Annotated in this window: 102 protein-coding genes and 1 other RNA gene; 54 read left to right on the forward strand and 49 right to left on the reverse strand. The window is 56.4% G+C overall.

The genetic code is table 11. From position 1 onward, the window contains the following. Positions 1 to 20: 20 nt before the first annotated feature. Entirely contained in the window at positions 21 to 2,456 is a 2,436-nt protein-coding gene (locus AC6I6N_RS17755; RefSeq protein ID WP_497943697.1) for a penicillin acylase family protein, read from the reverse strand. A 471-nt stretch (positions 2,457 to 2,927) separates the two neighbouring features. On the opposite strand from AC6I6N_RS17755, the gene AC6I6N_RS17760 reads away from it, so the two are divergent. From AC6I6N_RS17760 to AC6I6N_RS17780, 5 genes are all read left to right on the forward strand, one after another. Beyond that, positions 2,928 to 4,145 carry an ABC transporter substrate-binding protein gene (locus AC6I6N_RS17760; protein ID WP_094197619.1) on the forward strand — a complete coding sequence of 406 codons (1,218 nt, stop codon included), beginning with the start codon at positions 2,928 to 2,930 and terminating at the stop codon, positions 4,143 to 4,145. A 67-nt stretch (positions 4,146 to 4,212) separates the two neighbouring features. Beyond that, on the forward strand, positions 4,213 to 6,108 hold the full coding sequence (locus AC6I6N_RS17765) for an ABC transporter permease (protein ID WP_094197618.1): 1,896 nt from the start codon (positions 4,213 to 4,215) through the stop codon (positions 6,106 to 6,108). Then, positions 6,105 to 6,872 carry an ABC transporter ATP-binding protein gene (locus tag AC6I6N_RS17770; protein ID WP_108728617.1) on the forward strand — a complete coding sequence of 256 codons (768 nt, stop codon included), beginning with the start codon at positions 6,105 to 6,107 and terminating at the stop codon, positions 6,870 to 6,872. Before AC6I6N_RS17765 ends, AC6I6N_RS17770 begins: the two co-directional genes overlap by 4 nt. Further along, complete coding sequence (locus AC6I6N_RS17775; RefSeq protein WP_094197616.1) at positions 6,869 to 7,639, forward strand: ABC transporter ATP-binding protein; 771 nt, start codon at positions 6,869 to 6,871, stop codon at positions 7,637 to 7,639. The genes AC6I6N_RS17770 and AC6I6N_RS17775 overlap by 4 nt, the downstream gene beginning before the upstream one ends. 47 nt (positions 7,640 to 7,686) lie before the next feature. Beyond that, positions 7,687 to 8,235, forward strand: a complete 549-nt coding sequence (locus AC6I6N_RS17780; protein WP_094197615.1) for a DUF924 family protein — start codon at positions 7,687 to 7,689, stop codon at positions 8,233 to 8,235. Between the two features lie 289 nt (positions 8,236 to 8,524). Here AC6I6N_RS17780 and AC6I6N_RS17785 read toward each other — a convergent pair whose 3' ends face one another. Both AC6I6N_RS17785 and AC6I6N_RS17790 read right to left on the reverse strand, forming a co-directional pair. Then, positions 8,525 to 11,365 carry a c-type cytochrome gene (locus AC6I6N_RS17785; RefSeq protein ID WP_230019230.1) on the reverse strand — a complete coding sequence of 947 codons (2,841 nt, stop codon included), beginning with the start codon at positions 11,363 to 11,365 and terminating at the stop codon, positions 8,525 to 8,527. Then, on the reverse strand, positions 11,362 to 11,838 hold the full coding sequence (locus AC6I6N_RS17790; protein ID WP_094197613.1) for a (2Fe-2S)-binding protein: 477 nt from the start codon (positions 11,836 to 11,838) through the stop codon (positions 11,362 to 11,364). The genes AC6I6N_RS17785 and AC6I6N_RS17790 overlap by 4 nt, the downstream gene beginning before the upstream one ends. A gap of 399 nt (positions 11,839 to 12,237) precedes the next feature. On the opposite strand from AC6I6N_RS17790, the gene AC6I6N_RS17795 reads away from it, so the two are divergent. From AC6I6N_RS17795 to AC6I6N_RS17810, 4 genes are all read left to right on the forward strand, one after another. After that, on the forward strand, positions 12,238 to 14,496 hold the full coding sequence (locus tag AC6I6N_RS17795; RefSeq protein WP_321265447.1) for a xanthine dehydrogenase family protein molybdopterin-binding subunit: 2,259 nt from the start codon (positions 12,238 to 12,240) through the stop codon (positions 14,494 to 14,496). Between the two features lie 86 nt (positions 14,497 to 14,582). After that, on the forward strand, positions 14,583 to 15,407 hold the full coding sequence (locus tag AC6I6N_RS17800; RefSeq protein WP_230019228.1) for an alpha/beta fold hydrolase: 825 nt from the start codon (positions 14,583 to 14,585) through the stop codon (positions 15,405 to 15,407). An 80-nt stretch (positions 15,408 to 15,487) separates the two neighbouring features. Then, positions 15,488 to 16,540 carry a 2,5-dihydroxypyridine 5,6-dioxygenase NicX family protein gene (locus tag AC6I6N_RS17805; RefSeq protein WP_121739521.1) on the forward strand — a complete coding sequence of 351 codons (1,053 nt, stop codon included), beginning with the start codon at positions 15,488 to 15,490 and terminating at the stop codon, positions 16,538 to 16,540. Beyond that, a complete protein-coding gene (locus AC6I6N_RS17810; protein WP_108728623.1) occupies positions 16,527 to 17,150 on the forward strand; it encodes an N-carbamoylsarcosine amidohydrolase in 624 nt (207 codons plus the stop codon). The genes AC6I6N_RS17805 and AC6I6N_RS17810 overlap by 14 nt, the downstream gene beginning before the upstream one ends. A gap of 539 nt (positions 17,151 to 17,689) precedes the next feature. Here the strand turns inward: AC6I6N_RS17810 and AC6I6N_RS17815 are convergent. Continuing rightward, a complete protein-coding gene (locus AC6I6N_RS17815) occupies positions 17,690 to 20,989 on the reverse strand; it encodes an autotransporter outer membrane beta-barrel domain-containing protein (protein ID WP_497943698.1) in 3,300 nt (1,099 codons plus the stop codon). A 1,437-nt stretch (positions 20,990 to 22,426) separates the two neighbouring features. Between AC6I6N_RS17815 and AC6I6N_RS17820 the strand changes: the two genes are divergently transcribed. Beyond that, complete coding sequence (locus AC6I6N_RS17820; RefSeq protein WP_249460107.1) at positions 22,427 to 23,041, forward strand: nucleotidyltransferase family protein; 615 nt, start codon at positions 22,427 to 22,429, stop codon at positions 23,039 to 23,041. On the opposite strand, the gene AC6I6N_RS17825 is transcribed toward AC6I6N_RS17820, so the two are convergent. After that, positions 23,038 to 23,778 (reverse strand): flagellar brake protein, encoded by a 741-nt coding sequence (locus AC6I6N_RS17825; protein ID WP_094197606.1) that lies wholly within the window; start codon positions 23,776 to 23,778, stop codon positions 23,038 to 23,040. The two genes, AC6I6N_RS17820 and AC6I6N_RS17825, sit on opposite strands and share 4 nt — an antisense overlap. A 110-nt stretch (positions 23,779 to 23,888) precedes the next feature. Further along, positions 23,889 to 24,809 carry a delta(1)-pyrroline-2-carboxylate reductase family protein gene (locus AC6I6N_RS17830; protein ID WP_249460104.1) on the reverse strand — a complete coding sequence of 307 codons (921 nt, stop codon included), beginning with the start codon at positions 24,807 to 24,809 and terminating at the stop codon, positions 23,889 to 23,891. Positions 24,810 to 25,021: 212 nt separating this feature from the next. On the opposite strand from AC6I6N_RS17830, the gene AC6I6N_RS17835 reads away from it, so the two are divergent. Next, positions 25,022 to 25,438, forward strand: a complete 417-nt coding sequence (locus AC6I6N_RS17835) for a YidB family protein (protein WP_094197604.1) — start codon at positions 25,022 to 25,024, stop codon at positions 25,436 to 25,438. A gap of 149 nt (positions 25,439 to 25,587) precedes the next feature. On the opposite strand, the gene AC6I6N_RS17840 is transcribed toward AC6I6N_RS17835, so the two are convergent. Next, complete coding sequence (locus AC6I6N_RS17840) at positions 25,588 to 26,868, reverse strand: bifunctional O-acetylhomoserine aminocarboxypropyltransferase/cysteine synthase (protein WP_094197603.1); 1,281 nt, start codon at positions 26,866 to 26,868, stop codon at positions 25,588 to 25,590. A 273-nt stretch (positions 26,869 to 27,141) separates the two neighbouring features. Between AC6I6N_RS17840 and AC6I6N_RS17845 the strand changes: the two genes are divergently transcribed. Both AC6I6N_RS17845 and AC6I6N_RS17850 read left to right on the forward strand, forming a co-directional pair. Continuing rightward, entirely contained in the window at positions 27,142 to 29,856 is a 2,715-nt protein-coding gene (locus AC6I6N_RS17845) for an AsmA family protein (RefSeq protein ID WP_497943699.1), read from the forward strand. Next, positions 29,853 to 30,245, forward strand: coding sequence for an MOSC N-terminal beta barrel domain-containing protein (locus AC6I6N_RS17850; protein ID WP_497943700.1), 393 nt, complete (start codon positions 29,853 to 29,855; stop codon positions 30,243 to 30,245). Before AC6I6N_RS17845 ends, AC6I6N_RS17850 begins: the two co-directional genes overlap by 4 nt. 65 nt (positions 30,246 to 30,310) lie before the next feature. On the opposite strand, the gene AC6I6N_RS17855 is transcribed toward AC6I6N_RS17850, so the two are convergent. From AC6I6N_RS17855 to rsmD, 3 genes are all read right to left on the reverse strand, one after another. After that, the gene (locus AC6I6N_RS17855; protein ID WP_009454772.1) at positions 30,311 to 30,568 is read right to left on the reverse strand and encodes a YfhL family 4Fe-4S dicluster ferredoxin; all 258 of its coding nucleotides are present in this window, start codon (positions 30,566 to 30,568) and stop codon (positions 30,311 to 30,313) included. Positions 30,569 to 30,653: 85 nt separating this feature from the next. Then, positions 30,654 to 31,160, reverse strand: a complete 507-nt coding sequence (gene coaD, locus AC6I6N_RS17860) for a pantetheine-phosphate adenylyltransferase (RefSeq protein WP_094197600.1) — start codon at positions 31,158 to 31,160, stop codon at positions 30,654 to 30,656. Positions 31,161 to 31,180: 20 nt separating this feature from the next. Further along, positions 31,181 to 31,810 carry a 16S rRNA (guanine(966)-N(2))-methyltransferase RsmD gene (rsmD, locus tag AC6I6N_RS17865; RefSeq protein WP_094197599.1) on the reverse strand — a complete coding sequence of 210 codons (630 nt, stop codon included), beginning with the start codon at positions 31,808 to 31,810 and terminating at the stop codon, positions 31,181 to 31,183. Between the two features lie 202 nt (positions 31,811 to 32,012). On the opposite strand from rsmD, the gene ftsY reads away from it, so the two are divergent. Continuing rightward, positions 32,013 to 33,341, forward strand: a complete 1,329-nt coding sequence (ftsY, locus tag AC6I6N_RS17870; protein WP_497943709.1) for a signal recognition particle-docking protein FtsY — start codon at positions 32,013 to 32,015, stop codon at positions 33,339 to 33,341. Between the two features lie 136 nt (positions 33,342 to 33,477). On the opposite strand, the gene AC6I6N_RS17875 is transcribed toward ftsY, so the two are convergent. Both AC6I6N_RS17875 and AC6I6N_RS17880 read right to left on the reverse strand, forming a co-directional pair. Continuing rightward, a complete protein-coding gene (locus tag AC6I6N_RS17875) occupies positions 33,478 to 35,007 on the reverse strand; it encodes a CYTH and CHAD domain-containing protein (protein ID WP_497943701.1) in 1,530 nt (509 codons plus the stop codon). A gap of 107 nt (positions 35,008 to 35,114) precedes the next feature. After that, positions 35,115 to 35,954: an IclR family transcriptional regulator gene (locus tag AC6I6N_RS17880; RefSeq protein ID WP_094197596.1), complete on the reverse strand. Its 840-nt coding sequence runs from the start codon at positions 35,952 to 35,954 to the stop codon at positions 35,115 to 35,117. A 115-nt stretch (positions 35,955 to 36,069) separates the two neighbouring features. On the opposite strand from AC6I6N_RS17880, the gene ribBA reads away from it, so the two are divergent. From ribBA to AC6I6N_RS17910, 6 genes are read left to right on the forward strand one after another with little or no spacing between them, the layout of a single operon-like run. Continuing rightward, a complete protein-coding gene (ribBA, locus tag AC6I6N_RS17885; RefSeq protein ID WP_108728631.1) occupies positions 36,070 to 37,236 on the forward strand; it encodes a bifunctional 3,4-dihydroxy-2-butanone-4-phosphate synthase/GTP cyclohydrolase II in 1,167 nt (388 codons plus the stop codon). Positions 37,237 to 37,250: 14 nt separating this feature from the next. After that, complete coding sequence (gene ribH, locus AC6I6N_RS17890; RefSeq protein ID WP_094197594.1) at positions 37,251 to 37,769, forward strand: 6,7-dimethyl-8-ribityllumazine synthase; 519 nt, start codon at positions 37,251 to 37,253, stop codon at positions 37,767 to 37,769. Further along, positions 37,723 to 38,238, forward strand: coding sequence for a transcription antitermination factor NusB (gene nusB / locus AC6I6N_RS17895; RefSeq protein ID WP_042488795.1), 516 nt, complete (start codon positions 37,723 to 37,725; stop codon positions 38,236 to 38,238). Before ribH ends, nusB begins: the two co-directional genes overlap by 47 nt. Before the next feature lie 13 nt (positions 38,239 to 38,251). Continuing rightward, complete coding sequence (thiL, locus tag AC6I6N_RS17900) at positions 38,252 to 39,214, forward strand: thiamine-phosphate kinase (RefSeq protein WP_108728632.1); 963 nt, start codon at positions 38,252 to 38,254, stop codon at positions 39,212 to 39,214. 9 nt (positions 39,215 to 39,223) lie between these two features. After that, positions 39,224 to 39,745: a phosphatidylglycerophosphatase A family protein gene (locus AC6I6N_RS17905; protein ID WP_094197592.1), complete on the forward strand. Its 522-nt coding sequence runs from the start codon at positions 39,224 to 39,226 to the stop codon at positions 39,743 to 39,745. Beyond that, entirely contained in the window at positions 39,742 to 40,248 is a 507-nt protein-coding gene (locus AC6I6N_RS17910; RefSeq protein ID WP_094197591.1) for a CinA family protein, read from the forward strand. Before AC6I6N_RS17905 ends, AC6I6N_RS17910 begins: the two co-directional genes overlap by 4 nt. Before the next feature lie 2 nt (positions 40,249 to 40,250). On the opposite strand, the gene AC6I6N_RS17915 is transcribed toward AC6I6N_RS17910, so the two are convergent. After that, positions 40,251 to 41,051 (reverse strand): IclR family transcriptional regulator domain-containing protein, encoded by an 801-nt coding sequence (locus AC6I6N_RS17915; RefSeq protein WP_346548989.1) that lies wholly within the window; start codon positions 41,049 to 41,051, stop codon positions 40,251 to 40,253. A gap of 149 nt (positions 41,052 to 41,200) precedes the next feature. Here AC6I6N_RS17915 and AC6I6N_RS17920 point away from each other — a divergent pair, with 149 nt between their 5' ends. Together AC6I6N_RS17920 and AC6I6N_RS17925 are read left to right on the forward strand one after the other, a co-directional pair. Continuing rightward, positions 41,201 to 42,187 (forward strand): Bug family tripartite tricarboxylate transporter substrate binding protein, encoded by a 987-nt coding sequence (locus AC6I6N_RS17920; protein ID WP_094197589.1) that lies wholly within the window; start codon positions 41,201 to 41,203, stop codon positions 42,185 to 42,187. A 25-nt stretch (positions 42,188 to 42,212) separates the two neighbouring features. Further along, a complete protein-coding gene (locus tag AC6I6N_RS17925) occupies positions 42,213 to 43,460 on the forward strand; it encodes a CaiB/BaiF CoA transferase family protein (RefSeq protein ID WP_238988620.1) in 1,248 nt (415 codons plus the stop codon). A gap of 398 nt (positions 43,461 to 43,858) precedes the next feature. Here AC6I6N_RS17925 and pyrF read toward each other — a convergent pair whose 3' ends face one another. The 8 genes from pyrF to AC6I6N_RS17965 all read right to left on the reverse strand — a co-directional run bounded on the left by pyrF (position 43,859) and on the right by AC6I6N_RS17965 (position 52,585). Then, entirely contained in the window at positions 43,859 to 44,686 is an 828-nt protein-coding gene (gene pyrF / locus AC6I6N_RS17930) for an orotidine-5'-phosphate decarboxylase (protein WP_094197587.1), read from the reverse strand. A gap of 5 nt (positions 44,687 to 44,691) precedes the next feature. Beyond that, positions 44,692 to 45,075 carry a diacylglycerol kinase gene (locus AC6I6N_RS17935; protein ID WP_094197586.1) on the reverse strand — a complete coding sequence of 128 codons (384 nt, stop codon included), beginning with the start codon at positions 45,073 to 45,075 and terminating at the stop codon, positions 44,692 to 44,694. Positions 45,076 to 45,229: 154 nt separating this feature from the next. Further along, positions 45,230 to 46,876 (reverse strand): chaperonin GroEL, encoded by a 1,647-nt coding sequence (groL, locus tag AC6I6N_RS17940; RefSeq protein WP_094197585.1) that lies wholly within the window; start codon positions 46,874 to 46,876, stop codon positions 45,230 to 45,232. 34 nt (positions 46,877 to 46,910) lie between these two features. Beyond that, positions 46,911 to 47,198, reverse strand: coding sequence for a co-chaperone GroES (locus AC6I6N_RS17945; protein WP_009454802.1), 288 nt, complete (start codon positions 47,196 to 47,198; stop codon positions 46,911 to 46,913). A gap of 160 nt (positions 47,199 to 47,358) precedes the next feature. Next, positions 47,359 to 47,919 (reverse strand): DUF1697 domain-containing protein, encoded by a 561-nt coding sequence (locus AC6I6N_RS17950; protein ID WP_264672005.1) that lies wholly within the window; start codon positions 47,917 to 47,919, stop codon positions 47,359 to 47,361. A 426-nt stretch (positions 47,920 to 48,345) separates the two neighbouring features. Continuing rightward, complete coding sequence (gene iaaH, locus AC6I6N_RS17955; RefSeq protein WP_497943702.1) at positions 48,346 to 49,773, reverse strand: indoleacetamide hydrolase; 1,428 nt, start codon at positions 49,771 to 49,773, stop codon at positions 48,346 to 48,348. 123 nt (positions 49,774 to 49,896) lie between these two features. Continuing rightward, on the reverse strand, positions 49,897 to 51,045 hold the full coding sequence (locus AC6I6N_RS17960; RefSeq protein WP_230019214.1) for a GGDEF domain-containing protein: 1,149 nt from the start codon (positions 51,043 to 51,045) through the stop codon (positions 49,897 to 49,899). A gap of 838 nt (positions 51,046 to 51,883) precedes the next feature. Further along, positions 51,884 to 52,585, reverse strand: coding sequence for a pirin family protein (locus AC6I6N_RS17965; protein WP_094197581.1), 702 nt, complete (start codon positions 52,583 to 52,585; stop codon positions 51,884 to 51,886). 97 nt (positions 52,586 to 52,682) lie between these two features. On the opposite strand from AC6I6N_RS17965, the gene AC6I6N_RS17970 reads away from it, so the two are divergent. The 4 genes from AC6I6N_RS17970 to AC6I6N_RS17985 all read left to right on the forward strand — a co-directional run bounded on the left by AC6I6N_RS17970 (position 52,683) and on the right by AC6I6N_RS17985 (position 56,557). Beyond that, on the forward strand, positions 52,683 to 53,600 hold the full coding sequence (locus tag AC6I6N_RS17970; RefSeq protein WP_249460083.1) for a LysR family transcriptional regulator: 918 nt from the start codon (positions 52,683 to 52,685) through the stop codon (positions 53,598 to 53,600). A gap of 61 nt (positions 53,601 to 53,661) precedes the next feature. After that, complete coding sequence (locus AC6I6N_RS17975) at positions 53,662 to 54,129, forward strand: nuclear transport factor 2 family protein (protein WP_121739498.1); 468 nt, start codon at positions 53,662 to 53,664, stop codon at positions 54,127 to 54,129. Positions 54,130 to 54,377: 248 nt separating this feature from the next. Beyond that, a complete protein-coding gene (locus AC6I6N_RS17980) occupies positions 54,378 to 55,370 on the forward strand; it encodes a phosphate acetyltransferase (RefSeq protein ID WP_108728637.1) in 993 nt (330 codons plus the stop codon). Continuing rightward, entirely contained in the window at positions 55,370 to 56,557 is a 1,188-nt protein-coding gene (locus AC6I6N_RS17985) for an acetate/propionate family kinase (RefSeq protein WP_497943703.1), read from the forward strand. Before AC6I6N_RS17980 ends, AC6I6N_RS17985 begins: the two co-directional genes overlap by 1 nt. A 29-nt stretch (positions 56,558 to 56,586) precedes the next feature. Here the strand turns inward: AC6I6N_RS17985 and AC6I6N_RS17990 are convergent, their stop codons facing one another. Next, positions 56,587 to 57,492: a LysR family transcriptional regulator gene (locus AC6I6N_RS17990; RefSeq protein WP_249460074.1), complete on the reverse strand. Its 906-nt coding sequence runs from the start codon at positions 57,490 to 57,492 to the stop codon at positions 56,587 to 56,589. A gap of 244 nt (positions 57,493 to 57,736) precedes the next feature. On the opposite strand from AC6I6N_RS17990, the gene hglS reads away from it, so the two are divergent. From hglS to AC6I6N_RS18010, 4 genes are all read left to right on the forward strand, one after another. After that, on the forward strand, positions 57,737 to 59,125 hold the full coding sequence (hglS, locus tag AC6I6N_RS17995) for a 2-oxoadipate dioxygenase/decarboxylase HglS (protein ID WP_108728806.1): 1,389 nt from the start codon (positions 57,737 to 57,739) through the stop codon (positions 59,123 to 59,125). After that, a complete protein-coding gene (locus AC6I6N_RS18000) occupies positions 59,122 to 60,426 on the forward strand; it encodes an NAD(P)/FAD-dependent oxidoreductase (RefSeq protein ID WP_497943704.1) in 1,305 nt (434 codons plus the stop codon). Before hglS ends, AC6I6N_RS18000 begins: the two co-directional genes overlap by 4 nt. Before the next feature lie 28 nt (positions 60,427 to 60,454). Next, positions 60,455 to 61,984, forward strand: coding sequence for an L-piperidine-6-carboxylate dehydrogenase (gene amaB, locus AC6I6N_RS18005; protein ID WP_497943705.1), 1,530 nt, complete (start codon positions 60,455 to 60,457; stop codon positions 61,982 to 61,984). A gap of 154 nt (positions 61,985 to 62,138) precedes the next feature. Further along, entirely contained in the window at positions 62,139 to 63,542 is a 1,404-nt protein-coding gene (locus tag AC6I6N_RS18010; RefSeq protein ID WP_497943706.1) for an amino acid permease, read from the forward strand. 48 nt (positions 63,543 to 63,590) lie between these two features. On the opposite strand, the gene AC6I6N_RS18015 is transcribed toward AC6I6N_RS18010, so the two are convergent. The 4 genes from AC6I6N_RS18015 to AC6I6N_RS18030 form a co-directional block, all read right to left on the reverse strand. Next, on the reverse strand, positions 63,591 to 64,892 hold the full coding sequence (locus AC6I6N_RS18015) for a sulfate adenylyltransferase subunit 1 (protein ID WP_497943707.1): 1,302 nt from the start codon (positions 64,890 to 64,892) through the stop codon (positions 63,591 to 63,593). Then, positions 64,892 to 65,803 carry a sulfate adenylyltransferase subunit CysD gene (gene cysD / locus AC6I6N_RS18020; RefSeq protein WP_094197571.1) on the reverse strand — a complete coding sequence of 304 codons (912 nt, stop codon included), beginning with the start codon at positions 65,801 to 65,803 and terminating at the stop codon, positions 64,892 to 64,894. The genes AC6I6N_RS18015 and cysD overlap by 1 nt, the downstream gene beginning before the upstream one ends. A gap of 9 nt (positions 65,804 to 65,812) precedes the next feature. Next, entirely contained in the window at positions 65,813 to 66,550 is a 738-nt protein-coding gene (locus AC6I6N_RS18025; protein WP_238988621.1) for a phosphoadenylyl-sulfate reductase, read from the reverse strand. A 187-nt stretch (positions 66,551 to 66,737) separates the two neighbouring features. Further along, positions 66,738 to 67,628 carry a DMT family transporter gene (locus tag AC6I6N_RS18030; protein ID WP_321267374.1) on the reverse strand — a complete coding sequence of 297 codons (891 nt, stop codon included), beginning with the start codon at positions 67,626 to 67,628 and terminating at the stop codon, positions 66,738 to 66,740. A gap of 152 nt (positions 67,629 to 67,780) precedes the next feature. Here AC6I6N_RS18030 and AC6I6N_RS18035 point away from each other — a divergent pair, with 152 nt between their 5' ends. The 4 genes from AC6I6N_RS18035 (at position 67,781) to AC6I6N_RS18050 (ending at position 72,397) form a co-directional block, all read left to right on the forward strand. Beyond that, a complete protein-coding gene (locus AC6I6N_RS18035) occupies positions 67,781 to 69,217 on the forward strand; it encodes an aminotransferase-like domain-containing protein (RefSeq protein ID WP_094197569.1) in 1,437 nt (478 codons plus the stop codon). A 191-nt stretch (positions 69,218 to 69,408) separates the two neighbouring features. Continuing rightward, the gene (ahpC, locus tag AC6I6N_RS18040; RefSeq protein ID WP_042488726.1) at positions 69,409 to 69,972 is read left to right on the forward strand and encodes an alkyl hydroperoxide reductase subunit C; all 564 of its coding nucleotides are present in this window, start codon (positions 69,409 to 69,411) and stop codon (positions 69,970 to 69,972) included. A 116-nt stretch (positions 69,973 to 70,088) separates the two neighbouring features. Further along, entirely contained in the window at positions 70,089 to 71,681 is a 1,593-nt protein-coding gene (ahpF, locus tag AC6I6N_RS18045; RefSeq protein WP_125277995.1) for an alkyl hydroperoxide reductase subunit F, read from the forward strand. 479 nt (positions 71,682 to 72,160) lie between these two features. Then, complete coding sequence (locus tag AC6I6N_RS18050; RefSeq protein WP_094197567.1) at positions 72,161 to 72,397, forward strand: hypothetical protein; 237 nt, start codon at positions 72,161 to 72,163, stop codon at positions 72,395 to 72,397. Positions 72,398 to 72,654: 257 nt separating this feature from the next. Here the strand turns inward: AC6I6N_RS18050 and AC6I6N_RS18055 are convergent, their stop codons facing one another. The 4 genes from AC6I6N_RS18055 to AC6I6N_RS18070 all read right to left on the reverse strand — a co-directional run bounded on the left by AC6I6N_RS18055 (position 72,655) and on the right by AC6I6N_RS18070 (position 76,554). Continuing rightward, on the reverse strand, positions 72,655 to 73,239 hold the full coding sequence (locus tag AC6I6N_RS18055; protein WP_321267367.1) for a hypothetical protein: 585 nt from the start codon (positions 73,237 to 73,239) through the stop codon (positions 72,655 to 72,657). Positions 73,240 to 73,368: 129 nt separating this feature from the next. Further along, the gene (locus AC6I6N_RS18060) at positions 73,369 to 74,535 is read right to left on the reverse strand and encodes an MFS transporter (RefSeq protein ID WP_321267365.1); all 1,167 of its coding nucleotides are present in this window, start codon (positions 74,533 to 74,535) and stop codon (positions 73,369 to 73,371) included. A gap of 62 nt (positions 74,536 to 74,597) precedes the next feature. Continuing rightward, the gene (locus AC6I6N_RS18065) at positions 74,598 to 75,116 is read right to left on the reverse strand and encodes a MarR family winged helix-turn-helix transcriptional regulator (RefSeq protein WP_240632098.1); all 519 of its coding nucleotides are present in this window, start codon (positions 75,114 to 75,116) and stop codon (positions 74,598 to 74,600) included. A 529-nt stretch (positions 75,117 to 75,645) separates the two neighbouring features. Continuing rightward, a complete protein-coding gene (locus tag AC6I6N_RS18070) occupies positions 75,646 to 76,554 on the reverse strand; it encodes a LysR family transcriptional regulator (protein ID WP_121739485.1) in 909 nt (302 codons plus the stop codon). Positions 76,555 to 76,816: 262 nt separating this feature from the next. Here AC6I6N_RS18070 and scpC point away from each other — a divergent pair, with 262 nt between their 5' ends. The 8 genes from scpC (at position 76,817) to AC6I6N_RS18110 (ending at position 85,237) form a co-directional block, all read left to right on the forward strand. Continuing rightward, on the forward strand, positions 76,817 to 78,340 hold the full coding sequence (scpC, locus tag AC6I6N_RS18075; RefSeq protein ID WP_094197565.1) for a succinyl-CoA:acetate CoA-transferase ScpC: 1,524 nt from the start codon (positions 76,817 to 76,819) through the stop codon (positions 78,338 to 78,340). Between the two features lie 146 nt (positions 78,341 to 78,486). Beyond that, positions 78,487 to 79,122, forward strand: coding sequence for a leucine efflux protein LeuE (leuE, locus tag AC6I6N_RS18080; protein ID WP_094197564.1), 636 nt, complete (start codon positions 78,487 to 78,489; stop codon positions 79,120 to 79,122). A 64-nt stretch (positions 79,123 to 79,186) separates the two neighbouring features. Then, positions 79,187 to 80,173, forward strand: a complete 987-nt coding sequence (locus tag AC6I6N_RS18085) for a diaminopimelate dehydrogenase (protein WP_094197563.1) — start codon at positions 79,187 to 79,189, stop codon at positions 80,171 to 80,173. Between the two features lie 134 nt (positions 80,174 to 80,307). Further along, entirely contained in the window at positions 80,308 to 80,499 is a 192-nt protein-coding gene (locus tag AC6I6N_RS18090; protein ID WP_003802304.1) for a YqaE/Pmp3 family membrane protein, read from the forward strand. An 82-nt stretch (positions 80,500 to 80,581) separates the two neighbouring features. Then, entirely contained in the window at positions 80,582 to 82,168 is a 1,587-nt protein-coding gene (locus tag AC6I6N_RS18095; RefSeq protein WP_230019202.1) for an ABC transporter ATP-binding protein, read from the forward strand. After that, positions 82,155 to 83,216 (forward strand): ABC transporter permease, encoded by a 1,062-nt coding sequence (locus AC6I6N_RS18100; protein ID WP_094197562.1) that lies wholly within the window; start codon positions 82,155 to 82,157, stop codon positions 83,214 to 83,216. The genes AC6I6N_RS18095 and AC6I6N_RS18100 overlap by 14 nt, the downstream gene beginning before the upstream one ends. Next, positions 83,216 to 84,133 (forward strand): ABC transporter permease, encoded by a 918-nt coding sequence (locus AC6I6N_RS18105; protein ID WP_042489288.1) that lies wholly within the window; start codon positions 83,216 to 83,218, stop codon positions 84,131 to 84,133. Before AC6I6N_RS18100 ends, AC6I6N_RS18105 begins: the two co-directional genes overlap by 1 nt. 24 nt (positions 84,134 to 84,157) lie before the next feature. Beyond that, entirely contained in the window at positions 84,158 to 85,237 is a 1,080-nt protein-coding gene (locus tag AC6I6N_RS18110; RefSeq protein ID WP_094197561.1) for a BMP family ABC transporter substrate-binding protein, read from the forward strand. Positions 85,238 to 85,426: 189 nt separating this feature from the next. Here the strand turns inward: AC6I6N_RS18110 and AC6I6N_RS18115 are convergent, their stop codons facing one another. Beyond that, a complete protein-coding gene (locus AC6I6N_RS18115; protein WP_108728646.1) occupies positions 85,427 to 86,833 on the reverse strand; it encodes an MATE family efflux transporter in 1,407 nt (468 codons plus the stop codon). Between the two features lie 3 nt (positions 86,834 to 86,836). Then, positions 86,837 to 87,274, reverse strand: coding sequence for a PaaI family thioesterase (locus AC6I6N_RS18120; RefSeq protein ID WP_094197559.1), 438 nt, complete (start codon positions 87,272 to 87,274; stop codon positions 86,837 to 86,839). Between the two features lie 145 nt (positions 87,275 to 87,419). On the opposite strand from AC6I6N_RS18120, the gene AC6I6N_RS18125 reads away from it, so the two are divergent. Next, on the forward strand, positions 87,420 to 87,905 hold the full coding sequence (locus tag AC6I6N_RS18125; protein WP_427958027.1) for a copper chaperone PCu(A)C: 486 nt from the start codon (positions 87,420 to 87,422) through the stop codon (positions 87,903 to 87,905). Between the two features lie 116 nt (positions 87,906 to 88,021). Here AC6I6N_RS18125 and AC6I6N_RS18130 read toward each other — a convergent pair whose 3' ends face one another. The 9 genes from AC6I6N_RS18130 to AC6I6N_RS18170 form a co-directional block, all read right to left on the reverse strand. Next, positions 88,022 to 88,828 (reverse strand): alpha/beta fold hydrolase, encoded by an 807-nt coding sequence (locus AC6I6N_RS18130; RefSeq protein WP_427958029.1) that lies wholly within the window; start codon positions 88,826 to 88,828, stop codon positions 88,022 to 88,024. 89 nt (positions 88,829 to 88,917) lie between these two features. Then, entirely contained in the window at positions 88,918 to 89,604 is a 687-nt protein-coding gene (ybgF, locus tag AC6I6N_RS18135) for a tol-pal system protein YbgF (RefSeq protein ID WP_094197556.1), read from the reverse strand. A 216-nt stretch (positions 89,605 to 89,820) separates the two neighbouring features. After that, on the reverse strand, positions 89,821 to 90,324 hold the full coding sequence (pal, locus tag AC6I6N_RS18140) for a peptidoglycan-associated lipoprotein Pal (protein WP_121739477.1): 504 nt from the start codon (positions 90,322 to 90,324) through the stop codon (positions 89,821 to 89,823). Positions 90,325 to 90,358: 34 nt separating this feature from the next. Next, entirely contained in the window at positions 90,359 to 91,669 is a 1,311-nt protein-coding gene (tolB, locus tag AC6I6N_RS18145) for a Tol-Pal system beta propeller repeat protein TolB (RefSeq protein ID WP_094197554.1), read from the reverse strand. A 15-nt stretch (positions 91,670 to 91,684) separates the two neighbouring features. Then, positions 91,685 to 92,806: a cell envelope integrity protein TolA gene (tolA, locus tag AC6I6N_RS18150; protein ID WP_497943708.1), complete on the reverse strand. Its 1,122-nt coding sequence runs from the start codon at positions 92,804 to 92,806 to the stop codon at positions 91,685 to 91,687. Between the two features lie 50 nt (positions 92,807 to 92,856). Further along, on the reverse strand, positions 92,857 to 93,303 hold the full coding sequence (gene tolR / locus AC6I6N_RS18155; RefSeq protein WP_108728650.1) for a protein TolR: 447 nt from the start codon (positions 93,301 to 93,303) through the stop codon (positions 92,857 to 92,859). After that, a complete protein-coding gene (gene tolQ / locus AC6I6N_RS18160) occupies positions 93,303 to 93,977 on the reverse strand; it encodes a protein TolQ (protein WP_009454887.1) in 675 nt (224 codons plus the stop codon). The genes tolR and tolQ overlap by 1 nt, the downstream gene beginning before the upstream one ends. Positions 93,978 to 93,979: 2 nt before the next feature. Beyond that, positions 93,980 to 94,405, reverse strand: a complete 426-nt coding sequence (ybgC, locus tag AC6I6N_RS18165; protein ID WP_094197551.1) for a tol-pal system-associated acyl-CoA thioesterase — start codon at positions 94,403 to 94,405, stop codon at positions 93,980 to 93,982. A gap of 66 nt (positions 94,406 to 94,471) precedes the next feature. Beyond that, positions 94,472 to 96,208, reverse strand: a complete 1,737-nt coding sequence (locus tag AC6I6N_RS18170) for a proline--tRNA ligase (protein ID WP_108728651.1) — start codon at positions 96,206 to 96,208, stop codon at positions 94,472 to 94,474. 64 nt (positions 96,209 to 96,272) lie between these two features. Here AC6I6N_RS18170 and AC6I6N_RS18175 point away from each other — a divergent pair, with 64 nt between their 5' ends. The 3 genes from AC6I6N_RS18175 to AC6I6N_RS18185 are packed head-to-tail and all read left to right on the forward strand — an operon-like array spanning position 96,273 to position 99,026. After that, positions 96,273 to 96,839 (forward strand): RNA pyrophosphohydrolase, encoded by a 567-nt coding sequence (locus tag AC6I6N_RS18175; RefSeq protein ID WP_094197549.1) that lies wholly within the window; start codon positions 96,273 to 96,275, stop codon positions 96,837 to 96,839. After that, positions 96,820 to 97,506: a response regulator gene (locus AC6I6N_RS18180; RefSeq protein ID WP_230019198.1), complete on the forward strand. Its 687-nt coding sequence runs from the start codon at positions 96,820 to 96,822 to the stop codon at positions 97,504 to 97,506. The genes AC6I6N_RS18175 and AC6I6N_RS18180 overlap by 20 nt, the downstream gene beginning before the upstream one ends. Beyond that, entirely contained in the window at positions 97,503 to 99,026 is a 1,524-nt protein-coding gene (locus tag AC6I6N_RS18185; protein WP_094197547.1) for a sensor histidine kinase, read from the forward strand. Before AC6I6N_RS18180 ends, AC6I6N_RS18185 begins: the two co-directional genes overlap by 4 nt. A 1-nt stretch (position 99,027) precedes the next feature. Here the strand turns inward: AC6I6N_RS18185 and AC6I6N_RS18190 are convergent, their stop codons facing one another. After that, positions 99,028 to 99,951, reverse strand: a complete 924-nt coding sequence (locus tag AC6I6N_RS18190; protein ID WP_230019197.1) for an NAD(P)-dependent oxidoreductase — start codon at positions 99,949 to 99,951, stop codon at positions 99,028 to 99,030. Positions 99,952 to 100,176: 225 nt separating this feature from the next. On the opposite strand from AC6I6N_RS18190, the gene AC6I6N_RS18195 reads away from it, so the two are divergent. The 4 genes from AC6I6N_RS18195 to AC6I6N_RS18210 all read left to right on the forward strand — a co-directional run bounded on the left by AC6I6N_RS18195 (position 100,177) and on the right by AC6I6N_RS18210 (position 104,341). After that, a complete protein-coding gene (locus AC6I6N_RS18195; protein WP_108728807.1) occupies positions 100,177 to 101,214 on the forward strand; it encodes an ABC transporter substrate-binding protein in 1,038 nt (345 codons plus the stop codon). A gap of 82 nt (positions 101,215 to 101,296) precedes the next feature. Next, positions 101,297 to 102,382 (forward strand): ABC transporter ATP-binding protein, encoded by a 1,086-nt coding sequence (locus AC6I6N_RS18200; protein ID WP_094197546.1) that lies wholly within the window; start codon positions 101,297 to 101,299, stop codon positions 102,380 to 102,382. Between the two features lie 12 nt (positions 102,383 to 102,394). Further along, a complete protein-coding gene (locus AC6I6N_RS18205) occupies positions 102,395 to 104,080 on the forward strand; it encodes an ABC transporter permease (protein ID WP_108728653.1) in 1,686 nt (561 codons plus the stop codon). Positions 104,081 to 104,191: 111 nt separating this feature from the next. Continuing rightward, positions 104,192 to 104,341 (forward strand): hypothetical protein, encoded by a 150-nt coding sequence (locus AC6I6N_RS18210; protein WP_249460048.1) that lies wholly within the window; start codon positions 104,192 to 104,194, stop codon positions 104,339 to 104,341. Positions 104,342 to 104,529: 188 nt separating this feature from the next. Here AC6I6N_RS18210 and AC6I6N_RS18215 read toward each other — a convergent pair whose 3' ends face one another. Both AC6I6N_RS18215 and AC6I6N_RS18220 read right to left on the reverse strand, forming a co-directional pair. Further along, the gene (locus AC6I6N_RS18215; protein WP_094197544.1) at positions 104,530 to 106,035 is read right to left on the reverse strand and encodes a tripartite tricarboxylate transporter permease; all 1,506 of its coding nucleotides are present in this window, start codon (positions 106,033 to 106,035) and stop codon (positions 104,530 to 104,532) included. Positions 106,036 to 106,051: 16 nt separating this feature from the next. Further along, the gene (locus AC6I6N_RS18220) at positions 106,052 to 106,510 is read right to left on the reverse strand and encodes a tripartite tricarboxylate transporter TctB family protein (RefSeq protein WP_094197543.1); all 459 of its coding nucleotides are present in this window, start codon (positions 106,508 to 106,510) and stop codon (positions 106,052 to 106,054) included. A gap of 340 nt (positions 106,511 to 106,850) precedes the next feature. On the opposite strand from AC6I6N_RS18220, the gene AC6I6N_RS18225 reads away from it, so the two are divergent. The 3 genes from AC6I6N_RS18225 (at position 106,851) to ssrS (ending at position 107,807) form a co-directional block, all read left to right on the forward strand. Beyond that, a complete protein-coding gene (locus AC6I6N_RS18225; RefSeq protein ID WP_035273300.1) occupies positions 106,851 to 107,255 on the forward strand; it encodes a hypothetical protein in 405 nt (134 codons plus the stop codon). A gap of 3 nt (positions 107,256 to 107,258) precedes the next feature. Beyond that, entirely contained in the window at positions 107,259 to 107,570 is a 312-nt protein-coding gene (locus tag AC6I6N_RS18230) for a cell division protein ZapA (protein WP_094197542.1), read from the forward strand. A gap of 53 nt (positions 107,571 to 107,623) precedes the next feature. Beyond that, a non-coding RNA gene (gene ssrS, locus AC6I6N_RS18235) (6S RNA) lies at positions 107,624 to 107,807 on the forward strand. Positions 107,808 to 107,860: 53 nt separating this feature from the next. Here the strand turns inward: ssrS and lgt are convergent. After that, on the reverse strand, positions 107,861 to 108,658 hold the full coding sequence (lgt, locus tag AC6I6N_RS18240) for a prolipoprotein diacylglyceryl transferase (RefSeq protein WP_094197541.1): 798 nt from the start codon (positions 108,656 to 108,658) through the stop codon (positions 107,861 to 107,863). Between the two features lie 324 nt (positions 108,659 to 108,982). On the opposite strand from lgt, the gene msrA reads away from it, so the two are divergent. Then, entirely contained in the window at positions 108,983 to 109,513 is a 531-nt protein-coding gene (gene msrA, locus AC6I6N_RS18245; protein ID WP_042489352.1) for a peptide-methionine (S)-S-oxide reductase MsrA, read from the forward strand. Here the strand turns inward: msrA and AC6I6N_RS18250 are convergent. The 4 genes from AC6I6N_RS18250 to AC6I6N_RS18265 all read right to left on the reverse strand — a co-directional run bounded on the left by AC6I6N_RS18250 (position 109,510) and on the right by AC6I6N_RS18265 (position 112,981). Beyond that, entirely contained in the window at positions 109,510 to 110,490 is a 981-nt protein-coding gene (locus tag AC6I6N_RS18250; protein WP_094197540.1) for a hypothetical protein, read from the reverse strand. The two genes, msrA and AC6I6N_RS18250, sit on opposite strands and share 4 nt — an antisense overlap. Before the next feature lie 231 nt (positions 110,491 to 110,721). After that, positions 110,722 to 110,886 (reverse strand): hypothetical protein, encoded by a 165-nt coding sequence (locus AC6I6N_RS18255; protein WP_162988183.1) that lies wholly within the window; start codon positions 110,884 to 110,886, stop codon positions 110,722 to 110,724. 11 nt (positions 110,887 to 110,897) lie between these two features. Then, the gene (locus tag AC6I6N_RS18260) at positions 110,898 to 112,004 is read right to left on the reverse strand and encodes a YeeE/YedE family protein (RefSeq protein ID WP_094197539.1); all 1,107 of its coding nucleotides are present in this window, start codon (positions 112,002 to 112,004) and stop codon (positions 110,898 to 110,900) included. Positions 112,005 to 112,015: 11 nt separating this feature from the next. Beyond that, complete coding sequence (locus tag AC6I6N_RS18265) at positions 112,016 to 112,981, reverse strand: sulfurtransferase (RefSeq protein ID WP_094197538.1); 966 nt, start codon at positions 112,979 to 112,981, stop codon at positions 112,016 to 112,018. Between the last annotated feature and the right edge of the window lie 198 nt (positions 112,982 to 113,179).

The following is a 113,179-nucleotide window of genomic DNA, read 5'->3' on the forward strand; positions in this document are numbered from 1 at the left end:
CCCCGTTTGTGATGGACTACTTAGTAGCGCAGGGTTTGGCTGCCCTGACTGGCCTGGTCGATGTCCTGAGCGCTGATGGCATCACTCTTGCACTTGAAAGCCGCAAACATCTCAAGCTGATCCGAATGATGGACGTCGGCTTGGCCTTTGGGATTGATGAAACCGCTTTGTCCCGGCGCCATCACCGAGCACATACGCACGCCAGCAGGGTCCAGCACGTACTGGAAGCGGGCGCTGCCGGTGTTCAGATAAGGCATGATGTGGCGCTCGTACGCAGGGTCGGACCAGGGCACCCCAATCGCATTGCGTGCCGCGAACAGCATGGAAACAGAGGGGGCACGCCATTGCTGGGCTTGCGCGCCTTGTGATTTCTGCAAGGAGGCGGCCGCTTGTTCCAGTGCGTCCAGCACCAGCTCCTGGGCGGGACGACCTTGCAGGAAATCAATCGTTTGTGGCACCCCGGCCGCCGGGCCCTGGATAGCGTTCCAGATCAGCTTGGCCGCAGCGGCTGGCTGGGCGCTACGCGGGTCATTCATGGCCGGGTACAGGCCTTGCGTGTAGGTCTGGTAGACGCTGTCAGGCAAACGACCTTTCAGGAATACAGGGACTGCGGCTTGCATCCAGGCCTGCATCACAGCCGGGGCGCTACCTTCGTAATGCTTGCCGTTGCTGGCGACGTGCAGCTTGTAGTCCCAGCCTTTCAACTGCTCGGCAGCCTGACGGGCCAGGGCACTGGCATGTGGCAGCTTGGCGGCTTGCTGGATGATGGGGGCGAAGTAGCGCGCATTCAGATCCGAGCGCGCACCCAGGGAGTCGATGCCCCAGATTTCCTCATCGCTCAGGCGCTGCTTGGCTTGTAGCGGTGCCAGCAGTTCCTGCACTCGATCCACGTAAGAGAAGTTGGCATTGTCAGCCAGCAGGGCGCTGTAGGCCTTGTTGTTCCAGCTGGCGATATAGCCTTGCTGTGGGTTCAGCACTTTGGGGTTGTGCTCAAAGCTCAGAAAGCCTTGCCATTCCATGCTGCCGTCGCCTGCGGCCGGGAACTGGATGGCCTGATTGGTCGGGCGCTGGGGCAACCGTCCCAAGGCAGCAGCACCGATATTGTTTTGGGTGTCGGCATAGAACCAGGTAATGGAGGCGCTGACGCGGGCTGCCTGGGCCATGAATTGATCCCAGTTCTTGGCCTTGGCCGCATGGGCCCAGCCCAGCAGGGTTTCAATTTCCCGGCCCTGCCAGCTACGGCGGTTGGCGTAGGCCGTGTTGTTTTTCGTATCCCAACTGCTGACATAACCTTGAGCCGCACGGTAGACGTCCAGCGTCACATCGTCCTGATCACGCACTTTGATGCGCACCTGCTTGTGCTCCATGGGGCGCCAGGCATTGTTGTACCAGTAGCTATGCGGATCACCGTCTTTCAAACGCAGTTGGTAAACGTCGTTGGTGTCCAGTGAACCCACTGTGGAACCCCAGGCAATCTGGCCATTGGTGCCGAACAGAATGGCGGGCAGGGCAACAGCGGTGCTGCCGGTCAGGTCGTAGCCGGCACCGTGCAAGCCGACGCTATAGGTAATGGATGGGGTGTACCAGCCTTGTTGCGGGCCGTTGTACAGCACGGCATGGCCGTGAGTCGTCTTTTCGGGGCCCAGGAGCCAGGCATTGCTGGCCGTCGGTGTGCCGGCGGCCACAGTGGGGCCTAGCGCCACGGCTTGTTTGTGCAGATAGTCCTGTGCGGCTTGTGTGGATAGGGCCTGCAAATGCGTAGGCAAATCAGCCAGGGCGGTCCGGGCTTCAGGCTGAGCAATGATAGTGGGCGCGGTCGGGTCGTTGAGCCAGCGCAGTTGTTTGTAGAGCTGTTCGCCTCGTTCCGCGCCCTGGTCTGCCTTTAAGGTTTCCAGCAGATTCAGGTTGGCCACTTCCGCCGTACCGGCAAAAAAGCGGTTCAGAATCAAGCCAACCCAGACCATGGCAATGTCTTCGGGCTGCCATTCAGAAGGCTCAAAGCCTTGGTCCAGAAACTCCTTGGGCATCAAGGTATCGCGCTGGGCTTTCACCTCGCGCACACGCTGGGTAAAACCAGCGGCATAGCCCTCAAACATGGCGCGGTCTTCTTTGGACAGGGCGGCCAATTGTTTGCGGATGGCGTCCGGGTCGATATTGCTGTGGGTGACTTTATCCAGCTCCAGGAAATCCGCCCCCAGAACCTCTGCCACCGTTCCCCAGCCTGAACGTTTGGCAATTTCCATCTGGTAGAGACGGTCTGTGGCCACGGCATAGGCATAGCCATAGAACAAGCCATAGGTGCTGTCAGCATAGATGTGCGGCGTGCCATAGCTGTCGCGCTTGATGGTGACGCTGCGATCATTGACAGAAGTGCTGGCACAGGCGGCCAGCAAGACGCTGGTGGTCAGTACACCAAGGGTCAGTCGGGATGGGAAGCGACGGGGGAAGTTCAACATCTTGTCTCCTCAAGCGTAGCCCTGGGGGCTACCGTTTTTTTATCTCTTGAGAATATAACGTCAAAATTCTTTAGGTATTGATATTTCCAGATGAAAGCTTCTAGAGGATTTCCCCAGTACAAAAGCGGCTTGCCGGATATGATGGAGCAGTTTATGAAATCCATGATTCGGCGCGCGCAGGAACCAGGCGGGGTGGTTGCGTTTTAATCTTTGGGCTTATTAAGTGTAGTCACTGTATATCGGCGGTTCCCTTCTTCTCAGGCTATCTACTTTTTCTGCTCATTTCTTCTTGGCCTCCTTGCTTTAACGGCCTTCTGCGTGGCTTGCTGTGTTTTATGTTTAAAGTGTTCAAGGGTATATCCCTAGGTCTTGGCCGATTTACTCGCAAAAATACCATGTGTACACTTTAAATCACTAAAACAAGACAAGTTGCTGAGTCGTGTTTCGCCTCACAAGCCCACGGAGAAGACAATGAACAAGACATTTGCAGGGGTAGCACTGGCAGGAACGATGATGTTGCAAACCTTGGGGGCCACCGCCGCCGCCGAGGGGGTTATCAAGATTGGGGAGCTGAACAGCTATAAATCCCAGCCCGCTTTTTTAGGGCCTTATCGAAACGGGATGGAGCTGGCGGTTGAGCAGATCAATCAGGCCGGGGGGATCCACGGCAAGCAGTTGGAGTTGATCATCAAGGATGACAACTCCAACCCTGGCGATGCCGTACGCGCTGCCGAGGAATTGATCTCGCGGGAAAAGGTGGATGTGCTGACCGGGACTTTCCTGTCCAATATCGGTCTGGCCATTACCGACTTCGCCAAGCATAAAAAAGTTTTCTTTCTGGCCAGCGAGCCGTTGACCGACAAGATCGTTTGGGCCGATGGCAACCGCTATACATTCCGTCTGCGCAACTCCACCTATATGCAGGTCGCCATGCTGGTGCCTGACGCCGTCAAGCTGAATAAGAAGCGTTGGGCGATTGTGTACCCCAACTACGAGTACGGTCAGTCCGCCGTTGCCACCTTCAAGACCTTGATGAAACAAGCCCAGCCCGATATCGAATTCGTGGCTGAACAGGCCACGCCACTGGGCAAGGTCGATGCCGGTGCCGTGGTGCAGGCTTTGTCCGATGCCAAGCCGGATGCGGTCTTTAACGTCTTGTTTGCGTCTGACCTGGCCCGCCTGGTTCGTGCTGGCAATCAGCGTCAGTTCTTCAGTCCTGCCTTGCCGGTGGTCAGCATGTTGACCGGCGAGCCAGAGTACCTGGACCCTTTGGGTGAGGAAACGCCGGAAGGCTGGATTGTGACGGGCTACCCCTGGTATGCCATCGACACGCCCGAGCACAATGCCTTTTTGAAAGCCTATCAGGACAAGTACAACGAGCACCCTCGCCTGGGCACGATTATTGGCTATAGCACCATTGTGTCGATTGCCGCTGGCATTGAAAAAGCCGGCTCTACCGACACGGAAGCCATGATCAAAGCTTTCCGTGGTCTGGACGTGGTCACGCCTTTTGGCCCCATCACGTACCGCACGCAAGATCAGCAATCCACGCAGGGGGCTTATGTGGGTGTGCTGGCCAAGCAGGACGGCAAGGGCATTATGACCCATATCCGTTATGTGGATGGCAAAGAGGTACAGCCTACGGATGAGCAAGTCAGCCAGTGGCGCCCTGCCGCGGCCAATCAATAATTCCAAGAACGCAGTATTTTGTAGATCGGCGCGCCGTCTGGCGCGCCACTTCTGACGCGAGGCAGTAATGGCCTTATCGGGTTTATGGGTACAGTTCCTTAACGGACTGGCCGAGGCATCGTCTTTGTTCCTGGTGGCGGCGGGTTTGTCCCTGATCTTTGGGGTGACACGCATCGTCAACTTTGCACACGGCTCCCTGTATATGCTGGGCATCTACATGGCGTATTCCACCGTGCAATTCATGGGTGGGTCGGCGCTGGGATTTTGGGCAGGCTTGATTGTGGCGGCCTTGTTGGTTGGCGCCTTGGGCGCCTTGCTGGAAATCGTGCTGTTGCGGCGCATTTACAAAGCGCCCGAGTTGTTCCAGCTATTGGCTACCTTTGCTTTGGTGCTGGTGATCAATGACGGGGCCTTGGCCGTGTGGGGGCCGGAAGATCTGCTGGGGCCGCTGGCTCCAGGCTTGAGCGGTTCTATTTCCATTGCAGGGCGCTTTTTTCCGGTTTATGACCTGGTGCTGATCGTGATCGGCCCGGTGGTGCTGGGTTTGCTGTGGCTCTTGCTGACCCGTACCCGTTGGGGAGTGCTGGTGCGCGCCGCGACCCACGACCGACAGATGCTGGGTGCGCTGGGTGTGAATCAGGCCTGGCTCTTTACGGGTGTCTTTGCTTTGGGGGCGTTCCTGGCTGGTTTGGGGGGAGCCGTGCAATTGCCGCGTCAGCCCGCCAATCTGCTGTTGGACTTGAGCGTGATTGGGGATGCCTTTGTGATTGTGGTGGTCGGTGGCATGGGTTCTATCCCCGGTGCCTATGTGGCTGCCCTGATTGTCGCGGAATTGAAAGCATTGTGTATTGCTCTGGGTACGGTCACTTTCTTTGGCGTGGACTTTGCCTTTCCCAAATTGACGCTGGTCGTGGAGTTCATCTTCATGGCTGTGGTGCTGGTATTTCGGCCCTGGGGCTTGTTTGGGCGAGCACAAGCCGTCAGCCGTAACTCGGCGCCGATTGAAGCGCCCCTGCGTGCCGGTAGCGGAGCGTTCCAGATCATGGTGCTGGTGGTTCTGGGGGTGATGGCGGCCTTGCCTTTGATGAGCGATTGGTTCCCGTACGCGCCTGTGCTGGCTTTGGATATTCTGGTGTTGTCCTTATTCGCGTTGAGCCTGCATTTCATGATGGGACCAGGAGGGATGAACTCTTTTGGTCATGCCGCTTACTTCGGTTTGGGTGCTTATGCGGCGGCTTTGCTGTTCAAAACGGCGGCCTTGTCCATGGGCTGGTCTTTGGTCTTGGCTCCCGCTGTGGCCGGTTTGGGTGCGCTGATCTTTGGTTGGTTCTGTGTGCGCCTGTCCGGTGTGTATCTGGCCATGCTGACCTTGGCGTTCGCTCAGATTGTTTGGTCAATTGTCTATCAGTGGGACAGTTTTACCGGTGGTTCCAATGGTGTGGTCGGTATCTGGCCTGCCGAGTGGCTGTCGGGAGATCGTTACTATTATTTTGCGTTAAGTGTTGTTGTGGTGGCCGCTTTCTTGTTGCGTCGCATCTTGTTTTCACCCTTTGGCTACGCCATGCGTGCCAGTCGGGATTCGGCCTTGCGGGCTGAGGCAATCGGCATTCCCGTTAAGCGTGTACAGTGGCTGACCTTTATTTTGGCGGGTACATTTGCTGGTTTGTCTGGTGCCTTGTTTGTGTTTTCAAAAGGCAGTGTCTCGCCTGAGGTGATTGCGGTGAACAAGTCCGTGGATGGCTTGGTCATGGTCTTGCTAGGTGGGCTGCAAACCCTGGTCGGTCCAGTGGTGGGCGCAGCCGTATTCACCTTGCTGCAGGACTTTTTCCTGGGTATCACACAGTATTGGCGCGCCTTGTTTGGCGGCGTGATTCTGTTGCTGGTTCTGGCTTTCCCACAGGGTATTGCTGGGTTTTTCAAACGTTGGGCGCATCGTCGTGTCGCACCGGAGGCATCGTCATGAGTTTGCTGCAAGTACGAGGTCTTAAAAAAGCGTTTGGCGGCAATCTGGCCGTAGATGGTATTGAATTTGATGTGCAGGCCGGGGAGTTCCTTGCTTTGATTGGCCCCAATGGAGCAGGCAAGACCACCACCTTCAATATGGTGGGCGGGCAGTTGACGCCAACGGCGGGCTCGGTGCGTTTGGGGGACCAGGAGCTGGTGGGTTTGGCGCCACGCAAAATTGCGGCCATGGGCGTGGGCCGTACCTTCCAGATCGCCGCGACGTTTGCTTCCTTGACGGTAGTGGAAAACGTGCAGATGGCCTTGTTGGCGCATCAGAAAAAACTGTTTTCCTTCTGGCGTCGGGCGGCGCAGTTCGAGCGGGCCCGTGCGCTGGATTTACTGGATCAGGTGGGTATGCTGGCGCAGGCCGAACGGCCTTGCAGCGAGCTGGCCTACGGTGATGTGAAGCGGGTAGAGCTGGCGATTGCACTGGCCAACGATCCCCGTCTTTTGTTGATGGACGAACCCACAGCAGGTATGGCCCCCAAAGAGCGTAATGAGCTGATGCGCCTGACCAAAAAACTGGTGATCGAACGCAATATGGGTGTGCTGTTTACCGAGCACAGCATGGACGTGGTGTTCGAGCACTCGGACCGCATGCTGGTGCTGGCTCGTGGTCGGCTGGTGGCAGAAGGCGATGCGGACTATATTCGCCAGCATCCCAAGGTGCAGGAGGTCTACTTTGGCACAGGCAAGACATTTGAGAACAAGGAGTCAGCATGACGCAGGATGGAGTAGCCGGTGCCAAGCGGGCCGCAACTGACCAGCAGTTATTGTTGAAGGTGGATGGCTTGAATGCCTGGTACGGTGCTGCGCATATTCTGTTTGATCTGTCCCTGACGGTGCAGCGCGGCGAAGTGGTCGCCTTGATGGGGCGCAACGGTGCCGGCAAGTCCACGACGCTGAAGTCCATTATGGGTTTGATGGAGCGATCCAATGGGCATATCGAGTTCATGGGTCAGGCCATTCACGACAAGCAGCCTTTTGAGATTGCACGTGCCGGTTTGGGCTTCGTGCCCGAAGAGCGGCGCATCTTTAGCGATTTAAGTGTCTCGGAGAATCTGGAAGTAGGCCGTCAACCAGCACGGCGCTGGCCGGATGGCGCAGCAGCCCCGCACTGGCAGCCTGAACGTTTGTACAGCCTGTTTCCCAATCTGGGCCAGATGCAGGACAGACCCGGCGGACAGATGAGCGGGGGCGAGCAGCAAATGCTGACAGTAGCGCGTACCTTGATGGGCAACCCCTATCTGGTCTTGCTCGATGAACCGTCCGAGGGTGTGGCGCCAGTGATTGTGGAGCAGATGGTGCAGATGATTCTGGAGCTCAAGCAAGCCGGTGTCAGTATCTTGCTGTCTGAGCAAAATCTGCATTTTGCCGAACTGGTCTCGGATCGGGTTTATGTGCTTGAAAAAGGGCAAATACGGTACAGTGGCGCCATGCAGGAATTAAGTGCCAACGAGCACGTACGGCGCACTTACCTGTCTGTTTAACTTCGGGCCGGCAGCGAGCCAGGCCGGATCGGTTCCAGGAGAGCACCATGGCAGATGCACGTCCCAATTCCCAGACTGTGATTGATTTCTGGGTTGAGTCAGGGCCAGAGAAATGGTTTCGCAAGTCCGATGACTTCGACCAGGAATTTCGTGAGCGGTTTTTGGACTGGCACGAACGTGCGGCCAGGGGCGAGTTGGATGACTGGGCACAGACTGCAGAAGGGGCCTATGCTTTGCTGATCTTGTTGGACCAGTTCCCGCGCAACTCCTTTCGCAATACCCCGCGCATGTACGCGACCGATGAGAAGGGTTTGAGGATTGCCAAGGAAATGGTGGCCAAGGGGCTGGATAAACAGATTCCGGTGGAACGCCGTGTGTTTTGCTACTTGCCGTATTCCCATGCGGAGAATCTGGCCGATCAGCAAGAGGCCGTGCGCCTGAATCAGGAGATTGGTCGGCCCTGGCTGGATCATGCCCAGGAGCATCTGGATGTGGTGGAACGCTTTGGCCGTTTCCCGCATCGCAACTCGATTCTGGGGCGTACCACCACTGCGGACGAACAGAAATTTCTGGAGGCCGGTGGTTTTTCCGGTTGATGGGTTTTGAGTCTGGATCTGCAGCGGAAGCTGAGTCTTGATCTTGATTTGGACTGTGCCTAGACCTCGGGCTGGATAGTTTTGATTTGGGCCTGCTCTCGGGCTTGGGTAGGAACGCAAGCTTCCGATCCGTCCTTCAGAGTGCTGGCCGAGAGCCTGGTTTGAGAGTTTCTGGTTTAACCAAGTCTGAAAGCGATGCACCATACAACAAAGGCGGCCTAGTGAAAACTTGAAGCCGCCTTTGTTTCGTTTTCCGCGTATCTAAACACTATCGGCGGGCAAGCCCCGTCTACAAGTGCCCCTTTTGCTCCCGTATGGTCGCAATCTTGTCTTTCAGCCCTGTCCAGGCCGGTTTGTCCGGTGCAAAACGTGCACGCATATAGTTCAGCAAATCTTCCATTTGCTCGTCATTCATGCTGTTTTTGAAACCGGGCATCGAACCCAGGGTGGGCTGCGCCGGACGGGTAATGCCGTGCATCAAGACCTGAATCGTATTGTCCGGGTGTTCGCTGTGCAGGTTGCTGTTCAAGGCCAAAGAGGGACGTGCGCCAAATAGCACCGGCCCACCACGCGGGTCGTGGCAAACAGCACAAGCGCCGTTGAACAGGTTTTCGCCTGGCATCACCATCACGTCCTTATTGCTGCGGCTGTCTTGCTCCAGACGAGCGGCCTGCGCGGCATGCGTTTGCTCTTGCTTACTTTCGACCGGGTTCAGGCTGCTTAGATAGTGCGCCATGGCACGGACATCGGATTCAGGCAGTTCTGCCAAGCCTGCTACTACCGGCCCCATCGGCCCGGCTGCTACGCCGTGACGGGGCGAGTAGCCGGTACGCAGGTATTGGTACAACTCCTGTTCGGTCCAGGGGATGGGGGCTTTGGACAAGCTATTGAGCGCAGGCGCTTCCCAGTTGTCCGCAAAACCACCCGCCAGGAAATTCGCTTTACCGCCTTTTTCCGCGCCCAGCATATTGCGCGGGCTATGGCAGGCCGCACAGTGGCCGCTGCTATTGACCAGATAGGCACCCCGGTTCCATTGCACGGTTTGCGTCGGGTCCGGCACGTAGGCATTCGGATCACGGTGAAACAGCAGATTCCAGCCTGCCACCAAGGGCCGCATATTCATGGGGAAGGGTAGCTTGGTTTCAGGCACCTCAGACTTCACCGGCTCTTGCGTCATCAGGTAGGCGTATAGGGACTGCATGTCCTCGTCGCTGATCTTGGCAAAGGCCGTGTAAGGGAAGGCCGGGTACAGGTGGCGTCCGTCCTGATGGATGCCTTCGCGCATGGCGCGTTCAAAGGCTTTGTAGCTCCAGCTACCGATGCCAGTTTCTTTGTCTGGCGTGATGTTGGTGGTGTAGATCGTGCCAAATGGTGTATCCAGGCCCAGACCGCCCGCATTGGGCGTACCGCCTTCAGCGGTGTGGCAGACCATGCAGTCGCCTGCAATGGCAACCAGGCGGCCACGCTCAATCGCCAGCTCTGAAAAGATGGACGTATCCACTTGGCCGACGGGCGCGATGGCGGGCCGCCAGGGCAGGGCACTCAAGACTGTGCCGGTGGCGACCGCGGCCAAGGCTCCCCACCAGGCTTTGCGTTTTTTGTTGCTGGCCGTTTTATCGGACTGATAGCCCAGTGCCAGAGACTGTTCACTAAAAGGGGCACTGGTCAGGCGGATGCCACTGGCGTTGAAAATCGCATTGGCAATGGCGGCTGCGGCTGGCAGTTCCACGCCTTGGTTCCAGGCCAAAGGCTGGCCGACGGCAGACTCCCGCTTGACCAGTTGGACGGCTGGCTTGTCGCCTGTTTCTTGGACGGGGCTGTCGCTACTACCTTCGCCGCCTTTGCCCACGCCATTGTTCAGCAGTTGCTGGGCCCAACGGCCCAGTCGGTCGGCCAAGGCGGGCGCAGACTCCGGAGCGTGTTCGGAATTGTTCAGTTCTGTGCTGTCGTGGCCAATGGTCAGCTTGTCTATGCTGAGCGTGCCTTGACGGGTATCAACGCTGACATCCACGGCCCAGGCGGACCACTGTTCACGTGCAGCCTGTCCGGGGATGTGTTCCACAATATGGCTGTAGGCCAGCCCGCGACCTTTGCGCAAAGGGCCTTGATGGGCGGGCAAGGGCGCGGACCAGTCTGATTGCTCGGCAACCCGTTGCAGCAGTTCTCGACCTTGGGGGCTGCTGACGTGTTCCAGTCGTGCCTCCAAAGGATCCAGCCCCAAGTTGTGGCAGTCCTGATCGAACTGCGACTCTTGGGCAAAGACTGTGGCCTGGGCCAGACTGTCGGGGTCACTGCTGGCGGCCGCGCCATCATAGTTAGGCGTGGGTGCAGAAAAGTAATCACTCTTTACGGTTGGGCCGCTGCTGGGCAAGTCTTGCTGACCACAAAGAATGGCGGCCAGAGAAGGGCGCGCACCGGACAAGGTGTTCAGTTGCCAGCGGGTTGCTCGCAAATAGGCATTCAGGTCGTTTCGCTCGGTGCTGCCTTTATAGACGCTCAGGCCAATGGTGACTTCGCTGTGGCTGGCACGAACCTGCACAGCCTGGGGGCGGCCAAAGGCCATGACGGCTGCATCCATGGCGCAGTCGTAGGCATCGGCCTGATTGCCAGCAATATCTTGTAGATGGATTTGTTCGCTGGGCAGACCACTCAGGGCTTGCAGCTCAATCAGCAGGGCAGCGGGGCGCTGCGTGTGCGCCCAAACATAAAGCTGCTTGTCGTGATAACAAGCACGGGCCCAAGCGGTTTCCTGATGCTCGGCGGCAGATTGCCACTCATAGCGTTGATCGGGGGCGCTAAGCGTAGTGGCAACAGTCTCATCGGCTGGTAGGGCCGCCTGGTTTGCAGCGACGGGCGTGGCCCAGCGCGCATCCAGCAAGGCGGCGCCTTGTTGAGCCTGCTCGGCTTGTACCGCCAGCACACCCAGAAAATTCCCCATATGCACACAGGCCACGACGCCGGGTACTTGCAGGGCGGCTTGTTGGTCTACTGACTGTAATTCGGCACCCAGATACTGGCCGTTTTCGTAGAGCCAATAAGGCGGTCGCACAACAGCGCCATGCAGCAAGCGGGTGCCCTCAGGCAGGTCCGGCCACTGTGCTCGGGAACGGTCTTGTACGGAATGACTCATTGCCGGGCCTTTGCGACGCGTACAGCGGCTTGCATGATTTCGACGTGCGTGCCGCAACGGCACAGGTTATAACGCAGCTCGTCCCGAATTTCTTCTTCAGTGGCTTGCGGATGGCGTTCCAGCAGGGCTTGCACGGTCATGACCATGCCATTGAGGCAGTATCCGCATTGCGCGGCCTGACAATCTATAAATGCCTGCTGTACATCATTCGGTTGCCCGTCCTGGGCCAAGCCTTCCAAGGTGGTGATCTGACGGTTTTCCACCAGACTGACAGGCACAACACAGGAGCGAGCGGCCACACCGTCGACCAGCACCGTACAGGCGCCACATTCACCCAGGCCGCAGCCAAACTTGGGGCCATTCAGTTCCAGGTCGTTACGCAATACATAAAGCAGTGGCGTATCGGGTTCCACCTCGATGATGTGGGTCTCTTGATTGACCCGCAAGGTATGCGGGCGAGTACAAGGGTTCATGGGTTTCACCTTTGGGAGATCGCACCTTGTTGTCGGACAGCGTGTGCGGTGCTTTTATCAGCTCGGTATTGATATGCTTAAATTAAGTGTATACACTTTAATTTATAGAGTAAATAGATTCTACTACTCCCTTGAGGTATCAATCAAAGCCTACTTGGGAAGATGCAGAAAATTCGATCTGATCTTATTTAATATAGGGTTTACACTGATTATTAAGCCCTTGATTTTCTCTTTATAGTAGTTGCGATAAATGGGTTTCAGCGCACTGCATTGGATTTTATTAGGGTGTGTACGCTAGTAATCGATGTTTTGCCAGGGCGCATTTAAGGCAGGTTTTCAGGAACGAGTCCCTGAAGCCGGCTTCCCGCCTCTTATATAGAACCCAGCCAGGAGAGTGTGATGTCTTATGATGCGCCGCGCCACCAGCAGCAAGACTTGCTCAGGGCGTCTGGCACCTTGCTGATTTTAGCGGCACCGGCGCGGCCTCCCAAGCCTTCGCCCGGCCAGCCCGGCGTGGTGTCCGAGTACTTGCAGGCGCACGACGATGTCTTTGTCGCCGTATCCGAACAGGGCTGGGTGCGCGCTTTTCATGGGCACGTGGATCTGGGCACCGGTATTCAGACGGCGCTCAGTCAGATTGTGGCCGACGAATTGGATGTGCCGATGTCGCGTGTGCAAATGGTGCTGGGCCATACCGATGCTGTGCCCAATCAAGGCCCCACCATCGCCAGTGCGTCCATTCAGATTCATGCTGTGCCGCTGCGCAAGGCGGCGGCTCAGGCTCGACAATTACTGCTGGCACAAGCCGCAGAGCGCTGGACGTTGCGTACAGATCAACTACGAGTAGAGGACGGCACAATCATTGCCCCGGACGGACGCAGTCTAACGTACTGGCAATTGCTGGAAGGTCTGGAGCTGCGGGCCTATCTGGATAAGGAAACCCCCACCAAACCGGCCGAGCAATTACGCCTTGTAGGGACAGCCCAGGCGCGTGTCGATATTCCGGGCAAGGTCGCGGGGCAGTGGGTGTATGTCCACGATGTGCGTGTGCCTGGCATGTTGCATGGTCGTGTCGTGCGTCCTCCTTATATAGGACGTGATAGCGGCGACTTTATCGGTCGCAGCCTGGAGTCCGTGGATGAGGAGTCCATCCGCCATATTGCCGACGATGTGCGGGTTGTGGTGATTGGTGACTTTATCGGTGTGGTCGCGCGACGTGAAGAACACGCCATGCGTGCCGCCCGTGAATTGAAAGTGCGCTGGAAAGCGATTCCCCCCTTGGAGGACATGAGCAATCTGGAGCAACTGATTCGTCGTCAGCCCATGACGGAGCGATTGCTAACTGATACGGGCCCGGGCTTTGACGAGCTACCGCCTGAAGGCAAGCGCTTGAAGCGCAGCTATGTCTGGCCTTTTCAGTTGCATGCTTCCATTGGCCCGTCTTGTGCGCTGGCAGATTACAAACCCGGCCATAGCCGGATCTGGTCAGGTACGCAGAACCCGCATATGTTGCGTGTCCATTTGAGTCAATTGCTGGACGAAGATGAAGCCGGTCTGGAGATCATCCGTCACGAAGCAGCCGGTTGTTATGGCCGTAATTGCGCGGATGACGTGTGTGCGGATGCCTTGCTGTTGTCCCGAGCCGTTGGTGCACCGGTGCGTGTGCAGTTGACGCGTGAGCAAGAACACGGTTGGGAGCCTAAAGGCGCTGCTCAGTTGATGGATGTAGAAGGCTCGATTGATGCCGAAGGGCAACTGCGACATTACGATTTTGTCACCCATTATCCCTCCAACGATGCGCCGAACCTGGCGCTTTTGTTGACGGGACGGGAGTCGGCAGCCCCCCGCCAACTGGAAATGGGAGATCGCACGGCAGTACCGCCTTACAGCTATCCCAAGCAGCGCATTGTGTGTCAGGACATGCCCGCGATTGTGCGTGCTTCCTGGTTGCGCGGTGTGTCGGCCATGCCTAACTCTTTTGCGCATGACTGCTTTCTGGATGAGCTGGCAGTGGAAGCGGGTGTAGACCCCTTGAGCTATCGCCTGCGTTATCTGGATCAGGATGAGCGTGCCCAGGAACTGCTGCAGGCGGTGGCGGACAAGGGGCAATGGCAGATTGGACATCGAGGTTCTCGTGGGCAGCCAGATGAGCAAGGCTATCTCTACGGTCGAGGCTTGTCGTACGCCCGTTATATACACAGCAAGTTTCCTGGCTTTGGGGCGGCATGGTCAGCCTGGCTGCTGGATCTGCGGGTCCATGCGGAGACGGGCGTGATTGAGGTTCAGCAGATTTATGTGGGCCAGGACACCGGGCAGATGGTGAACCCGGCGGGCGTGCGTCACCAGATTCACGGCAATGTGATCCAGTCCTTGAGCCGTACTTTGTATGAGCAGGTGCGCTTTAACGCACAGGGTGTGGTCAGTGCGGAGTGGGGCGCCTATCCCATTGTTGATTTCCCGCGCATCCCGCCCATTGAAGTGATTTTGATGGACAGGCAGTCCGAGCCGCCGATGGGGTCGGGTGAATCTGCCTCCGTGCCCTGTGCCTCGGCCATTGCCAATGCTTTGTTTGATGCAACTGGCCGACGTTTTCGGCAGGTGCCTTTTACACCGGATGTGGTCCGGGCCGCGCTGGTTGCTACGCCCCAAACAGCGTAGGCAGCAGCAATTTTCATGGGTCGGGTTCAGGGCCTTTTAGTAGTACCAGGCTTTAGACCTGACGGTTTCAATCCAAGGACAGATTAATGAGTACCTTTCTTTACGGCGGCCATGTTCACGCCAATGGCATTCGTCAGCATTACTTGCGCTACGGCGGTTCCAGCCAGGGCCGCGATCAGCGTCCTGCCGTCATCATCGTGCCCGGCATTACCAGCCCGGCGGTGACCTGGGGTTTTGTGGGTGAGCAGTTCGGCAAGCACTTTGACACCTACATTCAGGACGTGCGTGGTCGTGGTTTGAGTGAAGCCGCCGAGGGCATGGATTACAGCCTGGATGCACAGGCCGATGATTTGATCGCCCTGGCTCAAGCCCTGGGTCTTAAAGACTACATCGTGGTCGGTCACTCCATGGGTGCCCGCATTGGTTTGCGTGCGGCTCACAAGAACAGCGATGGTCTGAACCGTCTGGTGATGGTTGATCCGCCAGTCTCCGGCCCGGATCGTCGTGCCTATCCTTCCAAGCTGCCCTGGTACGTGGATTCCATGGCCATGGCTCGCAAGGGCTGCACGGCTGAGGATATGCGCGCCTTCTGCCCGACCTGGACCGAAGAGCAATTGCAATTGCGTGCCCAGTGGCTGCACACCTGCCACGAGCCTGCGATTCTGGCCAGCTTTGAAGGGTTTCACACCGACGATATTCACGTCGACTTCCCGCATTTGAAGGTGCCTGCTTTGCTGATGACCGCCGAGCGTGGCGATGTGGTGCGTGATGAGGATGTGGCCGAGATTCAGCAACTGGCCTCTGGCGTGCAGCACGTTCGTGTGCCGAACGCCGGTCACATGATTCCTTGGGACAACGAAGCCGGCTTTTACGAAGCCTTCGGTGACTTTCTGGGCCAGCGCTTGGTGTGATGTTAAAGGGCCGCTACGGTGGCCCGTCGTGATGCAGAGGTTCCGCGTCAGTGCCGGAACCTCTCACAAGGAGAGACAAAATGGCAGTGAGTGATTATCAACTTATCGAAGCATGGCAAGAGGTGTTACGTCTGTCCAAGCTGCAAGCGGGTCAAACCGTGACCTTGCTGACCAGCTCGACCACGCACCCCCAGACCATGCAGTGCGCGCAGATTGCCGCTCAGTCCATGGGCGCGATTGTCAATCGTCTGGACTTGTTGCCGGTCAATGCGGAAAAAGCCTTGAGCCGTGACTCGCTGGCGTACTTGGGTACGACCCCGCTGACGGGCAACGAAGCAGCGATCGCCGCCTTGAAGGCCAGCGATCTGGTTTTGGACCTGATGACCCTGTTGTTCTCGCCCGAGCAGATCGACATTCTGAAGTCGGGTACCAAGATCCTTTTGGCTGTGGAGCCACCCGAAATTCTGGTTCGTACCGTGCCAACGGAAGCAGATCGCGCACGCGTGACTGCGGCGGCAGCCTTGATCAAGGCCGCCAAGGAAATGAGCATTACCTCGCCTGCTGGTACTAATCTGCGTTGCCCGCTGGGTGAATTCCCTGCGATTCGTGAATACGGTTTTGTAGATGAACCCGGTCGTTGGGATCACTGGCCTAGCGGTTTTGTGCTGACCTGGCCCAATGAGTTGGGCACCAACGGCACCATCGTGATCGACAAGGGCGACATTCTGTTGCCACAAAAGAAATACTCGACTGAGCAGATCATTCTGACCGTGGAAAACGGCTACGCCACCAAGATTGAAGGTGGTATTGAAGCCGAACTGCTGGACGAATACATGAAGACCTTCAACGATCCCGAAGGTTATGCGATTTCGCATATCGGCTGGGGTTTGCAGCCACGCGCCCACTGGTCCACCTTGGGCTTGTACTCGCGTGAGAACACGATTGGTATGGATGCTCGTGCCTTCGAGGGTAACTTCCTGTTCTCCCTGGGGCCGAACAACGAGGCAGGCGGCAATCGCACGACGGCCTGCCACATTGATATTCCTTTGCGACATTGCACGGTCAGCCTGGATGGCCGCGCCGTCGTGCGTGATGGCAAAGTACTGGACGGAGGCGTTGGTGAGTACGAATGAGGGAGCGGTTTACGCTCAACAAGGGTTTGGGTCGACGCTGGAGCCTAAGGCTCCGTATGGCTTGTTGATTATTGATCTGGTGAATGGTTTTGCTGACCCGGCGGTGTTTGGTGGCGGCAATATTCCTGAAGCCATCGAGAACACGCAGACCTTGCTGGCAACGGCGCGTGAACAGGGCTGGCCGGTGGCGCACACTCGTATCGTGTATGCCGATGATGGTGCAGATAACAACATTTTCAGCATTAAGGTCCCTGGCATGCTGGGTCTGACCGAAGACGCACACAACAGCCACATCGTGCCGGAGTTGGCTCCTGCACCCGGTGAATTTATTGTTCGCAAGAATGTGCCGTCGGCCTTCTTTGGTACGCCTTTGGCGGCCTGGCTGACGCAACGTGGTGTGCAAACACTGCTGGTCGCCGGTGCGGTTACCAGCGGTTGCGTACGTTCCAGCGTGGTTGATGCGATGCAATTGGGCTTCCGCCCCTTGGTGGTGTCGGACTGCGTGGGTGACCGTGCAATTGGCCCACACGAGGCTAACCTCTTCGACATGCGTCAGAAGTACGCCACCGTGGCAACGCGGGAAGAAGCGATGAAGTTGATTGGAGTGTAAGGCTTGGTGTTTTTAAGCCTTTGAGAAGAACGATGTGCTTCGTCATTTTTTAGCAGTTTGATTGACGGAGCCTGTGTCGTCCTTTTAGCAAGTCTGCGTCTACGGATTTGTGATCGAGTATCGGTGGTCTGCCGCTTGGGGGCAGGCTGTCGGACCTGCGCCCCTGGGAGCCGGATGGCTCTCGGGGGCTTTTTTTGGCTTTGCGTAGCAGTGGAGGGTTTTCTTGTAGGGCCCCTGTGTGGCTTGTCTTGGCGGGTCCCTTGCTCACGCCGTGCGTGGGTGCCCTTGTCAGTGCGCCGTTGCGGGCGGGCCGTGAACTCGGAGCGCGACTGCTCACCCGGACCGGCCGCAGGCGTGCTCCTTAAACAGCACGCCTTTTGCATCCCGCCTCGTTACTCTGCCCGTGGCAAGAACCCTGACTCACCCGCCAAGCCGCATTAGTGAACGCGTAAATAGTGTTGGGGGAATGCTTTGTGCATGTGCATCAGCGCCTCCCACCGTTTCAAGCAACAGTCACGTTTCCTGGTAAGTGTCTATTCTTAAAACGCCCAGCGCAGATTCATCTGCCCTTGTAGCGACGAATATCCACCGCCGAACTGTGAGCTGATGCCGGTGCCAATCGACAGACGCTCACTGCGTTGCCAGGTCAGGCCTGCACGCAGACTCATCGTGTCGCGGGGCAGCACGCTATTGCGGGTGTTGAACGCCGTATCCGTGGACGCAATGGCGAAACGGGCTGCTTGGGTCAGGTCGCGATCCAGCCATTCGTGATTCCAGCCCACGTCAACGTTCACGGCCAGCTTACTGCCATCAGTCAGGGCGCGATTCCATTGCGCCGTCAGCCCCAGGCTGGAGCGCAAGGCATCGACGCGCTTGCTGTCCAGGTGAAGGCGCGTGGCTGCATTACCCGATTCGTCGACTGATGGGCGGGACACCAAGGCATAGTTCATGCTGGCAAAGGAGCCTAGCGATAAGGAGGGGTTCAGCTCCCAAAGGTAGCCTGTGCCTGCGTCAATCGACAGATTGCGCCCCGTCCAGTCAGACGAGTGCGTGGCCTGATAGTCTCCAATGGCAATTTGCCTGCGCATATTGGCTTGTTCTAGCCCCAGTCGCAGCCCGCTGAATCCAAAAAGGCCTTCCCGTGCACCGGGGCGGTATTGCAGATGGGCAGCCAAGCCAAATGCGGTGGCTTTGCTCTTGCCGGAGTACGGGGCATCCGGTTTGACCGATAGATCTGAAATATCAAGCTGTGCTCCCACCGCGAAGTTGGGGGCCGACTCCAGGGCGCGCCCAGCTCCAAGGATCAGGCCATAGCTGTTGGCATCGTAGCCAAGCATGGAACCTCGCGTGTTCTGATCGCCACTTGAACCGAACACCAAGGCGTAGCCCTGCCAGTCGGTGCCGGGCCGCAACATGCTTTGGCTCAGTCCTTGGCGCGCGGTTTGCATGATCGAACGTTCATGCATCAGAGAAGCGGTCATCGCCGCACTGTAGCCAGCCGGTGAAATCTGATCCAGGGCAGCGGGTATTTGTGAGCCGTCCTTGGCCGAGAAGTCGAGTTCCTGGAACAGGGTTTGCGCGGGTGCCGGTGCGGCGGCGGCCAGCTTGAACAAAGCCTTGCCGGCTTCTCGTTGGTTGTCGTCGCCGCCATATTGGCTATAGGCATTGTCGGTGCGGGTGGCAGACAAACGGTAGCGCTCATTGCCCAACGGGGCAGCGTCAAACTGCAAGGTGGGCGATACGGCGGTGATCTGAGTGGCGTCGAAGCTGCCGCTGTAGCTGGCGGCTTCGATAAATGAGCCTGTGTCGGCAGACCAGGCGTTTTGATACCAGTCCGCCACAGGCGTCAGTTGCAGCGTTCCGGCCAAATCGGCATTACCACTGACGGCAAGTGCGTCGTGGTCGCCTTTACCATCAAATTCGGCTAATAGGCGGCCCGTTGCTGTTTGTTGGAAGTCGCCATTTACCTGAATGCGCCCGACTGAGTTACCAGGCGTCAGGGTGCCGGCGTTAATCAGGGCCTGACCGCTGGCCAGATCGAAGCGGGCATTGCCGCCCAATGTCGCCGCTTCGTGGATGGCGGCGCTGTGGACCTGCACGTTACCGTTCAGTTGTGTTGTACCGCCGTCAAAGGACAGGGTCAGATTGTCTTTGCCTGTGATGTTCCCGGCGTAGCTCAAGTGGAAGGTGGTATCGGGTTGATCGATGCTGCGGCCCATATGATCGGCAGCCTGCCCAAACGACAGCGTAGTCAGACGTAGCTGGTTCTGGTCGTCGCGTTGTGCATACTGCGAGATGATATCGCCTTCAATCTGGGTACCTTGCATCAGGTTGATACGCCCGACGTAGGCATTGTCAGAAATCAGGATGGCAGCTTGCCGGCCTGCGATCCGCCCGCTAATGTCGGCTTGTTTAACCAGGGGGCCGTTCAGCTCGGGGAGCAGGGCTTGATCGACGCCTTCAATACTGCGTATATAGGAACCACGACGCTCGGTATGGTTGCCCAGGGAGTTGGTGCCAAAGTCAAAACGCAGGCCGACACCTTGAGGGCCAGTAGCCTGGATGTCGCCGCGATGCACCAGCGTATGCCCACGGCCGTAGGCAAATTGAATACCTTGCCCGTTCAAGCCATCTGCGTAGATTCTGACGCCTGGGTCGATAATAAGCGTGTTGTTCTGACCATCGACCCGTATGCCTGCTCCACCTGATCCGGCTGCCAGCAGGTCAGCCGCTTGTCGGACCTGATTGTTGCTGCCGTAGATATGCAGGCCCAGACCCAGTGTGGATTGGTTGTATTGGCCTGGAAGGTACTGTGTGCCTTTGGCATTACGGGCAAAGAAGCCTTGGGTATTGACCAGCTCAAGGCCATCGCCGTAGATTGAGCGCCCAAAGAAGTTGGCCCGGTCAATGGTGTAGCCCAGATCTTGCAGTACTGCCAATTCAGCTTCCATGAAGCCTGAATAGTTGCGGTAGTTCTGGTGGCTCATGACGCTGTTTTGAAGCTCGATATGGCTCATGAAGTTGTTGTCTATGCCGCCACCTTCACCCAGCATCTTTACGGGCACACCACGCAGGCCACCAGCCAGCACTTGTTCGATGTGCGTTCCGGTCAGATAGCCCTTGTCCTGACGCACATCAAAAGCGTCGGGGTCGTAGGAGTTGTCGCAGCCATCGCACAGAATCTTCTGGCCAGCGCGTGCCGGTTTGCCATTGTCGTCTCTTAGCAGTTGGGTCCAGCTACTGAGTTGGCTTTCAAAGTAGGGTTGGGTCTCATCCAAACTGCCTCTGTCCTCCACGCTGCTTAAAATGCCCAGCCCATGGGCAATTTCGTGAACGGCTGTCAGCAGTACGCTGTCTTTTCCGCTAAGGGGAGTTTGTGTAAACGCCTGGTTTGCTGCGTAATCGTCTTGGCCCAGGCCAAAAAAGCCATGTCCACCAAAGGGCAGTGTGCCGGTTGCAGGCGACAGGCCGAACATGTTTTGCTGCATCTGCGTCAGTGCGCTTTGACCGCCATTGGCGGTGGGTGAGCCTCCGTAGGCATTGCCTGGGTCATTAATCGTGCCGATATTGACGATGGTCGCAGGGTTGTCGCCTTGGGGCTGCAATATTTCAGCCCAATAGCCCATGCCTTCAAGGAGCTGTTCTTTATAGGCTTGATGGCCCTCCCAGCTCCAGAATGACGTTTCGTCATTGTCGAATGAACCGTCGTTCATATCGAAAAACCGTGCGATAAACACGGTGCGCCCCGCTGCATTTGTAACGGTTCTGTCTTCCAGGGCATGAGCTGCCAGGGGCGCAATAGCAAGCGCCAGGGCGGTATACAGTTTTGTTAGTTTCATTGTTGAGCAGGTGTTGAATGCGCGAGATATTGTTTGCACTGAATGGCCCCTGAGGTAGAGGAAACAGTTTGATTAGCGTGGGGCGTTCATTGTTGCTGCATCGGGGCTGGCGGATGAAAGGGATTCCCTCGGCCTGCGTCGGGAAAATATAACAGATGGTGTCAAATAGATATTGTTGGTTTTAAACCTTTGGCCCTCCTTTTTAAACGCGGGGTATCTGCTTTTTTCGAATTTCGAATTTCGAATTTTGGGCTTAGGGCTTAGGGCTTAGGCTTAGGGATTGGGGTAGTAGAGCGCTTGTTCTGGGGCGGCTTTCTTCTGGGCGTGCCGTTTGGGCTTTGCGTAAGGGAGTGGATGGTTTTCTTGTGGGGCCCGGAGACGGCTTGTCTTGGCGGGGCCCTTGCCCACGCTGCGCGTGGGTGCCCTTGTCAGAGTGCCGGGGCGGGCGGGTCGTGAACTCGGAGCGCGGTTTGTCCCTCCGGACAAACCGCAAGCGTGCTCCTCAAACAGCACGCCCCTTGCATCCCGCCCCTGCACTCTGCCGGCGGCAAGAGCCCTGACTCGCCCGTCAAGCCGTCCCCGGGCCCCACAAGAAAACAAGCAACACGGGTGAAAGCACAAACGGCACTTGCGGAGGTGGGATGAAAGGTAAGGGTCCAGATTGGATGGGAAGGGAAGGGAGGGGGGCTTTGGCTGAGGCTGAATGTTCTCGGGGTTTGGGGATATCAGTTTAGATGTGGTTTTTAATTGTTCTTTTGTGTTTAGAGGGAAAGTAAAACGAAGAGTGGCAGTGGAGTGTGAGTTTAGAGATCCCGTGAATGAGTAGAGCTCTTGGTGTGCTATCAGGACAGGACACGTAGTAAATCAGCAAGTTAGTTCTGCTCTTGGTTGTTGAGTTGTTGATGTGACGAGCCTGATTTGGGGACTGTAAAGAGCAAGGTGATAGATTTTTAGGAAGTGCAGAAGAGCAGAACGATAGGAGCCTAGAAACTGCAGAAGAGCAATGCACGAGGCCTTGTTTGTTCAAAGAGCCCGTAAGAGATTGGTAGATAAAAAGCCATTGTGAGCCGTTCAGTCGGCCTGCTGGGGTGTAGGGGCGGATCAGAGTACTTGCCGCGGTCAGGAGATAGCGTAGGGGTGTAAGCATCCTGCTGTTTGAGCGGGGCGCTTGTGGTTCGTCCGGGGGACGAACCACCCCGCGAGTTCAGGATGCGCCCGTAGCTATCTCCTGATAAGGGCACCGGTGCGTAGCACCGGCAAGTGCTCAGCCCCGACACCCCAGCAGGCCGACTGAATGGCGTCTTCACAGAGACTTCTTTGATCCACTCATCACGGCTTTTTAACCATGCTTGTCCCCTCAGGCTTCTTTCTATTAGTCTAGTGAACGACGCAATACGCATTGTCGACGAGACATTACCTAGTTCAAAAGGAGCCAGGATGGCAGGGCAGCAGCATGTATCCGGGGTGACGGGCATTATTCTGGCGGCGGGCCTGGGGCACCGCTTCGACCCTTCGGGTCAGCAGTTGAAGTTATTGGCCAAGATGGACGATGGCAGAACGATGGTGCGCCGTGTCTGTGAGACGGCCTTGTCTGTGCTCGATGAGGTGCTGATTGTTTGTGATGTGCATGAGCGGATTTTGCGTCAGGAGCTGGACGACTTGCCGATCAGTTTCGTTCAGGCGCCTGCTGCCATCCGCGGTATGGGAGTCAGCCTGAAAGCCGGGATACAGGCTTGCAGTCCCCAATATGGTTATGTCGTTTTACTGGCCGATATGCCTTGGTTGCGGCCAAGCTCTGTGGCGGCAGTCGCTCAGGCGGTGCAGGATGGGGCCGGGATCGTGCGTCCCGTTTTCAATGGGCAGACGGGCAATCCCGTCGGCTTTGGTCTGGCGTGGCGTCAACCGCTTCTGGCGCTTTCAGACGAGCAAGGCGCGCGGGCCTTGTTACAGGCCAATAAGGATCAGACCTTGTGGGTGCCTTTAGTGGATGAGGGTATCTTGCGCGATGTGGACACCCCCGGTGATTTGGAGATGTCCCGGACGTCGAATTAACCGTGACCGCGCTGTTTGGCGATCTGTTGGCGTTCCAGGCGGCTGATGTAGTGCTGAATGGCCATCTGCGTGGAGGCTGATAGATCAATAAACGTACAGCCCAAACGGTGAATTTGTTTACCGTTCGCTAGTTGTTGTGTCTCGGTACGCGCCACTTGTAGAGCCACGACAAAAGAACCGGCCTGCGGCAGCTCCAGCAGGGACTCGGTTTTATGCGCACCAATCACCTCTGCCAGGCTTTGCGATTCGTCCACCAAGGACAAGCCGCCGCCACTGATATCGTGCAACAGAAAACTCTTGGCTTCGTTATTCAAGCGCAAGATCACCATAGCCGGTTCGCTGACAGGCACGGTGACGCGGAAGAATTCGCGTCGTTGTAAGCGGCGGATGGATTCGGGAATTGGGATCGCCAGGGCCGGCTGTCCTTCGTAGGACACGACCTCCGGTGTAGGCCCTTGAAATGTCACCTTGATCTTGTCTATCGAGGTCTCGAAACTGGTGTGTTCGGACTGCAACAGATTGCGGGTTTTTTCTTCTTTGTTGGCGGTATCGATCACCACCACATTGTTGTCCAGATCAATATCTAAAATGGTGGTCACAATCCGGTCATTGCCCCGATTGGCCTCCATGTGCAAGAGAAGGCCCCCTTTTTCGATGGCCCGTAAAACACGCAGAATTTCAAACTTGGACTGGATCTGATACGGATCGTCTTCGATAGGAGGCAACTGAGAGGTCATGAGGGGCGCAGGAAAAAAAGTCGGTCAATAACTGTAAGGGATTGTACGCGCCAGATTAACACTCTGGGCTTGTTTGGAGTATGGCAGCAATTGATTAGCGTCCTAAGTATTTAAACTGGGTTTACATGCTGCAAAGCACAGCGTGCTGCTGCTAAATCCCAGGCTGCAGAGCCCACGGATTTGAAGAATAAAGGTTTATCTCTGGGTGCTGGCGTGCGCAGCACTTGATGAATGCTGTGAACCTGTTCCCAGGCTACGTTGGCCTGAATCAGGTCGCCGGCTTCTTGGCGCGCTGCGCAGACATCATCCGCGTAGAGGTGGCTGGCTAGCAGGGTATGGGGCTCGAACTCGGCCATATCAGCCTGGAATGCTCCTACGCCAATCAACAGGCGGTCCAGGCGGGCAGGCTCGTGATAGACCGGTGTCAAGCTGGATGTCAGGGTAATCAGGACATCCGTTTTTTCAGGAATGGCCGCAGCAGCCTGAACCCGATCTCCAAACTGATTTTGCAAGGATGTGGCCACCGCTTGGGCACGGCCAATATTGCGGCCTGTCAGGGTGACGCGGGCCTGAGGGTACAGCGTCATGATGGCATCGCAGTGTGCCTGGGCCTGCTGCCCGTATCCCAGCAAGGTGATGTGTTCGGGGCCATGAGGCCACAGTGCCTGAATCCCCAACATGGATACGGCGGCAGTACGACGTTTGGACAAGGTGGGGGCATCCAGGACCAGCACGGGTAAGCCATGTTGAGCGTCGTAGACGCTAACCAGGCCCTGGATGCTGCCAAGACCTTGTTGCTGATTGTCCAGCATCACATTAACCAGTTTGTGCACACCGATATCGTGAGAGACCGCAGGCATGGACAGCATTTTTCCTGCCGTTGGGTAGCTCAGAACTTGCCGGGTGGGGGCGACGATAGTGCCAGCGGCATATTGGGCCATGGCTTTGCCTAACTGGGCGACCAGCTCCGGATAAGGCAGAGCGCGGGCAGTCTCTTCAGGGGACAGGACGGTATAGCAAGCGTGTGTCATTCCAGAATCTCCAGGGAGTCGATCTGTGTGGCGTGCCGAACTATCAATCCAGTGTAGCGTAGGCCCAGCCCAGAGCAATAGGGCTTTGGCGTCCGTGACCTATTGACCCACCTTGACAATTAAGCTGCCCCGTCTGACGGTTTGTCACGGCATAATGAGAACCGATATCAGCACCCGCTGACGCACGGTGCCATGCATTGGGGAGAAAAATAATGAGTTTGCTTAATTCTGTTGTGTCGGCCTTGTCGGCTACGGATTCCAAATCCAAAGAGCAGGGCGCCTTGTTGCCTGCGCTGATTCAGGTGATCAGCACGTATCCAGGTGGTTTGAGCGGCCTGATTGAACGCTTTCGCGCGGGTGGTTTTGGTGAGGTGGTCTCGTCCTGGATTTCGCAGGGCAGCAATCAGGAAATTGGCCAGCAGGACTTGCTGAGCGTGATGGGTCAACCAGCGATCAAGCAATTGGAAGATTTGTCGGGTCTGAACCAGCAAAGCGTGCTGGAGAACCTGAAGATCATGTTGCCGTCCTTGATCAATCAAGCCAGCCCGAATGGTCAGTTTGATCCGTCCCACATTACCGATGCCAGCAGCTTGCTGGGCGGTTTGGCACAGCTATTTCGCAAGTCCTGATGAGCTTGCGCCAGTAACACGGCCAGCCTGATGGCTGTGTCGAGAAAATATCAAAAAGCCTGGAGTCGGTGCTATGCCGATTCCAGGCTTTTTTAGCTTGATGCGGACAAACCTGCACAGCTATTGCGGCCTGTACAGGATTTCTGGTTTTAGCCGCGTGCCGCTGCTTCCAGGGCTTGTTCCAAGTCAGCCAGAATGTCGTCGATATGTTCCAGGCCCACGGATAGGCGAACCATGTCCTCGCTTACGCCTACCGCCGCCAGTTCTTCGGCGTTCAGTTGACGGTGTGTGGTGCTGGCAGGGTGGCAAGCCAGGGATTTGGCATCGCCAATATTGACCAGGCGCAGCACCAGATTCAGTGCGTCGATAAAGCGGGTACCCGCTTCAATACCGCCTTTGATACCAAAGGACAGAATCGCTGCAGGTTTGCCGCCCATGTAGCGCTTGGCCAGTTCGTGGTCAGGATGGTCAGCCAGACCTGCGTACTTGACCCAAGATACCTGTGGGTGGGCGTTCAGATACTCGGCCACTTTCAAGGCGTTTTCGGTGTGGCGTTCCATGCGCAAAGGCAAGGTTTCGATGCCTTGCAGGATCTGGAAGGCGCTCAAGGGAGCCAGGGCAGCGCCGGTATTGCGCAGCGGAGCCACGCGGCAGCGGCCAATGAAGGCGGCCGGGCCGAAGGCTTCGGTGTAAACCACGCCGTGGTAGGACGGATCAGGTGTGTTCAGGATGGCAAAGCGCTCTTTGTGCTCGGCCCAAGGGAATTTGCCGGAGTCCACTACCATGCCAGCGATGGTCGTGCCATGACCGCCCATGTATTTGGTCAGTGAGTGCACCACGATGTCGGCACCGTGTTCGATAGGACGGCACAGGGCAGGGGAGGCAACGGTATTGTCGACAATCAGGGGGACGCCATGACGGTGGGCGGCATCGGCCAGCGCACGGATATCAATGATGTTGCCAGCCGGGTTGCCGATGGTTTCGCAAAATACAGCGCGGGTGCGGTCGTCAATCAGGGCTTCCAGCGCGTCGATGTCGTTGGGCTGGGCAAATTTGACGGTAATGCCTTGGCGCGGGAAGGAGTGTGCGAACAGGTTGTAGGTGCCGCCGTACAACTTACTGACAGACACAATGTTGTCGCCAGCCTCTGCAATCGTTTGGATAGCATACGTGATGGCCGCCATGCCAGAGGCGACAGCCAATCCCGCAATCCCGCCTTCCAGTGCTGCGACACGCTCTTCGAGCACAGCATTGGTGGGGTTCATGATGCGGGTGTAAATATTGCCGGGTACCTTCAGGTCAAACAGATCCGCGCCGTGTTGCGTATTGTCGAAAGCGTAGGAAGTGGTCTGATAAATCGGAACAGCAACAGCTTTTGTGGTCGGATCTGGCTGATAGCCAGCATGAATGGCAAGCGTCTCTAGTTTCATGATTGGTTCTGGAATTGATGATCAAGTGGCTTATATAGGATAGAGCAAGCATAACCCCTGTATGTCGTGAAATGTATCTAAGGCTGCCGACATTAATAATATGTCTTTATTTCCTTCGGTAATAATGGCGTATTACTGACAACCGACTCTGCTTTTTAGAATACGGGTGGATATTTCTTATTTTCGTTACTTACCAATCGCCCGACATGGGTTAGCATTTCGTATCCGGGCAGATGGCGTGTTGCATCCTGCCCCGAGGTCCTAGAGGCTTACATGAAAGTATGGTTTAAGCGGGGCTTATTCAGCCTCGTCGTTTTAGCTATTGTCACGGTGGTAGGCGGGGCGATTTTCCTGCTGACATTCAATCCCAATTCGTACAAACAGAAGCTGGCTGATATCGTCCAGCAAAAGTATCAACGTACGCTCAAGATTGACGGTGATATCGAACTTTCTTTATTTCCCCGCATCGGCCTGTCCGTGCAGGGGCTGTCCCTGTCTGACCGTAATTCGGAAGATCCCTTCGCTTCTTTGGAAAGCGCCCGCTTTGCCGTGGCGCTTTGGCCGTTGATCAATAACCGTCTGGTGGTCGATCATGTCGCTGTTACGGGCTTTAAAGCCTGGATTGTGCGCGATGAAGAAGGCAAGTTGAATTTTGATGACCTGCTGCAGGCACCACCCGCTGGTCCACCACTGCCGGTGGCTCGTTCTGGCGTGTCTTTGCTGCCCGCTGCCCAAGCGGCCGAGGCTCCACAGGAAAACCCCGTTGAGCCCGCACCTGAATCCTTGCCGGTTCCTGAGTTGATTGCCAAGCGTTCCGGTAGCGAGACGGATTTCCAGATTGATATTGCGGGTCTGAGCCTTAAGGGGGGCGAGATCCATTACTTCAGCAAACGCAGCAATGTGATTGGCCGTTTGCTACAGCTGGAAGTGAATACGGGCCGCATGACCTTTGGTCAGCCTTTTGATGTGGCGTTCAAAAGCCGCCTGTCGGGTGACTATCCCCTGGCAGACGGTGTGCTGGAGGGGCAGGGGCAACTGAGTCTGGACCCCGCTTCCAAATCCTATGGCGCCCAGAAACTGAATGTGAGCTTTGTCGGTGATCTGGACGAGTTGCAGGCGCAAAGTCTGACCGTTAAGGGTAATGTGGCTTACAAGTCCGCCCAGCGTCAGTTCAGCGCCACCAATCTGGATACACAATTGCAAGGTCAGTGGCGGGGCGCTTATCCAGTCAGCGATCTGAGCGCTTCGCTGAGCACGCCCAAGATGCAGATCGACAGCGTCAGCGATCTGGTGTCGTTCGAAAAGCTGGCTTTGCGTGTTCGTGGCAAGAATGAAGATCAGGACCTGGATCTGGCCTTGGATGTGCCTCGCATCCAGGTATCGCCTGCCCAAGCGGAAGGATCGCCTGTCGTTGCCAGCCTGAAAGTCAGCGGCCCCCGAGTTTTGGGGCTGGGCTTGACCTTGCAGGGTTTGTCCGGCAACAGCCAGGAATTGATCTTTGAGCAGGCCAAGCTGGATGGAGCGATCAAACAGGGCAGCCGTGTCGCTCAGTTCAAGGCAAGCTCCCCCTTGCAGTGGCAACCCTCAAATGAATGGCTGCGTCTGCCGGAGATTCAAGCCAATATTCGCGTTGAAGACCAAGCCGATGCAGGTAGCCGTTTTGAAATGCCTATCACCGGTCAAGCTGACCTGAACAAAGGCAAGCAGGAATACAGTGCGCAGTTAAGCAGCAGCACCGAGCAGGCTCAAGGCAGTCTTGATGTGACTTTGCACGATAAGGGCAAGGGTCCCTTGCTGGATGCGATCCTGAAAGCTGACAAGCTGGATTTGGATGAACTGCGCTCGATTTTCTGGGCGACGGCCCCTGAAGTGGTACCCACAACAGAGCCGGAACCCCAGGCGCAGGCACCTGAAGCGGCAACCGAGCAGGCGCCAGCTAAAGAGGGCGGTGAACAGGCCGAGCAGCCCAAGGCCGAAGAGGCAGATGCCGCAGCACCAGCAGAGCAAGAACCCGACGCGGCTTTGTCCTACCCATGGCTGGACAAGGTTACTTTTGATCTGCGTTTTGAAATCGAAAAACTGCGCAGCCTGGGTGTGGTGATGGATCAGGTCAAGGCCCAGATCAAGAACCAGGGCCAGGTGGTCAGTTTGTCCCAGTTCACTGCACAGGCTTATGAAGGCCAGTTCCAGGCCAAGGCCAAGGTTGAGCCAGGCAAGCGTTTTGAGCTGGATCTGAAGCTGCAACAAATGCAGGTTGGATCGCTCTTGCTGGATGCTTTCGGCAATGATTATTTGGCAGGCAAGGGCAATGTGAGCCTGGACCTGAAGGCTCAAGGCGCCACGCAGCAAGAACGTCTGAATGCGCTGGAAGGCGGCCTGACTGTCGATTTGCAGGATGGCAGTTGGCGCAGCGTAGACCTGGACCAAAGTGTGCGTGATATTAATGAGGCCGTACGCAATGCTTTTAGCGGCCAGATTCCTTTGTTGCTGCCCGAGTCTGACCCCTTGCGTCGCACGGTGTTGAACCGTCTGCAAGGCAATTTGGATATCAAGAAAGGGCAAGCCACTTTCCGCAATTTCCGCGCAACCACGCCAATATTGACGGTGACCACGGCCAAAGGTGCCAAGCTGGATTTGGTGTCCCAGCAAGCGGATGTAACCTTGCAGGTGCGTTTGAACCGTAACAACCTGGATGCCGAAGAGCGCAAGTCTTTCCAGGATCTGCGCAATGTGCTGATCCCTATCCATATTTCTGGACCTTGGGCAGCGTTGTCCTACCAGATTCAGTGGAAGGACATTGCCAGCAACTCCATCAAGAAAGCGCTGCAGGACGGTTTGCTGGATTTGTTGAGCCAGCAAGTCTCGGAGGCCAAGGCAGAGTCCAGGCCCGATGTGAAATCCGAGGTGGAACAGATCATCAAGAAAGAGCTGCAAGACAAGGTGCCGCAAACCGTCGGCGAAGCCATGAAACAATGGTTCAAGCCATGAGTGCGAGGGACGTGGTGAGTTTGCCCCAAGAGACGGTTTGCCTGTTGCAAGGCGGTCCGGCTCTAAGTGGCAGTAAGGCACTGGCCTGCAAGGGGCGCTGGGTATTGGGGGATGATCAGGGGCGGGTTCTGGCTGCTGATGCGTTGCCCGCTTTGGCAGGGTTAAGCGTAGAGCTGCGTTTTGGTCAACTGGTGCTGCGCGCTCCCGGTATGCTGCGTCTGGAAATTGAAGTGGACGTCATCGAGGACGATCCGGATTCTTTTTCCCTGTGGCAGGAAAATGGCCAGCCCGTGCAATTGGTGGATGAAGGGGATTTGCCTGCACGTTGGTTCAGCCGCTATACAGGCCAGCCCTTGCGGTTGCTAAAGCGTTTGCCGCAAACTGACTAAGCCCCCCTTGCGCTGTGACCCTACATATCACAAGCCCTGCCATGAGCAGGGCTTGTTTTTTCTGTTTATGTCGTGGGTTCGGACTGTAGCCGGTGATAGCGAGCCAGCAGGGTTTCCTGGCTTTCCTGGTGTTGGGGGTGAACTTCGATGCACTCGACCGGACACACCACCACACACTGTGGCTCGTCAAAGTGGCCAACGCATTCCGTACACAGGTTGGGATTGATCTCGTAGATCTCCTCACCCATGTAAATAGCCAGATTGGGGCACTGCGGCTCACAAACGTCGCAGTTAATGCATTCTTCAGTAATGTGCAGTGCCATCGCGCAGTGTCCTGATAAACGTGGTCCTTGGATTTGACCAGTCGGTCACCTTACAGTGTAGTACGGACCGCTGCACAGGGCGAGTTCAGGTCGCTGAAACCGCTTGTTGCTTGCGCTCCTGGGCTTTGGTTTGTAGCCAGCGCTCCACAGACGGGAACACAAATTTGCCCACATCGCCGCCCAAAATGGCAATTTCGCGCACGATGGTGCCAGAGATGAACTGGTACTGGTCCGAGGGGGTCATGAACATGGTCTCGACTTCGGGCAGTAAGTGACGGTTCATGCCCGCCATTTGAAATTCGTATTCAAAGTCGGACACGGCGCGCAGGCCACGTACGATAACGCGACCATTTTGTTCGCGCACAAAGTCCTTGAGCAGGCCGGAAAAGCTTTTCACTTCCACGTTCGGGTAGTGGCTGAGCACTTCGGAGGCGATCTCAACACGCTCTTCAACGGTGAAGAAAGGGCGCTTGTTCTGGCTGGAGGCCACACCGACCACGACGTGATCGAAAAGGTTGGCGGCTCGCCGGACAAGGTCTTCATGGCCTCGGGTCAGGGGGTCGAAGGTGCCGGGGTAAACAGCTGTGATCATGGTGCATCCGCGTAAGGGGTTCAAGTTGGCAGGTCGGCGTCCGGGGAGAGCGGTGCAGGCGTCCCGGAAAATTCGGCATTATTGACTGTTTTTTGCATCGCAGCAAATCGCAACAAATGATAATGTACCTGCCCTGCCTTATCCTGTCGTAGTATCCCGTATTGATCCGGGGCTTGTATAGGGGTTTCGGATTCAATGTAAACCAGCGCGTCCGGTGCCAGCACATTGGGCAGCAAGGGCCAGATACGGTCCATCCAGTCTTGCGCAAAGGGTGGGTCTATAAAGACCAGGTCGTAGCGCATCTGGCTGCGCTCCAGAATATGAAGGGCGTCGCCAGCATGGATGCGCACGTGCTCTGCCTTGAGTTTGGTACGCAGGCTGCGCAAATTGGTCACTGCGGGCCCGTGGCGTTCCACCATTTGTACAAAGGCGACACCGCGCGAGGCCGCTTCAAAGCCTAACGCTCCGCTACCGGCAAACAGGTCCAGCACGTTCTTGTCACTGAATTGACCACCCCAGAAGTGGTTAAGCCAGTTAAACAGTGTTTCGCGTACACGGTCCGGTGTGGGCCGCAGACCGGGTGCATCGACGACTGAAATCGGTGTGCGACGGTAATCACCACCTACAATACGGACAGCATGTTTTCTCATTAGCGCTTTGATCGGATAATGTGGTCATTCAACAGAATTTTCTAGTGTAAATCGTATGTTCAGTTTTTTTAAAAGAAAGAAGGCCAAGCCAGAGCCACAAGTCACTCAAACGGAGCTGACCGAGCCGCTTTCTCCTGCTCAGCCCGAGGCTGACGCATCCCCTGCAGTATCGCAGGAGCAAACTACGCCGATTCAAACGCCGGTGGCCCCGCCTGCTGTGGTGTTGGATAGTCAGGCTGAACATCGCGCTGCGTCCGAGTCTACGCCCACGCAGCCAGCGGTGCCACAACCGGCCCCGGCCAGTGTCCCGATGCCCGAGCCTGCGCGTGTCTATGAGCCGGACGGTCAGCCCGTACCCGAACCTGTTCGTACCCCTGAGCCGGAAGTGCCGCCGGTTCCAGAGCCAAGCCGTGCTCCGGAACCCGAAGTTGTGCCGGTGCCTGAGCCCGAGGTGCAACCGATTCCTGAGCCAGAGCCGCAGCCAGAACCTGAGGTGCAGCCGATTCCTGAACCGGTGCCGCCGCCAGAGCCAGAGATTGTTCCTGTTCCTGCCCCACAGCCCGAGCCAGGACCTGCTCCTGCCCCAGAGCCAGAGGCCGCCGCTCCAGTGGTGAAAACCTCCTGGATGTCTCGCCTGAAACAGGGTTTGTCGCGCACAGGTCAAAGCCTGAGCAGCCTGTTTGTCGGTGCCAAGGTTGATGAATCGCTGTTCGAGGAACTGGAAGACGCCTTGCTGATGGCGGACGCGGGAGTCGAGGCGACCGAGAAACTGATTACCGCTTTGCGCGCCCGTGTTCGCAAGGAAAAAGTCAGTGATGCGGCCCAGGTCAAACAGATCCTGTGCGATATTCTGACTGATCACTTGAAGCCCTTGGAGAAATCCTTTCCTTTGGAGTCGAGCAAGCCGCTGGTTGTCATGATTGCCGGGGTGAACGGTGCAGGTAAAACCACGTCTATCGGCAAGTTGGCGCACACCTTCCAGGAGCAGGGCGCAAAAGTCCTGTTGGCTGCTGGTGATACTTTCCGGGCTGCCGCTCGTGAACAACTGATTGAGTGGGGCACCCGCAATAATGTCAGCGTTATTGCCCAAGACGGTGGTGACCCGGCTGCAGTGGCTTTTGATGCGGTACATGCAGGCCGCGCCCGTGATATGGGGGTGGTCATGGTGGATACCGCCGGTCGCTTGCCGACCCAACTGCACCTGATGGAAGAGCTCAAGAAGATCAAGCGTGTCATCGGCAAGGCTGATGGTCAGGCTCCCCATGAGATTTTGTTGGTTGTAGATGGCAACACTGGCCAGAATGCCATTTCCCAGATTCGCGCATTTGATGCCGCGTTGGGTTTGACGGGTTTGGTTGTGACCAAGCTGGACGGTACGGCCAAAGGCGGGACGCTGGCTGCCGTTGCCGCCTGTGCGCAAGGCGTACGTCCTATTCCGGTCTACTGGATTGGCGTGGGCGAGGGCATGCAGGATCTGCAGGCGTTTGTGGCCCGTGAATTTGCGTCGGCCTTGTTGGGTATGAACGCTTAAGCCAAGTTTGGCTGCACAAAAAAACCGGCGATGTCTCTAAAGGCATCGCCGGTTTTTTATGGTTGGACTGTCCAAGGGGACAAGTGCCACCTGGTGGGCCCCAAAGGCTCAGGGGGCCGTTTAGTGGCCTGGCGGTTTAGCGTCGTAGCAGTTCAATTTGTGGTTGATGCTGATCCAAGGCATTGAGCGCATGCTGGGCATGGGCGGCACGTCCTTGGCGGGCATGGGTCAGCCAGTCTCGTGCGAACTGGGCTTGCTCGGGGTTGGCCGCATGTTGGGCATACCAGTCCAGGGCCACGTCCACGTCGGTCACTGCACCAATCAAGGCCTGACATTCGCGTAGCACTTTGTGCAGCCCCTGTTTGTCGGCTGCGCTGGGCAAGAACTCCAGGCAGTAGCGCAGGCTCTTGATCCGGTTGCGCAAACGATGTTGCTTGTCCTGACTGATCTGCGCAAAGCGCTGGCTGCGTAGTTGAATCGTTTGAAACCAGCGGCTGATACGCGCTTCCACCAGATGTTCGGGCTGGGCCACACCATTGAGTTCCAGCGTGGGGCCACAGATCAGGCTTTGCAGATTACTCAATAGCAAGGATTGGAACTCGGCAGCGCTGGCCAATTGCACAGGGTCATGCTCCAGGTGGGCCGGAATGGGTTCGGGAGCCGGGCCAGGCATGCCTGCTTGCAGCAGCAAGGGGGTAATTTCCAGGTGCACCAGGTCGTGGTCACGCGCCTGGCCAAACAAGCCGAAATAATGCGTCAGACGGGTATTGGCGTAGCCTTCGCTGGCCGACAGCCACATTTTGAACAACTTGCGGCAGGAGCGCAGGCGGCGCAGGCCCACGCGCATCAAGGCCAGATAGTCGGCCTGGCGGGAGGAGTCTGGGCGTATGCCATCCACGCCCGCCAGCAAAGCCGCATTGCGAATGACCTGCTCCAGGCTCATGGTGGCGCTCAGGCTGTAGAACTGTTCCAGCTCTTCGGTGTCGACAAAATGCGGTTTGGGTAAATCGTAGGCTTTGCGCGTCAAGGCGGCAGCAACCTGCTCGGGTGACAGGTCCAGGCTTTCGGATTTGGCCCGCCGGCGATCCACTAGGCTGGCCAGTGCATCGCCGCGCTCGGACTTGCTGCGCATCTCCAGAATCAGGCCATGCTTGTACAGCCAGCGCTGGCCGACTTCAAACATGGTCAGGCTCTCGCCGCGAATCAGCTCAATTTCCAGCTCGTTGACCTGTAGTGTCAAGCCATTGGATTCGATGTGGCCTACGTCATAGGCCAGCTCCAGCTCCGACTGTCCCTGCTTGATCAGGGCCAGTTCGCGCTGGATTCGGGTTTGATAGCGGGCTTGAATCTGATCCGCGTAGCGGGACAGTGCTGTATGGGCAGGCGTGTCCTGATACAGGCTCAGATCCAGCTTCGGGCCTGGGCGGGGATGATTGAGTTCAATGCGGGACAGGGTGTCAGGACCGGGCAGCTTGACGGTTTGAACCCATTTCTCGCCTTCCTTGCGCAGTCGCAGGGCGATACTTGAGCGCGCCAAATCGCGTTCGGGCGTGTCAAAGTAAATGGCATTTAAGGTAATGCTTCCCGTGCGTACCGCGTCAAGGGCGGTCAATAAACCGGGACGGGCACTCTCGGGTACAAAAAATTTCAGTTCTTGTTCTAGCACAGCATCGCACTCGAGAAATCGCCCACAACAGGTGGGCGGATAAAACAATTATTTTGCATGTAAACCCGCCAAACTTGAAGTAGCGACACCCCTATAAGTGTGTGCAGTCATGTCAAGTTTGATAAAGGCGGAGTGCCCAGCGGTTCGCGCCAGCCCAATTGATGCGAAATGCTGTTGGCGCACTGGCGCAATTGGGCCAGGATGGGGCTGTCGATACTGGCATCAAACAGCGTGCTGGGCCCCAGACTGGTCAAGGCCAGCACAATCTGGCCAGAGTGATCGAACACGGGGACGGACAGGGCATCGATACCGGGAAGGGGGTTGCCCAGTGCCTGGGCCACACCTTGCTCGCGGATTTTTTCCAGCATGGCCGCCAGCTCGTTGGGGCTGGGGCGCAGCGGGCTGATGCTGGTGACAACGGCACTGTCGCCCGCTTCGCGCTCAATGTAGTGGCGCGCCACTTCCGGGGGGAGCCAGGCAGCAAAGACGTGGCCGGTCGCCGTATGCAACATGGACATCACCGTGCCGCAGCGCATGTTCACATGGACCGGATAGCTGGCCTCGCTGATATGAACCATGGTGGGGCCGTGTGAGCCCAGCACCGCCAAACCCAATGTATGCCCAATGCGCGAGGCCCAGGCCTGAACCAGGGGCAGGGCAATCTTGACCGGGTTCTGGCTTTGCAGGCTGACCAAACCCATCTGCAAGGCAAAAGGCCCCAGCTCGTACAGCCCGGTCGCCGGAGCCTGCTGTACCAGTCCTACGTTGGTAAAGCTGACCAGATAAGGGTGGGCTTTGGCCGAGCTCATTCCCGCTTGCGTGGCCAGATCACGTAGCATCATGGGTTGTCCGCTGTCCACCAGCACTTTCAACAGGCCAAAGCCCGTTTCAATGGATTGAATACGGCGACGTTTTTCGTCCAGCGCAGGCAAAATGGGGTCGGTCATAGGGGTTTGGGGCGGTTTGACACGGTCTTTAAGTGTACCGACTAATGAAGCTGCCCGCCGGGGCCCGGGTGTCGTAAAATGGCCTTAATTATTATCTGTCTGAGCAAAGAGCACGATGAATCAAGAAATTCAGTCCGACGCTGGTCAACTGGGCACCAGTCCAATCGCTCCCGTTCCAGAGATTGTGGAAGAGCTGCGCGCAGGGCGCATGGTTATTCTGGTTGACGAAGAGGACCGTGAAAATGAAGGCGACCTGGTCATGGCTGCCGAGTTCGTGAATGCTGAAGCGATCAACTTCATGGTGACGCATGGCCGCGGTCTGGTTTGCCTGACCCTGACCGAAGAGCGGTGCCGCCAACTGGATTTGCCTTTGATGGCCACCCGCAACGGCACGCGTTTTGGCACCAACTTCACGGTGTCGATTGAAGCGGCTGAGGGCGTGGAAACCGGTATTTCCGCTGCTGACCGCGCCCGCACCGTGCAAGCGGCTGTGGCCCGGGATGCGCGCCCAATTGATCTGGTGCAGCCCGGTCACATTTTTCCGTTGAAGGCGGCCAAAGGTGGCGTGCTGGTGCGTGCCGGTCATACCGAAGCGGGTTGTGACTTGACGGCGATGGCGGGTTTGACTCCGGCCGCTGTTATCTGCGAAGTGCTCAATCCAGACGGAACCATGGCACGCTTGCCGGATTTGCTGGTGTTTGCTCGCGAGCATGGCATCAAGGTTGGCACCATTGCAGACCTGATTCAGTACCGTAGCGAACACGAGTCCATGATCGAGCGTTTGCACAAAAAACCCGTAAAAACGCCTTATGGCGAATTTGAGTGCCATGCCTACCGCGACCTGTCTTCCGGTGGTTTGCACCTGGCATTGGTTCACGGTGAAATCAGCCCGGACGTGGAAACTCTGGTCCGTGTGCATGAACCGACTACCGTGCTGGATGTCTTGATCGAGGGCGATGTGGGCCACAGTTGGACCTTGCCAGTGGCTTTGCGTACCGTAGCCACATCCGACAGCGGTGTTGTGTTGTTGATGAATTGTCAGAACTCCGAAGAAGAGAGTTTTGAGCAGATTCAGGCTTGGGGTGCAGACAGTCCGGCCCAGGCGCCACGCGGTCGTCCTAGCCGCAATGATTTGCGCACGTATGGAATTGGTGCACAAATTTTGCGTGACCTCAATGTCGGCAAAGCCCGTTTGATGTCGCGACCACGTAAAATGCCAAGCATGGCCGGGTTTGCATTGACCGTGACGGGTTACCATAGCGAACCAGATTCTCAATCCTAAGCGGAGCTTCCAACATGAATCCTTACATTGTTACCCCTGACCTGAATGGGGAAGGTCTGCACATTGGTATTGTGCGTGCACGTTTCAACGAGTCTATCGGCCTGGCCGAGTTGGAAGCCTGCCTCAAAGAGCTGGAGGCTCTGGGCGTGGACGAGCGCGACGTGACTGTTCTGTCCGTACCTGGCGCGCTGGAATTGGGCATCACCCTGGGCCAGATGGCTGAAACCGGCGAGTTCGATGCTCTGATCGCTCTGGGTGCCGTTATCCGCGGTGATACCTACCATTTTGAAGTGGTCAGCAATGAAAGCGCTTCGGCCATTACTCAGGTCTCCCTGGCAACCGGTATTCCTGTTGCCAACGGTGTACTGACCACCAACACAGATGAACAAGCCGAAGTTCGCGCTGCTGAGAAAGGTCGCGATTGCGCCCGTACAGCGGTCGAGCTGGGCAATCTTATCGCCGTCCTCGAACCCGAGCTGGACGACGATGAGGACGAAGATTACGAGGACGAAGATCTTGACGACGACAAATAAAGTCCCGGCCAGTAAGGCCAACGGACGATCCGCGCGCCGCCGCTCGCGCGAATTTGCCCTGCAGGGCATCTACTCCTGGCTTTTGCGAGGCGCGGATGGCCTGCAGGAAGCCACCTCCATCGACGCCCATATTCGGGGCGACGAGGAGTTTGGCGAAGCCGATGCAGCCTGGTTCAAAACCTTGCTGTTTGGTGTGATGCGCGAAGCTCCTGTGCTGCGCGAACGTTTTTTGCCTTATGTTGATCGTCCTTTGGAAGAACTCTCTCCCATCGAACATGGCATCTTGCTCATTGGCAGTTACGAACTGGTGCATCACGTTGAAGTGCCTTACCGTGTTGCCATTAACGAAGCTGTCGAGCTGGCCAAGTCCTTCGGCGGTACTGATGGCTTCAAATTCGTGAACGGCGTGCTGGACAAGCTGGCCGCCGACGTACGCGCCCCCGAAGTTGCCAAGCAGGCCCGCCGCTAAAACGGGGCGTGCCGTGCTGAACGAGTTCGGTCTTATCCAGCAGTATTTCAATCGTCCTGCTCCCGAAGGCTATTTGGGAGTGGGCGATGATTGCGCCCTTTTTACGCCTACACCCGGCTGGCAACTGGCCAGCAGCGTCGATCTTCTGATCGAAGGGCAACATTTCTTTGCCGATGTGGACCCCTTTTTGTTGGGACACAAGGCGCTGGCCGTGAATCTGTCGGATCTGGGCGCCATGGGGGCCAAACCACGAGCCTGTCTATTGGCCCTGTCCCTGCCCGAAGTCCGGCCTGAATGGCTGCAAGCATTTTCCCAAGGTTTGTTCCAACTGGCCGATCAGGCGCATTGCCCCTTGATTGGTGGTGATACCACGCGCAGCAAGCAAGGGGTGGTGATCAGTATTACGGTGCTGGGTGAGGTCCGGGCGGGGCAGGCTTTGCAACGCAGCGCCGCCCAGCCCGGTGACGATATCTGGTTGACGGGGACGCTGGGGGCGGCAGACATTGCCTTGCGGCTTTTGCAAGGACGCCTGGCCACTGACCCCGATCGCCTGGCTGCCAGCCGCCCAGCGTTGGAACAACCTTGGCCGCCGTATCGCCTGGGGCATGCCCTGGCAGGTTTGGCCCATGCCGCCATTGATGTGTCTGATGGCCTGGTCCAGGATCTGGGTCATATCGCCAAAGCCAGTCAATGCGCCGCCCATCTGGATTGGAACGCTTTGCCGCTGGACTCATCCCTGAAGGGCTTGCCTGCTGATTTGCAACGTGAAGCGGTTCTGGTTGGCGGCGACGTTTTTCAGTTGTGTTTCACCGCAGAACCCCTACATCGGGAATCCATCATGGCGCTGGCCCTGCGCGAAGGCGTGCCGCTCAGCCGTATCGGCTCCATGCACGCCGGTAGCGGGGTGTATGTGCGTGATCAACAGGGTTTGCATCCTGCCCCTGCCCAGGGCGGTTTCGATCATTTTGGTGGCTGAGTCTGTGTCATGAGCACATTTCCTGATCCTTCCTTGAATCCGATTCAACGTCCTACCCTGGATTGGGTGGTGAAAAAGCCTTGGCGCTTGATCGCCTTCGGTGGTGGCACTGGCGTGTTGCGCCCAGGGCCGGGTACCTGGGGCACGGTACTGGCCTGGGTCTTGTGGGTCTTGGGTCTGCATGTGCTGACCGACACGCAAATGGCTATTTTCTTGCCGGTCTCCTTTTTCATTGGTTGCTGGGCTTGCCACCGCACAGGCTACGACCTGGGCGTGTCTGATCACAGCGGCATGAACTGGGATGAGATGGTGGCCTTCTGGCTGGTGTTGTGGCTGATTCCGCAGACCTGGCTGGCACAGGGCATCGCATTCGTGTTATTTCGTTTTTTTGATATTCTCAAACCTGCGCCGATTCGCTATTTTGATCGTCGTCTGCATAATGGGTTTGGCGTTATGTGGGATGATCTTCTGGCGGCAGGCTACACCTTGTTGCTGATGGCTGTCTTGGTACGTTTTGGAGTTTTCTCATGAGCGATTACGAGCACGGCAATGCTGCCCTGGCCCTGGGGCAAGCCCTTAAAGATCGCGGCTGGATGGTCGCCTGCGCCGAGTCATGTACCGGTGGCCTGCTGGCTGCTGCCTTGACGGACTTGCCCGGCTCCAGCGCCTGGTTTGAGCGCGGTCTGGTCACGTACAGCAACAAGGCCAAGGTTCAGGAGCTGGGCGTGAATCAGGACACCCTGGATCGATTTGGGGCAGTCAGCGAAGAAACCGCCATGGAAATGGCGGCGGGTGCGCTGGAAGCTACCGCAGATGCCGAGTTGGCTATTTCCACGACCGGCATTGCCGGCCCGGACGGAGCCACGCCAGGCAAGCCGGTTGGTCTGGTGTGCTTTGGTTTTGCGCAGCGCCGTGGCGATGGCATTGTGACCCGCGCCTCTGCCCGTATCTTTGACGGTGATCGTGCTCAAATTCGTCAGCAGGCTGTGGAATACGCTTTGACCAGTGCGCTGACCATGCTCAATCCGGCCTGATCTTAGGCCGGTAACATCAAACCCAGCTGCCGGGCGCTCGAACGCAGTTCGGGCAGGCAGCGCCGGATCAACTGTTCTTCAGTGTCCTGCCAGTCTTTGATACTGATGCTCATCCCCGCGACAACACGTCCGCTGGCACTGCGCACGGGTACGCCAATTGCCGTCAAACCCAGCTCCAGCTCTTCCTTGATCAAGGAATAATCCTTTTCCTGCACCTGTTTCAATTCGCGCAGCAAAGCCTCGCGAGTATGGGCGGTGTATTGCGTCATGATCTTGAAAGGTGCCAGCTCCAGGTAAGCATCCAGTTTGCTGGATGGCAACTGCGACAGCAGCATCCGCCCGATCGAGGTGCAGTGGGCAGGTAAACGGCTTCCCAAGCCCAGAGACACGGTTAGTACGCGCTGCCGTTGTGCGCGTGCCAGATACAGAATCTCGTCCCCGTCCAGCAAGGCCAGCGCACAGGTTTCACCAACACGATCACTTAAATCGTCCAGTATGGGTTGCGCCAGGCTGACGATGGAGGTCGAGGAAAAATAGGCATGGCCCAATTGCAAAATTGCCGGACGCAGTTTCCAGAACGCGCCTTCCTGCTCTGCATAACCCAGGGCTTGCAAAGTGTAGAGGCAGCGTTGCACCACTGCTCGCGCCAGGCCGGTTTTCAGGGCAATTTCTGCGGCCCGCAATGGCCGCCTTCTATCTGAAAACGCCGTAATCACCTGCAGGCCACGGGCTAGCGACTGCATATAGTCCGGGTCGCCTTTGTAGTTGTCGGCGGGGGGAATTGTCTCTTTGTTGATGGTCATTGCGTGATAGGGGGCAAGATTCAGTTTTGTTCGATTAGCGAACCAAACGGAATTTATAAGAATTATCGATGATAAATTGTAAAAAAAACAAGACTTAGCAATTAAATAATCAAGTTCGATTATCGAACAAAATAAGTTTGGAGAGATTCATGAATAAAGTCCTAGCCCGTAAAGTGGCTCCTTTGCTAACCGGCATGGGTTTGTTGTTTTGTTCTTTGGGAGCGCAGGCCGCGTACCCGGACAAGCCTATTCGTCTGGTTGTGCCCTTTACACCGGGCGGCGTGACGGACGTGATTGCCCGAGGTGTCGCCAAGGAAATGTCCAAAGATCTGGGCCAGACCATCGTTGTGGAGAACAAGCCCGGTGCCAGCGGCATTATTGCGACGGACTTCGTTGCAAAATCTGCCCCCGATGGTTATACCGTCTTGCTGGCCGCTGTTGGTCAGGCCGTCGTGAACAACCACCTCTACAAGAAACTGCCTTACGATCCAGCGCAGGATCTGACGGCTGTTTCCCTGGTGGCCGAAGGACAGAACGTGTTGGTGGTCAATGCTCAGCAAAGCCCCTTTAAGACAGGTGAAGAGCTGATCAACTACGCTCGCTCCAAGCCTGAAGAGCTGACTTACGCCTCCTTTGGTAACGGCTCTTCCTCGCACTTGTCGGCAGCCGCCTTTACCACGATGGCCAATATCGATGTTATCCATGCTCCCTACCGTGGCAGTGCACCTGCCATGACCGATTTGCTGGGTGGCCATATCTCCTTCATGTTCGATAGCATGGGTACGGCGATTACACATATCAAGGCCAATACCGTGCGCCCCTTGGCCGTGTCAGGCCCGGAGCGTTCTTCCTTGTTGCCAGAGGTGCCCACCTTTGCCGAGCTGGGTCTGAATCAGGGCTATAACGTGACGGCCTGGTTTGGTTTCCATGTCAGTAGTGGCACGCCTCCTGAAATCGTCGAGCGCCTGAGCCAGTCCATGAGAACGGTCAGTGAGAACACCGAGTTTGTTGAAGGCTTCCGTCGTCAGGGCGTGGATATCCTTTCCTCCACCCCTGCTGAGTATGCCGAGTTCCTGCGTCAGGAAGACGAAAAGTTGGGCAGCCTGATCAAGCAGGCCAATATCACGCTGGACTAATCGTTTTTGAATGGAGCACTGTAACGTGAGCGATCAGCACGTCTCGCAGGCAATACGTCCTGCCCCTTTGGATGGCATCCGGGTTCTGGATCTGACACGCATTCTGGCTGGCCCATGGTGCACGCAGAACCTGGCTGATCTGGGGGCGAATGTCTACAAGATAGAGCGGCCCGAAACTGGCGACGATACGCGCGCCTGGGGCCCGCCCTTTTTGCAGACACCGGATAAGGAGGATACGGCTGAGGCGGCCTACTACCTGTCGGCCAACCGTAACAAGCAGTCGATCAGCCTGGATATTGCCAGTCAGGAGGGCGCGGATGTGGTGCGTGCCATGGCACGGGAATGCGACATCCTGGTCGAGAACTTCAAGGTGGGTGGTCTGGCCAAATATGGCCTGGACTATGCCAGCCTGAAAGCGATCAACCCGCGTCTGATCTATTGCTCGATTACCGGCTTTGGCCAGACCGGCCCTTATGCCGAACGTCCGGGTTATGACTTCATGATCCAGGCCATGGGTGGGATGATGAGCCTGACCGGAGAGCGTGATGACAAGCCCGGTGGTGGCCCTCAGAAAGCGGGGGTCGCTGTCGCGGACTTGATGACGGGTATGTATGCCACCAGCAGCATTCTGGCCGCCTTGTTTGAACGCTCACGCAGCGGCTTGGGGCAGCATATCGACATTGCCTTGCTGGACTGTCAGGTTGCCATGTTGGCTAACCAGAATATGAACTATCTGGTGAGCGGGCAGGCCCCGAAGCGGGCTGGTAATGCGCATCAGAACCTGGTGCCCTATCAGGTGTTCCCAACGAAAGATGGCCACATCATTGTGGCTATCGGCAATAATCGGCAGTTCGCGGCTTACTGCGAAGCGATTGGCCATCCGGAAGTCGTGGAGGACGAACGTTTCCGTATCAACAGCCAGCGGGTCAAGCACCGGGATGAGCTAGAGCAGATCCTGAGCGCCGCGATGCAAAAGCATCCTAGTGCGTATTGGTTGGAAGCCCTGGACAAGATTGGCGTACCAGCCGGGCCTATCAATGACCTGCATGGGGTGTTCTCGCATCCGCAGGTTCAGGCCCGGAATATGCGTATCGAGCTGGCTCACAGCCAGGCGGGCAAGGTCAGCATGACGGCCAGCCCCATGCGTTTTTCAGATAGCCCAGTGTCTTACCGCATGGCTCCGCCGCAATTGGGTGAGCATACCGAGCAGGCTCTGCAGAGTGTATTGGGGGCCGATAGCCCGGAGCTGAAGCAGTGGCGCGACCGGAACTAGGCTTGAGCTCAGCTTAAAAGCCAAAACTCTCATCAGAATTGGAACCTGTGCCAGAGCCGAAGTAGGGGCCTGGTTTAGTGTTTAGGCTTGTGGCTGGAGCAGTGTCGGATCGATACTCTCGTTCGGCAGCTTGAAATACAGCTCAGACCCGAGACCAGGGCTGGTAGCTTAGCAGGGGCTGAACTTGTTTCTTGTGTTTAAGCTTCAGACTGAGCCCGAGCCGGATTTATGGTTCGTAGCTTAATAAAAAGCCCTGCTCATTTGGGATTGAATCCAAGTGAGCGGGGCTTTCTTGTCTCTACACTAACTGCTGTCGCTGTCGCTGTCGCTGTCGCTGTCGCTGTCGCTGTCGCTGTCGCTGCCTCCGAACTTATTGAGCAAGCAGGAAGGGCCAGGAATTACCGTTTCTTGTTGCGCGCGTCATTAATGGCATTGCGCGTGGCAATCGCCGCTGCTTGAGCCGCATCACGCCAGTCATCCCCACGGCTGGCGTACAGAATGGCGCGCGACGAGTTGATCATCATGCCGTTACCTTGGGAGTCCATACCAGCAGCAACGGTTGCGTCCACATCGCCACCCTGGGCACCAATGCCGGGCACCAGCAAAGGCATATCGCCAATACGGGCACGCACCTTGCCGATTTCGTCGGGGAAGGTGGCGCCCACGACCAAAGCACATTGACCATTCGTATTCCACTTTTCTGCCACCAGGCTGGCCACGTGCAAGTACAGCGGGGTACCGTCAGCCATTTCCATGAATTGCAGGTCTGAGCCGCCGGGGTTGGAAGTGCGGCACAACACGATCACGCCTTTGTCCTTGTGCTCCAGGTAGGGCTCTACCGAGTCAAAGCCCATGTAGGGGCTGACGGTGACGGCATCAGCGCGATAGCGCTCAAAGGCTTCGCGTGCGTATTGTTCGGCGGTCGACCCCACGTCCCCACGCTTGGCATCGAGCACGATGGGCAGATGAGGGTAGCGACTGCGAATGTAGTCGCACAGATCTTGCAACTGATCCTCGGCACCCTGAGCGGCAAAGTAGGCGATCTGGGGTTTGATGCCACAGGTGTAGTCGGCGGTGACGTCCACAATCGCTTTGCAGAACTCATAAATCGCGCCGGGTTTGCTGGCCAATTCCAAAGGCAAGCGGGCAGGGTCTGGGTCCAGACCCACCATCAACATGGATTGGTTGTCCGTCCAGGCACGGTTCAGTTTTTCTATGAATGTCATGGGAATCAGGAAAGTAAACGGCTATACAAAAAGCTGAGCCAGACGGCACCAGCAAAAATAAGGGACAGCAGCACGGCAGCACTGGCCAGATCCTTGGCCCGCCCGATCAAGGGGTGGTGCTCCAGGGTAATCGTATCGGCCAGGGCCTCCAGGGCCGAGTTCAGCAGCTCCACCACCAGCACAAAGACCAGTGCGCCCAGCAAGACCAGAATTTCCGCCGGGGTTTGCCCCAGCCAGAATGCCAGTGGCGTCAGGATGACAGCCAAGGCCAGTTCCTGGCGAAAGGCAGCCTCATGGCGCAGGGCTGCGGCCAGACCCTGGCTGGAGTAGCGCAAGGCATTGAACAGGCGGCCCAAACCACCTTTGCTTTTGAATGGAGAGTCTGACATGAAGGAAACAGCAGATTGAAGTGCCCTGATTATAGGGGTTTGCTTGGACGAAAAAAAACCGGATGGAAAAATCCATCCGGTTTTTGTACTAAAAGCGTGGCGATCAGGGCAGAAGTGATCAATTTCCGCCCGGATCGGGGTGCTGATGTGTGGCTTAGAAGCCGCCCATACCACCCATGCCGCCCATACCACCCATGTCAGGCATGGCTGGAGCAGGTTTGTCTTCCACGATTTCCGACACGGCCACTTCGGTTGTCAGCAACAGGCTGGCGATCGAAGCTGCGTTTTGCAGAGCAGTGCGGGTAACTTTGGTTGGGTCCAGAACACCTTGCTCGACCAGGTCGCCGTACTCGCCAGTAGCCGCGTTGTAACCGTAGGTGCCGGTGCCGCTGGCCACTTGGTTCACAACCACGCTGGCTTCTTCGCCGGCGTTGGAGACGATGGTACGCAAAGGAGATTCGATCGCACGCAGGATCAGTTTGATACCGGCGTCTTGGTCGGTGTTGTCGCCTTTCAGTTGGGCAACCGCTGCGCGAGCACGAATCAGTGCAACGCCACCGCCAGGAACGATACCTTCTTCGACGGCTGCGCGAGTAGCGTGCAGGGCGTCTTCAACGCGAGCTTTCTTCTCTTTCATTTCGACTTCGGTGGCAGCGCCAACACGAATCACGGCAACACCGCCAGCCAGCTTGGCCACGCGCTCTTGCAGTTTTTCACGGTCGTAGTCGGAAGTGGACTCTTCGATCTGAACGCGGATTTGTTTCACGCGAGCTTCGATGTCGGTGCCGTTGCCAGCGCCGTCGATGATCGTGGTGTTTTCTTTGGCCACTTCAATGCGCTTGGCCTGACCCAGATCGTCCAGAGTCGCTTTTTCCAGAGACATACCGGTTTCTTCGGAGATCACGGTACCGCCAGTCAGGATAGCGATGTCTTCCAGCATGGCTTTACGACGGTCGCCAAAGCCAGGAGCTTTAACAGCGGTGGTCTTCAGGATGCCGCGGATGTTGTTCACAACCAGAGTAGCCAGAGCTTCGCCTTCCACGTCTTCAGCAACGATCAGCAAAGGACGGCTGGTCTTGGCAACTTGCTCCAGTACGGGCAGCAGATCACGGATGTTGGAGATTTTCTTGTCGAAAATCAGCACAAATGGATCTTCCAGAACAGCAACTTGCTTTTCGGAGTTGTTGATGAAGTAAGGGGACAGGTAGCCGCGGTCAAACTGCATACCTTCAACCACGTCCAGTTCGTTTTCCAGCGATTTGCCGTCTTCAACGGTGATCACGCCTTCTTTACCAACTTTGTCCATGGCATTGGCGATGATCTCACCGATGGAGTGGTCGCTGTTGGCCGAGATGGAACCGACTTGAGCGATTTCTTTGCTGGTGGTGCAAGGACGGGACAGCTTGCGCAGTTCGTCAACAACGACGACCACAGCCTTGTCGATACCGCGCTTGAGGTCCATTGGGTTGATGCCGGCGGCAACAAACTTCAGGCCTTCTTCAACGATGGCTTGAGCCAGCACCGTAGCGGTCGTGGTACCGTCACCGGCGTTGTCGGAAGTCTTGGAGGCAACTTCTTTAACCAGTTGAGCACCGATGTTCTCGAACTTGTCTTTCAGTTCGATTTCTTTGGCAACGGACACACCGTCTTTAGTGACGGTAGGGGCGCCAAAGGAGCGGTCCAGAACCACGTTACGGCCTTTAGGGCCCATGGTGGTCTTAACAGCATTGGCCAGAACGTTAACGCCGCGCACGATGCGGGTACGTGCGTCGTCGCCGAAGTAAACTTGTTTTGCGGTCATGGTTTGAATCCTATTGAATTTTCGTTGGCGGTACTTATTCGATCACGGCGAAGATTTCTTCTTCGCGGATCACCAGCAGCTCTTCACCGTCGATCTTGACGGCCTGGCCGGAATACTTGCCAAACAGAACTTTGTCGCCGACCTTCAGATCCAGCGCCAGAACCTTGCCGTCCTCGGTTTTCTTACCGGGGCCAACGGCCAGGATTTCGCCTTGATCGGGCTTTTCAGTCGCGCTCTCGGGGATAACGATACCGGAAGCGGTGGTGCGTTCGTTGTCCAGACGCTTGACGATCACTCGATCGTTCAAAGGACGCAGTGCCATGGAGAAACTCCTGTTTAAAGATGACTTTAGTTGTTGGTCCGATTTTGGGGGGCGAGGTGCTTTAGCACTCAACCCCTTCGAGTGCTAATTATAGGGACGACTTTCCTAATTTCAAGAGCACCAGGGTCGGGTTGTTACATATTTGTCCTGGGGCGTGAATTTACTGGATGTTAGCGGGGGAGACGCCATCAGTACCCGTACTCAAGGCAATCAGCTTGCTCATCGTGTTGAAGTTGCGTGTAGTAGCAACGACCTTGAGCTTTTTCTCGATGAAATTATTGTTGGCTTTCAGGTCTCGATACCGGCTTGCGCACACGATATAGGCGATGTCATCAATGACGCGGACCTGATCCGGGGTATGCTCCAGGGCTTGGAAGGCTTGCAGCAGGGTTTTGTCTGCCGGCGAGCGCAGCAGAGTGAAATAAAGCTGGCTGGGGTTCTGGTGCTTGAAAGGATTGTTCTCCATGACTTGCATGAAGTAAGCCGGTGTTCGGGCGATGACCTGAATGTCTCCGCCCAGGTTTTCCTTGATGGCGTGATGAACCAGTTGCTCCAGCTCTGGCTGTTCCAGCTCCGTAGACACAATGGCATTGCCGCTTTGAATATAGGTTCTGACATCCCGCAAACCAGCCGCTTCCAGAGCCGCCCGCAGCGGTGCCATCAGCACTTTGTTTTTGCCGGTAGGCATGACGCCGCGTAATAAAAGAATCTGTGTGTTCATTGGTCTTTTTTTATATCGGAACCAGGTTTGATCAAGGGATATGTTCTTAACAGAGAGCGTGCTTGCTTGCAGGCAGGTGGGGCAGAGGGGCAATGAATGAACTGTGAGCAGCTTGGCCCAGGCGTCAGGGGAGAGAGTGGGTAGAGAGGTCAGAGTTGCTATTTATAGCCAGTAGCAAGTGATGGTGTCTGTATGAAAACACAGTATTTAGTTTAGCGTTTCAAGACCGCTGCTTTCAACTGAAATAGGTATGGCATGGCTTGTATCCGCTTGGCTGTGATTGAGGCAAGGAAAGGGGGGAGTCCCTGAGATGGATACTGGTCGAAAAGAAAACAGGCCAGACTTCCTGACGAAGCTGGCCTGTATTCTTAAGCTGAAGGTGCCTTTATTGGGGCATTTACTCATCCTTGGAGCGCTGATGACGGATTAAGCGACGGTAGGACGTTTGCTCAAATCCGGCGCAGGTGTCGCTGGCAGCAAAGGATCAATCGCCCGGCACAGAGCCAGCAACTGATCATCGGCACCGATGCCCGCTTCAATCAACATCCCCACGGGCAAACCGCCCGACAGGCCGATAGGCAGGGAGATGCCTGGTGCGCCCAGGTTTGAGCCCACATCGGTGCGCGAGATATAGGTGTTGAACGTAGGTACCGCCTTGCCGTTCATCATGGTGGTTTCATCATCGCCAATCGGGCAGGCGGTCAGCGGGCTGGTCGGGAAGATCAAGCCACTCACATTGGACTGGCGCAGCAGGTCTGCATAAGCTTGTTGCATCAGCGGGCGGTCTACATGCAGCGCCTCTTCGTAAGCTTCCTGGCTGATGGTGTAGTCGCCGGTAATGGCATCGAAAATCTCTTTCACATCGGGGCTATGGATGCCGGCAATTAGCTCGTCCAGACCGATGCCGTACTTGTTCTCGGCCAGATACAAAGGCAGATGCTGCAAGGTCTCGTACAGCACAATCGGCATGCCAACGCGAGCATTGATCTTCAGAACCGGGGACAGATCGACATTGACCAGCGTGACACCGGCTTTTTGCAAATCATCCAGAAAGGCCAGGGTGACGTCGGCTACACCGGCATCCATCTCTTTCCAGAAGCTGTCACGGGGCACACCCAGGCGCAGTTCCTTCAAGGAGGGAGTGGTCAGGATGGAAGGGGTTTTCTGGCAGAGCAGGCTATCGAGCAAACTGATGTCAGCCAGACTGCGGGCCATGGGGCCTGCCGTATCGCGGGTAGGGGACAAAGGCACAATGCCCTGGCCCGAATAACGGCCCACCGTAGGACGGAAACCGTACAGACCACAAAGCGCGGCAGGCAGGCGTACCGATGCGCCTGTATCCGTGCCCAAACCAGCCGGGAATTGACGGGCTGCCACCACCGTTGCGGTGCCGCCGGAAGAACCACCGGGAATACGGTTCGGGTCATACGGGTTGCGGCTGGGGCCGGTGGTGGCGTTATTGGTCGTAATGCCAAAAGCCAGCTCGTGCATCACGGACTTGGCGGGCAGCACAGCACCGGCTTTACGCAATTGTGCGACGACATCCGCATCTTTCAGTGGCACGCGGCCTTGCAGCGCACCGGTGCTGGATGTGGTAGGCATGTCCGTGGTGTTCAGATTGTCTTTCAGTACCAAAGGCACACCATCCAGCGCCAAGGCTTGGCCACGGGCGCGGCGTGTGTCGGACTGATCTGCCTGCTGGTAAAACAGTTCTGAGTTCAAATGCGCCAGGCCGCCCAAGTGGGCCATTTCTTGTGACTGTTTGAGCAGTTCATCGGCAATCTCGCGGGCGCTGAACAGGCTGTTTTCCAGGCCTGTCAGCAGTTCACTGGCACTACGTTCGGTAAGGGACATGGGGTCTCCTGGGAAAGCGTGAACGCTTCCGGTTTTTACTGTAATAGTTCGATCAATCAGCCTCTAATAGGGCTGTCTTGAAAAAGAGAGACAGTAAGGGTATCAGCAAGCCGCAGGGATCGCTCAGGAAGCCTTCCAAATGACCTTGTTGCGGCCAGCATGCTTGGCCTCATACAAAAGCCGGTCTGCTTGTTCAATAGCCTGATTGATGTCGCCATTGCTGTTTAGTTGCACTACCCCGAAACTGGCCGTCAGTGTGTGCGCCGTGGCGGGGATATGCAGATTCATCGCACTGCTGCGCAAACGTTCGGCAACCAGTACGGCGGTGTGCAAACTGGTACTGCGTATCAGCAAGACAAATTCCTCTCCCCCGAAGCGGGCTGCCAAATCATCCTGTCGCACTGTACGGGCCAGTAAAGCTCCGAACTCCTTCAAGGCCCGGTCGCCTGCCGCATGGCCCCAGGTGTCATTGACGATCTTGAAGTGGTCCAGATCGCAGATGATGACCGCCCAGCCGGTATGCCCATATCGCTCCAGCCGTTTTTTAACCTGCTCGAAAAACGCGCGGCGGTTCAATAAACGGGTCAAAGGATCTTGGCTGCGCTCATGGTCTAGTGTCTGCACAATCGACATTGCTGTGCTGGTCAAGATGGCCAGTGCGATCCAAATGCTGATGAACATATTGGCAGCCAGCATCAAGAGCCAAAAACCGGATTGGGTCAGATCGGGCTGGATTTCACGCGGGATCAGCGTGGTCAGCGCCAACGCACGAAAAAAAGCGTAGAGCAGTGTCGTCAGATAAGAAGCCCGCAACAGCGCTGCCAAAGGTATAGGACGCGTGCGGCTAGACAATAGGATCGACTTGGCGGGCAGGGCGATCAGCAGGGCCAGGCTCCAGCCCAGTATCTGCAAACGTAGCCAGAGATCATCATCGATCTGGGAGAAATAAAAAAGCCCCCCCAGCGTGATAAACATGATCGTGCCAGCCAACCTGGGGGGAGAGCGCCCACCAAAACGCACAGCAACCCCATGCGCCAAGGCCCAGACACCAAACAGATACATCGTCGACAAGGGGACTGTCCAGCGTGCTAAATGCTCATTGGGCATCAGGCTGTGGATCCCCAACGGAATAGCCGTAGAGATATACCCCGAGGCAATCCAGAGAAGATAACGATGATCACGTAGACGACTCCAGCAGTAAATCATGGCCACGCCCAGTAATGCTGCACAGGCAGGGACGATCAGAACGAAATACTGGTTGGGAGAGGACACGGTGTGTTCTCGTTTGTTAAGAAGAGTTGAGTATCGGCGTTACAACAATTGTAACGATATTGTTGCAGCACAGAGGCTTATCGATTGAGAACAAACAGTTTAATCAGAGAAAAGAAGATGTTTTGATCTGCTTTGTGAGCCGGTTTCCGTTAAGGGAAACCGCCGTAGAATAAGAAGAGAGAGAAAAACAAAGGATTGTTTACCTTACCTAAAGAAAAAATCAGGAATACTTTCCGAATTAAGTCCAAAAACAGACAGCCGAGCTAGTCCACTCCCCGCGACATTTTTCATGACAAGAAACCGGGCCACAAAAACTACCACTGAATCCATCACTAACTAGCCAGAAACGTGGCATTACAGTTACGTTTCACCCCTCCGTTGCTTACGATGCGAGCCGCTTGGAGCCCTGTCAGGGTGTCGGGGCGATTCAGAGTACTTGCCGCGGTCGGTTCTGAAATCCGGGATGCAAGCCCTGTGTTGTTTGAGCGGGGCGTTTGTGGTTCGTCCGGGGGACGAGCCACCCCGCGAGTTCACAGGGCGCCCGGATTTCAGAACTGACAAGGGCACCGGCGCGCAGCACCGGCAAGTGCTCAGCCCGGACACCCTGACAGGGCTCCAAGCGGCGTCTTTTTGACAAGATCCGAGTACCGAATAAGGCATCCGACCGACTTTCTAAGCGTCTCTTTGTTTGTTCAATCATTGAGCCGACACATGGCATCTAAAAACAAACATCTTCTCTTACCTGCGTTTAGTTCTTGAAAAACAGAACAGCAGAACAAAAAAGAAGAAGGGGAGAGCCCAAATCGCTCTCCCCATCCTTAAAACGCTTCATCAGCAATTACTGCGCCGTCTCAACCAGCACCAGTTCAGCATCCTCCAGCGCCTGAATTTCCAGCGTCGTCTCATTGCGAATCGCCGCCCCGTCACGGGCATTTAACTCCAGACCATTCACCGAAACCCGCCCAGTGGCAGGCACCAGATAAGCCAGATGTTCGGCAGGCAAAGACAAAGTCGTGCTTTGGCCTTTCTTCAAGGTCGCCCCCAGCACACGAGCCTGGGCGCGAATCGGCAATGCCTCCGCGTCCCCCTCAAAGCCACTGGCCAAGGCTACAAACTGCCCCGAACGCTCATCCTTGGGAAAAGGCTTGGCACCCCAGGCAGGTGGCAAACCACGACGCTCTGGCTGAATCCAGATCTGGAAAATTCGTGTCGTGCCCGTTTCCAGGTTGTACTCCGCATGGCGAATGCCCGTGCCGGCACTCATCACCTGCACATCCCCCGCTTCGGTACGACCCTTATTGCCCAAACTGTCCTGATGGCTGATGGCCCCTTCACGCACATACGTAATGATCTCCATATCGGCATGATCGTGAGGCGGAAACCCGGTGTTGGATGCAATCGTGTCGTCATTCCAGACACGCAGGGCGCCCCAGCTCATGCGAGCGGGATCGTAGTAATTCGCGAAAGAGAAATGGTGTTTGGCGTCCAGCCAACCGTGGTTGGCGCCGCCCAGTTCATTAAAAGGCCGATGTTCAATCATGGCGCGCTCCTTAATATTGGATACTAAAAAGAATTCTAGGCGCCTTGCTGATTGAATAAAATAGAATCAATAGCATAGAATTCATTCCAAAATTGATATGAAAACACTTCCGGACCTCCAGGCATGGGCCATCTTCGCCACCGTGGCGGAAACCGGCTCTTTTGCCCAGGCCGCTGAAGTCCTGGGCCTGTCCCAGCCCACCGTCTCCAAGGCAATCACCCGGCTGGAAAAACAACTGCAGGTTTCCCTGTTCCATCGAACCTCTCGACGCCTGTCCTTGACAGAAACCGGGCAAGCCAGCTTGCAGCAGGCCCAAACCGTTCTGGCTGCTGGACAAAGCGCCGAAGCCTTGGCGCGTGATCAAAAAGAAAGCTTGCAAGGCCGTATCAAGATCGCCGCTCCTATGTCCTTTGGATTGGAGCATCTGGCTCCCTTGCTGCCGGTTTTCATGCAACAGCACCCGGCTGTCCTGCTGGACCTGCACTTTAATGATGCCCAGGTGAACATTGTTGAACAGGGTTTCGACCTGGCCCTGCGCATCTCGGCCATGGATGATTCCAGTCTCCTGGTGCGTCGCCTGTGCAATCTGCGCTTGCGCCTGGTCGCCGCCCCCCGTTACTTGGCCAAATACGGTAGACCCACTCACCCCAGCGACCTGGCCCAGCATATGAGCCTGCGCTACGCCTACGAGCGACGCGGCAGTGTCTGGCGCTTTCAGCAGGGGGAGGAGTACTACTCCCAAACCGTGCCCTGTGCCTTGCAAGTCAACAACGCCCAAGCCTTGATCCCGCCCTTGCTGCAGGGCTTGGGGCTAAGCGTGCTGCCGCAATTTCTGTTGGGCGAGATGCTCGAGCAAGGCCAATTGGAAGTCGTATTGCCGCAATGGGATCTGCCCAGTCTGACCTTGCATCTGCTGACGCCTCCGGGCCGGTCTCGTCCGGCGCGTGTGCAAGCTTTTATTGATTTTCTGATCGCCGGGTTTGCGCAAGCACCCTGGGCCGATTCCGGCCAGTAAGAAACAACCTGCATTTTGCCGCTAGACTGTCTGGTCCACTCTTGTTTTCTAGGAGATCAGTATGGATAAACGTCCCCCCTTGCCACCTTTCGATCTGGAGAGTGCTCGCCAGAAAGTGCGTGCTGCCGAGGATGCCTGGAACAGCCGTGACCCAGTCAAGGTTTCGCAGGCTTATACCGTGGATACGCGCTGGCGCAATCGCAGCGAATTTCCGCAGGGACGCGATCAGGTCCACTCTTTTTTAGAACGCAAATGGCAAAAAGAGCGTGAATACCGCTTGATTAAAGAGCTCTGGGCCTGGCATGAAAATAGAATTGCCGTGCGCTTTGCCTATGAATGGCAGGATGAATATGGGCAATGGTGGCGCAGTTATGGAAATGAAAACTGGGAGTTTGATGAAAATGGCTATATGGCGGTACGCCATGCCAGTATTAATGACCTGGATATTACCGAGTCCGAGCGCAAATTCCATTGGCCCTTGGGCCGACGCCCCGACGAGCATCCCAGCCTGAGTGAATTAGGCCTGTAATTCCCAGCCCGGATACTAGCGGATCTGGGCTATTGTGATGAATAAACAGCCATCAACATAAAAAGTCCGGCTTGTATTGTGCAAAACCGGATTTTTTTAAATCTTTAATCTTGATGCCTCATTCATGGCATATCTAAAAGAATGATGGACAAAATGTTGAAGTTTCCCTGTTCGCAATCAAAGACATGCGGACAGATAAATGGTTTAGTGTTGGGTTAGCTTCGTTCATCTCCAAGGAGTCATCTATCATGAATCACCCTGCTGGCTTGGATACGGCCCTTGCGGCTGCTGATCGCACTGGGCCTTCCAGTCATTATTCCCGATTGATCGAGCAAGCGCGCAAAGAGCCCAGTCGGATTTGTGTGGTGGCTCATCCTTGCGACGATGTGTCCCTGGGGGCCGCTTTGCAGGCACGGGCCCAAGGTCTGTTCGAGATTGTGCTGGTTGGCCCACAAGCCCGTTTGCATTCCGTGGCGGCAGAGCATGGTTTCAGCCTGGAAGGGGTGACCTTGATCGATACTCCTCATAGCCATGCTTCGGCAGAACGGGCCGTAGAAGAAGTGCTGGCCGGACGTGCGCAGTTGCTGATGAAAGGTAGCCTGCATACGGACGAGCTGATTGAGGCCGTGCTCTGCACCCAGGGCAAAGGCTTGCGTACGGGGCGCCGCCTCAGTCATGTGTTTATCATGGATGTGCCCAGCTACCCCGTGCCTTTGTTTGTGACGGATGGCGCTATCAATATCTTTCCTGACCTGAGCACCAAGGCAGACATCGTGCAAAACGCGATTGATCTGCACCACGGCCTGGGCCTGGGTAAACCGCTGGTCGCTATTTTGTCTGCGGTCGAGCAAGTGACAGAAAAAATCCCAAGCACGCTGGAAGCGGCTGCCTTGTGCAAGATGGCTGATCGCGGCCAGATTACGGGCGGTGTGTTGGATGGCCCCCTGGCGCTGGATAATGCCATTAGTCCCGAAGCGGCGCGTATCAAAGGGATTGTGTCGCCGGTGGCGGGTAAGGCGCAGATTCTGGTGGCCCCTGATCTGGAAGCGGGCAATATGCTGGCTAAAAACCTGACCTTCCTGTCCGGCGCGCAGGCCGCCGGTATTGTGATGGGCGCACGCGTGCCCATCATTCTGACCAGCCGTGCCGATAGTGCCCAGACCCGCATGGCCTCTTGCGCTGTTGCCAGCATTTACGCCGGTTATCTGGAGCGTAAAGTTGCTCTGGAGGCCAAGCACTAATGAGCGAGCAGATTCTGGTCATTAATGCAGGCAGCTCCAGCCTGAAGTTCCATATGTACAAGGTTCAGCCGGGCGACCAACTGGATTTTGAATTTGGGGGGCAGGTTTCGGGCATTGGCAGTAAGCAGCCTGCTTTCAAGGTCAAGGATGCTCAAGGTCAATCCATGATCAAGCAGGACCTGGATGGTGAACAGGCCAAAGACTTGCACACCGCTCAGGCTTTGGTGGCGCGTTGGTTGCTGGAGCATGTCGATGGCCGACCTATTGCGGTGGGTCATCGCATCGTGCATGGGGGCGCTCGCTATGACAGCAGTGTGCCTTTGACGCCGCAGGTGCTGGAATATCTGGACAGCCTGTCGCCTCTGGCGCCACTGCATCAGCAGAACAATCTGGCCCCAGTTCGCGTGATTTTTGAACACTATCCAGAGATTTTTCAGGTAGCGTGTCTGGACACGGCCTTCCACCAAGGGCATGTCCCGTATTTGCAGCATTTTGCCTTGCCGGAGCGTTTCTTTGAGCAGGGTGTGCGGCGCTACGGTTTCCACGGTTTGTCCTACCAGTATATTTCCCAGCACATGCGCCGGGAATTCCCCGAGTTGGCCGACGGACGTGTCGTCGTTGCTCACTTGGGTTCCGGGGCCTCGGCTTGCGCTTTGAAAGAAGGTCGTAGCGTTCACACCACCATGGGCTTTACGGCGCTGGATGGCTTGCCGATGGGCACGCGTCCAGGTCGTCTGGATGCCGGTGTGGTGCTGTGGATGTTGGAGCAGGGCATGGAGCATGACGAGATCCAGTCCGTGCTCTACACCCAGTCCGGTCTGAAAGGCTTGTCCGGCGATCAAGCCGATATGCGCGCTTTGGAAGCCTCGCACGATCCTCGTGCCAAGCTGGCGGTGGACTACTTTTGCTACCACACGGCTGACAATCTGGCGGGCTTGTGTGTGGCCTTGAAGGGGCTGGATACCTTGGTGTTTACAGCCGGGATTGGCGAGCACAGCCCATCTATTCGTGCGGGTATTGCCAAGCACCTGGAGTGGATGGGTGTGCGGATTGATCCGACGCGTAACCAGTCAGGACAAACCGTCATTTCGACAGACGAAAGTCCGGTCAAGGTCCTGGTCATTCCAACCAACGAAGAGCGGGTCATAGCCGAGCAGTCTCTCGCCTTGGTGCGGAAACGGTCATAGCACCACCGTAGCGGTTTGACGCCCCGGCCTCAGTCCGGGGCGCGTTCATGCGCGATTTCCGCTTGTAGCCATTGCCGAAATGCGATCAATGGTGGGTAGTCGCCGCGTCCCGCCGGACAGGCCAGGTAGTAAGCCTCCGTGTTCAGGCAGGGTGAGTCCAGAGCCAGGACCAAGTCTCCGCGACTGAGCTCCTGTTTGAACAGAAATGTGGGCAGTAAGGCAATCCCAAGGTTGGAGATAGCCGCTTGTGTAATCAGCGCAAACTGATCAAGCAGCATGCCGTGAATATGCACGTTCTCCACGCCGTTGGCGTTGAACCAACGCTCCCAGGCATCGGGCCTGGAGACCAGATGCAGCAAAGGTGCCTTGAGCAAGTCAGCGGCCGTCTGGAACTGATAGTGCTCGCGAAGGGCGGAACTGCAGGCCGGCACCACGGTTTCTGACATTAGAAAATCCAGATTCGCCCCCGGCCAGTCGGGCAGGCCGTAATGGATGGCGGCATCCACATTTTCCATTTGAAAGTCAAACGGTTGCAGGCGCGTCAGCAGGTTGATGGTGATGCCGGGGTAGGCAGCCACAAATTCTGGCAGTCGGGGGGCAAGCCAACGAGTCCCGAACGTGGGCAAGATGGCCAGGTTCAGCGTTCCGCCATGCGGATTGGCCTTGAACCCCAGGGTGGCGTTGGCAATGCGTCGAAGAGCATCGCTGAGTTCTTGGGCGTACGTGCTACCCGCCTGAGTCAGACGAACCGTCTGGCGCTCTCTGACGAAAAGATCCGCGCCCAATATTCCTTCCAGCAGTCTGATCTGTCTACTGACGGCGCTTTGGGTCAGGTTCAGCTCGCTCGCTGCTGCCGTGAAACTGCCTAGCCGTGCGGCGGCTTCAAAGGCAATCAGGACGTGCATGGGAGGAAGAAAACGTTTGGGAATGGACATGCTCGTTTGCTAAGGGAAAACGTTTAGTCATTCTAGTTAGGAATGACTTGAGTTGGAATCATCGTTTGACCCCTCTTGCCTGTGCTCACAGAATGAGGTGCAAGATAGTTAAGTATTTCAGGCTTATAAGATGACGGACTTCCGCTGGCTGTGGTGTGAAGGAGTGCATGCGGGTACACGGAAGTGATTCACTAATGGACTGACCTTGCCTTGTCGCCAGGTCATGCAATTTGCTGGCGGTTCTATGGACACCTCTGTTTTTGTTTCTAAGGACGAAATCCGTTCCCGATTCTCAGGCGCCATGTCGGCCATGTATCAGCAGGAGGTGCCGCAGTACGGGGCCTTGTTGAGCCTGGTGCACGAGATCAACGCCAGTGTGCTCAAGCATGATCCAGCACTGCACAGCGCCTTGCGACAGCAGTCGGAGTTGACCCGTCTGGATGTGGAGCGCCACGGCGCCATTCGGGTCGGTACCGCGGCGGAGCTCAAAGGGATTGCCACGATCTTTGCCGTCATGGGTATGTATCCCGTTGGCTATTACGATCTGTCGGTGGCGGGCGTACCCGTTCACTCCACCGCGTTTCGCCCTGTGGACGACCACGCATTACAAACCAACCCCTTCCGGGTGTTTACCTCTTTGCTCAGACTGGAGCTGATAGAGGATGCGAACCTGCGGGCGCAGGCGGCTGCAATCTTGTCGCAACGGTCTATTTTTCCGTCCGGCTTGCTGGAGTTGGCGGAACAGGCGCAGGTGGCCGGTGGCTTGACCGAACCGCAGGCCAAGGAATTTGTGGCCGCCGCCACCGCCGTATTTCGCTGGCATCGCCAAGCGACTGTCGATCAGGATACGTATCGCAAATTGCATGCGGCACATCGTCTGGTGGCCGATATTGTGTGTTTCAAGGGCCCCCATATCAATCACCTGACTCCTCGAACCCTGGATATTGATGCGGTACAAGAGGCCATGCCCCAACGGGGCATTCCCGCCAAAGAGCTGATCGAAGGCCCACCGCGCAGGCGCCATCCCATTCTGTTGCGCCAAACCAGTTTCAAAGCTTTGGAAGAGGAGATCGAGTTTGTCGGTCAGGCTGGGGTGGGGTCTCATACCGCGCGTTTTGGTGAGATAGAGCAACGCGGCGTGGCCTTGACCCAGGCGGGCCGGGCACTTTACGACTCCTTGTTGGCGCAAACCAGAGATGCCGGGCAGCAAGCCGCTACTACGCAGACGTATGCTGAACGTCTCCAGCACGTGTTTGCTCAGTTCCCAGATGACAGCGATGAAATGTACGAGCGTGGGCTGGCTTTTTTTCGGTTTGAGCCACGGGACCCTGCTATCTGGCAGCAGGAACTGGCTGCCGGCCGGCCCTGGAACTTGCCTGATTTGATCAAGCGTGGCGTGGTCGCATTGCGCCCCATTACTTACGAGGATTTCTTGCCGGTTAGCGCGGCGGGGATTTTTCAGTCCAATCTGGGCGATGCGGAACAAAAAAACTACGTGTCGCAGGCGGCCCGATCTGAGTTTGAACGTGATCTGGGTAGCCCCGTGCTGGACGAAATTGAACTTTACCGCGCTGCTCAGACGCGTTCCGAGCACGCCTTGCATCAGCGCTTTCTGGCGGAGTCGGGCGCATGAAAGCGGACCAGCGCAGTCACGGACTCTGGCAGGCCTCAGCGCCACCCGCTCCGGTCTGCGAGCGTTTGCAAGGCCCTGTCCAAGCGGATGTCGCGGTTATTGGCGCCGGATTCACCGGTTTGTCCGCGGCCTTGCATCTGGCTCAGGCCGGAGTGCGGGTGGTGGTTCTGGAAGGGGCACAGATCGGGTTTGGAGGGTCGGGACGCAATGTGGGTCTGGTCAATGCTGGCCTGTGGCTTGAGCCAGAGGCACTGCTCAAGACATTGGGCGCGCATTACGGGGGGCGCCTGTTGCATTTGTTAAGTGGGGCACCGGCTGCCGTGTATGAATTGGTGGCCCAACACCGGATGGATTGTCAGGCCGTGCAGACCGGCACTTTGCACTGTGCGGTAGGCGCGGGCGGTCTGCGTAATATCCGGAAGCGTTGGCGCCAATGGCAAGACCTTGGGGCGCCGGTCGAGTTGCTCAATCAAACACAAGTGGCTGCGGCTACCGGAACGACCGCTTATGCGGGCGCTTTGCTGGACCGGCGCGCGGGCACGCTCCAGCCTTTAGCCTATGTTCGAGGTCTGGCCCGGGCTGCGATCACGGCGGGGGCCCGCATTTATGAGCAAAGTGCCGTCAGGCGGGTTGAGGACGGCCGCACGCACTGGGTGTTGCAGACGCAGGACGGTGAAGTGTTGGCGCCCTGGGTCCTTGTGGCGACCAATGCCTATACCAGTGAGGTCTGGCCAGATCTGCCAGCAGAGCTGGTGCGTCTGCCGTATTTCAACGTGGCTACGCAACCGCTGGATGCCACACTGCGCGCCCAGATTCTGCCGGGAGGGCAGGGCGCATGGGATACGCGTTCAGTTTTATCCTCGTACCGTTTCGATCAAGCGGGTCGCCTGGTGTTTGGCAGTGTGGGGGCATTGCGTGAACATGGACGGGCGATACATACGGCGTGGGCGCAACGCGCATTGCAGCATTTGTTTCCGGCCCTGCGGCATGTGCAGTTTGATTATGAATGGTACGGCTGGATAGGGATGACCTCCGATGCCGTGCCCCGCCTGCACCAACTGGGGCGACAGGCCCTGTCCTTTAGTGGTTACAACGGGCGAGGCATTGCCCCTGGGACGGTCTTTGGGCGCGAGCTGGCGCATTTGATTCTGGGTCGGATCAAGGTGGAGGACCTACCTTTACCTGTGTCCCCACTCAAACCGGTCCCATGCAAGCCGGTGAAGGAGGCGGTTTATGAATATGGCGCGCAGTTGGCGCATCTTGTCGGTGCCCGCAGTGTCCAGGGGCAGCGTCGGTCTTGAGGACAGACTTTTTTTATGAGGTACAAGCATGACTCACACAGCCATAACTCACACAAGCGAACTGGCGCATTCCATCCTGGCCCAATTGGGTGTGACGGCTGCGCTCGATGTTCCAGGGGGAATGTCGGTGCGCTCGCCTATTGACGGGGACATTCTGGCCCATCTGCGGCCTCACAGCAGCCAGGAGCTTAGCAAGGCGATTGCCCGTGCCCATGATGCCTGGCAGGTGTGGCGTACCGTGCCTGCACCGGCACGAGGTGAGCTGGTTCGATTGCTGGGCCAGGAACTGCGGGCCGAGAAGCAGGCTTTGGGCCAGTTGATTTCCCTGGAAGCTGGAAAGATCACGAGTGAAGGCTTGGGCGAAGTCCAGGAAATGATTGATATCTGCGACTTTGCGGTGGGGCTGTCCCGACAGCTCTATGGTTTGACCATTGCTTCTGAACGGCCCGGCCATCGCATGCTGGAAACCTGGCATCCCTTGGGAGTGGTTGGGGTGATCACCGCCTTCAATTTTCCCATGGCGGTGTGGGCCTGGAATACCGCCCTGGCCTTGGTGTGTGGTGATGCCGTGATTTGGAAGCCCTCCGAAAAAACACCCTTGTCCGCCTTGGCGTGCCAGGCGGTCTTTGAGCGGGCAATGGCGCGTTATGAGGCCGGGCCGGCGCACCTGAGCCAGGTGCTGATTGGCGGGCGCGAAGCCGGAGAGATACTGGTCGATGACCCCAGGGTTGCGCTGGTGTCGGCCACCGGCAGCACGCGGATGGGCCGGGAAGTGGGGCCTCGTGTGGCGCGTCGTTTCGGGCGTGTTTTGCTGGAGCTGGGAGGCAATAACGCCGTTATTGTCACGCCTAATGCGGATTTGGATCTGGCGGTCCGGGGGATTGTCTTCGCGGCAGTCGGGACGGCGGGGCAGCGTTGTACCAGCACGCGACGCTTGATTGTGCATCGCAGTATCAGTGAACAACTGGTGGAGCGGCTCAAGCAGGTGTATGGCAAGCTCAGGATTGGTAATCCTTTGCAGGAAGGAACGTTGCTGGGGCCTTTAGTTGATCAGGCCGCCTTTGACGCGATGCAAACTGCACTGGATGCGGCGCGTGCTCAAGGGGGGCGGGTGACCGGTGGAGAGCGGGTACTGGAGGATGAGTTTGCATCGGCTTATTACGTCAGGCCAGCCATCGTGGAAATGGACAGGCAAACCGATACGGTACGGCAGGAAACCTTTGCGCCTATTTTGTATGTGCTGCGCTACGAGGAGCTGTCCGAGGCGCTGGCGTTGCAAAACGATGTTCCACAAGGCTTGTCGTCCGCCATTTTCAGTAATGACTTGCGTGAAACCGAGGCGTTTTTGTCGGCCAGTGGTTCCGATTGCGGTATTGCTAACGTCAATATTGGCACGTCCGGGGCGGAGATCGGCGGTGCCTTTGGTGGGGACAAGGAAACCGGCGGGGGCCGCGAGTCCGGTTCCGATGCCTGGCGTGCCTATATGCGCCGGGCGACCAACACCATCAACTACTCCCGGGAGTTGCCTTTGGCGCAGGGGGTGAAGTTCGATCTCTGACGCTGCTTGAGTGTTCAGACGGAGGGCCCGAGCCACTACTGGGCAGGGCCTGGCTGTTGGGTGACGGGCGCCTATAGCAAGCGAAGCATATCGTCGGGGCGCCTCGGGTGGGTCAGAACTGACCCGCCAGTGAATAAAAAGCGAGGAGACAATAATGACCATGCCTGAACAGGCAGGCCAGGGTGCGCTCGCGCCCGGCCTGAACTCAAGACAGATGTCCATGATTTCTATCGCGGGGATCATCGGTGCCGGACTGTTCATTGGATCGGCCAATGCCATCGCGAAGACCGGGCCGGCAGCGGTACTGTCCTATATCTTGACGGGAGCATTGGTGCTGCTGGTCATGCGTATGTTGGGCGAGATGGCTGTCGCCAATCCGGATAGCGGTTCATTTTCCACCTATGCCGCGCGGGCGATCGGGCCCTGGGCGGGTTTTTCCATTGGCTGGCTGTATTGGTGGTTCTGGGGTTTGATCATTCCCGTCGAAGCCATTGCTGGGGCCTATATCCTGCATCAATGGATGCCGGATATCCCTTCGTGGCTGTTTTCCATTGTCATCATGGTCGCCTTGTCGGTGACCAATCTGTTTAGCGTCAAGAATTTTGGCGAGTTTGAGTTCTGGTTTGCCTTGATCAAGGTGCTGGCCATCATTGTGTTTATTGTGGCTTGTCTGTGCGCCCTGACTGGTTTCTGGCCCTGGGTTGAGGGGGGCAAGGTGCCGATGATTCCCGTGTTCAGCAATTTCGCGCCTCAGGGCATGGGGGCCGTGCTGGTGGGCATTCTGATTACGATGTTTTCATTTTTTGGGGCGGAGATCGTGACGATTGCCGCCGCCGAAACCGATAAGCCCCAGGAAAAGATACGTAAGGCGACCAATCTGGTGGTCTACCGTATTTCCCTGTTTTATGTGTTGTCGATTTCCTTGATTGTGCTGATCGTCGGTTACGACGATCCCAGGCTGATGCAGGTGGGGTCATTTCAGCGCACGCTGGAAGTTCTTCGCTTGCCCGAGGCCAAGCTGGTAGTGGATGTGGTGGTGCTGATCGCGGTGACTTCCTGCATGAACTCCGGTTTGTACACGGCCTCTCGGATGATTTATTCCCTGTCCGTCCGTGGTGATGCCCCTGCTTGTATTGCCAGGGTATCGTCCAAAGGTGTGCCTTATAACGCCGTGCTTGTATCGACCTTGGCCGGTTTTGCAGGATGTCTGGTCAATTATCTCTTGCCCGGACAGGTGTTTTCGTTCTTGCTGTCCACAACGGGGGCGATTGCCCTGATCGTTTATCTGGTCATTGCCGTGTCCCAACTACTGTCGCGTCGCCAGGCGGAAAACGCAGGCATAGATTTGCCATTCAAGATGTGGCTTTTCCCCTGGCTGACCTATTTGTCCATCACGCTGATTCTGGCAGTGCTGGTGTATATGGCGATGGTGGAGGCGTACCGGTATCAGTTAGCCATGACGTTGGGCGTGAGTGCGTGTATTGTGCTGGCGGCCTTTATAAGGCTCAGGCGCGGTTCGGGACAGCTCCAGCCAGTCAGACAGCAAGGGGCGTTGTGATCCTATGCGGTGCCTGCGGCAAGGCTTGGGTCTGCCGCAGGCTGGTCTTTATACGCGCTTTTGGACCAGGCCAGCCGCCACGGTCTGGTTTGTGCTGGGGTCGATCAAGATGAAAGAGCCGGTACTGGAATGATCCTGATAATCGTCCAGCACCAGCAGGTCGCGGCTGACCAGGCTGACACGGCCAATATCATTCAGGGACAAGGTGCCGGTGGCTTGCTGCTCTTGCAAACTATGTACATCGCGCAAGGCATGAACGGCTTGCACCTTGGCTTGCGTCAGGCGTGTGCCTTGCTTTAACCAGTAAGAACGGGTGGTGTTCAAGGCCTGCTCGTCCAGCCAGCACAGTTGTGCATCAAAGTGTTTGCTGGTGCTGACCGGCTCGTGGGCCAGCGTCAGCAAATCGCCCCGTGAAATATCCAACTCACGATCCAATACCACGGTCACCGCGTCCCCGTCGCTGACTGAACCTTGTTCCGTGCCAGCGCGAAATAACTGCGTGATGACGGCGGTTTTCCCGCTAGGCCATACTTGAACGCTATCGCCCACATGCAGGCGGCCACCATTGAGCTGACCGGCATAGCCCCGAAAGCCGTCAGTGCGGCTGCCACCATGACGCGCTACCCATTGCACAAACAATCGGGCAGGGCGCTGAATGTTCTCGCGCAGATCCAGCGATTCGAGTAAAGGCAGCAGCGGCAAGCCTTGATACCAAGGTGTGTGCGGCGATGCCTGGGTGATGTTCTCACCCTTCAAGGCTGAAAGCGGAATGATGTGAAAGTGTTCAATCCCCAGCTGCGTAGCCAGTTGCCGATAGGCGGCATGAATGCGGTCGAACACGGCCTGATCCCAGTTGACCAGGTCCATCTTGTTCACCGCGACCACGATATGACGCAGGCCCAGCAGTTTGGCAACGGTGCTGTGGCGCTTGGTCTGGGTCAGTAGCTCCCCGTCTTGGGCGCGATGTGCATCAATCAGAATGATGGCAGCCTGCGCGGTGGAGGCACCCGTAATCATGTTGCGGGTGTACTGCTCGTGGCCGGGGGTATCGGCCACGATGAACTTGCGTTTGGGAGTCGCGAAGTAGCGGTAGGCCACATCAATGGTGATGCCTTGTTCGCGCTCGGCTTCCAGGCCATCGGTTAGCAGGGCCAGATCGGGTTCGGCGTCCTCACCGCGCTTGTACTTGGAGCGTTGGATGGCCGCTATCTGGTCGGCAAACACGCCCTGGCTGTCCACCAGCAAACGGCCAATCAAGGTGGATTTTCCGTCGTCCACGGAGCCAGCGGTAATCAGACGCAGCACGCCTTGATCGGCAGCCTGCAGCCAGGCGTCATTGACGGTATTCATTAGAAATATCCTTGTTTCTTGCGGTGTTCCATGGAGGCCTCAGACGTCTGGTCATCCATACGGGTGGCACCGCGTTCGGTAATCGTGGCCAAGGCGGTTTCAGCAATAATGTCCTGCACGGATGCGGCGGTAGAGAGCACTGGGCAGGTGCAGGAAATATCGCCTACGGTGCGAAAACGCACATCGCGCCATTCGGGGGTTTCGCCATCGAGCAAGGGAGTCAGCGGGGTGATGGGAACGATCAGGCCCTGACGCTCCACCACTTCGCGCGAGTGGGTGTAGTAGATGGACGGCAGATCAATGGCTTCACGCTGGATGTATTGCCAGACGTCCAGTTCGGTCCAGTTGGAAATCGGGAAGACGCGCAGGTTCTCGCCCTTGTGAATACGGGTGTTGAACAAGTGCCACAGCTCGGGGCGTTGTGCTTTGGGGTCCCATTGGCCGAACTCGTCGCGAAAGGACACGATGCGCTCTTTGGCACGGGCTTTTTCTTCGTCGCGGCGGGCACCACCGAAACAGGCATCAAAGCCAAATTCGGCAATGGCTTCCAGCAAGGTGACCGCTTGGGCGCCGTTGCGGCTGGCTGTCTCATGACGCAGCACCACGGTGCCGCGCGCAATGGAATCTTCCACGCTGCGCACTATCAGCTCGGCGTTCAGTTCAGCGGCGCGGCGGTCCCGAAATTCGATCACTTCCGGGTAATTGTGGCCGGTGTCCACATGCATCAAGGGAAACGGCAGCGGGCCAGGCGCAAAGGCTTTTTGGGCCAGTTGCAGCAGCACGGCGGAATCCTTGCCGCCGGAGAACAGCAGCACGGGTTTTTCAGCTTCGGCGGCGATTTCGCGCAGAATAAAAATGGCCTCGGCTTCCAGCCAGTCCAGATGAGTACGGGTAGAGAGTGGTTCGCCCATGGGGTTCCTTCAGGTGTTGACACGGCTATTCAGATTGCTGGCATGCAGGCCGCATTCCAGGCTGTCGCGCTGTTCCCACCACCAGCGCCCGGCGCGCACGTCTTCACCGGGGCGAATGGCACGCGTACAGGGCTCGCAGCCTATGGAGGGGTAGCCCTGGTCGTGCAGTGAGTTGTAGGGGATGCTCAAGCCACGGATCACGGCCCACACATCGTCCTGAGTCCATTCGATCAAGGGGTTGAATTTCTGCAGTCCAAAGACGCTGTCGTATTCCTTGCTGGACAGCTCGGTACGGCTGGCGGTTTGCTCGCGGCGCTGGCCGGTAATCCAGGCCGATCGGCCTTGCAAGGCACGGCGCAAGGGTTCCACTTTGCGGATCGCGCAGCATTCCTTGCGCAGCTCCACGCTTTCGTAGAAAGCATGCGTGCCATGGGTGCGGACGTGTTCTTGTACCCGCTCCGGATCAGGATGAAAAAACAGGATGGGGCGTTCATAGTGTTCCTGGATATGGCGGCCCAGTTGCAAGGTCTCTGCGTGAAGGCGGCCGGTATCCAGGGTGATCGTGTCCAGCTCGGGGGTGTAGATGGACATGGCATGAAACAGCACCATGTCTTCGGCGGCCAGGGAACTGGCCAGAACGGCATCCGTGTGTTCGCGTGCGATGATTTGCAGATCGTCGCGTAGCTGTTTCCACAGCATCAGTGGCCGGGCGCTCAGGGCAGTCGCGGCAGGGGCTTGGGCGGGCATGATCAGATGTCCTTGCGGCAATACCAGCACCGCCCCTGCTCAAAACGGAGTCACGTGGGCCGCGCTATTGCCTTGCATTGGTTCATGGGATGATGAGCCAGTGTGCTTGCGCGAGCCCACGCTGGGAACGAAGTATTAGTTAGGTGAATATGCTCTTGCTGTATTTAGCCGCCTTGTCATTGCGTTTTCAGGCGCGTCGGCTGGCCGCAATAATGGCAATGATGACGATGCAGGACAGCCAGGTCAGCAGGTCCACTTGCTCGCTTAACCACACGGCGGAGATCAGCACGGTCAGAAAAGGCTGGGCCAGTTGTACCTGTCCAATACGGGCCACCCCACCCATGGCCATGGCCTTGTACCAGGGGAAAAAACCCAGCAAGGACGAGAACAGGGCCAGGTAGAGCAGGGCCATGACAGACTGGGCGGCAGGCATTTCTGTCATGGAAAAGGCGAGCCCCACGGTGGCAGGAATGGTCAGCGGCAAGCTGGCGGCCAGGCACCAGCAAATGGTGCGCCAGCCTCCCAGGGTGCGAGCCACACGGCCACCTTCGGCATAGCCTACGCCAGACATGAACACAGCCAGGGCCAACCAGATATCGCCGGTTTGCAGCGCGCCTTCACCAATATAGAAAGCGTAAAGCAGTACCAGTACGGCACCGAGCAGGCTCAACATCCAGAAGCGGCGACTTAAGGGCTCATTGCTACGGGCCGATGAAACAATCGCGGTCGCCAGAGGAATCAGCCCGCTTAACACGGCCCCGTGCGAGGACGGTACCGTCTGCATGGCAATTGAAGAGAACACCGGCCAGCCCACGATTACACCCGTACACGAAAGGGCAATACCACGCCATTCCGATGCCGTGGGGCGGCGGCTGCGGGTGGCCAGCAAGATGAGGGCTGCGCACACCCCGCCAATACTGGCTCGTGCCATCCCCACCAGCCAAGGGTCAAAGCTTTGCACCGCCAGCCGTGTCATGGGCAAGGTGAAGGCAAAGACGATAACCCCGATAAAAGCGTAGACATAGATCAGCAGTGCTGGGGTGGAACTGGGCATGGGAAGGCTGGTGCTGCGGCTCATGAAAATCACCACGGATAGGAAATAGGTTGATCACAGCTTTGAGCTTAAAATAAATAGGCGGTACAGTTACGATACAGTTAATCAGTCAGTCGATCAGACTGTATTGGTCGCATCACCGCTACAGTCGGTTTTCACGATTAAAGGTCAGCATCATGGAATGGTTGGATTGGCAGCCCGTGCGGGGTTCGGACGTGACACTAAGCGATCAGTTGGTTGCCTGGGTGCAGCAAGCCCTGCATTTGCGCTATCGGGGCGGCAGCCGGCTCCCTTCGGTGCGTCGATTGGCGCAGTCTGCTGGGGTCAGCCCCCATACCGTAGTGGCTGCGTACGACAAGTTGATGGCCTTGGGCCTGGTGGAGTCTCGACCCGGTTCAGGTTTCTTTGTGCGGGTGCGTAGCTCTGGGCGCCTGCGTTCCGAATCCTTGCACGTAGAAAAGAATGAGCCGCGCAAGATAGATGTGAACTGGATGCTGAACAGTTTTATGGGGCAGAGCGACAGCGCGGGCATTCCCCGCCAGTGGCTGGACAACGACATGATTCTGGCGGCCTTGCGGCAGGTGAGCCGTAGCGCAGGCTCCAACTTGCTGGGCTATGGGCATTCACATGGCTATCGTCCCTTGCGCCAGCATATTGCGGGGCAACTGGAAGACAGCGGCATACAGGCGGATCCCGATACCCAGCTTGTCTTGTGTAGTGGCGTGACCCAGGCGCTGGATTTGCTTTTGCGCCATTGGTTGCGTCCGGGTGATGCGGTTGTTGTGGAAGATCCAGCCTGGTATTTGCTGTTTGCTCGTCTGGCTGTGGTGGATGTGCGGGTGTTCAGTGTGCCACGCCGTGCAGATGGTCCGGATCTGGCTGTCTTGGAGCAATTGGCGCGTGAGCATCGTCCACGTCTGGTCATTCTGAATACCGTGGTGCATAACCCCACCGGCTTTAGTTTGAGCCCGGCGGCGGCACACAGCATTCTGACCTTGGCTCAGACCTGGGACTTTCACATTATTGAAGACGATACCTATAGCGAGCTGCATGCCAGTCCTGCTTGTCGTCTGGCTCAGTTGGACCAGTTGAACCGCGTCACCTTGGTTGGGGGCTATTCCAAGGTGATGGCTGCTGGTTTGCGGGTGGCTTACATGGCAGCGGCTCCCGAGCTTTTACAGGCTTTGGTGAATTTGAAAATGTTGGCGGGGCTGACCTCGCCGGAATTGGGTGAGCGGGTCATTCACCGAGTGCTGGTAGACGGTGCCTATCGCAAGCATCTGGATCGCTTGCGTCGTCATACTGATCGCGATAGGCACAGAACGTTGGAGCAACTGGCTCACTTGGGTTTGGCTCCGGACGCGCCGCCCCAGGCGGGCATGTTTGTTTGGGTGGATACGGGCGTGGATACGGAAAGTTTGGTGCGCGCTTTGGGGCGTCCTGGCCATTTATTGGTGCCAGGGGCCTTGTTTTGTCCGCAACAGCAACTATCTACTTATATGCGCATTAATGTTTCTTTAGGCGATGATGCGCAGTTTTGGCAGGATTTTGCCCGTTGTTTAGTCAATGCCCAGCAATCCTCCAGTCCTGCGCTCAGCGAAGTAGCCTTATAGCTTGAACGCTGATAGTTGCACTGTCATCTCGCTCTGTTAGCATAAGTCTGTGCGACGCATAGAAAGAAGTTTTTATGCGACGTGCGATAGCTAATAGCAATGAGCGTTATTGCATTAATCAATTTTACTAATCGTCAGTGGCTTCCTATAATGGCTTTACTGTCAATGATTAATCACTCACCGGAGCAAATATGTCTTTGATCAACACCGTCATCAAACCTTTTAAAGCACAAGCTTTTCACAACGGCAAATTTATCGAAGTCAGCAACGAAACCGTTGCCGGTAAGTGGGCTGTTTTTGTTTTCTACCCAGCCGACTTTACGTTTGTTTGCCCAACCGAACTGGAAGACTTGGCCGACAACTACGCCGAGTTCCAAAAAATGGGCGTAGAGGTTTACTCCGTGTCCACCGACACTCACTTTGCTCACAAAGCATGGCACGACACCTCGGAAGCCATCAGCAAAGTGAACTACCCAATGATCGGTGACCCTACTCATCAGCTGTCGCGCAACTTTGACGTGCTGATCGAAGAAGAAGGTATCGCTTTGCGCGGTACGTTCGTAGTGAACCCAGAAGGCGAAATCAAGGTTCTGGAAATCCACGACAACGGTATCGGCCGTGTGGCTTCCGAGCTGCTGCGCAAAGTTAAGGCTGCTCAGTACATCGCCGCTCACCCCGGTGAAGTTTGCCCAGCCAAATGGGAAGAAGGCGCCAAGACGCTGACTCCTTCCCTGGATCTGGTTGGCAAGATCTAAGACCTTTTAAACACGGGTCTTAAGCGGTGGTCGGCGCGCTGCGCCGCCACCCCGGTGCCTGACCGGTTCAGGCACCTCAAGTTGTTTCGTTCAGTACAGGATAAAGGGCGTTTCACATGTTAGATGCAAACATCAAAACTCAATTGAAGGCATATCTCGAGAAGATCACGCAACCGATCGAGATCGTTGCGACGCTGGATACTGGCGCCAAGTCCGTCGAGCTGCGCGAACTGTTGCAAGAAATTGATGGTCTGTCCGACAAGACCAGCTATCGCGAAGATGCGGATGCGCAAGAGCGTAAGCCTTCCTTCCAAATTAACCGTCCCGGTACCGACATTAGCGTGAGCTTTGCGGGTATCCCGATGGGACACGAATTTACCTCTTTGATCCTGGCCCTGCTGCAAGTGGGTGGCCATGAGATCAAGCTGGATGCCGCTGTGATTGAGCAGATCCGTAATCTGCCCGGCGACTTTGTTTTTGAAACGTATTTCTCGCTGTCGTGCCAGAACTGTCCTGACGTGGTGCAGGCCTTGAACGCCATGTCCGTGATCAACCCACGTATCAAGCACGTGGCCATTGACGGTGCCCTGTTCCAGGACGAGGTTCAGCAGCGCAACATCATGTCGGTTCCGGCCGTGTTCTTGAATGGCGAAATGTTCCATCAAGGCCGTGCCAGTGCTGAAGAGTTGCTGGCCAAGCTGGATACGGGCGATAACTCGGCTCGTGCTGAAGCCCTGAATGCCAAGGACGAGTTTGATGTCCTGATCGTCGGCGGTGGTCCTGCTGGTGCAGCCGCGGCTGTGTACGCTGCTCGCAAGGGTATTCGCACGGGTGTATTGGCCGAGCGTTTCGGTGGTCAGGTTCTGGACACCATGTCTATCGAGAACTACATCTCGGTGGTCGAGACCAATGGTCCTGCCTTTGCCACCGCGCTGGAGCAACACGTTAAAACGTACGATGTGGACATCATGAATCTGCATCGTGCCAAGGGTATTCGCCGCGAAGGCAAGAAAGTCATCGTAGATGTGGATGGCGGCGCTCAACTGAAAGCCAAGTCCGTGATTCTGGCTACCGGTGCCCGCTGGCGTGAATTGAATGTGCCTGGCGAACAGGATTACCGTAACCGTGGTGTGGCGTACTGCCCGCACTGTGATGGTCCGCTGTTCAAGGGCAAGGATGTAGCGGTGGTCGGTGGTGGTAACTCCGGTGTCGAGGCGGCGATTGACCTGGCTGGGTTGGTCAAGCACGTTACCTTGATTGAGTTTGGCGATGCCTTGCGTGCTGACCAGGTTTTGCAGAACAAGCTGCGCAGCATGCCTAATGTGACGATCATTACTCAGGCTCAGACGACGGAAGTTCTGGGTGACGGCGCCAAGGTTGTTGGTTTGAATTACCTGGATCGTCAGACCCAGCAAGCCAAGAGCATCAAGCTGGACGGTGTGTTCGTTCAGATTGGTCTGGTACCCAACACGGAATGGCTCAAGGGCAGCGATGTGGCTTTGTCACGCCATGGCGAGATCGAGGTTGATGTACGCGGCGCTACTTCGCTGACAGGTGTATTTGCTGCAGGCGACGTGACGACTGTGCCTTACAAGCAGATCGTGATTGCTGCCGGTGAAGGTGCCAAGGCTGCCTTGAGCGCGTTTGATTACCTGATCCGTAGTTCGGCTGAAGTTGAAGAACCGGCTGCGGAGCAAGTGACTGCTTAAGTCTTTCTGATTGTTGGATCTTGCTGTTCAAGAAGGCCACCCTGTTTAGGGTGGCCTTTTTTTGTTTTTCACCGAATGTGATTAGAGGCTGCTGTTAGGCATTAGGTGTGAAGAAGACGCGACCCGCATCGCTTGGAGATGCGCTTGAGTCAATAAGATATTCAGGGTGAACGTGAGAACGTGCCAAGACTGTAGCAAGTCGCTAGAGGAATGGATGCTGATGCTTGCAAAAGGATTTGGCGTTTAGGGTATGGTTTCGGGAAGATCAGGCCGTTTGTAGGGACGTTATTTGTTATTATTCTTATATGTCACAGGACATAAATGAGTTCCATTTTGTCGCTACATGTCGCTATGAATCTAGCAAAGCCGCCTCAGCATTGATCAGGGTTATTGGGTGTTTTCTAACGGTTCAGCAGTGTGTGTAGGCCAAAGGACGTCATTTTCCTTGTATCTAGACTCTCATACATAGAGGACATTCAATGATCAACGTCACACTCTTTCATGACGGATGCAATATTTGCTTGGGTATTGACGAGCTGATGCGCGGCGTTTTCTCGACACCCGGGCATCACTACCAGGCATTCAATCTCTCGCAGCAGCAGGAAGGTGTTGCCGATGCGCTTGCCGCTGGAGTGACGCGACTGCCCTCGTTATTAATCGATGGTCGGGTGTTAAGGCTGGATGATCATTCGCCGATCGAACATTATGTGAAGTAGTGTCGATTCAGGCGTACCATCGCGTCTAGCGTTCAGGCTTATCAGGCATATTCTGCTTGCACAGGCTAGAGGACGCTACCACCGTACCGGCTCTGAAGCTGTGTCGATAAACACTGTACTTTAACCAAGCAGCCCCCGCGATTCTCGAGGCGATCGACAGCCTTAGCCTGAAAGGCTAAAGCTGCGCTTGTCCAAGGGACGTCTAAACCGACGTTAAGGCCTTGTCACATAGGCATGAAATACACCATGGGGGCAGCTTAAACGCGCTTGTTGCCGTTGCCAAGATCCGTCTTTTGCTGCTTAAGCCAACTATCATGCAGCCATTTTTCAGTCTTGCGGTGACCGGGAAAGGTAATCCAGGTAATGTCGCGCTCGAACACCATGGGCTGCTCATCAGGTCCAATAATGACCCAGAACCACAAGCGGTCCTCCAGGTTGCGGGCCTTCACTTTCATACCGGTTAAGGTCACGGTTTCTGTACGACCGTTTCGTTCTATGCGAATGGGCTCATCATGGGTATCCACCCAATGAATCTCCATTTTAGGCAACAAGTCAGGGGCATGCTCCTGCAAGAAAGCACGGGCAATCGCCTCACTACGTTCGGCGCTGGGCAAGGGCCGGTCCACCAGGTCCAAAGAAATATGCGCAAAGCCTTTCAGCCGCCCGGACTCAGAGACAACAGAGCTGAAATGCTCACCTTCCAAACCTGAGTTTCGACCATCCTCACGCTCATAACGAGTCAATACAACAGCTTCACCATCTACGCTGACAGCACCTTGGGCCACCTGAACGTAAGCTTCTGGAACAAAGGCGGCAGCCGGATTATTGATTGTGGTACTCATGACATTCTCCGTAGAAGAGGGGCTAGTCTGTGCCTGCACAGGAACAAGCCAAACCGCTTGCAGCGTTACTGCAGCAAGCACAGCAGGAACAGCAGGAACAGAAAAATAAACTCGCATCGTTGCAGACTCCTAGTTGGGAAAAGCGGCGTAGATCGCGCAGATGGCCAATACGCCAGCAAGCAGCAAATAGGTACTGGCCAAAGCCATATCCGCAGTCTGTTGGGCCAACCATGGCCCCAGACTTGCGCCAATAAACAGCACGAAGGTGTAGAGCGACACAGCCAATCCCCGCAGCGAGATATCGCTAACTCCTGCTACTCGGGCAATCAGGCTAGGAACGCTGATACCCAGTCCGGCCACAAATAAGAAACTGGAGCCAAGCAAAGCCATCAGGTGCTCCTCCCCGGCCCATGCACTCAAGGCCAAACCTGCTGCGGCGCACACTAATCCAGCGCCCAAGGTACGCTGCGGCCCTAACTTCGGCATCACGACAGCAACCAGCAAAGGCATCAAAAAAGCAGGCGCCACCACAGCTCGTGTCGTCATAGGAGAAATGCCCAACTGCTCAAATTGCATTCCGAGTTTGCTATCCAAGATCATGTAGAAAGCAACGAAACACATCAGCAGGAAGAATGCAGGCAGGTAAACACGGCGCAATCGTGCATCCGCCAACAAACTGCCTATGGCTTTGTAATTGCTGAAAAACCCGCTTAAACCTTGGCCTGCCAGCCTATCTGCTGGTTTCTTCCACAAGCTCCACGCAGTCAAGGCGAACACACCACACAGTGGCCCCAAAGCCGCCCCCAAGCCCCAAGGCCCGGCCACCAATCCGCCATAAATCTGCCCTAGCAAACCGGCGGAAAGAAAGGCCGTACTCATCCAGGCCACACTCCACATTTTTTGGCGTGGGTTGCCTCGCTCTGCCAGGTAGGTAATCGCTACGGGGGGAAAGGAAGAGGCTGCCAGGCCTTGCAACACGCGGCCAAACGTTAGGAACAGAGGGGAGCTTGCCAATGCGAGTACCGCTGTCGCGCCCACCAAGGCCAGCAGGCCTCCGACCATGACATTGCGACGACCCAAGCGATCCGAAAGTGGACCAAAAATCAAAAATCCGGCTGCGTAGGCAAATCCAAAGCTGCTCACCATGCCCGTAGCTTCAATGCCATAGGTATGTTTCAACGTCCCCAAAATCGGTAAAGGCAGGTACAGCAAAGACACAACCGATAAAGCGCAGATAACCATCAAGGCACGCAAACCTATCCCAATAGCGTGCGGATCACTGGCAGATACTTTCATGGTAAATGTTCCTAGCTGTTATGCAGTAAGCTACATATATACTTAAAAAAAACGGCTGACAATCAGCCGCCGTGTGTCTTGGGCAAGATCCCTTGTTGATTGAGCTTGAGCATCAAGCGTACAAGCACATCGCGTTCTTGCGCGTCGAAATGGCTCATCAGTTCGGCAACCCATACATAGTGAGCCGGCAAGGCTTTACCCAAAACCTCGACCCCGTGCTCGGTCAGGCGAACCAACCAGGCACGACGATCCTGAGGGTGCTGCTCCCGATTGCATAAACCGGCGATTTCCATGCGATCAATAATGCGAGTCATCGTCTGCGATGTGACCGACACCCCATCTGCCAGCGTACCTATGCTCAAACCATCCGGATTGCGCTTAAGCAGAATCAGCACGAAAAATTGTGTCTGCGATAAGCCGGAAGTGCGATCAAGATTGGCTTCAAAAGCCGACAACATTTCACTGGTAGCCGAAGCCCAGATAAGCCAAGTCTGCAGCCCATCTACATCTGGGTTGCTGTACTCGACGCCCATTTTGACCAGCGTGTCGTAGCTAGGAAGATCCTTGAGTTCAAACATCATGCTGCCACATAATCATTAAGGCTGAAATGTAGCTGACTACCTATATGTTGGTCAAGTGAATTGTTGAGGCGCAGATTTGAGGGTACGCAGATCCTCATTTTTGCTTGATCCATCCACCTTTTTAAATAAACGATCCTTGTACAGTATCCAGGTCTGGAAAAAACATGCCACCCCAAACAGCCATCCGCCTGGCCTCGTACAATAGCAAGATGAACTGCCGTCTTTACGATGCGGCAAGGCGTCTTTCTATGCAGGACTTGCATCAGGAGCGTTTGCCAAGCCACATGCACTGAGTCAGCAACTATTCGGCACCCTGGTGGAACCTAGACCTGATTATTCTGGATTGGGCGGCCACACTGGCACCAGCGCAACGGGGCCTAACGCTACGCTACGGCAATATGGCGGGCCAGAGCATGGAGAAAGATGTTGCGCTTTGGGGTGTCTTGAAAATTCAACATTGTGATGCCGGGCCTAGTTTTATATTAAGTACACAATGAGCATTCAAGGGCCAACCAGTAGCGCACCTTTGCTATGAATCTCCTTCAAGCTCAGGCCAGTTCCCCCCCAGCACATCCGTACAAACCTGCAGCCATGCTCGGGCGGCTTGCGACAGATACCGTCCATTCCATAGCAGCGCCACTTCCCAGTTCAGCGCCGGCTCCACCACTTCTTTGGCAACCCAGTCCCCCGGTTCCAGCCGAGACAGAAACGGCTGGGGCAGCAAAGCCACCCCCATTCCCGCCTGTGCCATGGAAGCCACCCAATCCCATTGATTGCTTTGTGCCGCAATATTCGCCTGCAGTCCTGCATGGGCAAAGGCACGCCGCAACATACGGGTCAAGGCGTAGTCTTCACCCAGAAAAATCAAGGGATGCTTTTCCAGCTCCCGCAGCTTGATCTTCTTTTGTGTCCCCGTCAGCGTGTCTTTGTGGCCTATTGCCCAAACCGCATGTTTGGCTACCGGGGTGGCCGATACATTCAACTCCGGTCCCAAGGGCAGAATACTGAGGCCCATTTCAACTGTGCCTGCAGCTACCATGCGCTCAATCCCCATGCCGGTCTCTTCGTGCAGGATCAGCTCGATCTGCGGATGTCGATTCTTGAAGGTCTTGAGCACTTCTGTGAACAGCACATTAATCATGGGCGGAATGCCCAGATCCAGGCGACCGCGTTGCAAGGCCTGAACTTCGTGAACTTCTCGCAGCAAGCCCTGCATGCTCTGCAAAACCTCCTGTCCGCGCTCCAGCACAATTTTGCCGCAATCGGTCAGTTGTAATTGCCGATGATCGCGGATCAGCAAGGGCTCGCCCAGTTCATCTTCCAGCTGCTTGACCATCTTGCTGATGGTCGATTGCGTCACGTTCAGGCTCTGCGCAGCTTGCGTAAAGCTTTGATGTTTAACGGTTTCAATGAAGTATCGCAAGGATCGGATATCCATGATTGGCTGGCCTTTGTTTATGATTTTTACGACTTATTGCTAGTTATTTTATTCATTATGGCGATGCTATGCTGGCTTTGTTCATAAAACATAAACGCCTGTTGTCAGGGCGATTTCGGCTTTTTCTCTCCGGCTCATACAGCCACTATTTTTAAAGCGTGATGTCGTTCTGTTGCGTGAAGATCTCGCCTGGCGCTTTCGGCCCTGGCTCCTTCCGAAAGCAACAACAGGTAGATCAATGACACAGAGACAGGAGCACACGATGTTCAAGGATCGCATTCGTTCCCCCGAATTGGAAGGCAAGGTCATGACCGCTCAGGAGGCAGCCGCCTTCTTTAAAGACGGGATGAATGTCGGGATGAGTGGTTTTACCCGCGCCGGAGACTGTAAGGTCATGCCTCGTGCCTTGGCCGAGCGGGCCCAGACTGAGCCATTAAAACTGAATGTGGTGACCGGCGCCTCGCTGGGTAATGATAGCGATGGCTTGATGGCTGAGGCCGGTGTTCTGGCCCGCCGCTCGCCGTTTCAAGTGGACTCGGTGCTGCGCCGTCATATCAATGAAGGCAAAGTCCTGTTTACCGACCAGCACTTGTCGCTGACAGTGGAGCACATGCGTTCGGGCAACTTGCCTGCCATCGACATTGCCGTCATTGAAGCGGTTGCCATTACTGAAACCGGCGCGATTGTGCCGACGACCTCGGTAGGCAATTCGGCCAGCTTTGCCCAGCAAGCCAAACACATCATTGTTGAGCTGAATCTGAGCATGCCGGTAGAGATGGAAGGCTTGCACGATATCTATGTGCCCGAAGCCCGCCCCAATCGCCAGCCGATTGAACTGACGGATGTGGACCAACGTATTGGCACCACCGCCATTCAGGTGGATCCTTCCCGCATCGTGGGTATTGTGGTGACTGATGCGATGGACAGCCCCTCCAGCGTGCTGCCACCGGATGAGGAAACGCAGGCGATTGCCGGTCACATTATCGAGTTCCTGAAAGGCGAAGTGGATGCTGGCCGTATGAGCCACTCTTTGCTGCCCTTGCAGGTGGGTATCGGTACGATTGCCAATGCCGTGACGTATGGCCTGCTGGATTCTCCCTTCACTGACCTGAAGATGTACTCGGAAGTCTTACAGGACAGTGCAATTGCCATGCTGGACTCAGGCCAGTTGAGCTTTGCCTCGGCCTCGTCCTTGACCTTGTCCGCTCCCAAAATGGCGCAGTTCCTGGAAGGTCTGGATAACTACCGCGACAAGCTGGTGCTGCGCCCTCAGGAAATCAGTAATCATCCAGAGTTGGTGCGTCGCCTGGGCATCATTGCGATCAACACCGCCCTGGAATTTGATATCTACGGCAATGTGAACTCCACCCACGTCTGTGGCACCCACATGATGAATGGCATTGGTGGCTCTGGCGACTTTGCCCGTAATGCACACCTGTCTATTTTTGTCAGCAAGTCTGTCGCCAAAGATGGCGCCATCTCCAGTGTGGTGCCGATGGCCTCGCACGTAGACCACTGCGAGCACGATGTAGCTGTACTGGTTTCTGAATGGGGTCTGGCGGATTTGCGTGGTCTGGCTCCCCGTGAGCGTGCCCGCGTGATCATCGAGAAATGTGCCCACCCTGACTACCGTCCCGCTTTGTTGGACTATGTTGAACGCGCCAGCCAACGTGGCGGTCACACGCCCCACATCCTGGAAGAGGCCCTGTCCTGGCACGTTCGTTTCCAGCAGGAAGGCACGATGAAACAGGAGCAGTTCCAGACACAGGAGCTTGCTACTGCGTAGTCCATCAGGTCTGGTAATGCGTTGCCGAGTCAGTCCGGTAGCGTAGACCTTACAAGCTGACCTGATCGCCCCTGGCACTCCACCCGTGTCAGGGGCATTTTTTTAGCGCTAAAATTGCTGATTCTGCTGCGTTTCGCGAGGCCGGCGTGCTTGAACAAATCGGTATAGTCAATTTTTGGGCCTTTGTCGTGGGTACGGTGTTTATCGTACTGTTACCCGGTCCCAATTCTTTATATGTCTTGGCCAGTGGCGCCGGGCATGGTGTGCGTGAAGGCTATAAAGCGGCCTTTGGCGTTGTCGTGGGCGATGGCATCTTGATGACCTTGACAGCCCTGGGCGCCGCCTCGCTGCTCAAGACGCTACCCATGTTGCATACGGGTATACGTTGGTTGGGTGCGGCCTATTTGTTGTATCTGGGTGTGCGGCTCTTGCAGTCGGCCTTCAGGCAAGGCGGCCCGGTGCAGTCCGTAGACACGCGTTTGCGCCACGACACTCGCTTTCGCAAGGCCTTGCTCCTGAGTTTGTTGAACCCCAAAGCCATCCTGTTCTTCCTGTCCTTTTTCGTGCAGTTTGTGGACCCGTCCAAAGGTCACACGGGCTTGGCTTTTATGCTGCTGGGTCTGGTGGTGGAGCTGATCAGTATTTGTTATTTGTCTTTGCTGATTTTTGGCGGCAATCGCCTGGCAGGCATTTTTCGACGTCATCAGCGTCTGTCCCGTATGGGCAATGGCTCGGTGGGGCTGCTGTTTATGGGCTTTGCTGCCCGTATGATCAGCGACTAGGCCAGCCGCTTCAGAGCGCAGCAGTTCTGACAGCACTTATTTATCAGATTTAAGGAAAACACCCATGAGTAGCAAAATCCGTGTCGGTATTGCAGGTTACGGCAATCTGGGACGAGGCGTAGAGCTGGCCCTGGCACAAAACCCGGACATGGAGCTGGTCAGCGTTTTTACTCGTCGCGACCCTGCTTCCTTGCAACTGCAAAGTGCAGGCGTGCCCGTACGTGCCCTGGACCAGATCGAACAGTACCGCAATGATATCGATGTGCTGATTCTCTGTGGTGGCTCTAAAAATGACCTGCCCGAGCAAGGCCCGGCCCTGGCACGCTGGTTCACAACCGTGGACAGTTTTGATACCCACGCCCGTATCCCCGAGTACTACGCAGCTGTCGATGCGGCCGCTCAAGGCGCTGGTACCACGGCTTTGATCGCGGTGGGTTGGGACCCGGGCCTGTTCTCGCTGAATCGTCTGTATGGCGAATGTGTCTTGCCCGTTGGTCAGACCTACACCTTCTGGGGCAAGGGGCTGAGCCAAGGACACTCCGATGCAATTCGTCGTGTCGCCGGTGTGGCCGGTGGCGTGCAATACACCCTGCCTATCGAGGCCGCAGTACAGCGCGTACGCAACGGTGAGCAGCCTGAACTTAGCACCCGTGAAAAGCATAAGCGTCAGTGTTTTGTGGTGCTGGAGCAGGGCGCGGATGCCGATACGGTGCGAGAAGCGATTGTCACCATGCCTGACTACTTTGCTGACTACGACACCGAAGTGAACTTTATCGACGCTGAAACACTGGCTCGTGACCACGCAGCTATGCCACACGGGGGATTCGTGATCCGTAGCGGCCAATCGGGTTCGGGCTCGCAGCAAGTGGTGGAGTATGCGCTGAATCTGGGCAGCAATCCGGAGTTCACGTCCAGCGTGTTGGTCGCTTACGCGCGCGCTGCGTACCGCATGAACAAGAGCGGTCAGATTGGTGCCCAGACTGTCCTGGATGTGGCCCCAGGCCTGCTCTCGCCCAAGTCGGCCGCACAGTTGCGTAAAGAGCTGTTGTAAGTTCAGTGCCCAAGTATCGGCCCGGTTCAGCCTGCCTGATCCGGGCCATTTGTCTTGTTTGATTTCAGGCGAATGATTCGGTGCGCCAATAAAGGGTAAAATAGCGCCCACTTCTTATTATTTTGAGTATTCTCATGCGCTTACTGATCGCACTATTGTTGCCGTGGTTAGGATTTTTCACGATTGGTCGTCCAGTGGCGGGTATTATTTGCCTGATCTTGCAGTTGACCCTTATCGGATGGATCCCTGCCGCGATTTGGGCGGTATACGCTCTTAGCCAATACAAGACTGATAAGAAAATCGAGCAAGCCCTGGGCAAGCGTTAAACCTTGAGCTTTTCTTTTTCTACGTCTGAGCAGGCCATGATGGGCTTGCTCAGACGTTTTATATTTTTTTGCTGATACAGCCATGACCCCATCGTCTCCCGTGGGCCATTCTTCTGAGTCTGGTGAGCAAACGGTATCCGTAGACCCCAAGGCTGTGCCACGCCTGGAACTTCGCGCTATCACCAAGGCCTATCCGGCGGTGGTGGCCAACGACAATATTTCCTTGTCTATTCTGCCGGGGCAAATTCATGCCGTGCTGGGAGAGAATGGCGCGGGCAAGTCCACCCTGATGAAGATCATCTACGGGGTGGTCAAACCAGATCAGGGCCAGATTCTGTGGGACGGTCAGCCCGTTCAGATCAGCAGCCCGGCGGCCGCCCGACAACTGGGCATTGGTATGGTGTTCCAGCACTTTTCCTTGTTTGACACCCTGACGGTCACGGAAAACATTGCGCTGGGTTTGCCTGCTTCCACCAATATGCAGGAGCTGGCGGGCCGCATTAGCGAGACTGCCAGTCAATACGGGCTGGATCTGGACCCGCAACGCCACATTCATACCTTGTCCGTGGGTGAGTGCCAGCGGGTGGAAATTGTGCGTGCCTTGCTGGGCAAGCCCAAGCTGCTGATTCTGGATGAACCGACATCGGTACTGACGCCGCAGGCGGTGCGCCGTTTGTTCGGCACCTTGCGTCAGTTGGCCGCAGAAGGTTGCAGCATTGTCTATATCAGCCACAAGCTCGATGAGATCCGCGAGCTGTGCCATGCCTGTACGGTCATGCGCATGGGCAAGGTCACGGGTTACTGCGATCCCCGCGAGGAAACCACGGCCAGCCTATCGCGCCTGATGATTGGTGCTGAACCTCAGTCGCTGGGTGAGCGCAGCATGCAGCAAGGCGGCACGCTCTTGCAGGTACGTCATCTGCAATTGAACAAATCTCATCCGTTTGCCTGCGAATTGCAGGATGTCAGTTTTGATCTGCACCAGGGCGAAATTCTGGGTGTGGCCGGTATTTCCGGCAATGGTCAGCAGGAGTTGCTGGCGGCCTTGTCGGGTGAAGATACCCGCGCGCAGGCAGACATGATTTTGCTGGACGGCCAGGCGATTGGCCAGCGTGATGCGGCCTGGCGACGTGACCAGGGCATGGGTTTTGTCCCCGAAGAGCGCCTGGGGCGCGGTGCGGTGCCAGAGTTGTCTCTGGCCCAAAATCTGCTGCTATCTCATCAAAACCCGGAAACGGTAAAACGGGGTTTTCTGCGCTTTTCCAGCATCCGCCGTCTGGCAGGCGGGATTATCAAGCGGTTCCGCGTCAAAACCTCCAACGAGCAGGCCGCTGCCAACAGCCTGTCGGGCGGGAATTTGCAAAAATACATTATTGGCCGTGAAGTCACCCGTCAGCCGCGCATTCTGGTGATTGCCCAGCCAACCTGGGGCGTGGACGTCGGGGCTGCTGCCCAGATTCACGCCGAGCTACTGGCTCTGCGCGATGCGGGCTGTGCCTTGCTGGTGATCTCCGAAGAGCTGGACGAATTGTTTGCGATTGCCGATCGCCTGATTGTTATCTCCAAAGGTCGTATGTCTCCTTCTATTCCCGTGGCGCAAGCCAGTGTTGATCAGATTGGGCAATGGATGAGCGGTTTGTGGGAGGAGGGTGAGCATGTTCAGGCTTGAGACTCGTGCCACGCCCTCTACCTTGATGGCCTGGTGTTCGCCTTTGTTGGCGGTCTTGTTGACCATGGTGGTTGCCGGAACCTTGTTCTGGTCCTTGGGCAAAGATCCCCTTGCGGGCCTGAATGTGTTTTTTCTGGAGCCTTTGCGTGACCTGAATGGTTGGGCAGAGGTAGGCGTCAAGCTGATTCCTTTGCTGCTGATCTCTGTCGGTCTGGCGATTTGCTTTCGGGCCAATATCTTCAATATCGGTGCGGAAGGGCAGTTGGTGATGGGCGCTTTGGCAGCCGGAGCCTTTGTTTTGCAGGTAGACAATGGCGAGAACGGCGGCTTTTTTCTGATTAGCATTGCCTTGGCCTGCGGCATGCTCGGTGGCATGGCCTGGGCGGCGATTGTGGCTTTCCTGAAAGATCGCTTCAATGCCAACGAGATTCTGGTGTCCCTGATGCTGGTCTATGTGGCCCAGCACCTGCTCAGCTACCTGGTGCATGGTGCCTTGCGTGATCCTGACGGTTTTGGTTTTCCGCAATCCAGTCTGTTTTCTGATGGGTTTCTCTTGCCTGCCGTCTTGCCGGGTACGCGTTTGCATACTGGTATTGTGCTGGCGCTGATTGCCTCGGTTGCTGCATGGCTTTTCCTGACACGCAGCATGGCCGGTTTCCGCTTGCGAGTGGGCGGTATGGCGCCGTTGGCGGCTCGTTACGCGGGTTTTTCTTCCCGTAAGGCCTTGTGGAGTTCTTTGCTGATTTCAGGTGCACTGGCCGGTCTGGCCGGAGCCGCAGAGGTGATGGGGCCAGTCGGGCAATTGACCCCTTCTATTTCACCCGGCTATGGTTTTGCGGCCATCATCGTGGCTTTTGTGGGGCGACTGCACCCACTGGGACTGATTTTCTCTTCGTTTGTGATGTCTTTGCTGTATATCGGTGGGGAACTGGCTCAAAGTCGATTGGGCCTGCCCAATGCGATTACCGGCATTTTCCAGGGCATCCTCTTGTTTTCCTTGTTGGCTTGTGACGTGCTCATCACCAAGCGTTTGGTCTGGAGAAAGTAATGGACGCGATTGCACCTTTGCTAGCCGCAACCATCAACGCAGGCACCCCATTGCTCCTGGCGGCCTTGGGTTTGCTGATCAATGAAAAATCGGGCGTTATCAATCTGGGCTCGGAAGGCATGATGCTGATGGCCGCCATTGTGGGCTTTGCTGTGGCCGTGCAAACAGGCAGCCCGGCCTTGGGCTTTGTGCTCGGCGCGGTTGTGGGGGCCGTGATGGCCGCTGCCTTTGCTTGGTTGACGGTCTGGCTAGGCGCGAATCAGGTGGCTTGTGGCTTGGCCTTATCGCTATTTGGGGTCGGGGCCTCGGCCTATATCGGTCTGCCTTTCACCGGCAACTCTCTGACTGTCACCAAGCTATCCATTCCGGTTCTGAAAGATATTCCCCTGATTGGGCCGGCGTTCTTCCAGCAACACTATATGGTGTATGTCTCCTGGGTGCTGTGCATTGCCGTGGCCTGGTTTTTGGCTCGTACACGTTCTGGCTTGGTCTTGCGCGCAGTGGGTGAGTCGCCTGCTTCAGCGCATTCGCTCGGTTATAACGTGCGCTACATTCGCCTGGGCGCCTTGATGTTCGGGGGGGCCTGCTGCGGTTTGGCCGGTGCCTTCATCTGTCTGGTCTACACACCCATGTGGGTAGAGAATATGGTCGCTGGGCGTGGCTGGATTGCTCTGGCGTTGACGACCTTTGCAACCTGGCGTCCCTGGCGCGTCATGCTGGGCGCTTACTTGTTCGGTGGGGTCACGATCCTGACCTATCATGCGCAGGCTCTGGGTGTTCCGGTAGCCTCGCAATTGCTGGCCATGATGCCGTATCTGGCCACGATTATTGTGCTGGTTTTAATTTCTCGAAACGCTAACTGGATCAGGTTGAATATGCCTGCATCGCTTGGCAAAAACTTCAATCCCAACAACTAGAGGACTGACATGACTGGAAACTTTATGCGCAAGGCCCTGATGGCCGCTGCCATCGCTTCCCCCCTGGCCGCCTTGCCTGTGTCCGCTCAGGCAAACGATCAAGAACCCCTGAAAATCGGTTTTGTGTATGTCAGCCCTATCGGTGAAGCCGGTTGGACTTGGCAGCAGGATATTGGCCGTCTGCAAATGGAAGAGGCCCTGAAAGGCCGTGTGGTTACTCAGTACGTGGAAAACGTGCCTGAAGGCGCCGATGCAGAGCGTGTCATTCGTGATCTGGCCCAGCAAGGCAACAAGCTGATTTTCACGACCTCGTTTGGCTACATGAACCAGACGCAAAAAGTGGCCAAGCAGTTTCCAGACGTGAAATTCGTCCACTCCACTGGCTACAAAACAGCGCCTAACGTGGCGACCACCAACGCCCGTTTCTACGAGTCCCGTTACCTGGCTGGCGTGCTGGCGGGCAAGATGACCAAATCCAATGTGGTCGGTTACGTGGGTGCTCATCCCATTCCTGAAGTGTTGCAAGGTATCAACGCCTTTGCTATCGGTTTGAAGAGCGTGAACCCCGAAGCCCAGGTGCGCGTGGTGTGGGCCAATAGCTGGTATGACCCAGGTAAAGAACGTGATGCGGCTGTGACCTTGCTGGGTCAGGGCGCAGACGTGGTGACTCACCACACCGACTCCACTGCCACCGTGCAAGCGGCGGAAGAAGCGGGCAAGTACGCTATTGCCTACCACTCCGACATGAGCAAGTTCGGCCCTAAAGCCCAACTGGCTGCTGTGACCCACCACTGGGGTGACTACTTCACTCGTAAGGCCACTGAAGTTCTGGATGGCAAGTGGCAGAACGACAGCACCTGGGGTGGCCTGAAGTCCGGTATGGCGGCTTTGGAAGGCTTCGGTCCCGAAGTGCCCGCTGACGTGAAAGAGTTTGTTCTGGCCAAGCAGGCCGAGATCGAGGCTGGTACGCTGCAACCTTTTGCCGCTCCTATCAAGGACAACGACGGCAAGGTACGTCTGGAATCCGGTTTCCTGGATGACGATGCGTTGAACCGCATGGACTACTACGTGGAAGGCGTGGCCAGCAAACTGCCCAAGCAGTAATCTGCCCCGCAGTTTGTAGATACACAAAGCCCCTTGCTGGATAGTCCAGCAAGGGGCTTTGCAATGTGTGGCTGCTGCGGCTTTTCTGGCTGTTGCTCAGGCTCAGCCCAAGTGCGTTCGGTATTGCCTCTGGGGCGGGTTTGTAGTCAGCCTATGACGACAGAGTCGATACACCGAGCAGACCCCAGACTATGCCGTTCGTGCAGGCCGCTTGCGTCCCAAGCGCGCCGAGGCCCGCATCCAGCGTAGCGTCATCAGCACGGCAACCACAGACAAACCTGTTACCAGTCCGATCCAGATTCCCATCCCTCCCATATTGAACTGGAAGGCCAGTAAAGAACCCGTAGGAACACCCAGCACCCAATACCCTAGCAAGGCCAGCAGCATGGGTATGCGCGTGTCATGCAGGCCACGTAGCATCCCTGCAGCTACAGCCTGGGCACCATCACTGATCTGGAACAAAGCGGCCAGCGCCAGGAAGGTAATGGCAAGTTCAATAACGTCCTGGTTTTCGGCGACATCCAGGTCCAGGAACAGGCTGATCAACGTCAAGGGGGCGAACCAGAATACCAAGGCAGCCAAGCCCATAAAGCCTACGCCCAGGATGTAGGAAATCCAGCCGGCACGACGTGCGCCTAAAGGATCGACCCGGCCTGCCGCCAGTCCCACACGGATGGTGGCGACCTGGCTGAAACCTAAAGGAATCATGTAGGACACCGCGCAAATCTGCATGGCAATCGCGTGCGCAGCCAGATCAGATTGTCCCAGCACGCCCATCATCATGACGGCGGCGTAAAAGACCAACGTTTCCAGGGTGAAGGTAATCGCAATGGGAATACCCAGTGCCCACATTTTCCACAGACGCTTAAAACTCCACTGCCAGGCTTCGTTGAACAGGTAGTAGCGTCTAAAACGCGGGTCGCTCAGCACGATCCAGCTTAACGCTGCAAACATGAATACGCTGGATACGGTCGTGGCCAGTCCCGCGCCCGCCAATCCCATGGCAGGCAAGCCCAGCTTACCGAAGACCAGGAGCCAGCCCAGTATGGCATTGATACCAATGGCCGTAATCGCCACCGCCAAGGTCCATCCAGGTTTTTCCATGGCCGCCAGAAATGAGCGCAGCACGATGTAACCCAAGTAGGGCAGCAGGGCCCATTGCAGGGTATGCATATAGGTCACGGACCGCGCCGCGACGACAGGGTCTTGGCCCATCATGAGCAAGATGTGCTCGGCATTCCACAGCACAATCCAGGCCGGCAGGGTAATGAGCAAAGCGGTCAGAAATCCGTGGCGAATGATCTGCTGGGATTCGCGTACATTGCGCAGTCGTCGTCCCAGTGTCGTGGCCAGCATGGGAACGACAGCCGATACCAGCCCCATGCTGAAAATCATGAAGGCTTGGTATAGGCTTGCGGACAGAGAGCCGGCAGCCAGCTCATCAGGGCCCAGTCGGCCCATGTAAATCATATTCGTTGCCAACAGACTGACTTGCGCCAGATTTGTCAGAATCAGGGGGCCGCCCAAGCGCATGGACGATTGCAGCTCCGCCAGCCAGAGCTGGGTCGGGCCGGGAGTGTGAGACTTTGCAAACATGGTTTATTGGGGGCGAGGCAAAGACCAGGTGCTGATCACTTGTGCAACAGCCGGGCCGCCGTTGGCCGGTTCCAGCAGAACATCACCCGCACAGGTACGGCCTGTCTTGTGAATCCGGGCGTGCGCCAGAATATCGCCGGGAGGGGCTTTGCGCAGAAAGTTGATGGTCAGGCTGGAGGTGACGGCATCGGGGTTGCCGGTGGCACCGACCACAGCGGCATAGAGAGCCAGGTCCGCCAGCCCCATCAACATGGGGCCTGCCACCATGCCACCCATACGTTGGTGCGCATTGCGTTCGGGCAGGCGTAAACAGGCGTTGTCGTGGCCAATGTGCACGACATCAATACCCAGAACGGCGGCAAAGGGATGCAGGCGTTCTAAAAGATCACGAAATTGAACAATATCGATTTTGGGTTCGGGTGCAGTGTGTGTGCTGGTCATGACATCGTTACTGAAAAGAAGGCCGTTGTAAGAGAGGCAGACTGGCTGGTACTGTATCAGATCGCCTCGCGTATCGGGGGAGCTCGGCGGCAGGCTGCTCAAAGTGGGGCCAATTCCAATCGACCAGAAAGAAGTGAGGAGCATCATGAAACGCAGCGCAGTTGTTCTAGGCTTAAGTGTGCTGGCTTTGACCAGCACCGTGATGGCACAGGGGCATGCAGGCCATGGTAAGCCCCAAGCGGTACGTGCCTTGAGCACACAGGTCCATGCCAGTCAATGCTGGGTGCGTATGCTGCCGGAACCTGCGCCTTTGGCCGCGTATCTGGAGCTGGAAAACAAGGGTGAGCAGAGTGTGGCTTTGGTAGGGGCCAGCACCTTGTCGTTCGGGCATGTGATGCTGCATCAGACGACCGAACACGATGGCATGTCACGCATGTCGCATACGTCCGAGGTGGAGATTCCAGCAGGTGGCACATTACGTCTGAAGCCCGGCGCTTTTCATGTGATGCTGGGGCAGGCGAAAGAGGATCTGGCGCTGGGCGAACGCATTATCCTGAGTCTGCATCTGTCTGACGATACCCAGGTCCAGGCCGAGTGCGAGTTACGGCCCGCCAAGACACAGGCTTACTGATTCAGGCTGGCACTTCCATAGAAAAAGGAGCGTCTCTGAATTGCCCCCAAAAGCTTGGACGGCTGTCTAACTTTTTTGGGGGCAGTTCAATCAAGCGTGCAGTTTTGCTTTCGTGCTCAGGCTTGTAGTGCTGTCAGTACAGCCTGGTTGAATGCTTTTGGATTGGCCAGATTCATGCCATGGGCCGCCAAAGGGATGCGGTGCAACTGGTCCTCGCGCCGGTGCTGACGAATGATGTCCATGCAATGGTGGTAGCGCGTGGGACTGTTCTCGCCCGTGATGAAGCTCAAGGGCGCATCCAGCTGTTTGAGCCATTCCAGACTCGGCCCCAGGTTGGGCTCCTGCTGCTGATCCAGCATGGTATGGGCGTTGTCCTGAATCATCTCGCGGAACCAGCGCGTCATTTGCTTCCAGGTTCCCGAGCCATTGACCGTATCCACAAACAGAGCCATGGCACCATCACGATCGCCCTGTTCCAGGCGTTCGGCCACTTGCTGGAACAAAGGGGCATAGGAATAGGCGCCAGGAGTCGGGAAACCGGGGTCTGCCAAGGTCAGGCTGGCCACTTGCTCGGGCATTCGTTGAGCCAGCAGCAGGGCAACATGACCGCCGCGAGAATGCCCTACGATATGCACATTCTCGCCAGGAATATGCTGGTCCAGCAAGGCCTGCAAGTCCTGGGCGTGTTGCGCTGTGCTGAAGTGACCGGGGCTGGGTGCGCCGGGCCAGTAGGAGCGCAGGCTGGGAGCCAAAACCCGATACTGGGTGGCAAAGGCGGGGATCTGCCAACGCCAGTATCGCCAGTCGCACAGAGAACCATGAACCAGCAACACGGCTGCGCCTTGCCCTTGGTCTACAAATGTGTGGCGATAGCCTTGTGCGGTCAGTTCAAGGGTGGAGAAGTCGGCAAAGGGGGGTGTCATGGCAAGCAGTACAAGTCAGGCAAGAATCAGTCGCCTAAAAAAACAGACCGGGTTTGAACCCGGTCCGTATGGCGTTACACGCGGGGTAATTATTCCAGCAGCTTCAGGCGGCTGCGCGCGGTCTCGGCCGCTTCAGATTGTGGGTAGTCTTTGACGATACGCTGCAAGGTGGTTTTGGCACCGCTCAGATCGTTCAGTTCGATCTGGCTGGATGCCGTCACCATCAAAGCATCAGCAGCGCGAGGGCTTTGTGGGGACGCTTTCACAAAAGCCTGCAGCTTTTGGATGGATGTCTTGAAGCTTTTGATGGCATATAGGCTGCTGCCTTCGTAAAAGCGCACTTCATCGGCCAGAACGCTGGAGGGGTAGGCGGCCAGAAAACCGGCAAAAGCATCGGCTGCGGGTTTGTATTGGCCAGCGCGATAGGCGTCCATGGCGCTGTCAAAGACAGCTTGTTCTTGTGGGTCTGCGGCATGAGGGCTTTGCTGTCCGGCAGGCGCATTGTTCTGGCCCTGACCGCTGGCTTGCCAGCTCAGTTTTTCGACTTGGCCGCGCAGTGAGACAACTTCAGAGCGCAGGGTGTCAATTTGATCTGCCAGTTGCAGGCGAGCTTGGGTATTTTGCTCGTGCATCTGACGAATTTGCTGACGCAGCTCCAAAATGGCGCGTCGGGCCTCGTCATCGGCAAAGGCCTTGGCCGGCAGGCTGGCAAATAGGGCGGCCGTCGCGAACAGGGCAACGGTCGCAAGACGAAAAGGCTTTTTATAAGCGTGCATAGTGAAGTCCGTTAAAAAATGTGCATCCGCAATGCGCAGGCTCCTCACCTGCCGGTTTCCCCTCTGTCGGGGGCTGTGATCTGGGGGGCTTTGGCCGGCCTGGCGAGCCCGTTGTCCAGCATAACGAATTTTCAGTGGATCGGGCACAGCGCCGATAAAAAACGCCGCGGCGTTAACAACCGCCACGGCGTCGGAACCACTTGGTCGATGCAGAAATTATCGTTGGTAAACGATGTCTGCGCGACGGTTTTCGGCGTAATCAGCTTCGGTGTTACCCAAGGCTTTTGGACGCTCTTTACCAAAGCTCACAGCTTCGATCTGGCTGTTGCTCACGCCCAGCAGACCCAGCATACGTGCCACGGCATCGGAACGACGCTGACCCAGAGCCAGGTTGTACTCAGCACCACCACGCTCGTCGGTATTACCTTCGATGCGCACGGTTTGCTGAGGATGGCCGCTCAGGTACGAGGCGTGCATTTCTACCAGGCCACGGTACTGTTCGTTCACAACGTAGCTGTCGTAGTCAAAATATACCGAGCGTTGTTGTGCCAGTGGGCTTTGAGGATTGAAAGGGTCCATGATCTGGCCTGCGCTAGCAGAGTCTGATCCAGTACCGCCGGTTGAGCCGGAGCCTGATTGATCCAAAGGCACCGAGCTGCAAGCAGCAAGGGTTACAGCCATGGCGGCGAGGGTAAGACTTTTAAGAATGCGCGAGCTCATTTGAATTCCTTTTGAAAAAGAGTCACACAGGATGTCAGTTGGTAAATGGTCCCCAGGTGGGTTCGCGTACTTTGCCATTCAATGACGAGAGGGTCTGACGAACGCGACCGTCCACGGATGTTACAGCTAGGACACTGCGCCCCCCCTGAACAGAACTATATAAGATCTGCATCCCATTAGGGGCGAAACTCGGAGACTGATCGTCGGGACCTGTCGTCAGCAGTTGCTCAGACCCTGATGCCATATCTTGAGTGGCAATTCGGAAAGCACCGTTTCTGCGTGTGACGTATACAAGCCTAGTACCGTCCGCAGAGACCTCCGGTGAAATATTGTAACTCCCGTTGAAGGTAATGCGTTGTGCGTCGTTTCCTCCCAGGCTTACTTTGTAAATATTGGGAGCGCCACCACGATCACTGACAAATACAAGGGAGTTGCCATCAGGCATAAAACTCGGTTCAGTATCGATCAGGGGTGAACGCATCACACGACGCAAGCCCGAACCGTCTGCATTTAGCGTGTAAATCTGCGAAATACCGTCTCTGGAGAGCACAACAGCTAGCTGATTGCCGTTGGGAGCCCATGCTGGACTACTGTTGTTGCCTTTGAAATTGGCCAGTGGCTCACGATGGCCAGTGGCCAAAGTTTGCACATATACAACAGGTTTATCGTTCTCAAAGCTCACATAAGCCAGCTTTTTACCGTCAGGGGACCAGGCTGGCGAGATGATTGAGTGTCGAGAACGCAACATTACCTGTGGATTTTGTCCGTCGGCGTCAGCAATTTGTAACTCGTAGTTGTTGCCCGTTTGCAACACATAGGCCAGGCGTGTCGAAAAAACGCCCCGTACACCGGTGATTTTTTCGTAGATACGGTCGGCAATCTGGTGGGATATGCGACGTAACTCTTTCTCGCTGCCCGCAAAAGCCACCCCATCCAGCTGTGTTTGACGAACGGAATCCACCAGGCGATAGCTGATGGAGTATTGCCCGCCGGTCTGGGCGACCGAGCCGTAGGCCAGGTAATCAGCCCCCCGGTTGCGCCATTCGTCGTAGGCGATGGTGCTTTCTGCATTCAGACCAGCACCGGTGGCATTGATCAATTGAAATTGACCCGAACGAGTCAAGTCGGCGCGAATCACTTCGGCCAGGGACTGGCTGGCCGGGTTATCAGCAAAATCGGCGATCGCGATGGGGTACTGGGTAGCACCCACACCCGATATATCGACCCGCAGTTGGGCCTGAGCCGGTTGGCTGGCGAACATGCCAGCGGCCAGGGCAAACGCTCCAGTGGCCGTGGCGCGCCAATGACGACCTAAGGTCGCCAGGGCAGGGGTAGCGGCGGTCATTATGCAATCTCCTGATTAATCGAACATGCGGTATTCGCCATCAATATACGATGGATACTGCCCGCTAGGCGGTTTGGGGAAAGGGCTGCAACGGGCAAGTCCCTTGGATACGGCATCATCGAATAGAGCGATGCCGGACGATCGTTTGATTTGAACGCGGTTAGGGGTGCCATCGGCATTCAGGTCCACGCGGTACTGCAAAGTAGGGTTGCCGCGTACTTCGGAGCGCGCAGGGGTGCTGTAGACCACGCCAGGCTGCACGCAAGCGCGCACTTTGGCGGCATAGCCACCGTCACCACCGCCGCCGCCAGCCTGGTTGCGGTCTGCGGTACCACCGGGGCGGCCAGGAGCACCTTCGCGCATGGCGCGACGGAACGCTTCTTCCTTGGCCTTGCGCTCGGCGTCCGCCTTGGCTTTGGCGGCAGCAGCAGCGCGAGCCTTACGTTCAGCATCCGCTTTGGCTTTGGCCTCGGCGTCTGCCTTGGCCTTGGCTTCTGCCTCGGCTTTGGCTTTGCGTTCGGCATCAGCACGGGCTTTGGCGTCGGCCTCTGCTTTGGCCTTGCGTTCGGCTTCCGCCTTGGCTTTAGCTTCTGCTTCGGCCTTGTCCTTGCGTTCCTGTTCCTGCTTTTCCTTCTGTTCACGTTCACGTCGTTCAGCGGCTAGCTTGTCCTGACGCTGTTTTTCCTGACGCTCTTGTTCCAGCTTTTCTTCACGTTCTTTTTGCTCGCGTTCTTTGCGAGCTTGCTCCAAAGCGATCTCGGGATCGACTTCGGGTTCAGCAGGAGGTGTGACCTTTTCAGGTTCAGGAGGTGGTTTGGGTGCCGGAGGCGGTTCTGGTTCCGGTTCAGGCTTGGGTTCTGGCTCTGTAACTGGTTCAGGCTCAGGTTGTGGCTCTGGCTCGGCCTCGGGGGCTTCGGGATCCGCATTGACGGCCGCGTCGGGCGCGACACCGTCCATCCACAATTCGACCTGCACCGCATTGGGTGTTTTGGGCGCAGTAGAAAAAAGGGCTCCCGCCAAAATGGCGAGCAGCAACAGCCCGTGCAGACCCAGGGCGATGAGCAAGCCGCGCCGATCTTCCTTTTGCTCAGGCGAGCGCAGCGCCTGATTGCGGGTATTGCGTGTTCTGTGCTTCATTCAGTTCAGGTTTTTCGCGCCGGATGGCGAGCACGCTATCCGGCCAGAGGTTATTTGCCAGCGTCAGGGTCGCTATTGCGATCGACGATCAGACCCAGGCGGTTGATGCCATTGGAGCGCAGCTCATCCATCAAGCCCATGACGGTCTCGTAGGGAACCTTGCCGTCGGCGGCGATGACAACCGGACTGTCGGCCTGCATACGCGAGCGTACTTCATTGAGCAGTGTGGACTTCTCGATGTTCATGAACTCGGAGCCCGCATCGCGCAAGCGTATGGCCAGTTTGCCGTCCTTATCAACCTGGATTTCCACCGGCTTGGCAGGTACTTCGGAGGCTTGGCCTACCGAAGGCAGCTCCACCAAACCAGGGGTAATCATGGGAGCGGTGACCATGAAGATCACCAGCAGCACCAGCATCACGTCGATATACGGTACGACGTTGATTTCATTTTTCATGCGCCGGCCATGACGGCCGGTGCTTCCACGCATCGATGGCATCAGTTCACCTGCCGCTGCAAGATGTTCAGGAATTCGTCGATAAAGCTGTCAAAGCGGATCGAGATACGATCGAGCTCGTTGGTAAAGCGGTTGTAGGCCACCACCGCAGGGATGGCGGCAAACAGACCAATAGCCGTGGCAATCAGGGCTTCGGCAATACCGGGAGCCACCGAGGCCAGGGTTGCCTGCTGCATGCCCGACAAACCGATAAAGGCGTGCATGATCCCCCAGACGGTACCCAGCAGCCCGATGTAGGGGCTGACCGAACCGGCAGAGGCCAGGAAGTTCAGATGTGTTTCCAGCGTATCCATTTCGCGTTGATAGCTGGCACGCATGGCACGACGTGGGCCGTCCAGCAGGGCAGGCCCCGAGCTTTGACTGCGACGGGCCTTGATGAATTCAGTCATGCCGGCTTCAAAAATACGGGCCAAGGCCCCGTGTTCAGCACGACGCGAGGAGATGGATTGCTGAAGCACGGCCAGATCGCCACCCGCCCAGAAGTCGTCCTCAAAACGGCGAGTCTGCTCCAGCGTGCGTTTAAGTGCAGCCCGTTTACTGAAGATATAGGCCCACGAGAGAATCGAGATTCCCAGCAGGATCAGCATGACAAGCTGAACGGGAATACTGGCATCGAGAAGTAGCGAAATCAGCGACAGGTCGCTAGTAGCTTGCATGGTCAGTCCTGAACCTTTTCCAAGAGGGTACGTAAATCAGAGTCCAGCTTGCTTGGACGAAGCGTGTTGGCGTCAACGCAAACAATTTGGATGGTGCTTTGGCATAACAGTTCCCCACCTCGCAGGGCACCTTGTTCAAAATGGATGGTAGCCGACCCCAGTTGGGTAATCCGGCTGCGTACCGAGATCAAATCATCGAGCCGGGCAGGTTTGAGATATTGTATTTCAACCTTCTTGACTACGAACAGGCGTTGATTCTGCTCGGCTACATCGGATTGGTTTACGCCCAGGTTCCTGAGCCATTCTGTGCGCGCACGCTCAAAGAATTTCAGGTAGTTGGCGTAATATACGATCCCCCCAGCGTCGGTGTCCTCGTAATATACGCGAATATCAAGCCGAGCCTGGGTGTCCCACTTGTCAGTAAGCATGTCGTTCGTAAAAGAGTTTATGTTGACGGGCAGGGCATGGCCTACGGCCAGCCCTGCTTGGAGTCTTTACAGCGAGGCCAGACGCTCCACGCTGACCTGAGCAATCTGCTCGACCGGGACGTTGGTGCTGCTGGCATCACGGCGTGCCTGCATTTCAACGACGCCCTCTTTCAAGCCGCGCTCACCGATCGTAATGCGTAGCGGCACGCCAATCAGTTCCCAGTCGGCAAACATGATGCCGGGGCGGGCGTCGCGGTCGTCCAAAATGACATCCACGCCTTGTTCTTTGAGCTGCGTGTACAGATCCGTCGCAGTCTGACGTACCGCATCGCTCTTGGTAAAGCCGATCGGGCAGATTACCACTTCAAACGGGGCCAGGGCGCGAGGCCAGATCATGCCACGCTCGTCGTGGTTTTGTTCGATGGCTGCGGCCGCAATACGGCTGACGCCAATGCCATAACAACCCATTTGCATGACAGCCGGTTTACCATCAGTTTCCAAAAAGGTGGCGTTCAGCTTCTTGGAGTAGACATCGCCCAGGAAGAACACGTGGCCCACTTCAATGCCGCGCTGGATGGCCAGCTTGCCGCCCTCAGGAGCGGGGTCGCCGTGAACCACGTTGCGCAGGTCTGCCTTGATGGGTTCGGGCAGGTCGCGACCCCAGTTCACGCCGGTGTAGTGAAAGCCCTCTTCGTTGGCGCCACAGACAAAGTCGCTCATGTTGGCAACGGTCAGGTCGGCAATGACTTGCACTGCTTGACGTGTGCCGATCGGGCCCAGATAGCCGGGCTTGCAGCCAAAGACGGCCACAATTTCTTCTTCGGTTGCCAGACGGTGACCTTTTTCAAAGCCGGCCAGTTTGGAAACCTTGATGTCGTTGACTTCATGGTCGCCGCGAATCAGCAGCAGGTACACAGTCGTCTTGGTTTGCCCATCTTCTTCAACATCGGTAGCCACCACCACGGATTTGACCGTGGCAGTCAGGTCCAGTCCTAGTTGTTGAGCGACCAGTTCGCATTTTGGGGCCTCTGGTGTGGCGGTCTTGACCAGCGCTTGGCCAGGAGCGGCGCGCTCAGCCAGAAGGCAAGGGGCGGGAGCCAGTTCGATATTGGCAGCGTAGTCGGTGTCAGGGTTGTAGACCAGCAAGTCTTCGCCGGTATCGGCAATAACCTGAAACTCATGGCTGCGCGAACCGCCAATGGAGCCGGTATCAGCCGCCACGGCACGGAAGTCCAGACCTAGACGAGCAAAGATACGCATATACGCGTCGTACATATTGTCGTAACTGGCCTGGGCGTCTTCGGCGTTGCGGTCAAAGGAGTAGGCGTCCTTCATGGTGAATTCGCGGCCGCGCATCAAGCCAAAACGGGGACGACGCTCGTCACGGAACTTGGTTTGAATATGGTAGAAGTTAATCGGCAATTGGCGCCAGCTGTGGATTTCGTTGCGGGCGATGTCCGTGATGACCTCCTCAGAGGTGGGCTGCAGCACGAAGTCGCGTTGGTGGCGGTCCTTGATTCGTAGCAGCTCGTCGCCATATTTTTCCCAACGGCCAGACTCTACCCAGAGTTCGGCGGGCTGGACTACTGGCATCAGCAACTCAATGGCGCCGGAGCGGTCCATTTCCTGACGAATGATGTTTTCAATCTTGCGCAGCACGCGCAGGCCCATAGGCATATAAGTGTAGATACCGCCGGCGGCTTTGCGTATCATGCCGGCGCGCGTCATGAGCTGGTGGCTGGCAACTTCGGCCTCGGTAGGCGCTTCTTTCAGGGTATTAATGTGATACTGGCTAGCATGCATGGTAGGGAACTCGTCAGGTACGTATAATCAGATTTAATTGTATTGAATTCGTTAGAGGTGGCCTATGTTAGATCGTGAAGGCTACCGTCCTAATGTCGGAATTATTCTCGTTAATCGCAAAAACGAGGTTTTTTGGGGCAAGCGTATTCGGGAACATGCCTGGCAGTTCCCGCAAGGCGGTATCAAATACGGCGAAACACCCGTACAGGCGATGTACCGCGAACTGCACGAAGAAGTGGGCTTGCTGCCAGAGCATATCCGTATATTAGGCCGGACGCGAGATTGGCTTCGCTACAACGTGCCCAATCATTTTGTACGTCGGGAGGCGCGTGGCCATTACAAGGGCCAGAAACAAATCTGGTTCCTGTTGCGACTGGTAGGGCGAGACAGCGATGTCTGCCTGCGCTCTTCCTCGACGCCGGAGTTTGATGCATGGCGTTGGAGTCAATATTGGGTGCCACTTGATTCAGTGATTGAGTTCAAGCGGGAAGTCTATCAGCAAGCGCTAAACGAGCTGTCGGATATTTTATTCCGGCGGCGCCAGGAAAATCGTTATTTACGTCAGCGCCCCCCAAGCGCAATTGATGCCGATACCGTAGACAGCAGGGATCATGCGCATATTATTGGTTGAAGACGAGTTGGAAATGGCCGCGTGGCTGGAGCGGGCTTTGGCGCAAAGTGGTTTTTTGCCCGATCCCGCTCATGATGCCCGAACGGCAGAAGTGTTGTTGACGGCCCATGAATATGATGCGGTTGTGATGGATTTGCGCCTGCCCGATAAACACGGGCTGGTGCTTTTGCGCGAGATGCGCGAACGCGGTGATCACACTCCCGTGCTGATCCTGACCGCTCAAGGCGCCTTGCAAGACCGTGTTCGTGGTCTGAATCTGGGCGCCGACGATTTCCTGACCAAGCCCTTTGCCCTGGAGGAACTGGAGGCTCGTCTGGCTGCTTTGGTGCGGCGCAGCCGTGGCCGTGTGGCGCCTGTAGTCAGCTGCGGCTCGCTGGAATACAACCCCGAAAGCCGGGCTTTCATGCTGGACAGTGCCATTGTGCATTTGACTCCGCGTGAACATGCGGCTTTGTTGGTGCTGATCAGTCGTTCTGGTATGCCGGTTGAAAAGTCCCAGCTTTTTGCCCGCGTGTTCGAGCACGATAGCGATGCCAGCCCTGATGCCATCGAGGTTGTCTTACACCGCTTGCGCAAGAAACTTGCCAATAGCGATGTGCATATCGTGACGGTACGAGGTTTAGGCTACATGCTGGAAGTGCTTGAGGCGGAATCCGGCGTTTCATGACAGCACCTTCTCCACCCCCCGCCAATGCCTGGCAAGGCAGTTTGCGCTTTTGGCTGCTGGTCCTGCTGATCCCGGGGGTGGTCGCCTTGCTGTTGTATGACAGTTGGGAAGATTACCGGGCCATGAACTCCGTCACGGAAAATGTGTACGACAGCGCTTTGCTGGAACCGGCCAAAGTGCTTGAGACCAGTGTGGAGTTCAATACCGATGGCAGTTTACGCATCGATCCGCCCTTTTATGCCCAGGTCATGCTGGAGTCCAGACCAGGCAATCGCAAGTATTTTCGGGTCGAAGAAGTCACCCCTTTGGTCCGTAACCTGGGTGGTGCCGATGCCAATCAATTAAAAGGGCGCACCTTACTTGGGATGGAAGGGCTACCGCGTCCCGCCAATCTGGCTGACCATGAAGGCGTGCCGGTTTTCTACGATTCCTATTTCCGTAATGACACCGTGCGTATGGTGGCTTTGTGGCGCGACCTGCATTACAAAGGCCAGCACAGACAGGTTTTGGTGATGGTGGGCGAAAGCCTGGATTTGCGTTTACGCACTCAACAGGAAGCTTGGCGCGAAGGCATTTTCCGCAATTTGCGTATGTTGTTGCTGGCTGTGCTGCTGGTGTGGTTCGCCGTGGCCTGGGCCTTGCGTCCTTTGCAGGCTTTGCGTCAGGAAGTGCGCAACCGAAGCGTGGATGACTTGCAGCCCCTGGACGAGCGCGATGTGCCGCGTGAAGTGGTCCCCTTGGTTCGTTCGGTCAATCATCACATAGAGCTATACCGTTCCGTGCTGGATAGGCAGGCACAGTTTTTGGCCGACGCCTCGCATCAATTACGTACCCCCTTGGCGATTATTCATACTCAGGCTCAGTACGCTCGCCGCGAGCCGGATATTGAACGTGTCCGGGAGTCCTTGGGGGCGATTATCAAGCAGTTGGGACAGGCGACCCGCCTGACCGAGCAGTTATTGGCTTTGGCCCATGCCAGCCATAGCACCACCATGAGCCAGGGCCAGGTCGATCTGGCCAGTTTGGGGCGCGAGGTAGTGCTGCAATATCTGCCCTTGGCGCGCGAACATCGCCAGGATCTGGGCTGGATCGGGCCGGGCGAAGAAGGGGAGCAAGCGCCCCTGTGGGTCTACGCCAGCGATGCCGAGATCCATGAGTCGGTCTCCAACCTGATTCACAACGCCATCAATCATGCCGGTAGCGGCAGTGCAATAACGGTTTCTGCCGGACACGACGACAAGCAGGCCTGGATCAGTGTGACGGACAATGGCATGGGCTTGGCGGCCAGTTTGCGTGAAAGCGTATTTGTGCGCTTTGACCGGGGCGGCCCGGCACGCAAGGGCGGACGTGGTTCGGGTTCTGGCTTGGGTCTGGCCATTGCGCTGGCTTACGCCGAGCGCAATGGCGGCACGATTGTGCTCACTGATGGCGAGCCTAACGATATGGGCGGCTACGGCTTGAAGGCGACGCTACGCTTGCCCTTGTTGCAGCCCGAAGCGCCTCAATCAGATAATTCCTGAATCAAGCTTTGTCGTTTGGGCGGGCCAACAGATTGAACAGGGTAGAGACATCCCAATCCGAGTGGCCCTGTTCGGCAATTTTCGCAAACTGTGCCTGAATCAAGCGGGTTGCCGGCAACTGAGCCCCAGTGCGCTGGGCCTCTTGCTGCACCAGATCCAGGTCTTTCAGCATCCAGTTCACGGTGAAACCGGGTTGAAAGTCTCTAGCCAGCATCGTGGGGCCTTTGGTTTCCATTTGCCAGCTGCGGGCTGCGCCCTTGGTCAGGACAGACAGAGCTTGTTCCATATCCAGTCCGGCTCGCTCACCAAAAGCCATGGCTTCGGCCAGACCTTGCAAAAGACCGACGACGGCAATCTGGTTCACCATCTTGCATAGCTGCCCAGATCCCAGTGGCCCCATCAAGGTGCAAGCCTGGGCGTAGCTCATCATCAGGGGGCGGGCGCGTTCCATATCCTGCGCATGCCCACCACACATAATGCTGAGCATGCCTTTCTGGGCTCCGGCTTGCCCGCCGGAAATCGGGGCATCGACAAAGGCGACCTGCTTGCTGGCGGCCAGTGCCCCCAGTTCCCGGGCAACGTTGGCGGAGGCGGTGGTATGGTCGATAAACAGGCTGCCGGCCTTCATACCTGCCAGCGCACCGTCTGGCCCCTGAAAAATGGCGCGCAAATCATCATCATTTCCCACACAGGCCATCACAATGTCGGCTTGTGCCGCTGCCTGGGCCGGGGTGGCCGCCCAGGCCTGTTTGAATTGTGCGCTCCATTGCTCCGCTTTGGCCTGATTGCGGTTGTACACCGTCACCTGATGGCCGGCCTGAGCCAGATGACCCGCCATCGGATATCCCATCACTCCCAGACCAATGAACGCCACTTTTTGCGGGCGGCCGGATTCATACTGTTTGGGCTGAATGGATGGGTTCATGGCACGGGGCTCCTTAAGAATAATCATGTTCAGACGTAGAGCTTAGCGCAGCTTTTCCAACTTGATCGCCGCCTGAGGGAATAAGCGGCAAGGTGTTTGAAGCTTGACGGCATCAGGCCCCTCATGTTCTAAACCAAACATAGATCTGTAATAAATGGAATTTTCCTGTCCGGATCATGATGGGCACACATGATTTCCTGGCTAATTAACTGGAACTTGAATCCTATGAACTCTTTCGATCGTCGTCGTTTCTTGAAGCTGGCAGGTGCCACTGGATTGGCGTCTATGGGGACCTCTTTGCCGTGGGCGGCGTGGGCGGCAGATGCCGCGGTACTGGAAAAAGCGAAGGCCCAAGGCCAGGCTGTGTTTTACGCCAACATCACGGCTGTAGAGCCCATCATGAAGGCCTTGCAGCAAGCGCAAGGCATTGAAGGTAAATACACTCGTATTTCCAGCTCCAAGTTCATCCCCACCATCCTGACCGAGTTCAACGCTGGCAAGTTGATGGCGGATGTGGTCCAGGCTCCCCTGCCGATGTTGCAAATGCTTAAAGAGCAGGGCGTGTTGGTTCCTCATCAGTCTGAAGCCGTACAGGGCTACCCGCAGTGGGCTATTCAAGACGATTCGATTATTCAGTTTGGCATCGAATATGTGTCTTATATCTATAATACGGACCACCTCAAAGCCGAGGACGCGCCGCAACGTTACGAAGATCTGGCCGATCCCAAGTGGAAAGACAAGATCGTGATGGCTAACCCGGCTAATCACCCGTCCACCATTGGTTGGCTGATTGGCTTGAAGGAAAAAGTCTTTAGCAGCGAAGAGCAGTGGCTGGACTTCCTGAAAGGGCTGGCTGCCAACAAACCCATGTTTGTAGCGTCGTTTGGCCCAACCCCCGCTCCTATTGAAAGTGGCGAGAAGCTGATTGCCATTTCCATGCCCAAGTACATCGTGACCAAGTCGCCTGCGCCATTGGCCTGGGGCCCCATGTCGGGTCAGCCTTTGCTGGGCTCGCCGCGTGCTATTGCTCTGACTAAGAATGCGCCGCATCCGGATGCGGCCCGCGTTTTTCTGGATTATTGGCTGGGCAATGAAGCCATGGGTATTTTGGCCAATAAGGTGGGCGAATATGTTCTGGCCCCCGGGATTCATCCTCCGGTCGCTGGCATTGATAAAGCCAAGGTCGAGCCTATCCGGGACCTGAGCGATGCAGAACTGATTCGTTGGAGTCGTGAATTCAGCCGTATCTTTGCTGTGCGTTAATCACGCGACGGCAAGAGCTGGTTCAACAAGAACGGGGCGCCTTGGCGCCTCGCCTTATTTTTATTGAAAACATTAACTCATTATGCAAATTGAAATTACCGGCCTGAGCAAGACCTATGTCTCAGAGGACAAAACCTTCAAGGCCTTGGACAATATCAACCTGACGATTCCCGCGAATGAGTTTTTCACCCTGTTAGGGCCCAGTGGCTGCGGCAAAACCACACTGCTGCGGTGCATTGTTGGTCTGGAAACCCCAGACGAGGGTGAAATCCGCATTGGGGACGAGATCGTCTGGTCCAGCGCCAAGAATATTGCTGTTCCGGTAGAAAAGCGCGGTCTGGGTATGGTGTTTCAGACCTACGCCATCTGGCCGCACATGACGGTGTTCGACAATATCGCTTACCCGCTGCAAGTACGTGGCGAGCGCAAAGAGGTGATTCGTGAAAAAGTCGCGAACATTTTGAAGTTTGTGCAACTGGAAGGGGTGGATCAGCGTTCCGCAACGCGTCTGTCCGGTGGCCAGCAACAGCGAGTGGCGCTGGCACGAGCTCTGGTGGCCGAGCCCAAGGTCATCCTGTTTGACGAGCCGCTCAGCAACCTGGATGCCAAGCTGCGTGAAGAAACGCGTAAAGAACTGCGCGAGTTCTTGAGCCGTCTGGACATTACCGCAGTGTACGTGACGCATGATCGTGTCGAGGCGCTGGCCTTGTCCAACTCCATCGCTGTTATGCGTGGCGGCAAAATTCTGGAAATTGGCTCACCAGAAAAAATTTACTTTGATGCCGACCACCGCTTTGTGGCGGACTTTATTGGTCGTGCCAACCAGATCAGCGCCAAGGTGCTGGAGCAGCGTGTGGATTCCACCCTTGTGGAATGCGAACTGGGTCAGTTGCACTGCAAGAAGCGAGATCTGCCCGTGGGCACGGAGGTCACGTTGTGCATTCGTCCCGAGTTTATTCGCGTCAGTAGTCAGTCCAGTGAAGTGGGCCAGAATCTGTTCCATGGGCAGGTTCAGGCCTTGGAATTCGTGGGCGAGTCCTACGAGGCCGAGGTCACAGTGGGTAAAGAGCAGCTCCTGGTGTGTATCGATCCTGATGTGAAGGTAAAGCAGGGCGATACCGTGCGCTTTAACCTGCATCCTGCGCATTGCATGCTCTTGTCGGCATAAGGGCGGAACATCATGAATCAAACACGCAGACCACTTAGCTGGTCGCTTATTCTGATTGTTGGCTTTCTGACGCTATGCCCGGTCCTGATGTTGCTGCTGGGCAGTTTTTCGCAGGGCCTGACGGCTTTTGGTTCTTTCACCACGGCCAAGTATGTAGCCGCCTACACCGATCCCTTTTTGCTGGAAGTCACCTTCAATACGGTGGTTTTCGTGCTGGGCTCGTCCCTGTTCTCTACCGCGCTGGCCGTTTTCCTGGCTTACCTGAATACGCGTACCAACATGCCCATGAAGGGTGTGTTTACGGTGCTGTCCATCGTCCCCATGATGATTCCGCACTTGTTGTTCTCGGTTAGCTGGGCACTGCTGTTGAATCCGTCCAATGGCCTGATCAATATGTTCTTGCAGGACACCTTGGGTCTGCAGGACGCACCGCTGAATATTTATTCGCTCTGGGGCATGATTCTGGTCGAGGGCTTGTTGAACATGCCTGTGGCCTATCTGATCATCGCGCCTGCCATGGCCTCGTTTGACGTGTCCATGGAAGAGTCCTCGCGTGTATTCGGGGGCGGTCTGTGGCGCACCTTGACGCGGGTCACCTTGCCGATTCTGCGTCCAGCCATCATGGCGGCTTTCATTTTGGCGATTGTGCGGGCGCTGGCCTCTTATGCGGTGCCACGTGTTCTGGGTACGCCGGGTCGTGTGGATGTGCTGGCCACGTATCTGTTCGAGATGATCTCAACCGGCTTCGCGCCAGACTATGGAAAAGCGGCAGCGCTGGGCATGAGTGTGCTATCGGCCTCCATTGCCCTGATCGTGCTGTATCGCTACATGACGAAAGAAAGCAGCAAGTATGTGACCATCTCCAGCCGTGGTTTCAAACCGACGCAACTGGAACTGCGTCGCGCGAAAATCCCGCTGTTCATCATCGTGGGCATTATCAGCTTGCTGATGGTAGTGTTGCCTGTCGCTGTGCTGCTCTACACCTCCATGATTCCGTACTCCATGGTGCCTAGCGCTCGCGCCTTCTCTTTGATGAGCTGGGCGAACTGGATTGATGTCATTCAAGACCCAATCTCCAAAGTGGCCATGACAAATAGTCTGTTCCTGGCTGTGTTCGGGGCCAGTCTGGGTGTGCTGTTGTCGCTATTTGTGGCCTATGTGGTGGTTAAGTTACGAACGCGAGCGGCGGCGCTGCTCGATACCTTGAGCTTTCTGTCCTTCTCCTTTCCGGGGATTGTGATCGGTATCGGTTTTATGTGGTTCTTTGTGCAAACGCCTTTGTATGCAACCTTGACCGCCTTGCTGCTGGCTTATATCGCAGCCTATCTGCCTTACGGGATCCGACCTTTATCGGCGGCTTTTGTGCAGGTACATGCTCACCTGGAGGAATCCTCGGCCGTTGCCGGGGCCAGCTCCTGGACAACCATGCGCCGCATCATTATTCCTTTGCTGATTCCCGGTGTGGTGTCAGCCTGGATTTTGATGGCCACCATGTTCATTCGTGAGTTGACGGTATCCGTGGTGCTGTCCCGTCCTGGCACAGAAGTGCTGGCGGTACAGGTGTTGAGCTATGCCGAAGATGGTTTGTGGGGCAAGCTCTCGGCCTTGGGGATCATCATGATTCTGATCTCTACTGTGCTGGTGTTGCTGGCCATGTATATCGGTAACTTCTACAAGCGCCGTCAAGGCACGATGTAAGTTGGCTGATCTCAATGGCCTGAATTCCGCAAGGGGTTCAGGCCATTGTTGTTTTTGCTAGGAACAGACCGTATCTTGTCGCCTGGCATTTGACTCAAGCGGGTGCCCGCTGTGACCTTGATCGATCAAGGTCCGCGCAGTACGCCTAGTGCAAGCGCTGCTTCGTTTGTGGATGGTTTGCTTGCCGCCGTAGCCCACTCCGGCGACATTCTGGCTCCCTTGTTAGGAAGGTTGTGTACGCAGGCGGTTCTGGCTGCTTGATGTTTGTTCTTGGAGGTGGCTCCGTTTAGCCCAGCAAGGATTGAGCTGTCTTGAAACCAGGCAGCAAAACCAGTCGATAAAAAAAAGGCCTGATTTCGTGGAGAGATGAAATCAGGCCTTCTTGCTGTTGCGCCAGTTTGAATGCCCCCTTTCAGGGGCAGCTTTCAAACCAGAGGACTGGCTGTGCCTTAGTCCTCTTCCACGAAAGTTTCGTCGCGTTTTTTCTTGACAGAGGGCAGGGCCACAATCACCACCAGGATGGCGGCTAGAACCAGCAATGACAAGGACAGCGGACGAGTGACAAAGGTGGTGTAGTCACCACGGGACAGGAGCAGGGCACGACGGAAATTCTCTTCCATCATGGGACCCAATACCAGACCCAGCAACAAGGGAGCGCCTTCACAACGCAGTTTGGACCATACGTAGCCGACAAAACCAAAAGCGGCGGTGACCAGAATGTCAAACACGTTGTAGTTCAGCGAATACACCCCGACCGTACAAAAGACCAGGATGGCAGGAAATAGCAGGCGGTACGGTACTTTGAGCAGCTTCACCCACAGACCAACCAATGGCAGGTTCAGAATGACCAGCATCAGGTTACCGATCCACATGGAAGCGATCAGGCCCCAGAACAGTTCAGGGTGGCTGGTCATCACTTGTGGGCCGGGCTGAATGTTGTGGATGGTCATGGCACCAATCATCAGAGCCGTCACGGCGTTACCGGGGATACCCAGTGTCAGCAGCGGGATGAAGGAGGTTTGAGCGGCGGCGTTGTTGGCCGACTCGGGACCGGCCAGACCGGCAGGGTGGCCTTTGCCAAAGCGCTCCGGATTTCTGGAGATTTTCTTCTCCAGCGTGTAGGAGGCAAAGGAGGACAGAACCGCGCCACCACCGGGCAGAATGCCCAGGCACGAACCCATTGCAGTCCCACGGATGACGGCCGGCCAGCACTCTTTGAACTCTTGTTTGTTGGGGTACAGGCTGCCAACCTTGCCTGTAATTTCGACACGCTGGTCGCCCAGCTCCAGGTTGTTCATGATTTCCGAGAAACCAAATACACCCATGGCCACCACGGCAAAGTCGATACCATCTTGCAGCTCGGGAATACCAAAGTCGTAACGCGCTACACCGGAGTTCACGTCAGTACCGACCATGCCCAGCAGCAGGCCCAGCAGGATCATGCAGATGGCCTTGGGCAGAGAACCAGAGGCCAGCACCACCGCGCCCACCAGGCCTAACACCATTAATGAGAAATACTCGGCAGGTCCGAACTTGAAAGCCACCTCAGCCAAAGGCGGTGCGAAGGCCGCCAGCAAAATGGTTGCAACACAACCGGCAAAGAACGAACCCAGGGCAGCAATCGCCAAAGCAGCACCGGCCCGGCCATTGCGTGCCATCTGGTGCCCGTCCAGCACGGTCACCACCGCCGAGGTTTCGCCCGGCAGGGCAACCAGAATGGCGGTTGTGGACCCGCCATACTGCGCGCCGTAGTAAATACCGGCCAGCATGATCAGGCCAGCCACAGGGGGCAGTACATAGGTGATGGGCAACAGCATGGCGATAGTTGGCACAGGGCCAATGCCAGGTAACACGCCAATCAAGGTGCCCAGTATGCAACCGAGCAGAGCGTAGGCCAGGTTCTCCGGTGTGACTGCGACCGAAAAACCCAGCATCAGGTTGTCAAATAATTCCATATCCGTTCACCCCCAATCAGGCCAGAAAACTTGGCCACAAGGGAAATACCAACCCTAGGCCTTTGATGAATGCCAGCCAGACAAACAGCACCAGAAATACAGCTGCGCCCAGCGCGATCGGCCAGCTAAACTCATGGCTGGCAAAGCTGCTGATCACAACAAGCAGGAAGATAGAGGCATATACCCCTAATGAGTTAAGCGTCAGCCCGCACAAGACAACCGCGCCGATGATAACGAAGACGACTTTCCAGTTAAACTTCTCTATCTCAGTGCTTTCTGCTTTGGCAGACAATGAGTTCAAGGTGACAACCGCCCCTAGCAAGCTCAGGCATACACCAAGCCAGAAGGGGAAGTAGCCGGGTCCCATACGGGCGGCTGTTCCCATCGAGTAGCTGGTAGCCCCGAGCGAGAAAGCGGCGCCCACGACCACGAACATGATCCCGGACCAGAAGTCCTGTTTATTTTTAATTTGCATAAGGTGGATTCTCCTTGTCTGCCTTGCGCATTGGTTTTCCTTTTTCCTGTGTCAGCTTGTTTATGGTGGAGCGGGTTCCACACTCTGCATGTGCCGACTGCTTTAAACAGAGGTGACGCATGGTAATGGAGCGTTTGAAGACTGAAAACCCTGACTTGACCCTAGTTTTTAAGGGTTTTCCCGGTAAATCCGGAAAATTAGGGTTTTTTGGGAGCGTGTTCGCAGGTGGATGACATGCTTTGAAAGAAGTTTGAAAGGTAATGGAAAGATGGGTGAAAGGTTATCATTAGTATGAAATTCCTCTACCCAGTAACGCTAGCAATGGTTTACGATAAGGCCCATGTTGCAAGATCTCGACTTTCTCGCTGACCGTATCGGTCAACTGGTAGAGCAATCTCGTCAGCTCAACGCTGAACGCGCTCAATTATTAGCTCGTCTGAAAACTCAAGATGCCGAGCTGGACGCCTTGCGCCAGCAAAATCGGCGTCAACAGGACGAGTTTGAGTCCCTGTCCACCGGTGTTGCTTCGCATCAGCGTCAGTTGGATGTGGTGCAGCAACAAGCACAAGCGGATCAGGCTGAACTGAAAAAACTGCTTGAGCAGGAACAGGCCCAGGTGGTCGCCTTGCGTCGTGAGCTAGACAGTGCTCGTGCAGGAATGGGCGTATTGCGTGATGTGGCAGGGCAGGCTCGTGACCAGATCGGTTCGATCCTCATGCGTTTACCCGGTGCCGTACAGGAGTAAGTCATGGAACGAGTTGATATTTCCCTACTGGGCCGCGATTATTCCCTGGCATGTCCTCCATCTGAAAAAGCCCGCTTGTTGGAAGCGGTCAAACTGGTAGACCAGCGTATGCAGGCTATCAAGGGTTCGGGGCGCGTTTCTGGCAACGAACGTATCGCTGTTATGGCTGCTATTCAGATCGCCAGCGAGTTTTTATCGGCTAAAGCACCTGATGGTCCACTGGCTAATGTTGCTTTTGGCGATTTCAAGCGTAAAATTGAAGACATGCACGCGATGATGGATGATGTTATTGAGCCTTCGGGCACATCGCGCTAAACCAAATTTGAAAGCAGCTCCTTGTTGTCCCTTGCGGGCTGCTTCATCCCAGTAAGTCCCTGCCGTGTTCGTGACACGACCATACATTCCTTGAACCAATGCTTTTGGCATACAGGTTGTTGGATTAGCCAGTAGGAGCGATCGTCCTCGTCGACGAACCCGAAGCTGGCTTGATGACAGCCGATCTTGGACCTTCGGTTCCAGGATGCCGGTCTTGACGGCAATGGTGGGGCACCTACAAAAAAGCCCGTCCAGTTCTGGACGGGCTTTTTCCTTTTCTACTGCTTTGTTTATTTCTGACTACCAGGCGTAACGCCACGCTTGCTGGCATAAACAAACAGAGCCAGCCCAGCCACAATCATGGGCAAGGACAACCACTGTCCCATTGACAAGCCAGCACTGAGCAGACCCAGGTAGCTGTCAGGTTCGCGGGTGTACTCCACCATGAAGCGGAAAAAACCGTAGCCGATCAGGAACAGGGCGCTAGCCTGGCCCACGGCGCGTGGGCGGCGCGTAAACCACCACAGCAAGATGAACAGGGCAATGCCCTCCAGGGCCATCTCATACAACTGCGAAGGGTGGCGAGGGTTTGCATCCATCTGCGGGAACACCATTGCCCACGGCACATCGCTAGGACGACCCCACAGTTCTCCGTTGATAAAGTTACCCAAGCGGCCTACCGCCAGCCCCAGTGGGATCAAGGGGGCCAGGAAATCACTGATTTCCAGAAAACGGCGTTGGCGGTTACGAGCAAACAGTGCAATCGTCACCAGCACCCCGATCAGACCGCCATGAAAGGACATGCCACCTTGCCAGACATACAGAATCTCCAGCGGATGCGACAGGTAGTAGGAGGGTTGATATAACAGGGTAAAGCCCAGACGTCCGCCCACTACTACGCCCAGAACACAGTAAAAGATCAGGTCTTCCAGGTCTTTGCGGGTCAGCAAGGCGTAGCCCGCGCGGATACGCGCCATGCCAGCCAGCCAAACCAGGCCAAAGCCCACTAAATACATCAAGCCATACCAATGAATGGCAAGGGGTCCAAGTTGTATGGCGATGGGATCAAACTGCGGGTGAATTAACATGCGTGCCCATTACAGAGATGAATATCAGATAATAGCGTGACTACGAGCCCAGACCAGGACTGGGTAAATTGTAAGGGAAGGATCGTGCTGCATTCAGTCTCTTGGCCCGCCGTTTACCATTAGTAGTTTTTTGTGGATTGATGATCTTTAATCCAATGGCAAAGGCTGATACGGTAGCGTTGATGGATATCGTGCTCAACAAGATAGTCGGGGGAACGGGGGTGCTATTCCCATACCCACCCAAAACCGGCTCAGCGCCTTATAAGCGCAAGCGATTGCAGCCTGGTTGCTGGGTCTAGCCAATTCGTCAACAAAGGAGAACTCATGAAGGAAACAGCCATATTGGGTGGCGGATGCTTTTGGTGTACTGAAGGGGTGTTCAAGGCCCTGCGAGGTGTGCAGTCGGTGGTGCCCGGATACTGTGGCGGCCATGTGGAAAATCCCACCTATGAACAGGTTTGTGGCAAGCAGACCGGCCATATTGAAGTGGTCAAAGTGGAGTTTGACCCTTCAGTCATTTCCTATCGGGATTTGCTGGAGGTATTTTTCCTGACCCACGACCCTACCACGCCGGATCGTCAGGGCGCTGACCAGGGGCCGCAGTATGCGTCGGCTATTTTTTGCCAAAACGAAGAACAGCGCCGCCAGGCTTTCGAAGTCATCGAAGAAATCAAATCACAGTTTGATGCGCCTATCGTGACGCATGTGCTCGACAGCTCCACGTTCTGGGAAGCCGAGGACTATCACCACGATTATTTTGCCTTGAACCCTGAGCAGGCCTATTGCCAGATGGTGATTGCGCCCAAGCTCAAGAAGTTCTACCAGCGTTTTCAGGATCTGCTGGTCAAAAGCTAAGCATCCTGAGGGTGCGAAGCAGAAGCAAGGTAGCGTCTGTACAGGGCGCTACCTGGTAATGTCAGGCGGGCCATCAGGCCAATAATGAGCAAGGTCAGGATAAGTCGGCCAACCAGGACCACCCAGATGTTGGCACCCAGAGCCAGAATAAGAATGGTGTCTTCAATCAGGGAGTGGCTTAACGACAGCCAGGACAAGGCCAGCAAGCGCGTTCTGGGACTGTAGTTTTGCTGACGGGACTCGTCAATAATCAAGGCGCCGCCGTAGCTCAGGCCCAGCAATACGCCAATGGTGGTGGTGGGGGCGACTCGCTCTTCCAGTCCTGAAAAACGCAGCAAGGGCAGCAGAAGCCGGGTCAGCAAACGGGTGAAGCCGATTTTCTCCAGAACTGACAAGACTAACAGCAGGCCAAGAATAATCAGCCAGGTCATGAACAGTGAACTGGCCGTTCCCCACAACCAGTCTATCCAGCCTTGCCAACCGCCTTGTGTCGCATTGGACTGCCCGTAAAGCCAGGCCAGCGAAACAGGTTCCTGCAACAGCCCAGCACTGTTCAAACTCCAGGCCAGCAGGCTGCCGTAGAGCAGGGCGCAGACTACTCGTAGCGTGGCCGTAAACCAGAAACTGGCCCCGGCTCGACGCACAATCGCTTGCTCCATGGGGAGACTGTGAGCAAACAGCATCATGGTGCCCAGAACGCTGATCTGGGCCACGTTGAAACTCAAGCTGTCGCCCAACGCTGCCATCGATCCTATGCCTGCGTAAATACCGGCCAGGGCGGTGGTAGCCCATACGATACCGGCTTCAGGCGGTAAGCCGACCAGCGCCATGACGGGGCCGATCAGTGTGCCTACTTGTTCGATCAAGCCCAACTGCGCCGCAATACGCACCGCAATCATGATGGGAACCATGATGCGTGCAACGGTATAAAACATGCGCAGGCTGCGGCTAAGTGTGGTGCGAAGAAAGTTCAGCATGACAGCAGAAGGTTGAGGGGTCTGACTACTGATGCTAGCATGGCCCAGTGCTTGCTTTGTCGTGCCCTGGCGCTTGCGTGGGGTGGGCGATGTGGGCTGTCGGTTTGCCGCTACAAGCGGATGTGTGTTCCCTCATCCAAAAGAAAACCCCTGACGGTGAAACCCGGTGCAGCCAAGTGAGGCTGCCTGGTTTTCTCCCATCAGGGGCGTTGCGGACTGAGTAGGCCCTAGCTATCGACCCGAGCAGTGACCGCCACTGGCGGCTTGTCCGCTACCCCAGGCAATGGGAGCGGGTTCGGGACGGTAGGGGTAGTCCTGCAGGCTGTCCATGACAACTAACAAGACAACGACCAGCCAGAAGGTAGTGGTGATAAGGCGGAAAGTAGTTTTGCTCATGGTGGTGCGACTCAAGGATTAACGCGACGACGAATGCGCACGCCTATGATGGACCCGGCAAAGGCCAGTGCAAACCAGACCCAGCCATGTATGCTGGCCGAGGCGATGCCTCCCAGGAATGCGCCCACATTACATCCGAAGGCCATACGGGCACTGTAGCCCATGACCAAACCGGCAATCGCGCCTACCCACAAGGTACGGGCATTGGGCGATTTGAAATTGGCAGGATGGTTCCAGCGCGAAGCGGCCATTGCGCCCAGAATCAAACCAAAGTTGGTGACGGAGGTAACGTCAGCCAGAACAGGCTCTGCCAGACGTTGAGCATGGGGAGCCACGCCCCAGAATGCGTCGCCAACGGGTGTCCAGCCCAGCGCCGAGAATACTTTTGCTCCCCACAGGCCAATACCGTAGACGATGCCCCAAGGTTGGCCAGCAACAATCATGTGAATGGCGTACAGCACGGCCAGCAGCAAGGCGCCCATCCACCAGCGCATTTCCCATTTGGCTGGTGCGCTGTTGTGTTCTTTTTGATGGCGGCGTGCGCCCCGGCCTACGAACCAGGATACGGCTGCGCAGCCCAGGACGGTAATCAGTAAGGCGGTAGGCCAGCCCAGGGATACAGTCAGGTCGATAGCGGGCAAACCACCCAGGGCAATCCAGCCGGGTTGGTGCGATGCGCCCAGAAAGCTGCCAATGGCAAAGGTAGGCAGAACCGCAAAGGAGATCGGTGCGCCAGCACCTGCTTTATAGAGTGTGCCGGAGCCGCAACCGTCAGCCAGTTGCATAGCGGCACCAAACAGGAAGGCGCCCAGCACCAGGCTGATGGTCAGTGGGGCAATGGCACCGACCAACTCGCCGCCGCTGTCAGCGATCAGCGGCAGGGTGAAGGCAGCAGCCAATACCAATAGGAGCATTTGTGCCCAGATACCCTGAGGGTCGCGACGCTCGATATAGTTGCGCCAGCCGGTCGTGAAACCGAAACGGGCTCCTTGCAGCACGGCGCCAAAGCCAATCCCTAATAAGGCAAGCAAGCCTTGGCGCAGTCCACCTACCAGAGCGACCCCGACAATGAGGGCCAGGCTGGCCAGGATAAAGCCCAGTCTAGTCAGATAAAGCATGATCGATTTCTTTAGTTAACGGCGCGCTTGGCATCGAGTTTCAGAACCTCGAAGCGGGAGGGCTGGTTGTCCATGGGCAAGCTGCTGCGGCTCCATTCCACGACGGATTCGGGGTAAAGCTTCACGTTGGGGTTACCTGCCAGTTCGGACAATACAAACCAGTTCGTAGCAGCCCAGTGACCGGTATTGCAGAACGAAACGGTGGGTTTGTTATCCAGACCTTGTTCTTTGACGATCTTGACGAGCTCACCGGTGTCTTTCAGGACAGGTTTGTCGCTGCGAAAGAAGCTGTTGAAGTCCAGTTCACGTGCACCGGGCAAGGTGCCGTAGCGGGCGGCGGCGTCAACGCGCTTTTCGCCTTTGAAGAATTCAGTTGGGCGCGCGTCCAGCAAAATGGGGGCTTGGCCATTCTTGATGTAGTCCGCGACTTCTTGCGTGCTGACTACCATGTCTTTGTTGTAGTGGTAGCTAAATTCGGTAGGGGTGACAGTGGGAGTGTCTTTGCTCAGGGGCTTGCCTTCTGCTTCCCAGGCTTGCAAGCCGCCATCCAGAACGGATAACTGAGTCAGACCACCCGCTTTCAATGTCCAATATACGCGCGCAGCGGCGCCAAAGTCTGTGGGGTTGGCGCCTGCGTAGGTGACGACAACGTAGCTGTCTTTGGAAATACCGGCTTTGCTGAACAAGGCGGACAGGTCGGCTTCGGAGCGCAAGGCACCTGCGTTATCTGCTGGGCCGCGATAGGCGCCATAAGGGGTATGAACGGCACCAGGCACGTGGCCCGCTGCATATTCTTTGTCTGTGCGGATATCTAGAACGCGCAGATTGTTTTGATCCAGTTTGGTGGCCAGGTCGGCAGCCGAGATCAAGGCGGCTGGTTTGGCTGCCGTTTCGGGTGTGCTTGGCTCTGCGCTGGCAGTCGGTGCCAGAACCGTGCTGAATGCAAATGCCAGGGAGATGAGGATAGGTTTGATCATTATTACTCTCTTGAGTAAGCAGGGTCCTGCTTAGAGGTTTAAGTGCATAAGGAATGGTAATGAACACGGGAACAGAAAATAACAATGAATTGGGGATTAGCTTATTGCTTGTGGGTGTAAGAGGGTGTCTCTATATATAGAGGAGAGAGGAGGAAGGCTTTGCTTGCCGCTCTGCGTTAGGTGGGCTTGTGTCTCTGT

It is taken from the genome of Alcaligenes sp. LTN-3, assembly GCF_059735605.1.

Excerpts from the sequence above, each read along its gene's own strand:
- AC6I6N_RS17770 (WP_108728617.1), top strand. The coding sequence starts at position 6,105 with ATGAGTTTGCTGCAAGTACGAGGTCTTAAAAAAGCGTTTGGCGGCAAT.
- AC6I6N_RS17845 (WP_497943699.1), top strand. The coding sequence starts at position 27,142 with ATGAAAGTATGGTTTAAGCGGGGCTTATTCAGCCTCGTCGTTTTAGCT.
- AC6I6N_RS17805 (WP_121739521.1), top strand. The coding sequence starts at position 15,488 with ATGGCAGTGAGTGATTATCAACTTATCGAAGCATGGCAAGAGGTGTTA.
- ahpF (WP_125277995.1), top strand. The coding sequence starts at position 70,089 with ATGTTAGATGCAAACATCAAAACTCAATTGAAGGCATATCTCGAGAAG.
- AC6I6N_RS17765 (WP_094197618.1), top strand. The coding sequence starts at position 4,213 with ATGGCCTTATCGGGTTTATGGGTACAGTTCCTTAACGGACTGGCCGAG.
- AC6I6N_RS17980 (WP_108728637.1), top strand. The coding sequence starts at position 54,378 with ATGAATCACCCTGCTGGCTTGGATACGGCCCTTGCGGCTGCTGATCGC.
- AC6I6N_RS17760 (WP_094197619.1), top strand. The coding sequence starts at position 2,928 with ATGAACAAGACATTTGCAGGGGTAGCACTGGCAGGAACGATGATGTTG.
- AC6I6N_RS18230 (WP_094197542.1), top strand. The coding sequence starts at position 107,259 with ATGGAACGAGTTGATATTTCCCTACTGGGCCGCGATTATTCCCTGGCA.
- groL (WP_094197585.1), bottom strand. The coding sequence starts at position 46,876 with ATGACCGCAAAACAAGTTTACTTCGGCGACGACGCACGTACCCGCATC.
- AC6I6N_RS17785 (WP_230019230.1), bottom strand. The coding sequence starts at position 11,365 with ATGAGTCATTCCGTACAAGACCGTTCCCGAGCACAGTGGCCGGACCTG.
- AC6I6N_RS18250 (WP_094197540.1), bottom strand. The coding sequence starts at position 110,490 with ATGCTGAACTTTCTTCGCACCACACTTAGCCGCAGCCTGCGCATGTTT.
- AC6I6N_RS18180 (WP_230019198.1), top strand. The coding sequence starts at position 96,820 with ATGCGCATATTATTGGTTGAAGACGAGTTGGAAATGGCCGCGTGGCTG.
- AC6I6N_RS18105 (WP_042489288.1), top strand. The coding sequence starts at position 83,216 with ATGGACGCGATTGCACCTTTGCTAGCCGCAACCATCAACGCAGGCACC.
- AC6I6N_RS17835 (WP_094197604.1), top strand. The coding sequence starts at position 25,022 with ATGAGTTTGCTTAATTCTGTTGTGTCGGCCTTGTCGGCTACGGATTCC.
- AC6I6N_RS17795 (WP_321265447.1), top strand. The coding sequence starts at position 12,238 with ATGTCTTATGATGCGCCGCGCCACCAGCAGCAAGACTTGCTCAGGGCG.
- AC6I6N_RS18215 (WP_094197544.1), bottom strand. The coding sequence starts at position 106,035 with ATGGAATTATTTGACAACCTGATGCTGGGTTTTTCGGTCGCAGTCACA.
- AC6I6N_RS17830 (WP_249460104.1), bottom strand. The coding sequence starts at position 24,809 with ATGACACACGCTTGCTATACCGTCCTGTCCCCTGAAGAGACTGCCCGC.
- AC6I6N_RS18255 (WP_162988183.1), bottom strand. The coding sequence starts at position 110,886 with ATGAGCAAAACTACTTTCCGCCTTATCACCACTACCTTCTGGCTGGTC.
- AC6I6N_RS18110 (WP_094197561.1), top strand. The coding sequence starts at position 84,158 with ATGCGCAAGGCCCTGATGGCCGCTGCCATCGCTTCCCCCCTGGCCGCC.
- ybgF (WP_094197556.1), bottom strand. The coding sequence starts at position 89,604 with ATGCACGCTTATAAAAAGCCTTTTCGTCTTGCGACCGTTGCCCTGTTC.
- pal (WP_121739477.1), bottom strand. The coding sequence starts at position 90,324 with ATGAGCTCGCGCATTCTTAAAAGTCTTACCCTCGCCGCCATGGCTGTA.
- AC6I6N_RS17840 (WP_094197603.1), bottom strand. The coding sequence starts at position 26,868 with ATGAAACTAGAGACGCTTGCCATTCATGCTGGCTATCAGCCAGATCCG.
- AC6I6N_RS18265 (WP_094197538.1), bottom strand. The coding sequence starts at position 112,981 with ATGATCAAACCTATCCTCATCTCCCTGGCATTTGCATTCAGCACGGTT.
- AC6I6N_RS18050 (WP_094197567.1), top strand. The coding sequence starts at position 72,161 with ATGATCAACGTCACACTCTTTCATGACGGATGCAATATTTGCTTGGGT.
- AC6I6N_RS17775 (WP_094197616.1), top strand. The coding sequence starts at position 6,869 with ATGACGCAGGATGGAGTAGCCGGTGCCAAGCGGGCCGCAACTGACCAG.
- iaaH (WP_497943702.1), bottom strand. The coding sequence starts at position 49,773 with ATGTCCCTTACCGAACGTAGTGCCAGTGAACTGCTGACAGGCCTGGAA.
- ribH (WP_094197594.1), top strand. The coding sequence starts at position 37,251 with ATGAATCCTTACATTGTTACCCCTGACCTGAATGGGGAAGGTCTGCAC.
- AC6I6N_RS17825 (WP_094197606.1), bottom strand. The coding sequence starts at position 23,778 with ATGACCTCTCAGTTGCCTCCTATCGAAGACGATCCGTATCAGATCCAG.
- AC6I6N_RS18010 (WP_497943706.1), top strand. The coding sequence starts at position 62,139 with ATGACCATGCCTGAACAGGCAGGCCAGGGTGCGCTCGCGCCCGGCCTG.
- AC6I6N_RS17975 (WP_121739498.1), top strand. The coding sequence starts at position 53,662 with ATGGATAAACGTCCCCCCTTGCCACCTTTCGATCTGGAGAGTGCTCGC.
- AC6I6N_RS17855 (WP_009454772.1), bottom strand. The coding sequence starts at position 30,568 with ATGGCACTGCACATTACTGAAGAATGCATTAACTGCGACGTTTGTGAG.
- AC6I6N_RS17950 (WP_264672005.1), bottom strand. The coding sequence starts at position 47,919 with ATGAACACACAGATTCTTTTATTACGCGGCGTCATGCCTACCGGCAAA.
- AC6I6N_RS17780 (WP_094197615.1), top strand. The coding sequence starts at position 7,687 with ATGGCAGATGCACGTCCCAATTCCCAGACTGTGATTGATTTCTGGGTT.
- ybgC (WP_094197551.1), bottom strand. The coding sequence starts at position 94,405 with ATGCTTACTGACAAGTGGGACACCCAGGCTCGGCTTGATATTCGCGTA.
- AC6I6N_RS18065 (WP_240632098.1), bottom strand. The coding sequence starts at position 75,116 with ATGATGTTTGAACTCAAGGATCTTCCTAGCTACGACACGCTGGTCAAA.
- AC6I6N_RS18025 (WP_238988621.1), bottom strand. The coding sequence starts at position 66,550 with ATGCCCGCCCAAGCCCCTGCCGCGACTGCCCTGAGCGCCCGGCCACTG.
- hglS (WP_108728806.1), top strand. The coding sequence starts at position 57,737 with ATGGACACCTCTGTTTTTGTTTCTAAGGACGAAATCCGTTCCCGATTC.
- AC6I6N_RS18185 (WP_094197547.1), top strand. The coding sequence starts at position 97,503 with ATGACAGCACCTTCTCCACCCCCCGCCAATGCCTGGCAAGGCAGTTTG.
- ahpC (WP_042488726.1), top strand. The coding sequence starts at position 69,409 with ATGTCTTTGATCAACACCGTCATCAAACCTTTTAAAGCACAAGCTTTT.
- AC6I6N_RS17790 (WP_094197613.1), bottom strand. The coding sequence starts at position 11,838 with ATGAACCCTTGTACTCGCCCGCATACCTTGCGGGTCAATCAAGAGACC.
- rsmD (WP_094197599.1), bottom strand. The coding sequence starts at position 31,810 with ATGAGAAAACATGCTGTCCGTATTGTAGGTGGTGATTACCGTCGCACA.
- AC6I6N_RS18200 (WP_094197546.1), top strand. The coding sequence starts at position 101,297 with ATGCAAATTGAAATTACCGGCCTGAGCAAGACCTATGTCTCAGAGGAC.
- AC6I6N_RS17815 (WP_497943698.1), bottom strand. The coding sequence starts at position 20,989 with ATGAAACTAACAAAACTGTATACCGCCCTGGCGCTTGCTATTGCGCCC.
- tolA (WP_497943708.1), bottom strand. The coding sequence starts at position 92,806 with ATGAAGCACAGAACACGCAATACCCGCAATCAGGCGCTGCGCTCGCCT.
- AC6I6N_RS17880 (WP_094197596.1), bottom strand. The coding sequence starts at position 35,954 with ATGACCGACCCCATTTTGCCTGCGCTGGACGAAAAACGTCGCCGTATT.
- AC6I6N_RS18060 (WP_321267365.1), bottom strand. The coding sequence starts at position 74,535 with ATGAAAGTATCTGCCAGTGATCCGCACGCTATTGGGATAGGTTTGCGT.
- AC6I6N_RS18030 (WP_321267374.1), bottom strand. The coding sequence starts at position 67,628 with ATGAGCCGCAGCACCAGCCTTCCCATGCCCAGTTCCACCCCAGCACTG.
- AC6I6N_RS18015 (WP_497943707.1), bottom strand. The coding sequence starts at position 64,892 with ATGAATACCGTCAATGACGCCTGGCTGCAGGCTGCCGATCAAGGCGTG.
- AC6I6N_RS18000 (WP_497943704.1), top strand. The coding sequence starts at position 59,122 with ATGAAAGCGGACCAGCGCAGTCACGGACTCTGGCAGGCCTCAGCGCCA.
- AC6I6N_RS18175 (WP_094197549.1), top strand. The coding sequence starts at position 96,273 with ATGTTAGATCGTGAAGGCTACCGTCCTAATGTCGGAATTATTCTCGTT.
- AC6I6N_RS18085 (WP_094197563.1), top strand. The coding sequence starts at position 79,187 with ATGAGTAGCAAAATCCGTGTCGGTATTGCAGGTTACGGCAATCTGGGA.
- AC6I6N_RS18220 (WP_094197543.1), bottom strand. The coding sequence starts at position 106,510 with ATGCAAATTAAAAATAAACAGGACTTCTGGTCCGGGATCATGTTCGTG.
- AC6I6N_RS18095 (WP_230019202.1), top strand. The coding sequence starts at position 80,582 with ATGACCCCATCGTCTCCCGTGGGCCATTCTTCTGAGTCTGGTGAGCAA.
- AC6I6N_RS18195 (WP_108728807.1), top strand. The coding sequence starts at position 100,177 with ATGAACTCTTTCGATCGTCGTCGTTTCTTGAAGCTGGCAGGTGCCACT.
- AC6I6N_RS17965 (WP_094197581.1), bottom strand. The coding sequence starts at position 52,585 with ATGATTGAACATCGGCCTTTTAATGAACTGGGCGGCGCCAACCACGGT.
- AC6I6N_RS17755 (WP_497943697.1), bottom strand. The coding sequence starts at position 2,456 with ATGTTGAACTTCCCCCGTCGCTTCCCATCCCGACTGACCCTTGGTGTA.
- AC6I6N_RS18130 (WP_427958029.1), bottom strand. The coding sequence starts at position 88,828 with ATGACACCCCCCTTTGCCGACTTCTCCACCCTTGAACTGACCGCACAA.
- tolQ (WP_009454887.1), bottom strand. The coding sequence starts at position 93,977 with ATGCAAGCTACTAGCGACCTGTCGCTGATTTCGCTACTTCTCGATGCC.
- cysD (WP_094197571.1), bottom strand. The coding sequence starts at position 65,803 with ATGGGCGAACCACTCTCTACCCGTACTCATCTGGACTGGCTGGAAGCC.
- AC6I6N_RS18260 (WP_094197539.1), bottom strand. The coding sequence starts at position 112,004 with ATGCTTTATCTGACTAGACTGGGCTTTATCCTGGCCAGCCTGGCCCTC.
- AC6I6N_RS17910 (WP_094197591.1), top strand. The coding sequence starts at position 39,742 with ATGAGCGATTACGAGCACGGCAATGCTGCCCTGGCCCTGGGGCAAGCC.
- AC6I6N_RS17990 (WP_249460074.1), bottom strand. The coding sequence starts at position 57,492 with ATGTCCATTCCCAAACGTTTTCTTCCTCCCATGCACGTCCTGATTGCC.
- tolB (WP_094197554.1), bottom strand. The coding sequence starts at position 91,669 with ATGACCGCCGCTACCCCTGCCCTGGCGACCTTAGGTCGTCATTGGCGC.
- amaB (WP_497943705.1), top strand. The coding sequence starts at position 60,455 with ATGACTCACACAGCCATAACTCACACAAGCGAACTGGCGCATTCCATC.
- AC6I6N_RS18100 (WP_094197562.1), top strand. The coding sequence starts at position 82,155 with ATGTTCAGGCTTGAGACTCGTGCCACGCCCTCTACCTTGATGGCCTGG.
- msrA (WP_042489352.1), top strand. The coding sequence starts at position 108,983 with ATGAAGGAAACAGCCATATTGGGTGGCGGATGCTTTTGGTGTACTGAA.
- AC6I6N_RS18190 (WP_230019197.1), bottom strand. The coding sequence starts at position 99,951 with ATGAACCCATCCATTCAGCCCAAACAGTATGAATCCGGCCGCCCGCAA.
- AC6I6N_RS18115 (WP_108728646.1), bottom strand. The coding sequence starts at position 86,833 with ATGTTTGCAAAGTCTCACACTCCCGGCCCGACCCAGCTCTGGCTGGCG.
- AC6I6N_RS18070 (WP_121739485.1), bottom strand. The coding sequence starts at position 76,554 with ATGGATATCCGATCCTTGCGATACTTCATTGAAACCGTTAAACATCAA.
- lgt (WP_094197541.1), bottom strand. The coding sequence starts at position 108,658 with ATGTTAATTCACCCGCAGTTTGATCCCATCGCCATACAACTTGGACCC.
- pyrF (WP_094197587.1), bottom strand. The coding sequence starts at position 44,686 with ATGACATTCATAGAAAAACTGAACCGTGCCTGGACGGACAACCAATCC.
- coaD (WP_094197600.1), bottom strand. The coding sequence starts at position 31,160 with ATGATCACAGCTGTTTACCCCGGCACCTTCGACCCCCTGACCCGAGGC.
- AC6I6N_RS17945 (WP_009454802.1), bottom strand. The coding sequence starts at position 47,198 with ATGGCACTGCGTCCTTTGAACGATCGAGTGATCGTCAAGCGTCTGGAC.
- AC6I6N_RS17850 (WP_497943700.1), top strand. The coding sequence starts at position 29,853 with ATGAGTGCGAGGGACGTGGTGAGTTTGCCCCAAGAGACGGTTTGCCTG.
- scpC (WP_094197565.1), top strand. The coding sequence starts at position 76,817 with ATGTTCAAGGATCGCATTCGTTCCCCCGAATTGGAAGGCAAGGTCATG.
- AC6I6N_RS17800 (WP_230019228.1), top strand. The coding sequence starts at position 14,583 with ATGAGTACCTTTCTTTACGGCGGCCATGTTCACGCCAATGGCATTCGT.
- AC6I6N_RS17820 (WP_249460107.1), top strand. The coding sequence starts at position 22,427 with ATGGCAGGGCAGCAGCATGTATCCGGGGTGACGGGCATTATTCTGGCG.
- AC6I6N_RS17935 (WP_094197586.1), bottom strand. The coding sequence starts at position 45,075 with ATGTCAGACTCTCCATTCAAAAGCAAAGGTGGTTTGGGCCGCCTGTTC.
- AC6I6N_RS18125 (WP_427958027.1), top strand. The coding sequence starts at position 87,420 with ATGAAACGCAGCGCAGTTGTTCTAGGCTTAAGTGTGCTGGCTTTGACC.
- AC6I6N_RS18170 (WP_108728651.1), bottom strand. The coding sequence starts at position 96,208 with ATGCATGCTAGCCAGTATCACATTAATACCCTGAAAGAAGCGCCTACC.
- AC6I6N_RS18090 (WP_003802304.1), top strand. The coding sequence starts at position 80,308 with ATGCGCTTACTGATCGCACTATTGTTGCCGTGGTTAGGATTTTTCACG.
- AC6I6N_RS18225 (WP_035273300.1), top strand. The coding sequence starts at position 106,851 with ATGTTGCAAGATCTCGACTTTCTCGCTGACCGTATCGGTCAACTGGTA.
- AC6I6N_RS17985 (WP_497943703.1), top strand. The coding sequence starts at position 55,370 with ATGAGCGAGCAGATTCTGGTCATTAATGCAGGCAGCTCCAGCCTGAAG.
- AC6I6N_RS17905 (WP_094197592.1), top strand. The coding sequence starts at position 39,224 with ATGAGCACATTTCCTGATCCTTCCTTGAATCCGATTCAACGTCCTACC.
- AC6I6N_RS18035 (WP_094197569.1), top strand. The coding sequence starts at position 67,781 with ATGGAATGGTTGGATTGGCAGCCCGTGCGGGGTTCGGACGTGACACTA.
- AC6I6N_RS17970 (WP_249460083.1), top strand. The coding sequence starts at position 52,683 with ATGAAAACACTTCCGGACCTCCAGGCATGGGCCATCTTCGCCACCGTG.
- AC6I6N_RS18120 (WP_094197559.1), bottom strand. The coding sequence starts at position 87,274 with ATGACCAGCACACACACTGCACCCGAACCCAAAATCGATATTGTTCAA.
- ribBA (WP_108728631.1), top strand. The coding sequence starts at position 36,070 with ATGAATCAAGAAATTCAGTCCGACGCTGGTCAACTGGGCACCAGTCCA.
- AC6I6N_RS17920 (WP_094197589.1), top strand. The coding sequence starts at position 41,201 with ATGAATAAAGTCCTAGCCCGTAAAGTGGCTCCTTTGCTAACCGGCATG.
- AC6I6N_RS17915 (WP_346548989.1), bottom strand. The coding sequence starts at position 41,051 with ATGACCATCAACAAAGAGACAATTCCCCCCGCCGACAACTACAAAGGC.
- AC6I6N_RS18055 (WP_321267367.1), bottom strand. The coding sequence starts at position 73,239 with ATGAGTACCACAATCAATAATCCGGCTGCCGCCTTTGTTCCAGAAGCT.
- tolR (WP_108728650.1), bottom strand. The coding sequence starts at position 93,303 with ATGCCATCGATGCGTGGAAGCACCGGCCGTCATGGCCGGCGCATGAAA.
- nusB (WP_042488795.1), top strand. The coding sequence starts at position 37,723 with ATGAGGACGAAGATTACGAGGACGAAGATCTTGACGACGACAAATAAA.
- AC6I6N_RS18205 (WP_108728653.1), top strand. The coding sequence starts at position 102,395 with ATGAATCAAACACGCAGACCACTTAGCTGGTCGCTTATTCTGATTGTT.